Consider the following 115343-nt stretch of genomic DNA (forward strand, 5'->3'; position numbering starts at 1 on the left):
TTTGTTGGCTTAAGCTCATCGATGGTTAATTCAGGTGCTACTGTGTCAACCTCGAAGCTCTCTGGCTGAGATTCACCTGTGTTACCTGCTTTATCTGTCGCTTTTGCAACTACGTCATATTCGCCATCTGCCAATTCAACTGATGGTGTATATGTCCATGTATCACCTGTAACTGTCGCTGGACCTTCTGCAACAACTTGACCGTCTTTGTCTTTAACAACGACATTTACTGTTGTTCCTGGTTCAGTTGTACCTGTGATTTCTGGTGTTGTATCGTTTGTATCCGCAATTGGATCAATCGTTACATCGGTATCAGATGGTGCAGTTGTATCAACTTTAAATGAGCCATTAGATGTCGCTTCACCAACGTTACCAGCTTTATCTTTCGCTTCAGCTTTAACTGTATATTCACCTTCTGGTAGTGCTTCAGTCGGTGTATACGACCAGTTACCTTCAGGATCTACAGTCGCATCACCTGTTGCTACAGGGTTGCCATCTTTGTCTAAGATTTCAACTTTTACTGTTGCGCCTGGTTCAGTCTTACCATTAATTTCAGGAGTTGTATCACTAGTATCTTCTAGAGGATCGATTGTAATTTCCGGATCGATTGTATCAACTTCAACCGTAGTTTTAGCAGGTTGACTTACATTTCCTACCGCATCACGAGCTGAAGCCTCGACACTATATGTACCATCTGGTAACGCTTTAGATGGCTTATATGTCCAGCTACCATCGGCTGCAACATTCACAACTGCAGATTGAACAACCTTGCCAGCCGCATCCTTGATTTCAACACGTACTTGTGTTGCACCATCTTCAGTTTTACCTTTAAAGGTAGGCGCATCAATGTTCGTAAGTGGTAACTCTTCAATCGTTACTTTAGGTGGAGTAATATCCACAGTAAAGCTTGAAGTAGCGACTTTACTATTACCAGCCGCGTCATATGCTGTTGCTTCTAGTTTATAGTCACCTTCAGCTAATGTTACAGGTGATTTAAACTGCCATTTACCGTTGGTCACTGTAGCAGGACCTTCTGCGATAATCTTACCTGAACTATCGCGAATCACTACTTTTACGCTCTCACTATCTTTAGTGGTTCCCGTAAATGTAGGAGTTTGATTTTTAGTTGTAGTCACTGGATTATTCTCCGATTCCGAAAGAGTATTTGCGATTGCAGCGATTGCAAAAGTTGATTGATTCGTTGCTGTATCCCAACCCTCAGGTTCAGGATCAGTAGGGATTGGATCGATGTCTATGTCTGGAGGAGTTAAGTCAACATTGAATTCTTGTTTTTCTTCTTCACCTTTATTTCCTGATTTATCAATAGGCGTTACGATAACTTCGTATTTACCTTCATCAAGGTTTTTCTCAGGTGTATATTCCCATTTACCATCTTTATCAACAGGAACAGTTTCTTTATCAACCACGTTCCCATCTTTATCTTTAATTTCTATTTCAACATTAGATTCTGGCTCACCTTCACCTGATAATTTAGGTGTTTCTGAGTTTGTTTCACCCTTATTTCCAATTTCATCAATAGTGATGTCTGATGGTGGGACAGTATCAAGCGTGATTGTCTTAATCGGTGATTTATCACTTTCTTGACCACTTACAGTTTGTGTGACAGAAAGCTCATAGATACCATCTTTTAAATCTTGATCAGGTGTAAAACTCCAATCACCATTAGACAATGCAACCGTCTCACCAATTAGTTCATCGCCATTATAGATTTTGATGATTGCACCAGGTTGAGCTCCAGAACCTTTGATTTCTGGACGAGCATCATTTGTTACACCACCATCAGCAACTTCACCGATATGCTCTGGCACATCATCAATGACGATTGGTGCATTTAATAATGCACTTGGCTTTGGCTGAGGCGTAGGATTAGAGTCAGAACCATTATCTGCGACTGCTGCAATTGCACCAGCTGCACCAGCACCAATTAACCAAGGGAGAATACCACCGATAAAATCATCGGAATAAAGAAGAGGTTCGATTTCTTCGATTGGGTAATACAGAATTGTTTCTGCAATTGAGCCATCTTCATTGGTAAATTTAACCCAATAAAGTTGACCACTTTCATCTTGGAATACGAGGCTGTTATCAGCAAATGAAGGATTGAAATAGTTTTCAATCACAATCACTTCACCATTACGCAAATTGATTAGAGCATTATTATTATCACGAGTGATTGAAGCTACATCATCTTTAGATACTTGAACGACAACTACAGAGTTTTCGTTAAGCCCCACTTGACTAGAGTTGACATTCTCTAATACCTGATGACTCTCTTTAGATATTACGGAGATATTAGCCATGGTAAATTCTCACTTATAAATTTTATTTTTATCGATCTTTCTACATCTAAGATACAAAAAGATAGACACTATTATCTATAAGTGAGATTTATATCACATTTTTAAGATTTTATGCGAATAGATTTTTCGTCTTTTATCAGCTTTTTGTAACCGCTCATCTACACTCAAAATATGTCTTTTATTTACACTTACTTATGAAATAAGAATTAATATTTTTACTTACTTTTAGGATATTTCAGGTCACCAAATTTCAAAGGCTTACTTATCATAATTTCTGCTATATTTAGTTTAACTACATACGGTAACTTGTTCACCTAACATTTTAATGTTAGTAAACTAGTATACTTTTCATTTTATATTGAAAATTAATACTTACTTTTTAGTAAGTTAAGAAATAAATTTTACTTTAAATATGATGTAATTTTCACATTTTAATTTTATATTTCATTGATAAAATTCTGCGTAACTGAATAAAATATTTAAACAATATCACTGTTATCTTCTGCATTGATCATGCTTAATTCATAAAAAAAAAGAGCAAGCACTATCATGCTTGCTTCAATTAAATATAATTTTTTAGAAATTTTCTGGATTTTCTAATTTTTTCACCTCTTCAGCTTTAGCGGGATGATGGACGATTGCCACACCATCATCAGAAGTCCGATCTAATATCACTTCAGGATTATAAATCGTAATAATCTCATTACCTTTACTATCTTCACCAACAATATATTTAAATCCTTTACGATTAAGCTTATTACATAATCGCTGATATAGTCCCTTTAAGCCCTCTTTTTCCTCATTAGGGTTGTAATAGAAAGCATTCATGACTGCTGGCAAACCTAAACCACATACTACGCCCGATAATAAAACAACAATAAAAGTATAACCAATCAAGATACTACTGTATTGCCTTAACTCTGGGACATTAGCAACCGCAAGAATTAGAGCCAATGAAATCCCCCCTCTTACTCCCCCCCATGATAAAATTGCTAGGCTACCGTTATAGCTTTTCTTACGAAACGATGGGAAGAATGCAAAAGCCAGAAAGTTCGCAGCAAAACGTGAAATATGTAAAATTACAAATGCGATAATACCGCCAAGTATCATGCTGGCATTAAGATCAAGAATAAACAGCTCTAAACCAATTAAAGTAAATAAAAAAGAATTAATGATACCTTCAACTGTATGCCAAAAGTGATTTACTTCTTGGATTTCACGATTTTGTAAAATTTCTTTCCATTTATTACCAACAATAAGTCCACCAATCACACATGCGATTGGTGCTGATGCATGAGCAAATAAAGCGACCAAATATGAACCACAAGCCAGTAAAGCTGTCGTTAGGATTAATGATTCCATTTCATGCTTCCCGCGAAGCAATCGTAAAATCCCCCAACCAAATACCAAACCAATAATTACAGCTACCACAATTTCATAAAGGAGTGTTTGTAGTGTCAGCAACAGACTAAAATGCTCGCCTTCAAGCACATTCAACAATGTCATAAATACAGCGATACACATTGCATCATTGAACAGTGATTCACCCTCCAATTTCACCATTAGATGATGTGGTGCACGTACAGAACTGAGTACCCCTTTGATTCCGATTGGATCTGTAGCCCCTAAAGCAGAACCGAGTAATAAAAGTACGAGTATTGGTACAGGGTTACCAATCAAATATTGAAATCCAAATAATAATCCACCAAACAATGCTGCACACAAAACCAAAGCAATAGTGGCAAGAATACTAATTGGCTTCCAATACACTTTTAGATCAGACACTTTAAATTTCAATGCCGACGATGTAAGAATGAAGCAAATAACACCATTTACGAGAAAATCATAAAAATCAATATGACGAACTGCTTCTTCAATATTTGCCAAATTAATGGTGATAAAACGATTATCCCCTAATAAATTGGCAGCCCATTGCAGAATAAAGACAAAAATTGCTGAAACAATTGGCACCCCTATCGCTTGCGGAAAACCTAGAATTCGTTTATTGAATATGGTGGTGGCAATTGAGAGGGCAAAAACCACTGTAAATACTTGGAGAAAAAAAAAGTTGCCCATTTTGCACTCTATGATATGTTTTATTTAAATGAGATCATTTAAATTTTAAATGAAAAAACTATAGCCATTTATTTATTTTATATAAAGAATGTTTACTCGCAATCCCTTTTTTTTAAAGATGTGTAGCCTTCCTAATAAATTATTCCATTAGCAGGCTACATGTATTAACTTTGCAAAAAAATCAATCGATTCTGCTTGGTAGATTTAGATTGAGGTATTGAATGTATCACATTGGTTCACATCACCTGTTTTCATGCCACGATCGAACCAATACATTCTTTGTTGGCTTGTACCGTGGGTAAAGCTATCAGGAACCACATGTCCTCTCGCCTTTTTTTGCAGATAATCATCTCCGATCTTATGCGCCGCATCCATTGCCTCTTCAACATCTCCTTGCTCCAAGAATTGAGTTCGTTGATGTGTATCTTTTGCCCACACACCAGCTAGACAATCAGCTTGCAATTCCAATCGGACTGATAATTGGTTCCCTTGAGCTTCAGTAGCTCGTTGTCTAGCTTGTTGGACTTGAGTTGAAATACCTAAAAGATTTTGAATATGATGTCCGACTTCATGCGCAATCACATAAGCTTGTGCAAAGTCACCAGCAGCATTTTGTGTAGATAATTCCGATTGATTTCGTTCACCCGATATACCCATTTGCTGACGCATATCTTTAAAAAAATCAGTATCAATATAGATTTTTTGGTCTGCAGGACAATAAAATGGCCCCATCGCTGACTGGGCTGTACCACAGCCTGAATTGACTACACCACTAAACATCACAAGTTTCGGTGCTTGGTATTGCATTCCCTGTTTTTGAAAAATGGTGGTCCATGTATCTTCAGTATCAGCAAGTACTGTACCAACAAATGCCGCTGTTTCTTGTTGCTCGGGTGTTGGGTTTTCAATCCCTATCGCTTGTTGCTGATTATTAGAAGTCACTTGTTTAGTTGCCTGATAGGCTTGTTGTGGATCAACCCCAAAAAATTTCCAAGCAACAAATGCAACAACTAAACCGAGAATACTAATTCCACCAGCTTTAGCCCCACCACCTCCACGGCGATCTTCTAAATTACTACTTACTCTCCGGCCTTTCCAACGCATAATCTCAGCCCTTTTTTAATCATATAACTTCATATAATACGTTGTTTCATCAAACTCTAAACTTTTCTAGCGTTCCATAGTTTTTGTATTCCTGAAACAACGACCAAAACAATAAGTCCTGCAATAAAACCTATGACAAAGTTTAAGAGCGTCGGTGTTAAAGCACCGATGATACTGCCGACATTTGGAATATGTTCAATATAATCGACAGAATCTTCAGTAAAGTGATGAAATAATGGAATGGTATGATTAATAATACCGCCACCAACCAAGAACATCGCGATTGTTCCTACAATGGTTAGTGTCTTCATAAGTTTAGGCGCAAAAGCAAGTAAGCCCTGACCAATTCTTTGTTTCAATGCAGACGTTTGTTTGACGAGATAAAATCCCAAATCATCAATTTTAACAATCATAGCAACCAAACCATAAACACCAATCGTCATTAAAATTGCGATGACTGACAAGACTGCAACCTTAATTCCAAAAGTAGCTGCTGCAACTGTACCCAATGAAATCACGATAATTTCAGCAGATAAAATAAAATCTGTTCGTATCGCGCCTTTGATTTTATCTTTCTCAAAAGTTGCTAGATCTACATTTAAGTTTTCGAGTTCTTTTTCGGCCTGTTCAGATGTTTTAGCTTTTTTATGGTGTAATGAGTGAATTACTTTTTCTACACCTTCATAACATAAAAATAATCCACCTAACATCAATAATGGATTTATAAGCCAAGGTGCAATCACACTAATTAATAATGCTAATGGAACCAAAATTAATTTATTAACAAATGAGCCTTTTGCAACAGACCAAACGACAGGCAATTCACGGTCGGCTTTCACACCACTAACTTGTTGAGCATTGAGTGCTAAGTCATCACCCAATACACCGGCCGTTTTTTTTGCAGCCATTTTACTCATCAGCGCAACATCATCAAGAATGGTGGCTATATCATCTAATAGCACTAATAAACTATTTGCCATTATTGTTATCCTTCTTTGTTTTTTGGAATTTTATTCTTCTATTTCAATTTATTCTGTATCAACATTATTAATACTATCTCAAATAAGGTGTTTTTTATTCGATTCTTTCGATGCTTTATGCTGACATAAAAAAAAATAATGCCGTACAATATTGCGAAATTTTAAAAATTCAGCCCTAGTGTTGATGACTTTGGTATAGAAAATGAGTAATCAAGATAATCGCCCTGTTATTTTGACAGGTGACCGTCCAACTGGACAACTTCATTTAGGCCACTTTGTCGGTTCTTTACGTTCACGAGTAGGTTTGCAAGATTCCCATCACCAACATCTATTATTGGCTGATGCACAAGCTTTTACAGACAATGCTGATAACTTCGAAAAAGTTAGACGTAATATTATTGAAGTTGCAACTGACTATCTTGCTGTTGGGATCGACCCGACAAAAACAACAATTTGCGTTCAATCAAGCTTGCCAGCTTTGAATGAGCTGACCATGCTTTATTTAAACTTTGTCACAGTTTCAAGACTAGAACGAAATCCTACGATTAAGTCTGAAATACAAATGCGTGGGTTCGAGCGTGACATCCCAGCTGGATTCTTATGCTATCCAGTTGCTCAAGCAGCTGATATCACTGCTTTTAAAGCATCGATTGTGCCCGTGGGTGAAGACCAAATTCCAATGATTGAACAAACAAATGAAATTGTTCGTCGTTTAAATCGTCAGATTGGTCAAGAGCTTTTGCCTGAATGTAAGGCACTGCTATCGAATGTAGGTCGATTACCAGGATTTGATGGTAAAGCTAAAATGTCTAAATCATTGGGCAATACAATTGTCTTAGATGCTTCTGATAAAGACATTAAAAAAGCGGTAAATGCAATGTATACAGATCCTAATCATCTTCGTATTGAAGATCCAGGTCAGGTGGAAGGTAATGTTGTATTTACTTATTTAGATGCTTTCGATCCAAATCCAGAAGAAGTAGCAGAGCTTAAAGATCACTATCGTCGTGGTGGTTTAGGTGATGGTACAGTCAAAAAACGCCTTGAAGGTGTTCTAAAAGAGTTGATCACGCCTATTCGTGAACGTCGTATGGAGCTTGCTAAGGATCCTGATTATATTATGGATATCTTAAAAACTGGTACTGACAAATGTCGTGATATTACGCAAGCAACATTAGATGAAGTTAAAGCTGGATTAGGTGTTTTTAAATTTTAATCCCTAAAAAATAAGCACACTTAAAGCCGCATCACATTGCGGCTTTTTTTATGGCTATTTATTAGCCTATTTAAAATTAACCTTCAATCAAACTTATTAACGTAATCTTACACGTTTTAACCCGACTACCAATGAGTTGCTAAATGAAATTGAATATCATTTAATTACTGTTATGAATACCCCCAAAATTCATAACATTTCTCCTTAACCGAAACTGTGTAAGCAGATTCGTTGTTCTGCGCAGTGATCACCCCAATCACTGCGTATTTTTTTATGTTGAATCCATTCAAAATGAAATCAATATTATATAATTGATAATTACGTCACTTTATTTTATTATTTTGATTAAAATTTGATAAAAATTCTAATATCTATAAGAGACTACCCATGTGGGACATGTTTATACATCCGTCGAACCTATTCTTCAGTATTAGTATCTGCTTGATGTTTTTTATAGGCATTCTTGAAGTCTTTCTATTAATAACAGGTCTCAGTAGTCAAGGATTTTTAGAGCAATTTCTACCTAGTTCATTAGATTCTTCTCCTGAAATGATCGTTGACCATCAATCTAGTATTTGGATTCAATTTTTAGATTGGCTTTATCTTGGACGTATTCCTGTATTAATTTGGCTGATCATCTTTCTCACGACCTTTTCAATTGTTGGCTTCTTAGCCCAATCTATCATCCATCATGTATTTGGATCATTTTTAACAGTCTGGCTCATTACTTCACTGGTTCTTGTGGTCTGTATGCCATTCGTACGTCTATTCTCAAGATGGATAGCACAGATCATCCCTAAAGATGAAACCACAGCAATTCATAGCGACGATCTAATTGGACTTCGAGCAGAAATCATTTTAGGCACTGCTCGACTGCACTATCCTGCGCAAGCAAAACTCAAAGATCGCTTTGGTCAAACACATTACATTTTAGTCGAACCTGAAGCTGACGAAATATTCGTACAAGGTCAGCAAGTCTTACTTACACAACGTAGTCTCAAAGGCTTTCAAGCAATTTCACAATAAATCAACTTAGAGAAAAAAATGTTTAGTTCAAATTTTTATCAAATTATTATAATTGCAGGACTTATTCTCATTGCGCTGGTTGTAATCGGAACCATTATTGCAAGACTATATAAACGCTCTAGCAAGGAAGTTTCATTTGTCAGAACTGGTTTTGGTGGGGAAAAAGTTATATTAGGGGGCGGTGCAATTGTACTCCCTGTTTTACATGAAGTCATTCCTGTCAATATGAATACCCTTCGCTTAGAAGTTAAACGTGCAGCTGATCAAGCCTTGATTACGCGTGATCGAATGCGTGTAGATGTGATGGCTGAGTTCTATGTTCGTGTTAAGCCAACAGCTGAATCGATTGCTACCGCGGCACAAACTTTGGGTCAAAAAACCATGTCACCAAATGAATTAAAAGATTTGGTTGAAGGTAAATTTGTAGATTCCCTGCGTGCAGTAGCAGCAGAAATGGCTATGGAAGAGTTACATGAAAAACGTGTCGACTTCGTTCAGAAAGTTCAACAAGTTGTTTCAGAAGATCTGTTCAAAAATGGTTTAGAACTCGAAACTGTATCTTTAACAGGTCTTGATCAGACCAGCTTTAAATTTTTTAATCCACAAAATGCATTTGATGCAGAAGGTTTAACAAAATTAACAGAAACTATTGAAGATCGTCGAAAAAAACGTAACGATATTGAACAAGATGCTGACTTAGCCATTAAAGCGAAAAATTTAGAGGCTGAACAAGCACGCCTTCAAATCCTGCGTGAAGAAGAATACGCAAAGATGCAACAAGAGCGTGAAATTTCGATTCGAAAAGCTGAACAACTTGCTGAAATTGCAACACAAGAAGCTGCCAAAAAGCGTGAGGCAGAAGAAGCCCAAATCGCTGCAGAACGTGAAATTGAATTAAAACGTATTTCAGCTGCACGTGATGTCGAAAATCAAAATATTCAAAAAGCACAAATTATTGAACAAGCGCAAGTAGAACAAAAGAAAACCATTGAACTTGCGGAACAAGATCGCGCAATCGCGATTGCCGAGAAATCTCGTGCTGAATCTGAAGCCAAAGCACTTGCTGACCAAGCTCGTGCGCAAGCAGTGAAAGCTGAGGAAGAAGTTGTGACTGTTCGTGAAACACAGCGAGCTGAGCGTATTAAAGCGGTTGAACTTGTTGCTGCAAAACAGGCTGCAGAAACTGATGCTATTTCAATTACTGTGGCTGCCGAGGCATCAAAACAAGCTGCTGTAGATGAGGCTGAAGCTGTTCGTACTGCGGCTGAAGCAGAAGCTGAAAAAGTCCGCTTGAAAGCTAAAGGTGAAGCTGATGCTAAAATTCTTTTGGCTCAAGCTTTAGAAAAACAATACCAAGTCGATGCTGAAGGGACACGCGCAGTCAATGAAGCAAATAATATTTTGTCAAGTGAACAAGTTGAGATGCAAATTCGTTTGGCACTTTTGAAGTATTTGCCTGAAATCATCCGTGAAAGTGTTAAACCAATGGAAAATATTGATGATATCAAGATATTACAAGTGAATGGTCTTGGTGGCATTACTGGCGCCACAACTTCAGCTGATCAAGCAGATCAATCACAATCCGTTGCACTTTCAGATCAAGTGGTGAATAGCGCACTTAGATATCGTTCGCAAGCACCTCTTATTGACAGCTTAATGAGTGAACTTGGTATTCAGGGTGGGGACATCAACGGTCTAACACAAAACCTAAAACCTAACTCCAATTAATAATAAAAGCCCTGATTTTCAGGGCTTTTATTCGCTTTACTGCTAGCTATTGCTGTTCTTATTATTTTTAAGATAACAAATATTATTTTAGGATTGATCAGTTTTCCTTATCCGACGATCTCATGCATTTTTCTTTTACTCCTGCTTTAGCAATTGATGCAGTCACCTTATGACATTATGTATCTTTATTCTAGGCGCAATTTTTGCTGGATTTATTCAAGGACTCACAGGTTTTGCCTTCGCTCTTATTGCGATGTCTTTTTGGGTATGGATTCTACCGCCTCAGATCACCGCCCCCTTGGTCGTTTGTGCATCACTATGGTGTCATATCATTTCAATGTATAAAGAACCAACAACCTTTATAAAGCCTTCTATCGTTTGGGTCTATATTATCGCTGGCTTAATTGGAGTACCTTTGGGTACTTTTTTGCTTCATTATATCAATGCAGACACGTTCAAATTACTACTTGGGATATTTTTATTAATTTGGTGCCCACTCATGTTCTTTAATCCGCAACTACATTGTTTAAAAGATACCAGACTCAGGATGGACGGCTTGATTGGTTTTTTGGGTGGAATTTTAGGTGGGCTCGGTGGATTCTGTGGTGCAATTCCCTCGGCTTGGGTGATGCTTAAACAACTTCCTAAACATGAGCAACGCAACATTCTTCGACATTTTAATTTTGCCATCCAACTGTTTACTTTGATCATCTATTTATTTAACCAGACCATTAACGTGAATCACTTGTCTTATTTGTGGATTTTGATCTTTGCAGTTAGCCTACCTACGATCATTGGTGCAAAAATTTTTTATCAAATATCTGAGCAAAAATTTAAATCGATTGTCTTAACTTTATTGTTTTTTTCAGGCTTTATTTTAACCCTAAACGCAATTTTCTTGTATTAAAAAAGGCAGATTGTTCTGCCTTCTCCATATATTAACTGTTGTGTGAATATCGTTGGTCAACACTAAATTTTTCGGGGAATTTAGCTGAAATCTTTGAATAAAATTCCATAATTTCTGCCATATCCACTTCTATATCTCCAGTAGGATAAATAATTTTACCTACACCGCATTTTTTTTGACTGTAATCCATATATGCTAAAGCGATTGGGACATTCGCTGTAATTGCTACATGGTAAAAACCCGTTTTCCATTTTTCTTGTTTTGACCTTGTTCCCTCTGGCGTCACCAACATGACCAATTTTGGATGATCTTTAAAAAGATCTGCCATTAATTGCACCATGCTTGGTCTTTCCTCTCCCTCTTTCTTCGGTCGGCGATTAATTCCGATCCCTCCCATAGCCCGGACAAAAGGACCAAATGGAAACTTCATATAGCTGTCTTTAATTGTAATTCTGACATTTACACCTAAAGCTTTGAGCGCTAATCGCGCGTATAAAGCATCCCAGTTACTGGTGTGTGGTGCAGCAATCATGACACATTGGTCTAAATCTAAGGGCCAATGGTTATCAATTTCCCAACCTAATGCATTTAAACTCTGTTCAGCAAATTTTTCAAACATATAAATATACAAATGTAAATTTTCGGGATTGTAACAGCTTTGGCATTACTTTTATTCAAAATATGTATTAGGTTTTACTACCGCTGTTTTTCTATCTATACATCAATTAAATTGGCTCATGTATTTAGTTAAATAATTTCATTAACAATAAAAAAACCCTGCTTACGCAGGGTTTTTTTGAATTAGTTCAATGCTTATGCAGAGAATTGGTTCATTGTATTTTTCGCATCGTCACCCGCTTTAAGCGCGTTGTCGCCAGCGAAGATTTCTTTATGGTCATCACCGATGTCTGAACCAGCCATTGCTTGATGTTTAACACAAGCGATACCACCACGGATTTCTTTACGTTGTACACCAGCAACATAAGCCAACATACCTTCAGAACCGAAGTAACCTTCTGCAAGCTCATGTGTAGAAAGCGCAGCAGTGTGGTAAGTCGGAAGTGTAATCAAGTGATGGAATACACCTGCTTCACGAGAAGCATCAGCTTGGAACGTACGGATCTTCGCATCAGCATCAGCAGCTAATTCAGTATTGTCATACTCAGCGCTCATTAACTTAGCACGGTCGTAAGCAGATACGTCTTTACCTTCAGCAACCCAACGGTCGTAAGCTTGTTGACGGAAGTTTAACGTCCAGTTGAATGATGGTGAGTTGTTATAAACAAGTTTTGCATTTGGCACAATTTCACGTACACGGTTCACCATGTGAGCGATTTCTTCAACGTTTGGCGTTGCAGTTTCGATCCAAAGAAGGTCAGCCCCGTTCTGTAAACTTGTTACACAGTCAAGTACAACACGGTCAATTTGAGTACCTTCACGGAATTGATATAGACCAGAAGCTAAACGCTTAGGACGGTGTAATTTACCATCACGTTTGATTAGGATTTCGTCTTCTTGCGCTTCTGAAATATCAATTTCAGTAGTGTCTAAGTAGCTGATGTATTGAGAAGCGATATCGCCTGGCTCTTTAACCACTGGGATTTTTTGAGTCAAGTCAGCGCCTTCAGAGTCAGTACGTGCAACGATGATACCGTCGTCAAGACCCATTTCTAAGAATGCATAGCGAAGTGCATGGATTTTCGCAATGAAGTCTTCGTGTGGAACAGTTACTTTACCTGCTTGGTGACCACATTGTTTCGCGTCAGAAACTTGGTTTTCGATTTGAAGTGCACATGCACCCGCTTCGATCATTTTCTTCGCAAGTAAGTAAGTTGCTTCTTCGTTACCGAAACCAGCATCGATGTCGGCAATAATTGGCACAACGTGAGTTTGGAAGTTGTCGATTTGTGAAGTGATTTCAGCAGCTTTAGCAGTATCACCCGCTTCTTGCGCTTTTTTAAGTGCACGGAATAAGTCGTTTAATTCTTTTGCGTCTGCTTGACGTAAGAATGTGTAGATTTCTTCGATCAATGCAGGAACTGAAGTTTTTTCGTGCATAGATTGGTCAGGAAGTGGACCAAACTCAGAACGAAGTGCAGCAACCATCCAACCAGAAAGGTAGATGTAACGGCGTTCAGTAGTGCCGAAGTATTTTTTGTTCGCAATCATTTTTTGTTGTGCGATGAAACCATGCCAGCAACCCAAAGATTGAGTATATTTGCTAGAATCAGCATCATAAGCAGCCATATCACGACGCATAATCGCAGCTGTGTATTTCGCAATATCTAAACCAGTTTTGAAACGGTTTTGAAGTTGCATACGTGCAGCATCTTCAGGACTGATGTCTGCCCAAGTGTTGCCGAATTTTGCTTTTAATTCGCGGATTGCATCAATCGCTGTTTGGTATGTAGTCATGATATTTTACCCTGTATATAATTTTAGGATTTATCAATCGAAGGACTAAATCCACTCGGTATTAATTGTTCAGATTTAGAGCGCTTCGTTGCTATAGACTTAGCTTAGATTGACTCTAGAAATTAATCCAATATTTTCGTTTAATTCTCAGTATTTATTTAAAAAATATGTAGATTAAAGTCGTAATATAAATGAAATACCATTCAATAAACTATTGATTTTAATAAAATTTATAAAATAAATATTTGTACACTTTTAACACAATTTGAGTGATTCTTATTCATTAGACTTAAGTATCAAGCTCACAATTACGTTTAATTTTTCTTCAAACATCTTTATATTTTAACCTTCAATTGACTTTTCTGACAGAGCATCGTTATTAAACTGTTAGTTTTAAATGAATATTTTTTAAACTGTGAACCATATTGATGGAATTACCAATAAAGCATTTAAATTGAGATAAACCTAAAGACAATTTAGAACATAGCATGGTAATTTCAAAAACAACTAAAGCCCTATTTCTTAAATAAATGTATAGGGTCTGTCTTATGACAAAAAAAACGTAAATTTGATGAATATATGTTAAATTCTGCTGAAAAAATCAGCATAAAAACACACAAACCTAAGCGCTTATGGCATAATTCCCCACGATTTCAAAAATTTATTTTCGGTATTTTTTTTATGAATCTTGAGCGGGTTGATCTCAATCTCTTAATTTACTTAGATGTTCTTTTGCGAGAGAAGAATGTTACACGTGCAGCAGAACAATTGGGTGTTACTCAGCCTGCAATGAGTAATATTTTACGTCGTCTTCGTAACTTATTTAATGATCCGCTTTTAATTCGCTCTTCTGAAGGAATGACTCCTACAGAAAGGGCTTTAGAACTACAGCCTCGTATTCGTGATGCTCTTTCTGATCTATCTATGATCTTAGAACCACGAACAGAATTTAGACCTTATACGTCAAATCGTGTTTTCCGCATCATGACTTCAGATTATGCTGAAGCTACACTTGTGCCTCGCTTAGTTAAGGCTCTGCGTTCAGAAGCACCAAATGTTGTTTTAGATTTTCTAACACCGAGTGATGTATCTTATCGTGATATGGAACAAGGTAAAGTTGATCTTGCCATCAACCGTTTCAACGAAATACCACAAAGTTTTCATCAGGTTCTGGTGTGGCGTGACAGCTTTTCTTGCTTACTGAATAATAAGCATCCTGCCGTAAATAATTTGAATCTTAAAAGTTATCTAGATGCGCAACATATCTGGGTTTCTAAAACTGGGATGGGTGTAGGATTTGGTGTTAACCCAGAGAAACAAGCCGGTTTAGGTTGGATTGATCAAGCTTTAGAGCGTATTGGTCAAAAACGCAAAATTTCGGTATTTACACGTCATTATCAAATGCCAGGTTTATTAGCGTCTAATGTCGATCTCATTGCGACATTACCGACGAAAATCGCTCGCCTACAAGCTAAAAGTCAAAACTTGATGCTCAAAGACCCTCCATTTTACATTCCTGAATTTGAACTCAAAATGGCGTGGTGCCCTCTATTACATCATCATCCTGCTCATCGTTGGTTACGTCAGTTGATTTTATATGTTGCTCGTCAAATGACTGAGGAAGAAAATCGTGAATTTCTTTCAAATAACAATACCCACTTCTCACAATTTTGATTGAGTAGAGCTGATTTAAATCAATACTTTAAAATTTTTTACTCAATAACTATGATATTGAGGTAGTGTAAAAATTCACTACCTCTATGTTTTTTGTGATAAAACTTTCCTCATAAATAATTTAAAAACAAAGGTGTTCGTGTGAGCCTCTTTCAGAATTTCGTGATCATTATGATTTTGATTGCTGGAGCTGGATTCTTATCATTAAGTGAAATCGCACTTGCAGGATCACGTAAAGTGAAACTGAAAATTTTGGCTGAGTCTGGTGATGATCGTGCACAAAAAGTGCTTACGCTTCAAGAGAATTCAGCTGATTTCTTTGCTGCCTCTCAAATCGGCTTAAATGCTATTGCAATTTTGGGGGGGATTTTAGGTGAAGCTGCATTTAGACCTTATTTTGTGATTTTGGTCGATCGTTTCTATGATGGTCCTTGGTCACAATCAATTGGTTTTGCATTGTCATTTACTTTAGTGACATCACTGTTTATTTTATTTGCTGATCTTATGCCTAAACGATTGGCAATGATTGCACCTGAAAAAATCGCTGTCTCTTTAATTAATCCTATTCAGGTATTCATTACTGTTTGTCGTCCATTAGCTTGGTTTATCAATGCAATTGCCAACCTATTATTCCGTTTATTCAAAGTAAATACTACTCGTGATGATAATATCACCTTTGATGATATTTCTGCGGTAATGGATGCAGGGGCACAAGCAGGTGTCTTACAAAAACAAGAACATCACTTTATTGAAAATGTATTTGAGCTTGAAGAGCGAAATGTTCCTTCGAGTATGACTACACGTGAAAACGTGGTTTTCTTTACCATCAATGAATCAGAAGAAAGTATTCGTCAAAAACTGGCTGAATTTCCCTATTCAAAATATTTAGTCTGCAATGAAAATATTGATCAAGTGATTGGCTATGTTGATGCTAAAGATATCTTGATTCGTATTTTAAATAATCAAAAATTTAATCAGTTGAATGAATCCACTATCCGTAATGTATTAACGATTCCAGATACACTTACACTATCAGAATTACTTGATCGCTTCAGATCTAGTAAAGAAAAGTTTGCCGTAGTCATCAATGAATATGCCTTGGTGGTTGGTGTTATTACCCTATCTGATATTATGATTACCGTGATGGGTGACTGGGTTACGCCAACGGATGAAGATCTTCAAATTATCAAGCGGGATGATCATTCTTGGCTGATTGAAGGCAGTACACCTATTGAAGATGTCAAGCATGCATTAGAAATTGATGAAATGCCTGATGATGAAAACTATGAAACTTTAGCTGGGTTTATGATGTTTAAACTTCGTAAGATTCCACGTCCTGCTGATAGTGTAGTATTTAATGGTTATAAATTTGAGGTGGTCGATGTTGACCATTTTAAAATTGACCAACTACTCGTGACCAGATTACTTGATGAAAAAGCAGAATTAGAATCAACTGTTGAATAAGACACTATCCACCACTCAGGTGGATTTTTTATTCAGTTTATCTAATTAAACTTGAGATTTTTCGCCTTCAAAAATTATTAAAATTAGAATTTATACTCAATTTTTATTACAACTATCACACTTAAAAATCATTTTTAATGTCTCCAATCACAAAATATAAATCTTAAACTTATGAATTTTAACTACTATTTTTTATAAAAATTATGGTTATTTTAATATTTTCTAAACAATATTTAGTTTAATCATAAATTTCTCTAAGATGGTCGGCGTTTTCGAAGATAACAAATACTGTAATAGAAACAATATTGATTAAAACGCTAATCTAAGGATAGATCCATGTTGACCTTGCTTGGTTTGGGCATGATTTTGTGCTTTATGTACCTCATTATGTCTAGACGTATGACTCCCCTCGTCGCACTCACGCTTATTCCCGTTCTTTTTGCGCTAATTGCATATGGATTAGGTTTTTTTGTAGATAGTTTGAACCATATTCAACTTAATGAACTTGGTGAAATGATGTTAGATGGTGTTAAAAAGTTAGCACCTACCGGCGTCATGTTGCTATTTGCTATCTTGTATTTTGCCATCATGATTGATACGGGTTTATTCGATCCATCAGTGAAATTTATTCTCAGATTGGTAAAAGGTGATCCCCTCAAAGTAGTATTAGGTACGATTACCTTAACATTGATCGTGTCTTTAGATGGTGATGGCTCTACCACTTATATGATTTGTGTTGCTGCCATGTTACCGCTTTACAAGCGATTAGGCATGAGCCCTTTAATTATGGCCTGTCTCATGATGTTAGCCAGTGGAATCATGAATTTAACGCCATGGGGTGGACCTACTGCACGTGCGGCAAGTGCACTCCATGTAGATCCTAGCGATGTGTTTGTTCCTATGATTTTACCGATGCTGTTCGCCATTGCTTGGTTGTACTTTTTAGGAACCATGTATGGCCGAATGGAGCGAAAAAGATTAGGCATCATGGAATTGGATATTAGCCATGGCGACAATATTCAAATTTCATCAAACCCAGAGGCAAATCGAGCGCATTTGAGATGGTTTAATGGATTATTAACTCTTGCACTGATGGCCAGCCTAGTCATGGGTATTTTGCCTATGCCTATTTTATTTATGATTGCATTGTGTATTGCTTTAGTCGTGAACTATCGTGATATTGATATGCAAAAAAGCTTAGTCGCTCATCATGCTGGTAGTGCTTTAAATGTCGTTGGTATTATTTTTGCCGCTGGTATTTTTACAGGTTTACTCACTGGCACGGGTATGGTCGATGCCATGTCAAAAGAGTTAGTAGCGATTATTCCAGATAGTATGGGTCCATATTTGGCACCAATCACAGCCGTTTTAAGCATGCCTTTAACGTTCTTTATGTCAAATGATGCTTTTTACTATGGTGTTCTGCCCATCTTATCTGAAGCTGCAGCACATTATGGCATCTCTCCTGTGGAAATGGCTCGTGCATCGATTGTTGGTCAACCCGTTCATCTGCTCTCACCCTTAGTTCCATCTACCTTTTTACTCTGCGGGCTTGCTGGGATTGAGTTTGGTCAACACCAAAAATTTACCATTAAATGGGCGATTATTACGTGCTTAGTGATGCTTGCAAGTGGATTAATATTTGGGATGTTCCCATTCTATTCTGCTATTTAATCGTATCTCGAGTTTCGGAGTGATTTTTTGATCACTCCAATCTCTTATTTATAAAGACTTATTGAGCTTGAGTCTCATTCCAAATATTCAAGTTCCCCATGTTAGATAGAAGTTGATACCTCACCACTAAAAACTCTGTCAACAAGGTGGAATAATTCATTTTTGCTTCACTCAACACATTCTGAGCATTAAGCACTTCGAGTAAATTTCCTACACCCGCTTTATAACGTCCTTGGGCGACTTCATAGGCTTCTGAAGCACTTTGATTCAATATCGTTAGCGCCTTAATATTGTCATGGATTGCATTTAGCTCATTATAGCTTTTCCAGATTTCAGCATTAATTTCAAGCTTCAATCTTTCTTGCTCTAATTGCTTTAATTTTAAGTTTTCTTGAGCAACGACAATTTGATTTTTTCGATTATAACCATCAAACAATGGGAAATTGACTTGCACACCTGCTTGTAGAGATTGGCGATCACTTCCATAACTGTCACTCGTTTGTTTTTGATGATCATAAATGCCGTTAAAACTTACAGATGGATATCTAGACCGCTGTATTTCCTTAATTTTATTTTCAGCTGCGAGTGAATCATACTGTGCAGCTTTAAACTTTGGATGCATTTTTTCAGCATCCTGAATGAGGATTTCAATCGGTTTAAGATCTAGCTCTTTTGGAATTTTTAATTGATTATTAATTTTGAAATTTTGGTATGCAGGCACACCCATTAATGATGCTAAAAGTCCTTTTGCTATTTTTAAATCACCTAAAAATTTAGTTTGATCTGACTTTGCTTTCGCCAAATTTGCGGACATTTGTAATGCATCTGATTTGATGCCAACACCCGCACGATATCGAGCATTTGCAATTTCATAGTTTTTTTCTGCAAGTACAACCAACTCATTAATATTATTTAACTTTAACTCAGCCTGAATAATTTGATAATAAGTCGAAATCGTTTTGATGATCATATTTTGCAAAGCAACATCATGCTGTGCCAAAGACATCGCTAATAATTTTTCGGCTTCTTCTGCTTGATAAAATCGACTACCAAAATCATAAAGTAGCCAATTGGCTCTTATTCCAAGTCCGTAACGGCGTAGGTCAGTGTCATAACTCAAAACAGGACGATCTTTTACTTGATTATCATCACGTGACCAATCGTAATTCAAGGTGCTATTCACTTGAGGATAATAATTTGCTTTGGAGATTTTAAGCTGAGCAGCTTGAATACGCGTTTGTACCCAAGCACTTTTAGTCTCAGGATTACGACAAACTGCACGTTCAATGGCATCAATCAGTTCTATTTGCTGTTCATTCTTGAGATTATTTTGAGATAAACAATGTTGAGGTTGACTTAACATTTTCTGATTTTGAAGATCAAGTGACACACTTTGATTGAGTTGTTGTTCTATTTGCTTACGTTTTGTCTCATTCTCACGGGCTTTACGCTGAGCCGTGAGCTCATCAAACCATAAAGTCTCGCGCTGTTTTTTTAGATTTGGAGTCAGTTTTGACAACCAACTCTCTGCATAAGCCAACGAACTATGTCCGAATAGAGACCCTGCAACAACAATGAAAGCGATGTATGTAATTTTCATTTAGGTTGCAAATCCTTGGTCAACATATCACGGACAATCACGCCATCTTGTAAAGCGATAATCCGCTCAGCAGATGAAATCGTTTCTGGACGATGTGCAATAATCAATTTGGTAATATTCAAATGCTTGAGATTTGCATTGACCTCTTGTTCTTTTAATACGTCTAAACTACTGGTCGCCTCATCCATAAATAAAATCTTTGGTTTTTTATAGATAGCACGAGCCAATAAAATTCTTTGTTTTTGTCCTCCTGACAACATATTACCAATATCCCCCACTAAGGTTTGATATCCCATTGGCATACGGCTAATGTCATCATGAATTGCAGCATAGGCTGCACATTGTTGTACCCATTGCATATCTGGATTTGAATCAAAAAAGCAAATGTTTTCTGCGATTGAACCAGCAAATAGAATGTCATCTTGTAACACTGTCGCGACTTGATCTCGCACAGCGTTTAATCCTAATTGTTCAAAGTCACGCCCCATGATTTTGACTTCACCTTCATTCTGTTTAAATACGCCTAACAGAACATGTAGCAGTGTGGTCTTACCGCAACCTGTTGCCCCGACAATGGCGACAGATTGATTTTGGGGAATCTTAAAACTAATCCCCTTGAGTACATAAGGATCATTTTCTGAATATTTAAAGTGCAGATTTTCGACTTCAATTGCATTCTCAACCTGATCTACATTTGTGATTTCAGCATCACCGTATAATTTTTCTTGTTCTGTTAACACAATATCGGATAAACGCTCTACATCAATTTGAAGCATTTTAACTTCGATAAACTTATCGATTAGTCCTGCAACCCGACTATCAAATTGGCCTTTATACGCCATAAATGCCATCAGCACACCAACTGTAAAATTACCCTCCAATACCAATGTGGCACCTAACCAAATAATTAGAATGTTCTGAATCCCAAATAAGACTCCATTCGCCAATGAGAATCCTAAACCTAACTTTTGGGTCGTTAATCCAGCATTGACTTGATTGACCATAAGGTTTAACCAAGTCGAACGGCGAACATCTTGTCGCTGGAACAGTTTTATGGTTTTAGCTCCACGCACAGTTTCCATAAAATGGCTGCTTTGCTTCGCTGCATGAATAATTTGCGCTTCAGTCGCTCGCTTCAAAGGTGCATACCAAATCCATCGGATTAAGGCGTATAAGCCCATGGTAAAAATTGCAATCCAAGCTAACTTCGGACTGTATACAAACATTAAAATCAACGTAAATACTGTCATTAATCCATCAAGAATCGCAGCTAAGAACGTTGTGGTGAGCGTGGTTTGAATGTTACCAATTGATCCAAATCGCGAAACAATGTCACCGAGTGATCGTCTTTCAAAATAAGAGACAGGAACATTAATCATGTGATTAAAGACGTTGGCTTGCCACTGCACACTTAAATGTGTGCTCATATACATCATGATCCAAGAACGAAGTAGCCCGATAAACTGCTGAAGCAACATCAACATGCCAAACCCAATAGCCAGTATCGTTAAGAGATCCCGATCTGCAGATACGATCACATGGTCGATCACCCATTGCATAAAAAATGGGCTAATTAATGAAAAAACTTCTAAGGCTAAGGCCAAGATTAAAATTTGCCCGAGAGATTTCCATAAACCACGAACATGACCGATTAGACCTTTAAGCTGAATCTGATTTTTATCTTCTTTTTTTTCAAATTCAGTATCTGGCCAAAGCTCTAATGCAACACCCGTAAAATGTTCAGACACCTCATTGAGTGTCAGTACACGTTTACCAAATGCTGGATCTAAAATCGTGACTTTATTGGCACTGACTTCTTGCAATACCACAAAGTGGTTGAAATCCCAATGTAAAATACACGGGGTTTTAAGCTGATCCAAATCTTCTAAATCCAGCTTTAATGGGCGTGTAACCATTTTCAACTGATTACTAATTTTGATCAGCTGATTGAGATTTGAACCCTTTTGAGAAACTGAAAAACGACGTCTTAACGTTAATAAATCAGACTCATAGCCATAATAATGCGCAATCATCGCAATACAGGCTAATCCACATTCTGTCGCTTCCGTCTGTAAAATGGTTGGAATTTTCCGTCCAAATCCAAGAGAAATTTTGTCTAATATCTGCATGTTATTTCTTCTTATATCTTGCCAGTGATGCTATATAACGGTTCGAGTACCCATTCATATAGTTTTCTTTTTTCTTGCATGATATCTGCATCAAAGGCCATGCCCACTTTAAGAGGCTTACTTTCACCATAGGCTTTTACAAACTGTTGTTTTAATTTGACTTTGACTAAATACACAGGTTCACTTTGGTTAAGTGTTACACCCTGACTTAACTCGCCTAAATTGGTCAGTTCTTGTGGGTTCATCGTCGTCGCTGAGATTGAATGAATCACACCTTCACCTTGACCAAATTTTTGGTAAGGATAGGCTTGAAAACGAAGTTTTACGGTTTGACCAGTCCTTATAAATCCAATTGCTGAACTGGGTACAAAAAGATGTGCTTCTAAATAAGAAGGCGTCGGAACAATATTCATAACAGGAATATTAGGAGAAATAAACTGACCAACCTCTGCATTAATCGATGCTATTTTTCCTGTCGCATTGGCTTGTAATAGCAAACTATCCCGCGCTTTATTTTCTAAAAATTCTTGCTGATTCGAAGCTAATTGACGATCGACCGAAGTCAGCTCACTTTCCAACTTCGATGCTAGTCCTTGCTGAGCCAATAATTTATTTTCTAATTCAGCTTGTTTAGTATTTTTTTCTCGCTCATAGCTCTGTAAAGCAACTTTTAGGCTGATATAGTTATCTTGCTTCAGTTGATATTCTTCAATCGAAATATATTCTTTATCTTTTAAATCTCGATAACGATGTGCATTTTCTTGTGCAAGTGCTAGACGTTGGCGTTGCTCGGCAATTAAGCCATCTAATTTTATTAAATCTAAACGTATAGATTGAATTTCTGCATTTAATTGTTGAACACTATTTAAATGTAAGTCTTTTAGTTTATTTTTTTCAGTATCTAAACTTTGTTTTTTTAACTCAATTTGTTGTTGTACAGACTCATTATAGTTACCTGTACTATTATAACGCGTCATTTTTAATGCAATTAATGGTGTCCCTTTCTCCACTAACTGACCTTCTTTGACGAATTTTTCACTAACTGTGCCGCCTTCGGCACTATAAACTCGGATTAAACCCGTATTAGGAATCAATAATCCTTTAACACTCGTCCTCTTCGTATAGCTTCCAAAAAAAATAAAACTCACTAATAAAACAGTAAAAATGGCGACAACAATCGTGAGTACCGTAAATGAAAATGGTCGAATCAAAATGACTTCACCAATCCACTTTGACTTTTGTGCATCAATCGCTTTGTCTCTAAACAGCTTATTTGTCATATATATTTGTAATTAATTTTTCAAGTACGGGTTTTTATATTGAATTTTCATCAAGTTGACTGCATTTCAACAGCGTGCTTAAAAGAGACAAACATAAACCAAAAGTTTTCAATAAAATAGTCATGATCTGTGTTGTCTCCTGTTCTATCCCACACTTCGCTCAGCTAAATCTGCTTTGAATAAACTCAGTTGGATACTGATTTCAATAGATTAAAAACGAAGCGTTCATCTTGTTTTATTTCAAAACTCGATTGACTAAAGGTGCTGTGAACAAAGCATGAGGATCATATTGCTTTAAAATATGACTACTCGACTGAATAGTTAAATGATTAGATTGACCCTGAGCATGGACGCGTGGAATTTCGTAATCGATATAAGTTGAACTATCCCAAGCTTTTTGATTGGTATAGCCCCACCCTTTAGACCATTCTGGTCGCATCAAAGAATCACCTTGATAACGTTGTGACATCCACTCCTCAACTTCTGTGTAAAATTGCGCTGAGAATGGCGTACCTGGCAAGGTTAAAATATCAAACCAAACGGCACAGTCCCATTCGGGATGATCAGGACAAGGTTTAATGGCTGATAATGCTGCTGTTTGAGCGCCGTGAACAATTGAATCTTCTGGATGATCCAAGCCCGTAACTCGAATTTCAACAGGTCCATTCATTGGGAAACGACCCATTTTTTGATATTGCTTCATCTTAATGCCGTAATAATCACAAAAATCAGCAATAACCCGTTGAACGTTTGCACGACTGGTAATGACAGCATAGCCATTTGCAGTAACACGCAAAGTTGTTGGTTTGACATACAGTAAAACGTTTTTTGACGTTCCCCATAAATCATAAGTTTGAGTAGAAGCCAAACCACCAGTCAAAATCGTCGTGATTCCAGATAATGGCGTACCATTTAAACCTAGTTTAGAGATTTCATACTGAGTAAAACCGAAGGTTGGCGTGAGATAAGTACTTTTATTGACGATGATTTTATGAATTAAATCTGTAATAGGTTTGATTAAATTATCTGAGAACCAATAATTGAATGGTTTGACTGTCTGTCGAGCAGTCAAAGGACGATACGGAGTAACAGTCCAAACTTTTAACCAAGGATAATCGGTGAATGGAAACCAAATTGCTTCTGCACGACCAGATTTATCCAGGAAATGTGAGAAGGTACGTCCAGCATGCTTATCTTGAGCAAATAGCTCATTGATATGAATGTCGGTATAGCTTTCACAACGAATATATTGATTTTTTGACGTTTGTAATTGTGCAGATAAAATAAATGCACGACCTATATGGACTAAAAATGCACGAATTTCAGGATCATTTCGCAGGAAGGTTTTTGCAACGTATCGACCTTCTCGTTGGTCGAAAACAGCAGCAGTGATCGATACCACTAAATTACTGATCGAACCATAAGTTTGACCTTCTTGTTTTATTTCCCCTACGGCAGGTACACCTGTGCCATGACCGTCGATGGCCAACACACCACCCAAAGTTAAATCTCCAGGTGCTGGCACTGCCACAAATCCACGATTACGGTATTCCATTGCGGTTAACAATGCTTCCATTTGAATGCCTGCTTCGGCAGTCACAATACCGTTTGCATCAATACTGACTTTGTTGATATGCGTTGGCATATCAATCAATAAAATTTTAGTAATCTTGTCTTGATCATCCAACAATAAAGGTGACCAATTATGTGACATCCCTTTGGCTCTGACTTTATAACCATTTTGATAAGCCCAATTAATCGCTTTTAAAACTTGTTCTTGATTACTGGGTGATGCTGTCCATGCATTTTCATAACGAGATTCCCCAGACCAATTTTCATATTCCTGTTTAAAAATTGAGATTTCAGTTGGGAAATTTACCAATCTTTCTTGTAAAGGAAAAAACCAAGCTTCTGCCTTTTGTGTTGGGAACCATGCTGAAACAGCACCAACAGCAGCTAAGCTACCCATTGTTTTTAGAAAGTTTCTTTTATCGTGATCTATTTGTTCTGATGAGTTTTGCATTGTTATAGCCACCAAAAGTTTTAGCTTTATTATTTCTGTTACTGAAAGCAGACCAGTACTCATGACCAGTCTGCCTTTAACACTTTATTTAAAACTTATGAGAGCCAAGCACGAACGCCATTCAAAGTCGGAAGAAGTTTATATTGACCTTCTGCCTTTTCTTTTTCGTAATGGTTTGGAGTTTCATCTACATCGCCACCAAGTGCACGACCTAGACCAATTAATGTTTTTGATGCCACTAAACCAGTAGTATCAGCAGCTTGGTGTACTAGCCCTAAACCTACTGCACTAAATACAACACCAACTGATGAAATCAGTTTTGAATTAAGTGTTTGATTGAATAAGTTCACACCGTGGATGATTGAGTCACCAATCAATGTTCCAGCACCAGATACTTCATTGATTTCTTCTTGCTTTAATTCAACTAAGCTCATGATTAAAACCTCGTTATAAAGAATTTATGTTAAATACACCTAACTTTTGTTAAGCATTTTTTTAATATACAGGATGAAATATGTAGTATTAATGACAAACAACTAACGTTTTTTAATTATTTTGTGATTTATTTAACATTATTTATGATAATCTAGTCGACTATTTTTATCGAAAATAACTGTTCAATTTCAAATGATAGATACATCATTGGCCCGTTCATCACCATTGATAGAATATTTAGGAGCATTACAGACATGGCAATAAAAAACTAAATTTTAAGGTCTATTTTAGAAGGTCTTAATATTTACTAATCCAAAATACACCATGATCATCATGAGCAATAGCACTTGAAAAGTCAGCACCAAGACAAAGCAAAACTGAATACAAAGCAATAAGTATGGTTGTATAACTGTCATAGGGGGTCATAGTATCTGCAGCAATTCCGATAAAGAATCCTAATACAGCGGGCAGATTAAAAAAGTATCCCAGTGCAATGTCCGAGTAGAACAACACCATGGTTGATGGTAAAAGAAAAAACCGATTTAAGTCTGTTACTTAAATCGGTTTTCAGCCAGTTGATTCACTGAACTACGTTTTCAATTTTTTGTTTAACTTAAATAATAAAGTATTAACGACCATAGATTTCTAAAAGTATATCTAAAGTTGCTTGATAATGAATATTAATGTCTTCAGCTAAAATAGCATACGCATTATCTAACTGAACCATTGGCCAGCCTTCTTTCCAAAATGGAAAAATATTGTGTAGATCATGCGTTACGATTGCTTCTTCACGTGTAATCGCCTGTGCAACCTGCGATAAAACTTGTGCTGTTTCAGCACCATCAATCTCAAGATAATCAATACCACGCGCTTTAAGAATACGAATTCTGTCTTTTTTATATTTAATTTTTTTTGCTTGTGCTTCATTTAAGCCTAGCGCAAGTGTCACTGCTTCAACAAACTTTTCTTCAAAAGATTGATGTAATGCAACCAAGGCTTTTTTATGTGCTTCCTGACGCCCCTCTTTACCACCACTTCGAATCAGTTTATTCGCCTCAACATTAAGTTCGTCAGATTTCATTGACTGCAAAATATCTAAAATTTCGATATCACTTAAAGATTCAGCATTGTGGTGTGTCATGGGAGTACTTCAATTCAACTTAATCTTGCATTTTCTCATAATTCAACACAAATACATAATCTAATTCAAATTGAATCGATAAGCTTTCAAATGATTCTAAATATTTGGAATTATACTTCTGAGTTTTAGTGCAATATTAAAGTCAGAACGATGGGTAGTGTGATTGCAGCACCGATAATTTGCAGACTAATTACGCCAGCCATTAATTGACTGTCACCACCCAATACTTTTGTCAGAATATAAGCAGCTGAAGCCGTTGGTAATGCAAAATATAAAATAAAGATTTGCGTCTCTAAAGCATTGAAGCCCAGCATTTTACAGACCAACCAAGCCAAAATCGGCATTAAACATAAACGCGATAGCGTGTTGATCATTAGCGGAAATGATTCTTTTTTAAGAGCCACAAATTGCAATGCAGCACCGACACACATTAGTCCCATAGGTAAGCTACATATCGCAAGTTGGTAAATTAATGACTCTGCACCCTTCCATAATGGCAGCCCGGATACATTGTAGAGCACCCCAACCAGACAACCTAAAATTAAAGGATTTTTGAGTAACGATATAATCACTGCGCGAAAATTCATATTTTCATGATCGGTCAGTGCCAATACCGAGATGATATTCACAACAGGAATACTGATCGCCAACAGTAATGCAAAAATCGTCATGCCTTCTGCTGGAAAAAGCGAAGCAACAACTGCTAAACCAATATAGGTATTAAAACGTACATTACTTTGAACATAGACTCCAAATCTTCGTGTTGGGGTCTGAAAAATTCTTTTTAAAATATATAAAACTGCACAAGCAATTGGAAAGACCACGAGTAAAATGACTAAAATTTTACTCACCATCTCCATATGAATATCAGCTTGAGCCAAATTACCAAAAAGCATGGCAGGAAAAAACACAAAATAGTTAAGTTTCTCTGCACCCGCCCAAAACTCGTCTGTTAAATACGATTTCTGTTTAAGAAAATATCCAATTAATATGAGCCCTATCAGCGGCACTAAGGATAAAACAATGCTGTACATAAATGATGAGCCTAATCGAGTGCAGATCGCTCAGCCCTAATACGCTCAATCAACCACAGTGGTTTATTGCATGCATTTTGAACTGATCATTTTATATTACACTGCATCAAGCTGATCGTCTCAAAAATTCATCATTTACATCATGCATTGACTTGTTTTTTATACGCTAAAATTTCAGGCAAAGTCTGAATTGTTTTATTTAACGGCGGTTGATGTTCAGCTAAGGATTGGTGAAACCCCGCCAAATATAGTCCATCTAATCCAGCCTGAGTAGCACCCCAATAATCATTCACTGGATGATCACCAACATAAAGACAATGGTCAGGTGCAATTCCTAATTGTTGACAAGTCATATGAAATATTTCTGCTTGAGGCTTTGACACACCTGCCTTCTCAGAACTCATGATCACATCAAAATAATGCGCGATTCCTAGACCTTCGATAATTTTGTGTCGAGTAAAATGTCCTCCATTCGAAATGATTGCCAACTTAAATCCTTCGCTTCTAAGCTGATCAAGCGTCTGAATAGCATTTGGCATCATGACTGCGTTTAGTCCAAATTGATTAAACCAATAGTCACTTAATTCATCTAATTCTGGTGCTTTTTTCCATTTCAACTGCTTGAGTAATGCATGAGCGACTGAACCACCAATGGTAGGTGCAGTCATTCTTTCTCGGATGGGATAGCCACCATGATCAATATATCGAATCGTTTCGAGAATCTCAGCTTGCGCAGACGAGGCAGATTGATCAATTTGCTGTTTATAAGTATTAAATAATGCCCGACTAAAAGTTTGAACACTTAAATCTCGGTGTGTCAGTGTATTGTCCAAATCAAAAATAACAGCTTGAATTTTCATAGTGCTTAGAGGAGTGTATTCATTTGCCCATGCTATCAACTCTCCGTAATCTCGATTATTCATTTTTATTTCATCCTAAGCATGAAAATGAATAAAAGATAGATTACAGACTAATTCCATTGATGTTTGTTTTGAGCTGTATACCGACTCCATACTAAAATCGGTATGAACAAAAATAATCCTAATATACAGATCAAAATGAGATATGAGGTATAACCGAGCCAATCGCCTAATATGCCACTCACGGTATACAGTGCTCCCGCAATGGAAGCCATCAATGCGACTTGGAAAGTAAAATCTGTTCCTGCAAATTCTTTCCGACTGTATTGCATCACCATGGTTAGAATAATCACCAATAACATCGCAGCGAACATATCTTCTAAAGCATTGATGATATAGATCCACACGACGTTCAATTCAGAAGGTCGCGCCTCATAATGCGATAACCATGCAAATCCAATGAGACTCAATAATTTAAGCAGTGAAAAAGTAATTAAAGCACTTTGACGCGAATAAAACCTAAGTAGCCAACCTGCAATACCTGCTCCGATCAAAGCAGCAAATGCTCCAAGCATGGTCACATTGACACCAATTTGCGTCTTAGATAGTCCTAAATCGACCAACAATGGTTTAAGAATGGGTCCAGACAATCCATCCGTCACTTTAATGCTACACAATACAAAAAACCAAAGTCTGAGTTCTCGATTTTGAAAAAAATATTTTAAGTAATGACTTAAAGCTTTCACGAAACTTTGAGTTTTAGATGATGAATCATCATCTTGATGATTATTGATACTTTGTGAATCATGTTGAGGCTCACGATACAATAATACGGGTAGCGTATTAAATGCCACCAAAACAGCCAAGCATAAAAAAGTGGTTTGCCATGTCAATGCATCTAATACCCACAATATCGCACCGCCTCCCACAATAAAGCCCAATCTTGAACCAATCACTTGGAACATATTGCCTAGATGCTGTTGTTCGCCTTTTAGAATATTCACAGCTAAGCCATCAGTTGCTATATCTTGAGTCGCTCCGATACTGTTCATTATCAACAGTGCCACGAAAAATCCAAAGAGATATTGAGGTTGATTCAGTGATTGAATGGGGATAAATGAAAAGATAACCAGCGTAATCATTGTGAGTAACTGAGTGGGTATAATCCAACTGCGGTAACGCCCTTGATTGAACAAATGATGGCGATCAACCAATGGAGCCCATAAAACTTTGAGTGCCCACGGAGCCATCAGCAATCCAAATCCACCAATATGCGTTAAGGAAACACCTTCAGCACGCAGAATCACGGGCAAAGCATGTGTCATAAATCCTACTGGCAATCCTTGCGCCCAATAGAGTGAAAATAAAAGCACATACATTTTGGTATTTGGTGACATGAAAGAGGTGTCCTGCAACTGATGTTTTCTTAATCAATCCGTATTGAGATGTCCTTGTCACTTGATTCTTATTCTGCCAATGTATCTCATACACAAGGTCTTTATAATAAGTTTAATAAGCAATTATACAACGCACAATGAACAATAGATTTCCAAAATTACCATCACAAGTTCCTCAACGCGGTTCAACGTTGAGTCGAGCAGCGTTCAAACAGCTTTATCTTCGACAAGGCTGGTCTTTTGAAGGAGAATTTCCAAATTTTCCCAAAGCTGTCGCAATTGTGTCCCCGCATACATCAAATTATGATGGACTGTATGCCTTTCTCGCGATGCTTGGCATTGGTATTGAAGTCACAATCTTTGGAAAAGATAGTCTGTTCAAATCTCCACTCAAACACTTACTCAAATGGATCGGGGTGATTCCGGTAAAACGCGATACCCCCCAAGGCTTGACTCAACAAATTGTTCAAGCTATTCATGAACGAGATAAAATTTGGGTGGCAATGGCACCTGAAGGTACACGAAAAAGTGCTAAAAAGATTCGCAGCGGTTTTTATCACATTGCCTTAGGTGCAAATATACCAGTGGTAATGTTTGCATTTGACTATGATCATAAAGTCATACGATGTTTAGGAAGCCTTGAAATGACGGGAGACTATGAATCTGATCTGCACAAAATATTAGAATATTATCGTGGAAAAATTTCTCCTAAAAATATAAGTCGTTTAGCATTACCCTTTAAAGAACTTTTGTAAAAATGCTAGAAAAATAGACAGCAATCTGTTGAGATATGCCTAAAATTTTGACACTTTTTAGCAGATTAATGTCTATGTCATTGCTCCTCAATCTTCCCAAAATCAGCTTCATTGGCCTGAGTTTATTGGCGCTATCAGGCTGTAACTCTACTGTAAAAAATCCTACACAATCCACTCAAATTCAAGCACGCGAGCCAGTGATCGCCATTGCTCTAGGCGGTGGTGGTGCAAAAGGTTTTGCGCATATTGGTGTATTAAAGGTTTTAGAATCTCATGGTATAAAACCCAAAATTGTTACGGGTACAAGTGCTGGAAGTTTTGTCGGTAGTATTTATGCTTCAGGCAAATCTCCCTATCAACTACAGCAAATTGCACTTCAGCTGAAAGAGTCCGATATTCGTGATTTAACTTTAAATCGACAGGGTGTGGTCCTCGGTCAAAAGCTCCAAGATTATGTCAATCGACAGGTTGGGAACAAACCGATTGAACAATTCCCGATTCGATTTGCTGCAGTTGCCACACGTTTAGATAATGGTAAACGCGCTGATTTCGTCAAAGGTAATACAGGTCAAGCCGTAAGAGCGTCATGTAGTATCCCTAACGTCTTTGTTCCAACAACGATTGGCAAAACCAAATATGTTGATGGTGGACTCGTGAGTCCAATTCCAGTTCAAACTGCCAAAAATATGGGTGCAGATATTGTGATAGCAGTTGATATTTCTGCACGCCCTGCAGGCAATAAGCCGATGAGCATGTGGGGACTGTTGGATCAAACGATTAATATTATGGGTCAACAAAGTATCAATACTGAACTCAATGCAGCTACAGTCGTGATTCAGCCAAAAGTTGGCCATTTAGGAACTTTGGATTTGAAAGCCAGCAATGAGGCAATACTTGAAGGTGAGAAAGCAGCGCAACTGAAAATTAAATCAATAGATACCGCAATTGCCAATTTCAAAAAATCTCCTGCTGCTTTCAAACCTGCACCAACAGCTCGCTTTTAAGCATTTTTTATAGGCTTCTCTGCCCTAGTCTGTTATCTTGATATAGATGTTTTCGTCTATAACAAGATAACGATTAGAGTAGATGTATGGACTTATTGATTGAACCTTGGCATTGGTTTGTATTAGGTATTTTGCTCATCCTGTCTGAGCTCATTTTACCGGCCTTTGCTGCACTGTGGTTTGGTATAGCTGCAGTCATTATTAGCATACTGGTGTGGCTATTTCCTTCTATGGGGCTTCCAGCTCAAATTATTTTATGGGTTGTCCTATCGATTTCATGTACGGTGATTTGGTTTAAATTTATTAAACCACTTTCCGTTGATAAGACTAAAGCGGGGCTCTCACGTGAAGCGACAATCGGACAAGTTGGGATGGTGATTCAAATTGGTCATGAACCTGAATTAGTCAAAGTTCGGTTTCAGCTTCCAGTTCTCGGCTCTGACGAATGGAATTGCAGAACACTGAACCCTGTTCAGGTCGGTGATCGTGTCAGAGTTACAGATATTTTAGGTAATGAGCTGGTCGTTCAAGCGCACAGTAACCTCAACTCACCGTTATAAACAATAATTCTTAAAGGAGTAGAAATGTCTGGTTCAATTATTGCCATCGCATTTTTGGCATTCGTCGGGATCACTATTTTTAAAGGGGTTCGTATTGTTCCTCAAGGCTATAAATGGATCGTACAACGTCTGGGTAAATACCATACAACCTTAAGTCCAGGTCTAAACTTTGTGATTCCTTATGTTGATGAAGTCGCATATAAAGTCACGACAAAAGATATCGTTCTCGATATTCCATCTCAGGAAGTGATTACAAGAGATAACGCAGTTCTTTTAATGAACGCTGTTGCCTATATCAACATTACTACACCAGAAAAAGCAGTCTACGGTATCGAAAACTATACTTGGGCAATCCAAAACCTTGTCCAAACTTCTTTACGTTCAATCGTAGGTGAAATGGACTTGGATGATGCTTTATCTTCACGTGATCACATTAAAGCGAAGCTAAAAGCAGCAATTTCTGATGATATTTCAGATTGGGGAATTACGCTTAAAACGGTTGAAATCCAAGATATTCAACCATCAGGTACAATGCAATCCGCAATGGAAGCCCAAGCCGCAGCTGAACGTCAGCGTCGTGCGACAGTGACACGTGCTGATGGTGAAAAACAAGCTGCGATTCTTGAAGCTGAAGGTCGTCTTGAAGCATCACGTCGCGATGCTGAGGCTCAAGTTGTACTCGCTGAAGCTTCAGAAAAAGCCATTAATATGGTTACCAATGCTGTAGGCGACAAAGAGATCCCTGTCGCTTATCTACTTGGTGAACAATATGTAAAAGCAATGCAGGATATGGCTAAATCTAATAATGCTAAAACTGTGGTATTGCCTGCTGACATCATGAATACGATTCGTGGGGTAATGGGTCGTAATAATCCTTAAATCGCTCAAACACTCTTCAAAATTTAAAAAGGCAGCTTCGGCTGCCTTTGTTATTGATATGACTCAAGATTCAATTCTTCAGCATTTATTTTAAATTTATGGTTAAATTTCGCATCCTGAAAGATTGCATGAAAACAATCTATCGTCTAACTGCATCATGGAAATTGTATGAGCACCTTTGATCCCACCTTAATCACTTTCTTGTTCTATATTGTCGCCATGGTCGTGATTGGTTTAATCGCGTATCGAGCGACCACGAACTTTTCAGATTATATTTTGGGTGGACGACGCTTGGGAAGTTTTGTAACAGCCCTTTCAGCTGGTGCTTCTGACATGAGTGGCTGGTTACTTATGGGTTTGCCAGGTGCTATTTATCTTTCCGGTCTATCAGAAATGTGGATTGCAATTGGTTTAATTATTGGTGCATGGCTCAACTGGCTGTTAGTGGCAGGACGTCTCAGAGTTCATACTGAAGTTCAACACAATGCCCTTACACTCCCAGATTACTTTTCCAATCGTTTTAATGATCAGAAAAAAATTCTACGAATCGTTTCTGCATTTGTCATTTTAATCTTCTTTGCCATTTATTGTGCTTCAGGCATGGTGGCAGGCGCTCGATTATTTGAAAGTATGTTTGATCTTTCTTACAGCACTGCCCTTTGGATTAGTGCAATTGCAACGATCAGTTACGTTTTTATTGGTGGGTTCTTAGCTGTTTCTTGGACAGACACCATCCAAGCGGGATTAATGATTTTTGCCTTATTGCTTACCCCCATCGTGGCTTTACTGACTTTTTCCGATTTATCTCAAGTGAATCTAGCACTTGAAGCAGCGCGACCAGAAGCAAGCAGTTTAATGGGTAACTTAAGTACCGTCGCAATTATTTCATTACTGGCTTGGGGTTTAGGCTATTTCGGACAACCTCATATTCTCGTACGTTTTATGGCTGCTGATTCAGTTAAATCGATTCCTAATGCTCGTCGTATTGGTATGACTTGGATGATTCTGTGCCTTGGTGGTGCAGTGGCTGCTGGATATGTCGGTATTGCTTATTTTCAGCAAAATCCACAGTTCGCTAATATTGTGAATGCTAACCCTGAAACTGTATTTATGGAGTTAACGAAAGTTCTATTTAACCCATGGATCGCCGGCATTGTATTAGCTGCCATTTTGGCTGCGGTAATGAGTACATTGAGTTGTCAACTTCTTGTTTGTTCAAGCACTTTAACCGAAGATTTTTATAAATCTTTCATCCGTAAAACTGCTTCTCAAAAAGAACTGGTTTGGGTGGGTCGCTTGATGGTGCTACTGATTGCTTTACTTGCGATTGTTTTAGCGTCAAACCCTGAATCTAAAGTACTTGGTCTAGTTGCCTACGCTTGGGCAGGCTTTGGAGCAGCATTTGGCCCGCTCATTATTCTGTCTTTATTCTGGAAACGCATGACATTAAATGGCGCTTTGGCGGGGATGATCATTGGTGCAGTGACCGTTATTGTATGGAAAAATATTTGGGCTGATACTGGAATCTATGAAATCATTCCTGGCTTTATTTGCTCCCTCATCGCAATCATTGTTGTGAGTTTATTAGGTAAGCAACCGACCTCAGATGTTACTGACCGATTTGACGAAGCAGACCGATTATATAAAGCGACAAAATAACAAATGAAAAAGAGGACTTTCAGTCCTCTTTTTTTTTAACTTTTTCGAGCAAGTAAAAAAGCTGAAATCTGCTTAAGTTCAGATGCCGAATCACCAAAATAATCTAAAGCACTAATGGCTTGCTGATGAAGCTTATTTGCATATTCTTTTGCAGCATCTAAGCCCAATAAAGCTGGGTATGTTGATTTTTCTACAAGTTCATCTTTTCCAGCGGTCTTTCCAAGCGTTTCAGTATCCGAAACTATATCTAAAATATCATCTTGTACTTGAAATGCTAAACCTAATGCCTGACCAAATTCACGCAATTTCGGTATTCCTGCATCTACACCGTCCATCACTGTCACTGCTGACATCATGATTGCGGCCTGAATCAGTGCACCAGTTTTATTACGATGAATATTTTCCAATGCTTCCTGATCAATTTTCTTGCCTTCCGCTTGCAAATCTAGGACTTGACCACAAACCATCTTAGAAGATGATGTCGCCAATATCTGCATTTGCTTCAACACAATAGAAGGATCTACAGTGACTTGTGTATCAAAAAGGCGACTTCCTAAAACCTCAAATGCCATCGACTGCAAGATATCTCCTGCAAGTAGTGCTGTATCTTCACCATATGCAACATGGCAAGTTGGTTGACCACGACGCAACAAATCATTATCCATACATGGTAAGTCGTCATGAGCAAGTGAATAGCAATGAATTAACTCGACTGCAACTGCTGCACGTCGCACAGCAGCAAAATTTTTATGATCTTCACTTAATTCTGCTGTTGCATACGCTAAAGCTGGACGAACCCTTTTTCCACCTAACATGACTGCATGATTTACAGCACTTTTCAATGGCTCTGGAATGAAAAATGCATCTAGGGCAATTTTCAAATCCTGTTGGATTTGCTGTTGAGCACGTTGTAATACTTCACTATTCACAGAGATATGTACTGTCACTGCCGTCTTTGAACCTCAAGTTATACCGTTTCATGTCGGTATATATAAAATTGTCCTTATTCTACAACCAATTGTGATTGCTACAAAACACAATGCTGATTTGTTTTATTTAGTGATAGTTTAAATGAAGAGTGACTATTCATCTAACACATGAATCGAGTTTCGACCCAATACATGTGCAATGTCAACAGCACGATCTAAGGTTTCTAATATTTGCTTTTCTGAGTACATTTTCTGGCAATTAGGATGAAAAATCCCAATCGCACACGTGAGTACCTCATCCTCTTGAGGATCGAAATAAATTTTTTCACGGACCAATGTTTGTTTTAGCCGTTCAGCAATGGTGAGAATTTTCCAAGGAGTCGATTCTTGAATCACCAAGATAAAACTTGCAGAATTCAAACGATAGACTTCTGCTAAATCTTGATTCAACTCCTCTTTAATCAGAGATCCAATACGACTCAAAATTTCATCGCCAATGGTATAACTATTGAGCTGATTAAACTTTTTAAAATTTTCGACTTCAAACTTGATAAAAGAATAATTCTTCCGATCTTGAATAAGGAAGCGATCTTTTAAAAACTGTTCAAATGCCAGCTTATTGTTCATCCCAGTCACAGGGTCCAAATATAGCTCTTCAAACAACCTTTTATTATTTTGGATCAAGACACGTTCACGTCTTTTCAATTTTGTTATATCTGCACATACGATCAACACGCAATCCAAAGAGGATGATTTATCTCTTAAAGCACTAAAATAAATTTGAAAAAAATGCCCTTTTGAATAGAACTCATTTTCAATTTTGTATAAGCGTGAATCATGTCGAAACAATTGCAGCGCATCTTGAAATAATTGGTAAACAGTTGTTGATACGAAACCTAATTTCTTTCCGAGTAAATAGAGTGCATCACTCTCATAGATATCAGCAAATAATTGATTTGCACTAATAAAGACACCATCATGCTGAACTAGCGCCACAGGCACAGGGATTTTGGCAATCACGGATACCAAATCTAATTTATTTGTAGCATGAATTTGGTTTAGAAACTCTTGATCAATCTTGGGCGTATCCTGCTCAAAATTATTATCCTTCTTCATTGGTCTTTCTCATTTTAATTATTCGTGGAGCGAAGGCTATTCAGCAACTTAATTTTATGAATTCGGTGAATATAATCACGTTGACTTATTTCCTTAATATAACATGTCAAAATTGTCATAGTCTTATTTATTTATGAGTGAATCGTACTGTTAGTAATGCTTTCAGACTAATTTAGTATACTTATCACATATTTTAAGCGCGTAAAAAAACCACTCGAAAGTGGTTTTTTCATCTTAAAACGTATCGCCAGGAATTCGCACCCATCCTTCCATGAGTACTCGAGCACTGCGACTCATAATGGCCTTTTTTACCGTCCATTGGTCATTAATTTTCTCCGCTTCAGCGCCTACTCTGAGTGTTCCAGAAGGATGCCCAAATCTGACTGATTTTTTTTCACCACCACCTGAGGCTAAATTGACTAATGTTCCAGGAATTGCAGCGGCGGTTCCAATCGCTACAGCTGCGGTTCCCATCATGGCATGGTGTAGTTTACCCATAGATAAAGCACGAACCGTCAAGTCGATCTCATCAGCGTGTACTGCTTTTCCGCTAGATGAGATGTAATTTTTAGGCGCAGATACAAATGCAATTTTAGGTGTATGCTGACGTTGAACCGCTTCATCAATATGCTGAATAATACCCATCTTTACAGCACCATAAGCACGAATTTTTTCAAACTTGACCAAGGCCTCGACATCATTATTGATATGATCCTGAAGTTCAGTTCCTTCATACCCTAAGTCTGAAGCACACATAAAAATAGTTGGAATACCCGCATTAATCAGCGTCACCTGAAAGCGACCAATATCTGGGACTTCCAGCTCATCAACCACATTTCCTGTGGGAAACATTGCAGCCCCATCCTCTCCATCATCTGCGGGATCTAAAAATTCTATTTGCACCTCTGCAGCTGGAAATGTTACCCCATCAAGCTCGAAATCACCTGTTTCCTGAACATGACCATTTGTGATTGGGACATGCGCGATAATCGATTTCTGGATATTGACCTGCCAAATCTTTACCGTACAAATCCCATTCTCTGGAATCTTTTCTGCACTCACGAGACCATTTGAAATCGCAAATGAGCCTACTGCTGCCGTAAGATTGCCACAGTTGCCACTCCAATCGACAAATGGTCGATCAATCGCAACCTGTCCAAAAAGATAATCTACATCATGATCAGATTGAGCGCTTTTAGAGAGAATGACTGTCTTACTGGTACTAGATGAAGCACCACCCATTCCATCGATTTGTTTGCCATAAGGATCAGGGCTTCCTATCACACGTAATAAGATCTGATCTCTTGCTTTACCTGGAACTTGAGCTTCTTTAGGTAAATCATTTAAGTTAAAGAAAACACCTTTACTCGTTCCTCCACGCATATAAGTGGCTGGAATTTTAATTTGTGGTGTTGAACTCATAGCTCATTCCTTCTCTTTTAATATTTGTTATCAATCGTGATTTTTAGTTCAACACAGTATAAATGATTTTTTATGTGAACATGAGCACTTAACACTATGGTATGAATTTCCATCAATTACGATAGATTAAATTTAATTCACTCTCACAAAAATAAATTCTAATAAAATTAAATGATTGATTAAAAAATAATTAAATCAATTTTCTATAATAATTTTATTTTATTAAAATCATAAAAAACATTCATGAACGCTGACGTACTAGGCTAATGCAATTTGATCTATTACAATCTTGTAACTTATTTCAATCGTCGGGCTGAATACTTTGAATAACAAGTCTTCACAACTTCAGCGTGGCTTAAAGAATCGTCATATCCAATTAATCGCTATGGGTGGTGCAATTGGTACAGGCTTATTTTTAGGTTCCGCACACGTGATCCAATCTGCCGGCCCATCTATTATTTTGGGTTATGCAATTGGTGGTTTAATCGCTTTTTTAATTATGCGCCAATTAGGCGAAATGATTGTTCATGAACCTGTTGCTGGATCATTTAGTCATTTTGCAAATAAATATTGGGGTAAGTTTCCTGGATTCCTAGCAGGTTGGAACTATTGGATTCTTTATATTTTGGTCGCGATGACCGAATTAACAGCTGTTGCAAAATATATTAACTATTGGTGGCCTCACATTCCTGCTTGGTCATCAGTTCTTTTCTTCTTTATTATCATTACCTTAGTTAACCTCTGTAATGTTAAATTTTATGGAGAATCAGAGTTTTGGCTGTCTATTATTAAAGTAGCAGCTGTCGTGTCGATGATTGTCTTCGGTCTATTCTTGTTGTTTACAGCAGGATCTGACTCTACTGCATCATTCAGTAATCTTTGGACTCACGGTAGTTTCTTCCCTCATGGATTCGAAGGTTTATTCTTCATGTTGGCATTCCTGATGTTCGCCTTTGGTGGCATTGAACTGATTGGTATGGCGGCAGCTGAGGCTGAAAATCCAGAGAAAACGATTCCTAAAGCAATTAATCAAGTTGTTTTCCGTATTCTGATTTTCTATGTTGGGTCGCTTACAATTCTTCTTTCTTTAGTTCCATGGAATCAACTACAACTTGGTGGTCTAGATAAAAGCCCATTCGTAATGATCTTCAGTCAACTGGGTATTGATTGGGCTGCTCACCTGCTCAACTTTATTATTTTGACTGCTGCGCTATCGGTATATAACAGTGGAATGTACGCGAATAGCCGTATGCTTTTTGGTTTAGCAAAACAAGGTAATGCCCCTAAAATTTTTGAAAAAACCAATAAACAAGGTGTACCTGTTCCAGCAGTATTGTTGTCAGCGGTGTTAATTTTCGGATGTGTTTTATTAAACTATTTTGCACCTGAAGATGCTTTAAGTAATTTAATTTATATTGTTGTTGGTGCTCTAGTACTTAACTGGGCGATGATTGCGTTGACTCACTTGAAATTTAAACAAGCGATGAAACTGTCAAATACCACTTCAAAATTTCCTGCTCTATGGTCACCAGCCAGTAACTATTTGGTTCTTGGGTTTATTATTGTCGTGCTTTACATCATGTGGACTCAGGGCTTAAGCGGTGCTGTGATCATGATTCCGATCTGGATTATCCTGATGTTGGTATTATTTAAATTACTTTACCGAAAATAGTAAGACGCATTAAAAAAGTTATTGCTAAGCAATAACTTTTTTTCAAAAATTTTTTGATCAGATTAGTATGCGTCCTTAGCTTAACTGGATAGAGCAGTTGCCTCCTAAGTGACCGGCGTGGGTTCGAGTCCCGCAGGGCGCACCATTTTCTAAGATTAATACACTTATCAACAAATTGACCCAAAATAAAAAAAATAATGTCATTTCAGTCAAATTTTTGTTGCATCTCATTACCTTTATGATATGTTGTTTGTAGAGTAAAAAATAAACATTTTAGCATAAATCGTTTATTTATCAGCTCTTAAGGAAATAACTAAAAAAATTCTATTAAATTAAAAATTCACATTATCTAAGGATAGATAACATGAAATTAAAAACCATCAGTGCATCTGTATTATTTGCTTTATTACCGATTTCTGGGGCTTATGCAGCCGCTATGGATCGCTCAGGTCAATCGATAGGAGCATTTTTACAACCGAATAACTATTTTGAAGCTGGTATCTCCATTATTGACCCTGATGTATCTGGTAAAAACCAACTTGGAAATATCAGTGATATGGCTGAGGATTATTACTTCCCAAGTGCTGCATTAAAACTGCAATTAAATGAAAAATTCTCTTTCGGCTTACTCTATGATCAACCCTTTGGAGCATCAGCCTATTACACAGATGGATTACTTCCAGGATTACTGCCAGATAGTACACTTCCTCTCTCTTCAACAGAGGTTAAAGTAAATTCAAATAACATATCAGCTATTGTTGGGTTGCAACCTAATGAAAATTTGAATATTTATGGCGGTGGTGTATATCAGGATGTGAGAGGTAATTTAACTTTATCTAGTTTAGCGAATTATCAGGCTCATTTTAAAAGAGATGAAGGTTATGGTTGGTTAGCTGGTGTTGCATATCAAATCCCTGAAATAGCGTTAAAAGCATCCTTAACATATAGATCTGAAATTGACCATAGTTTGGAAACTACAGAAGATGCCAATGGTTTGATAAACGCTTATTCAAGTTATTTTGGTTATCCTAGTTTTATTGTTGAGAGCATAGTTGGACCTCAAGTAGCTCAAGTACTAACTAATCTTAAAAATTTAGATTCGAGTGGGGCATTAAATACACCTTCTCAGAATACTAAAATCAGCACTCCACAATCAGTTAATTTAGACTTTCAAACAGGCATCATGGCAAACACCGTTGCTTTTGCAAATGTTCGATGGGTTGAATGGGGAGGTCTAAAAATTGATATTGATAAATTTAGATTGTTAACACAAGCTGTTACTGGTCAAGGACAAAATATTATTGAATATGATAAAGATCAATGGTCTGCAACGGTTGGCGTTGGTCGTAAGATTAATGAAAAATGGGGCGGTGCATTATCCGCAGGTTGGGATTCTGGAGCTGGGAATCCAGTAACCGCACTTGGACCAACAGAAGGCTACTGGAATCTAGGTTTGAGTGCTCAGTTTAGCCCTACTCCTGCAACCTTTATCGGTGGCGGTGTAAAATATTTTTGGTTAGGAGATGCTGATGGCCGATCTGTTGGTCGTGAAGTGGGTAAGTTTGAAGATAACAATGCTTGGGCATATGGCCTAAAAATGGGTTATCGTTTCTAAACTCTATTCATTTTTTGAAGAGCACTTAAGTGCTCTTTTTTATTTAATCATGAATGCCGTTGACTGACTGTATAGTTCATTTATAAATTAACGATAAGATACTGTCATTCAAAATTAAATAATTCATAAATTCAATAATTTATATAAAAATAAAATTCCTATTATTTTTATCAGAATTAAAATTCAATTATAAATTTATTTCCTTAGAGTATTTACTCTGATTCTTAATGTGTTATTTTGTGAACATAAGATTTAGGATCAGTTTAAGATAACTAATCCTCAATTCAATTGGAAAATACAAAATAATTCATTGAAGAAGATCAGGGAAAATTCAAGTGAAATTAACAAAATTATCAGCTGCTGTATTATTCGGTTTAGCATCATCAGGCACTTTTGCTGCTGCATTAGATCGTTCTGGACAATCTATTTCATCATTCCTTCAACCAGGAAATTACTTTGAAGCAGGTATCTCAATTTTAGATCCATCTGTCTCTGGTAAAGATTTATCGGGTAATCATACTGGAGATATGGCTGGTGATTACTACTTCCCTACCGCAGCTTTAAAAATACAAGCGACTGATAATATTTCAGTGGGTCTTTTATATGATCAACCTTTTGGTGCAGATGCTGAATACACAGGAACAAATAATTTTGTCGCTAGCCCAGCCGATGGTGTATTACCTGGAACTGCTTTGACAAATGGATTACCAGTAGTGACTGCTAATCCAACAGGAAGCTTTAACGGTATACCTGTAATCACAGATCCGTCTACTGGATTACCAGTTGCAATCGGTTTAGGAACTCAAATAACTGGAAACACATCTGTCGAAGTTGATACTCAAAACTTATCACTGATTTTAGGCTACCAACCTACAGAAAATTTTAACTTTTATGGTGGTGCAGTCTATCAAACAGTTAAAGGTAACGTAAAACTTCGTGGTTCAGCATATAGCTTATTTAATGGTTATGATGCTGATATTCCTGAAGACAATGCCTTTGGATGGTTAGCTGGCGCAGCATATCAAATTCCTGAGATTGCGCTTAAAGCATCGATTACTTATCGTTCCGAAATTGATCATAAAGTCAATGTTAATGAAAGTATTCCTCTCATTGCGCCACTAGGTTCTTTACTAGTGGCTTCTGGAGCATTACCAGGTTCAGCTTTAGCAGGTCTTAATTCATCTGGTGAAACTAAAATCACTACACCACAATCTGTAAATTTAGATTTACAATCTGGCATTATGGCTAACACGGTTGCTTTCGCTAATATCCGTTGGGTAGACTGGTCAAGTTTCTCTATACGCCCTCATAAATTTGGTCAATTATCAGAGCTTGCTGGTGGATTATTACCATCTTTGGGCAAACCTAATGGATTTAATCTAGTTGATTATTCTAAAGATCAATGGTCTGTAACAACAGGTGTAGGTCGTAAATTTAACGAGCAATGGGCTGGTAATGTTTCAGTTGGATGGGATTCAGGTGCAGGCAATCCTGTAACGACACTTGGACCAACAGAAGGTTATTGGAATGTAGGTTTAGGTCTTCAATATAGCCCTACTCCAGCTACGTTTATTGCAGGTGGTGTTAAATACTTCTGGTTAGGTGATGCTGATGCTCAGACAGGTGCACATAGCGCAGCAGGAAAGTTTGAAGACAATGACGCTTTAGCTTATGGTCTTAAAATCGGCTATAAATTCTAATCATTCATCAATAAAAAAAGACCACAATCATGTGGTCTTTTTTTATTTTTATACAAGTATAAATTAATTGTCTGTTATATCATCATTTAAAATAAGAAAACGACTCAAACTACAATTCCTTTTTTGCTCAATAATACTTTTTAAAAACATGGACATAATTATTTAATCTCATAACTTGATGATGAAGCAATATAAATTTGATTATATTTCAATCATTTCCGAGTATTTACTCTTTTTTTATTTATGTTATTTTTCATGCAATTTTTTCGCCATATGGCATTCATGGATGAACATCATGAAATTTAAAGTACTTTCATACTCAGTCTTATTATCTACGCTCCCATTAACTTCAATTTACGCCGCAGGATTAGATCGTTCAGGTCAGTCGATTTCAGCATTTCTCCAATCAGGTAATTATGCTGAAGCTGGCATTTCTGTTTTAGATCCCACCGTTAAAGGTTCTTCCACAGTGATTAATAAAATCACTGGTCAGGATTTAACAGGCGAAAAAATTACCGATATGGGCAGTGATTATTATTTTGTAAACACTGCTCTTAAACTACAGATTACTGACCAAGTTTCTTTAGGATTAATTTACGATCAGCCTTTTGGTGCAGATGCATTATACGATGCTAAAAATCAATCATTTGGCAATAGTTTAAGTGGTACATCAGTTGAAGTTAAGACACAAAATTTAACTGCACTCATTGGTTATCAACCCACTGAAAATTGGAATTTTTATGCTGGTCCAGTATGGCAAACAGTTGAAGCTGATATCAATTTGAAAGGTAGTGCATACCAAGTCTTAAATGGCTATAACATCCATGTAGACCAAAAAGAAGCTTACGGCTGGATTGCAGGTACTGCATACCAAATTCCAAAAATTGCATTAAAAGCATCTATCACTTATCGCTCTGAGATTAAACACAAAGCTCAGTCGAATGAAACCTCGCTCCTTCCACTTTACGCCGATGCATTAAAAAAGCCTGAGTTTAATAGATTAGATAAGATCGCTGCAGTAACTGAAGCAGTTACTCCACAATCTGTAAATATTGATTTACAGTCTGGAATTGCAACAAACACTTTGGCGTTTGCTAACCTGCGTTGGGTTCATTGGGATCAATTTACGGTTACACCTAAATTACTTGGATTAGTTGGACAGGACCTCATTTCGTATTCTGATGATCAGTACTCTGCAACCTTAGGTGTTGCACATAAATTTAATGATCAATGGGCAGCAACCACAACTGTAGGCTATGACTCTGGAGCTGGAAACCCTGTAACCACTTTAGGTCCAACTGAAGGTTATTGGAGTGTAGGCTTAGGTGGTCAATTCAACCCATCACAGCAAAGCTTTATTCAAGCTGGTGTTAAATATTTCTGGTTAGGCGATGCAACTGCTCAAACGGGTGGCATAAATGTTGGAGAATTCAGCAACAATTATGCATTAGGTTATGGCATGAAAATCGGGTATCGATTCTAACAATTGTTATAAAAAAAGGACGCTAAAGCGTCCTTTTTTCAAAGTAATAATTTAGGCTGGAATATCACGTACAGAAGCGTTGCGGATCGCTTCTTTCAATGCAGCATAACCATTAATCGCAGGAAATTGTGGGAATTCTGCAATTACATTATCCGGCGCATCAAATAAGAAACCTTGATCTGCTTCACCGAGCATCGTAGTATCGTTATACGAGTCGCCTGCAGCAATTACACGGAAATTTAAACCGTGTAAAGCTTGCACTGCTTTACGTTTTTGATCAGGTTGACGTAGTTTATAATTTGTAATCATACCATTTTCGTCAGTTTCTAATTTGTGACAGAAAATCGTAGGCCAACCTAACTGCTTCATCAATGGATGAGCAAATTCATAGAACGTGTCTGATAAAATGATGAGTTGGAAATGAGTACGTACCCACTCGACAAACTCCTTAGCGCCTTCAAACGGTCCCATATCTGCAATAACAGCTTGAATGTCATTTAAACCTAAACGATGCTGTTTAAGAATATTTAAACGCTGAGTCATGAGCACATCGTAGTCTGGAATATCTCGAGTTGTTGCTTCAAGCTCTTTAATTCCTGTTTTTTTTGCAAAATTAATCCAAATTTCAGGAACCAAAACGCCTTCAAGATCTAGACAAACGATTTCCATGATACTGCCCTCAGCATTAATAAAATTTGCAATATCATAGCCGAAGATTGCCGAATATCGATGTAATTTTTTAAATCTATTTTATTCATAAGTATTTATTTTTATTTCATAAGATAAATCTCTGAATTCAACTAAAATATACATCAAATATTTTAATATAGGACTTGTTGTTTCCAAGCCTATATCGCCAGGATTCTCATGACTACCATTCCAAGCATAGATTTAATTGATGCACTTGCATCAGAGTATGAAGATAAATCCCCTTCGGAAATTATAGCCTTAGCTTTAAATCAAACAGGTGAAATTGCCATTTCATTTTCAGGTGCTGAAGATGTTGTATTGATTGATATGGCTGCAAATTTAGGTAAACCTTTTCGCGTGTTTAGTCTAGATACAGGTCGCTTGCATTCAGAAACTTATCAATTTATAGAGACTGTTCGTAAGCACTATAATATCAACATTGAAATATGTTTCCCGGAAGCTGAAGCTGTTCAGAATCTGGTCAACGAAAAAGGACTGTTTAGCTTTTATCAAGATGATCATAAAGAGTGTTGTGGTATCCGTAAGGTTCAACCTCTTCGTAAAAAGTTAGCAACACTTGATGGTTGGATCACGGGTCAACGTAAAGATCAAAGTCCGGGTACACGTACTGAAATTCCAGTGATTCAAGCTGATCTAGGTTTTTCAGGTGAAGGTAAACAACTCATTAAATACAACCCTTTGGCGAATTGGACGAGTGCTGACGTTTGGAATTATATTCGCATGATGGAAATTCCATATAATCCATTGCATGAAAAAGGTTTTATTTCAATTGGATGTGAACCATGCACGCGTCCAGTACTTCCAAATCAGCACGAGCGTGAAGGTCGTTGGTGGTGGGAAGAAGCAACGCATAAAGAATGTGGTTTACATTCAGGTAATTTAAAAAAGTAAAAACTGTCTCACAAAGTTTTAAGCCACTGATTTAAAGTGGCTTTTTTGTACTGACCATTCATTAAAAAAATTTATGCCCCCTCCAACAAATACGTCTATACTGATCTCTTGGATTGATAATTCTAAAAAACAATTTTAGAAATTTGCAGTGAGGCAAACCTAGACTATGCGCCCATTACACCCGCTTGATTTTATTTTCTTATCTTTGGAAAAAAGACAACAGCCCATGCATGTTGGCGGATTATTTTTATTTGAAATTCCAGAAGATGCGCCACCAACCTTTATTCAAGATTTAGTGGCAGATATTCGCAACTCAAAATCTATTCCAATTCCACCGTTTAATAATAAATTAAACGGACTGTTTTGGGACACAGACACTGAATTCGATCTTGATCATCACTTCAGACATATTGCTCTACCACATCCTGGTCGTATTCGTGAGCTACTCACCTACATTTCCCAAGAGCACAGTTCATTAATTGATCGAGCTAAGCCATTATGGATGTGTCATATCATTGAGGGCATTGAAGGCAATCGTTTCGCCATGTATTTCAAAATACATCATGGGATGGTCGATGGTATTGCAGGCATGCGTTTAATTGAAAAATCACTCTCTCATGATCCAAATGCAAGAAGTATCGTTCCGCCATGGTGTGTCGAAGGTCCGCGTGCTAAGCGACTTAAAACACCTAAAGTAAGCCGTGCAAAACAAATATTGTCTAATTTGAAAGGTCAAGTGCAGTCTACACCGGGTGTATTCAAAGTGCTGTCTGAAACTGTCTTTAAGGATATGGGACGTAATCCGGACTATGTATCTAGTTTCCAAGCCCCAAGTAGTATTCTGAATCAAAAAGTCAGCTCATCGCGTCGTTTCGCTGCTCAGTCATATGAGTTTAAGCGTCTCAACCATATTTCAAAATCACTGGGTGTGACCATTAACGATATTGTGCTTGCGATTTGTTCCGGTGCTTTACGTGAATATTTAATCAGTCAAAGTGCTTTACCAGAAAAACCATTAATCGCTATGGTTCCTGTCTCCGTTCGTACGGATGATTCAGATATGTCAAATCGTATTACGATGATTCTGGCGAACTTAGCGACACATAAAGCCGATCCATTAGAACGACTCGATCTTATTCGTCGTAGCGTAATGAATGCAAAACAAAAATTTAAACGCATGACTTCAGATCAGATTCTCAACTATAGTGCCTTCGTATATGGTCCTGCAGGTTTAAATATCATCTCTGGTTTAGCACCTAAGCGTCAGGCATTTAACCTCGTTATTTCTAACGTACCAGGACCTAAAGAGCCGCTATATTGGAACGGAGCACGTTTGGACGCACTTTACCCTGCTTCTATCGTACTTGATGGTCAAGCGTTGAATATCACAATGACCAGTTATATGGATAAATTAGAAGTCGGTTTAACCGCATGTCGAAATGCTTTGCCTAAGATGCAAAATTTATTGACCCATTTAGAAGATGAGATTCAACGATTTGAAAAAATTGTGGGTCTACCTGAAGATGACAAACCGCAGATTATGAAAAAGGCTACTAAGCGTAGTGCAGCAAAGAAACAAGTAGTAGCGGATATAGAAATTGCAAATGAAAAACCAGCTTAAGGTTGTATATTTCGATATTTACAAAAAAATTAAGGGGCTTTAAAAAGGCCCCTTAATTTTTAATATTACGACACTGCTTGATTAATTGCTGACAGAGAGAAACGACCATCGCTTGTGTAACTCGAACTTCTTGACCTTGATCGTTGAGCATCAAGCAAGCGCTTTTGTTTGAATCCACAATTTGACGATGGCTACCCGCTAATTGTTCCGTTAAATTCATACCCACTTTGACCTCACTTTGCTAAGACAACATCGCTGTCTTTGGCTATTCGATTTGATTTCTTAAGTATTGAGAAATCGAGATCGAATGTAAAATCTCAGTTGTAACAAGTGTTTAACGATATTCTGTTACAATTTCAGTTCAAAATGATATCGTATTGCTCTTGCGTGTATAAATTTTCGACTTGGAACTTAATGACACGTTTCACAAAATGCTCTAAATCAGAGACGGCCGCAGCTTCTACGGTTAATAATCGATCCACAACCGATGGATGCGCAACGACAGTAAAGTCAGTCTGAGACTCAAAATCTCGAGCATATCTTAAGATCTCTCGAAAGATTTCGTAACAAACAGTCTCGGCACTTTTCACATAACCACGTCCCTGACACGTCGGACAAGACTCACATAACAAATGCTCAAGTGATTCACGCGTCCGTTTACGCGTCATTTCTACCAAGCCAAGCTCAGACACTTGGGTGATTTTAGTTTTTGCATGGTCACGTTCTAAGACTTTTTCAAATTGCTTAAGCACTTCATCACGGTGTGAGGCCTCTTGCATATCAATAAAGTCAATAATGATAATTCCACCTAAGTTGCGCAGTCTGAGTTGACGCACAATGACTTGTGTCGCTTCCATGTTGGTCTTAAAGACGGTGTCCTCAAGAGAGCGTCCACCTACATATGAGCCTGTATTGACGTCAATAGTGGTCATGGCTTCTGTCTGATCAATCATGAGATAACCACCAGACTTTAATGCAACACGTGTTTGCAGTGCTTTTTGAATATCTGTTTCAACATTGTATAAGTCGAATATCGGACACTCACCAGGATAATGTTTCAGACGATCAACCATATTTGGTACAAACTCAGCCACGAACTCTTGTAGCTTGCCAAACACTTCTCTTGAATCGACTTGAATTTTTACCGTATCTTCATTTGCCAGATCACGGATGATACGTTGAGGAAGTGGTAGCTCTTCAAAGATAAGTGATGGCACCACGACACTTTTTTGTTTACGTTGAATAAATTCCCAAAGTTTTGCCAAATACGCCATATCTTGCGCAATAGCGGCTTCTTCGATCCCCTCTGCTGCAGTTCGTACAATGACAGAACCGGGTAACTTATGTTCAGCTTGAATACGCTCAATGATCGAACGTAAACGATCACGCTCTTCTTCTGATTCGATTCGCTGAGACACGCCAGTATGATGTCCATAAGGCATCATCACCAAATAGCGAGAAGGAATGGAAAGATCAGTACTTAAACGCGCACCTTTCGTGCCTAACATATCTTTCATGACCTGCACTGTCAGAATCTGACCTGGTTGCAGAAGATCAAAGACATTTGGCGTCGGTTGATTACGAGGCCAAATCATGTCATTGATATGTAAAAAAGCAGTACGAGATAAGCCAATGTCTACAAATGCCGCTTGCATACCAGGCAATACACGTACAACTTTGGCTTTATAAATATTCCCGACTAAACCACGTTTAGCGTTGCGTTCAACAAATAGTTCGTTGACCGTCCCATTTTCAACTAACGCCACCCGACACTCCATTGGGGTGACGTTAATCAACAACTCGTCAGACATAAAAAACACTCAAAACATTATAAAAATTTTTTAAAAGGTTAATTTAGTGCCTTAACCACTTTTCAATATTTGATTCAGTAACTGTGATGTTTCATGTAAAGGCAAACCCACCACATTGGTGTAGCTACCTTCAATACGAGGAACAAACTTTGCGGCGATTCCTTGTATTGCGTAAGCCCCTGCTTTTCCTACAGGTTCCCCAGTTGACCAATATTCTTCCATATCATGATGACTGAGTGATTGAAAATCAACCTTTGTGCTCACTACCGTACTTATTGTTTTATGTTGTGAAGCCACACAAAGGCCACTGAGAACTTCATGCTGACGTCCTGACAAGGATTGCCAAATTTCAAACGCATGTTGCTTCGAGTCAGGTTTGCCAATAATTTGCCCATCTAAACTGAGGCTTGTATCTGCAGCAATGACCACCGCATCTGGAAATTGTGCTAAAACAACCTGAGCTTTTTGTTCTGCCAAACGTCGAACATAATCATGTGCTTGCTCACCATCATGTACAGACTCATCGATTTCTGGACTAAAAATATCAAATTTAAGTCCAAGCTGTGCAAGCAGTTCTTTACGCCGAGGCGAGCTCGACGCCAGGATTAAATTCGCCATTTTCTAAGCAAATAATACAAGATGGGCCAAGTTAAAATACTGCTCATTAGTGGCTGCCAATGACGAGTTATCGAAAATTGCATATCGGAAATAATTTGTGCAAAAAGGACGTAAATCAAATGTGCCAATATAGCAACACTAGCGATTGCCCAAGTATTTCCAAACGTCATTAAACGGCGTTCACGCACAAACCAACGGATGCTAAATGTTAGTAAAACGAAGCTTAACGCATGTAATCCAAGGGGTGCATCAAGCAGTAAATCGGTAAATAATCCGACTGCAAAAGCAAACCAAACACCACACCATGTCGGTTGAAGCAAGATCCAATACATCGTAATCATCAGCATGATCAGCGGTCGCCATCCTGCCAATGAATAAGACAGCGGATACACCACCAAGACTGAACCAATAATGATTGAAAGCACGATGATCCATAGTGGATCACGTGTTTTAACTGATGATATTTTTTTAGCGCTGAGCATGAGGTTGCTCCATGGCTAATGAGTCTGAGAACAGTACCACTACATGGTGTCCACCGGCCAACTGAGCTGCAGGTTTCACGTCTATCTGCGCAAACTCACCGGTATTTTCACGCTTAACTTTGGACACTGTTCCGACCAAATAACCCGCAGGAAAATGTTGTCCTAAACCTGAACTATACACCTTGTCCCCGACTTTGACGTTAGCGCTGGTCGGTACATATTCCATTTTCAGACGACCTAAATCACCAGTGCCTGACACAATGGCACGCATGCCAGAGTTTTCAAGACGTACTGATAGGGAGTGTTCTTTATCAGACAATAACATGACACGGCTACTGTGCGGATAAACATTGATGATCTGCCCCATGATACCGTTATCATCCAACACCGTTTGCCCGACACGCAGTTGGCTCGCAGCACCGCGGTTAATGATAATGATATGACGTAATGGATCAGCATCTGTGCCGATCACCTCAGAGATTTCCATACGACCGTCAATGATCAAAGGCGTATCCAATAATCCACGTAAGCGCGTATTTTCAGCGGAGAGTTCTGAGAGTTTTTGAAGGCGAACCTGAGCCTGAAGCAGCTCTGCCTGCATCGCAGTATTCTCACGACGCAATTGCGCTTCAGACTTGGTTTGTTGACTGAGCCATTCTTTCGATAAAACGGGATAACTTGCAATGGCATAAATGGGATTGTATGCCGCGTACAAGACATCTCTTGCTGGTTGAATCAAGTGTGGAGCACGCCAATTAAACATTAACACGAACAAACACACGATGACTGCAATGATGAAAGAGCGAAAAGATGGCGGTTGTCTTGAAAACAGATTCGGTTGCACCGCCTCGTCCTTAAATTAAATTACAGAAAATTAACCAACAAACAGCATGTCATGGTTCGGGTTGTCAAAGAGTTCTAAGACTTTACCACCACCACGTGTTACGCAAGAAAGCGGATCTTCAGCAACTACTACTGGCAAACCTGTTTCTTGTGACAATAACTTGTCTAAGTTACGTAATAGCGCACCACCACCAGTCAATACAATACCGCGCTCCGCGATATCTGATGACAACTCAGGAGGTGTTTGTTCAAGCGCAGATTTCACTGCAGAGACAATGCTTTGCAATGGATCAGTGATTGCTTGAGTAATTTCATCAGAAGTCACCGTAATTGCGCGCGGAACACCTTCCGCCAAGTTACGACCTCGAACTTCGATTTCTAGCACTTTGCCATCTTCATCCGGAAGTGCCATACCCACTTCTTTTTTGATGGTTTCAGCTGTCGTTTCACCAATGACGCAACCGTGTGCTTTACGAACATAATGAATAATTTGTTCGTCAAAAACATCACCACCAATGCGTAATGAGTCTGCATAGACACAACCTTGCAATGAAATGATTGCAATTTCAGTTGTACCACCACCTACGTCTACGACCATCGAACCACATGCTTGCTCAACTGGCATGCCTGCACCAATCGCTGCTGCCATTGGCTCTTCGATTAAACGTACATCACGTGCGCCTGCATTGAATACAGCCTCACGAATCGCACGACGCTCAACCAAAGTTGATTTACATGGCACACACACCACAACACGCGGCGCTGGTGGGAAAAGACGCTTTTCATGCACTTTACCAATAAATTGGTTTAACATGGTCTCAGTGACTTCGAAATCCGCAATCACGCCATCTTTCATTGGACGAATTGCAGAAATATTCGCAGGGGTACGACCAAGCATTTGCTTAGCATCCAAGCCAACAGCGGCAACTATTTTTTGTGAACCACTGTGACGAATTGCCACAACAGTCGGTTCATTTAATATAATGCCCCGTCCTGGCGCATAAATTAGTGTATTAGCGGTGCCTAAATCTATGGCTAGATCTGGCGAAAACAAGCCAATTAGTCGTTTTAGAATCACGGGTCGTTCTCAGTTCAACGTTATATAGACGTAAGATGGCAACTTTAACTAAATGTGATGCTTTGGACAAGTCAATCGCTTATTATAACGCATGATATTTTGAATATTTTTATTACTGATTAGGTGAGACAGCATGTCAGCATCAGATGCTCAGCAATCTGCAGATTTAAATGCACAAACCGTTTCAAGCATTGCACACTTAGCACGCTTGTCTTTGGATGATACTCAATCTGCTGAATATGCTCAAAGTTTGAATAAAATTTTAGGTATGATGGAAACCTTGAAAGGCATTGATACCGAAGGTGTTGAGCCATTAAAGAGCCCATTTGACCATCCACAGCCATTACGTGAAGACGCTGTGTCTGAACAAAACCATCGTGATGACTATCAAGCCGTTGCACCAGCTGTGCAAGACGGTTTGTATCTTGTTCCACGTGTAATTGAATAATTGTTCAGTTTTGCCCTATTTAAATTTTAGTTAAGAATTTTTCTCATGACAGATTTACATCGCTTATCGGTTCGTGAACTTATCGATGGTTTAGCAACCGCTAAATTCTCTTCACGTGAATTGACGCAACATTATTTAAACCGTATTGAAAAAATTGATGCACAAGTCAAATCATATGTCACTGTGACTGCTGAACAAGCATTGGCTCAAGCTGATGCAGCTGATGCAGCGATCAAAGCAGGTACAGCGACCACTTTGACTGGTTTACCTATTGCACATAAAGATATTTTCTGTACGCAAGGCATTAAAACCACGGCTGGTTCTAAAATGCTAGACAACTTTATCTCTCCGTACGACGCAACCGTTGTAGCGAAAGGTAAAGCTGCGGGCCTAGTGACTTTAGGTAAAGTGAACATGGACGAATTTGCCATGGGTTCTACATCAGAATCATCTTACTTCGGTGCAACGGCGAACCCTTGGGCTTTAGATCGTGTCCCAGGCGGGTCATCAGGTGGTTCTGCTGCGGCTGTAGCAGCTGACCTTGCACCGTTTGCGACTGGTACAGATACAGGTGGTTCAATCCGTCAACCTGCATCGTTCTGTGGCCTTACAGGCTTAAAACCAACCTATGGTCGTGTATCACGTTTCGGTATGATTGCCTATGCATCATCACTTGACCAAGGCGGTCCAATGGCACGTTCGGCAGAAGACTGTGCGTACCTTATGAACGTGATGGCAGGTCATGACGCAAAAGATTCAACATCTGTACAAAAAGATGCTGATGACTACGTTGCAAACTTGAACGGCACGTCTGTAAAAGGATTACGCATTGGTATTCCTAAACAGTACTTTAATGTTGAAGGTTTGGCTGCTGACGTTAAAGCACGTGTTGAAGAATCTCTAAAAAAATTGGAAGAGATGGGCGCAACGCTTGTTGAAATTGACCTCAACATGACTGAAGCTTATGTTCCAACCTATTACCTGATTGCCCCTGCTGAAGCATCTTCTAACTTGTCACGTTTTGACGGCGTACGTTATGGCTACCGCTGTGAAGATCCAAAAGACATCATGGACTTGTACAAACGTTCTCGTTCTGAAGGTTTTGGTGCTGAAGTTCAACGCCGTATCTTGATTGGTACTTATGCGCTGTCTGCAGGTTATTACGATGCGTACTATGTCAAAGCACAAAAAGTACGTCGTTTAATCCAACAAGATTTCTTAAAAGCATTCGAGTCTGTTGATGTGATTGCTGCGCCTGCTGCGCCGACAACGGCGTATAAGATTGGTGCAAACCTTTCTCCAGTTGAAATGTACTTGGGCGATATCTATACCATCGCGGTCAACCTTGCAGGTCTCCCTGCGATTAACGCGCCTGTTGGTTTTGATCAAAATAATTTACCTGTTGGCTTACAGTTGATTGGTAACTACTGGTCAGAATCTCAATTGTTGTCTGTGGTGCACCAATACCAGCAAGCAACTGATTGGCACACCAAACGCGCTGCAATTGCTGAGGAGAATGCATAATGGCGAAGAACAATGCAAAACCTAAGTCAAATTTGATTGATGGTTGGGAAGTCGTTATTGGTATTGAGATTCACACTCAACTTGCGACTAAATCTAAAATCTTCTCAGGTTCTTCAACTGAATTTGGTCAAGACCCAAATACACAAGCGAGCCTTGTTGATTTGGCAATGCCGGGCGTACTGCCTGTATTGAACAAAGAAGTGGTTGATCTTGCCATTCGCTTTGGTTTGGGTATCGATGCTTACATCGACCAAGCGTCTGTATTTGCACGTAAAAACTATTTCTACCCTGACTCTCCTAAAGGCTACCAAATCAGCCAAATGGACAACCCGATTGTGGGCTTGGGTCATATCGACATCCAACTTGAAGATGGTACAGTTAAACGCATTGGCGTGACACGTGCGCACCTTGAGGAAGATGCAGGTAAATCGATTCATGACCAATTTGAAGGTATGTCAGGTATCGACTTAAACCGTGCAGGTACGCCACTTCTTGAAATCGTATCTGAACCTGATATGCGTTCGGTTGAAGAAGCGGTTGCCTATATTAAAGCGATTCACACGCTTGTACGTTGGTTAGGTATTTCTGACGGGAACATGGCAGAAGGCTCTTTCCGCGCCGACTGTAACGTGTCTTTACGCCGTCCAGGTCAACCATTCGGTACACGTTGTGAATTGAAAAACTTGAACTCATTCCGTTTCATTGAACAAGCGATCAATGTTGAAATTGAACGTCAAATGGAAATCTTGGAATGGGACGGTACCATCGACCAAGAAACTCGTTTGTTCGACCCGGTGAAGATGGAAACGCGTTCAATGCGTTCTAAAGAAGAAGCGAACGATTACCGCTACTTCCCTGACCCAGACTTGTTGCCTGTGATCATTGCAGACGAACAAATTGAAGCGATTAAAGCGACTATGCCTGAGCTTCCTGCTGCACGTCGTGCGCGCTTTGTAGCTGACTTTGGTGTGACTGAATACGATGCGCACGTTTTAACATTGACTCGTGAAATGAGCGAGTTTTATGAGGCTGTGGTCAACGCTGCTGGCGGTGCTGCACAAGGTAAGATTGCGGCGAACTGGGTAATGGGCGAATTCTCAGGTGCTTTGAATAAAGCTGGCTTAGAACTTCAAGACTCTCCTGTATCTGCTGAGAAACTTGGCGGTATGATCGCGCGTATTGTAGACAACACCATTAACGGTAAGATTGCGAAACAAGTGTTTGGCTTTATGTGGGAAGAAGGCAAAACTGCGGACGAGATTATCGCTGAAAAAGGCTTGAAACAGGAAACTGATATAGGCGCAATTGAAGCAATTATTAAAGACGTACTTGCTGCTAACGAGAAGATGGTTGAAGAGTATAAATCTGGTAAAGAGAAAGCCTTTAACGGTCTTGTTGGTCAAGTGATGAAAGCTGCCAAAGGTAAAGCCAACCCTGCTCAAGTGAATGAATTGATGAAAAAATTGATTGGTTGATCTGATCTAAAAAAAACCCGCTTTAAAGCGGGTTTTTTATAGTTCTCTCAAAATAGGTACATACATAAATGCTTCATTATTAGCATTAATATCAAGTATTTGATTTATACTCTCTTTATTTATAGGTTCACTTAATTTTTCATTGTTAATACTATAACGAATTTCTAATAACTCGAATTTATCATCTTCTAGCTTTGATAATACCCGTGTACTTAAGTATTCACCTTGAATATTAGTACTTCGCCAATATTGCATTTTTTTTGGTATATCTCGGACATAATATTCATCAGAAAAAATAATGTATTTGGGTTTTAAAACTTTCACCACAGTACCAATATTTCTCCAAAATATATATTTGGCTAACTGATTGGGTAGCATATGTGGAATATATTTTATACATTTAAAGTTTTCATCAAAAAATGATACAAACTGAAGGATTGAACCATCACAACGAAAATTTAGTAAATTTAAATCCGCATGAATATCAAGTAACTCTTGTTTATTAGAAATAGCATCGAATTTAGAAAAATTTTTTTCAAATTCATCTTTTAGCTCATTACTTAATTTTCCGCCTTTAAATGGTCTTTCCTCTAGAAATTTCTCATGATTTAACTTAATTTCTTTTTTATATGTTTTAGTTTTGAAAGAGAGTGTTTTAAAGCTGGTAAGCTCGATATATTCATACGTGTGAGTAATATTAAAATCATATAAAATTTCATCAGGATTCTTAATAGTAATACTATTCTCTGTTCTTACTTTATCATTTAGGTTAGTACAACACTCTTAGAGTCGTGCATAAACATATTGCATCGCACTCACTAAATCCATATTTTCTAATTTTGGTTCATTCCAAGTGCGTCCAATCCATATAGCCGAGTCTTTATAATTATGTTGATCTAAATTTTTTCTAGCCCAACTTTGAAGACCTTTTACACCTAAAAAAACCAAATCATCATGAGGGATTTGCAGATGAATATCTTCTTCGGAGCGATACCCTAAAGCTAGCTTCACCTCAAGTTTTGAATAAATTGGAATATCTGACTGTTTTTCAATAATATTTCTAGTATCGACTGACCATCTCATTATTAAGTCAGACTTCCACTGGCTTTGGTAACGTTGATACCACCCATCAAAATCAAATTGCTTCTGTAATTCGTTTTTTTCTTTTTGAATTAAGAAAGTTACGGTTCGAGCTGTTTGCATAAAATTATTAAAATTTATGCGAAATAAATTGGGCTCTAGATAATTGTTAATAGCGTTATCTAAATGAATAGAACAATCCCTCAACCGCTTCGTCCAATTACCCATACAACCCCTAAAAACATAAATTTAATTAAAATTCAATATACTATAATTTCAAAAAAATCTTAAAAAATTACATCCATCTCAACCTGACCATCAGAAAAAGTATCCTCCATTGCCAAACTCAAAGACTTAGGACGTATTCAACTTTCAAAGTCTTTCTTTATGCGGGACTTCTAAGACCCTCACCCCCCGCCTTCTCCCAATAGGAGAAGGAGCTCCCAATAGGAGAAAGAGCTTTCATTGCATATCAAATACCATCATAAATTTTGTAATGGATGCTCCCTCTCTTGAGCAAGATTTAAAGCATTGCTTTTAAATCGAAGCGCAAGTGATGAGAATCCTCAAAATATATTTTGAGTTCGCAAGGGAGAGGTAAAACAAAAAAATAAAGAAAACACTGTTCTATTTTTCGATCTTCATTTGCCTACTTTGACTCTTCTATACTGATTTCATCATCAAGAAGAATGAAACAAATCATGAAATCAACAATACTGAACGCCCAAAGCTACGGACAACCCGAAGTCCTTGAATTTACAGACTACACCCTCCCACCATTAAACCCTGACATGGCACGTATCCAAGTCAAAGCCGCAGGGATTAACCCCATTGATGCACGTCGCATGACAGGTGAATTCAAACATGCACAACTCCCACAAACTTTCGGAACTGAGTTTGCAGGTGTAATCATAGAAGTAACTGAAAACAGTGCATGGAAAGTCGGTGACGAAGTGCTGGGTTCTGGTGGAGCATTTACCCATGCCACAGTGATTGATGTGCCTATCGCAAATTTAGTTAAAAAACCTAAAAATTTAGACTGGTCGATTGCAGGCTCGATTGCAGGAGCAGCTCAAACTGCCATGACCATTTTAGATGAAATTGGTCCAATGCAGAGCTTATTGGTACACGGTGGGTCAGGCGGTGTGGGTTCAATCACCATTCAATTGGCAGTGAGTCGCGGCATTACAGTTGTGGCAACAGCATCAGCAAAAAACCAAGACTATATCCGCAGTTTAGGTGCGATTCCTGTCATGTACGGCGAAGGTTTAATTGAGCGTCTGAAACAAGTCCATCCAGGTCAATTTGATGCTTCGATTGATATGGCAGGTAACGAGGATGCCACTCAAGCCTCATTGGCAACAGTGAAAAATGGCGGATTTATGGGCACGATTGCAGGACGCAAACTGTCATCTGCGAAAATCCAAGCGGTCTGGGTTAAACGTAATGTTTCCAATTTAAAACACGTGGTCGAAGGCGTTGCAGATAATACCTTCAATTGGACAGTCAGTCGTGAATATCCTTTTACAGAAGCACAGCAAGCCTATCGAGACATTTTAGAGGGTCATACGCAAGGTAAAAGCGTACTGTTATTTAAATAGTTTCTATGCGTACAATGTGAAAAGGCAGGATATCATCCTGCCTTTTCTCTAGTTTGAATTATGATGTTGAGTAACGCCACCCTACATTCATCAATCGATAACTTATTTATTTAATTACCATTTATTAAAATAAGAGATTAGCGAGTGATCCCAAGCTTGTTCCAAATATCTGGGGTGAGGAATGTTGTCACCAATTTATTTAAATCAATATAACGCACCACCCCTTTCAGCTGATTATTCACTTCAGGGTTTTTAATGATTTCTTCGCCTGCACTACGACCCAATGCTTGGAAACTGTCACCAACAGCTTGAATACCCTCAGCTTGAATCACCGCTTTAGTCTGTGTTGAACATTGCTCTACGATCACACGTTGCAAGACTTGCGCTAACTTTTGATCCAATGCCGTACGTTGCTCAGCACTGACATTACTAAAGCCTTTTAAATCAGGATGAGTAGATAATGCTGAATATGTCCACTGTAGTACTGTCGTTTTATCAGCAGCGGTCGTCGACTTGACCAAACAATCACTCAATTGATCTACAGCGGGTCCCGCTTTCGAAAATGTCGATACGCCCATGATCAAAGCCGATGCACACAGTGTACGTAAAGCAGTTTTATTCATTTTTAATGTCATCACTTAAACTCAATTTTCATCGTTGTCATTATGTTTTTGTTGTATCACATCCTGAACGCATTTCCCTACAGATTCACTGTAAAACAAGTAAGCACATGAAAATTTAGGTAGTAAATTTGCTAAATCACGCACATCAATGATCATCAATAAAGCTTCAAAACTAGTGGGAATAGACGTGAATTTCAAACTATCAATTTTTTAAATAGTTTTCACCAAAATATATAAATTGGATAAGTAGTCAAAAATCAGTAATGATCTTATTCAGGGCAAAAAACTCGGAATTGAATCATGGAAAGAAGAATTAAGATTGCGCTCATTGGTGGTGGTATTGCTGGATTAGCTTTAATGACCAACCTAGTAAAAAATAAAAAATTTGATGTGCATTTATATGAGTCAGCAGCACAGTTTTCAGAAATTGGCGCAGGCATTTCATTTGGTGCCAATGCTGTTAAAGCAATTGAGCTTCTAGGCTTGGGTGAAGAATATCACGCCATTGCGGATACAGTTGCTGCGCCTTATCAAGATATCTGGTTCCAATGGCGTAATGGCTATACCGATGAATACCTATCGGCTTCGATCGCACCTCAAGTCGGTCAATCTTCTGTGCATCGTGCTGATTTTTTAGATGCACTTATTCCATTCGTTCCTTCACAAAATGCACATTTCAATAAACGTGTACAATCTGTTGAAGCTTCAAGCGCTGGTGTTCGTTTAACTTTCCAAGATGGTGAAGTGGTTGAAGCTGATTACGTGATTGGTTGTGATGGTATCCATTCTGTTGTGCGTGATCATGTATTGGCATCGAATCAACTTCCAAAAGTCGATCCTCAGTTTTCAGGAACATGGGCTTATCGCGGCATTATCAAGTATTTAGATTTTAAACAGGTCATTGCAGAACTTGGACACGATCCTGAACTTGCAGATGTCCCACAAATGTTATTGGGGAAAGACAAACACATCTTAACTTTCCCTATTCGTAAAGGTGAAGAAATCAATATTGTTGCCTTTAAGTCAGATCGCAAGAATACAACTCTGCCAGAAGGTACCCCTTGGACACGACCAACAACCAAAACTGAAATGCTAGCTGATTTTGCGGATTGGAGTGAGAGCTGTCGCGCATTACTGAACTTAATTGAAAAACCTACCATCTGGGCCCTTCATGAGATTGAGCCACTTAAGACCTATCAAAACAGCGAACACAATGTCATTTTGATTGGTGATGCAGCACATGCGATGTTGCCACACCAAGGAGCTGGTGCTGGTCAAGGTCTTGAAGATGCTTTAATTCTTTCTGCATTATTCAAACATCTGGAACATCACTCAGCGCAAATCTGCACTGAAGACCTTGCACAACTCTCTCATGTCTATGAGCAACTGCGCAAAGAGCGTGCCATCCGTGTACAAAACACATCACGAGAATCTGGTGAGATTTACGAATTATATTCACCCCTGTATCCAGACTTTGACAGTGTAGGTCAACATTTGGCACACCGTTTTGATTGGTTATGGCAACACGATTTAGAAAAAGACGTTGTACTCGCACAACATCGCTTAGGCCAAGCAATAGAGAAACATCTCGTGGCTGAAGCCATATAAATAAGCAAAAACATTAACAGGACTGTTATCAACCGATTCATTGACCAGGGAGGTCTCCATGAATACGTTAAATGCAAATGAAATTATTGATCATGCCAAACTCAAAGCCATTCACTGGCGAGTCATCTTACTCAGCGCATTGATTATTATTTTTGATGGCTATGACTTAGTCATCTACGGTGTGGCATTGCCTAAACTCATGCAAGAATGGGCAATCGATCCAATGACGGCGGGCTTCTTAGGAAGTCTTGCCCTCTTTGGCATGATGTTTGGAGCCATCATTTTTGGCAGTATGAGTGACAAACTTGAAAAATATGGCTTTAGCCGTAAAAAACTGATTGCAGTTTGTATTGTCATTTTTAGTGGTTTTACCGTGATGTGTGGCCTAGCGAGCAATCCTCAAGAGTTCGGGATCTATCGCTTTATTGCTGGCTTAGGTCTAGGTGGCGTGATGCCGAACGTTATTACACTAATGACAGAGTATGCGCCTAAGCGTTTACGCTCCACCTTAGTGTCATTGATGTTTAGTGGTTACGCTGTAGGCGGAATGTGTTCTGCCATTTTAGGTATGTGGCTAGTACCGCAATTTGGCTGGAAAATCATGTTTATGATTGCAGGTATTCCACTCATTCTATTGCCAATCATTTGGAAGTTATTGCCTGAATCCATCGATTATTTGGTTCGTCAAAATAAGCATAAAGAAGCTGCTCATATCTTAGAACAAATTGACACAAATCTAAGAATTCCTGCTGATATGCGCATTAGTCTGCATCAAGAAAACCAAGAATCGTCTAAATCACCAGTGAAAGACTTATTTACTGAAAGTCGTGGAGTAACCACTGTTCTATTCTGGGCAAGTGTCTTTATGGCATTGGTATTGGTATACGCGCTTGGTAACTGGTTACCTAAACTGATGATGGAAGCTGGCTACAACCTCTCAACCAGTTTAGTGTTCCTATTTGCGCTCAATATTGGTGGTATGCTGGGTGCAATTTTTGGTGGTTTTTTTGCTGATAAATTCAGTTTACCTAAAGTTCTTTGCACCTTGTTTGTGAGCGGCGCAATTTCCCTATTCTTGTTAAGCTATAACTTACCAACCATGGTGCTTTACTTCTGTGTAGCAGTCGCAGGTGCAGCATCGATTGGCGGACAAATTTTATTGTTGGCTTATATGTCACAATATTATTCATCTAACATACGTGCGACAGGTCTAGGTATGGCACTTGGCGTAGGTCGTTTAGGCGCAATTTTGGGTCCAATCTTATGTGGATGGTTACTTAGCCTTAATTTGCCAGTGCAATATAATTTCATTGCCTTATCTATCCCTTGTATGATTGCAGTGATCAGTGTGACTGCGATCCATCTGCGCAATAAAAAAATTGCAGGCGCAGCAAACGGCGTTAAAAACGTGGCTTATGAGTAGATGATTCATCAACAACATGTAAGTCATTAAAAATAAAAGAGAGAGTTAACTCTCTCTTTTTTTGTTACAGTGGTTATTCGATATAGCGACTGTCTCTAAATATTTACAAGGAATGTAAAGTTGATCGATTTAAGTCTGATTAAAGTTTTTATTATTATTTATCAAACTCAAAATATCAGTCACGCCGCAGAGCGCTTGAATCTCAGCCAACCTTCTGTCACCTATAATTTAAATCGACTGCGGAAAATGCTGAATGATCAGCTTTTTGTACGTGACAAGTTTGGTGTTAAACCCACAAAGCTTGCACAAAGTCTTTATCCAAGTTTCTACGAAGCGATTGTTAAAATTGATATGGCGATTGATTCTGCCAAGCATTTCGACCCGCTAACCTCTTCAAAAGTATTTCGTTTAGGCATTTCTGATTTAGGAGAAATTTGTTTACTTCCCTCGCTGATTGAATATTTAGAACAACATGCTCCCAATATCAAACTTGAAATTGAGGAAATTCACTCTGAAAAAGTAGAGGAATGGCTGGTTGAAGGCTTTTTGGATGTGGCCGTTTTTAATAGCAGTCACACCATTATGCCCAAAATTGAATCTCGAAATTTGTTTGAGGAACGTTATGTCTGTATCGCTAAAAAAGAGCATCCGCGCATACAGCAGAAGCTCAGCATGGAAGCGTATTTATCGGAAAAACATGTTGCGATCAAATCGAGTACTGGTCATATTGAAATTGATCAGCGTTTAAAAGAACTCGGTCATTCTCGTCAGATCATGCTTGAAGTCCCACATTTCAGTGTTTTGCAGAACGTGGTGAAACACTCAGAACTTCTGGTTACTTTGCCTTCGAGAGCCGCGAAGGTTTATCAGCAGCATACGGATATCCAAATTTTTGAACTCCCTTTTGAGGTTCGTCCATTCAATGTCAGTGTTAACTGGTATAACCATAAGGATGACTTAGACGCACGTAAGTGGTTTTGTAAGATTCTAAAAAATATTTTCAGCACGCTCTAAGTTCCCACTCAGACATAAAAAAGGCTCGTCTATACGAGCCTTTTTTTAATAATTTAAATCCATGATGGACACTACTTATCCAAAATAGATTCAAATGCTTTTAGACGTTTACGGATAGAAAGTAGTTCAATAATCGTTTTCCACGAACTCACCAAGTATTGGAATGACTCACGAACACGATTGAATACACCCATAATTTGTTGGATCAATCCCAGTGTCAACAGGCCTGCTGCAATCGCGGGGAACAACACAAATAACATATAGAGATTGTCCAGTTGTCCATACCAACGTGCAAACAAGTTGAAATAGGCATAATGGAAATACAATTTAAAATAGTTAGCACGAATATTCTTAAAAAGTTGTTTTAAGGTTGCAGGTTGCGCACGATTTTCATGGTCTTCGCCGTATACCAACTCTTTACGATATGCCGCTTCCACTTTTTGATTATTAAATTCTAATCCTGGCAGTTTCATACCCACCACCATCAATAAGACAGTACCAAATACCGCCCATCCAATCGCAGCCCATACTAAAGAATATTGCAACTCACCAATAAACGGTAAAACAGGCACTTTCGCAGACAAAGCAAATAATAAAGGAAGAAAGGCAATTAACATCAGTACTGCACGGACTAACTCAACCCCTAAATCCTCAACGATCGTTGCAAAACGCATGGTGTCTTCCTGTACACGTTGCGAAGCACCTTCGATATGACGCAATTTCTCCCAATGCTGAACATAGTATTCGTTCATTGCTGTACGCCATCTAAAAATATAGTGACTGGTAAAGAAAGCGCTGATGACGCCTGATGTCACTGAAATACTGGCCAAGCTGATAAAGGTCCATGATTCCGCATAGAGTTTATCCACCTCACCACCACCAGAATTTAAAATCTGTTGAATAGAATCCCAAAATGGTACATACCATGCATTCACAGCAACGCTGACTTGTACTGTTAACCAAATATTAAAAAGGATAAATGCAGATCCCCATACTGACCAACGCTGCCACGGATTGTCTGATTTTATTTTCCAAAACAGTGCAAATAAGGCGGTCGCCACCAAGAACCATAGATAGAACCACAAAAATTGCGGTGACCAAAAACGACTGATATTAATCGCAAGTTCAGCCTCTGCATAACCTTGAGGAAAACCTAAATATTCGCCCCATTGTTTTCCATCCGCAAAAAACCATAAAGCGAGATTAATAAAAAACCATAAGATGACAGAGAGAAAAAACCACTTTGGGTTCGGAAAAAATGACTTAAACATTCAGCGCTTATATCCCTAATTTTGTTTGAATGAATTTTCTGAATAGTAATCCTAATTCTGCTGAGTCGGTGCGTTTTTTAGAAATTTTTTGTTATATCTATTGCACGCTCAGGATTGTTGTAACATAAAAAAGCCCCGCAATGCAGGGCTTTTCATCGACTTTAATTAATCACGAGTTTTTACATCGTACAATTCAATTTCAAAGATTAGATTAGAATTGGCTGGGATAATATTCCCCATTTTACGCTCACCATAAGCCAAATGTGCAGGCACAATTAGTTTACGCTTACCCCCAACTTTCATTCCAATAATACCTTGATCCCAACCTTTAATGACACGACCTGTACCAATCACAGTCTCAAAGTAATTACCACGGTCTAATGATGAATCAAACTTCGTACCATCTTCCAACCAACCAGTATAATGAGTGGTAATTAAAGCACCTTTTACAGCCTCTTTACCTTCACCTACCACCAAGTCAATAATTTCTAATTCAGCCGTCATGTGCTTACTCCAAATTTAATCTTTAAAATCTTAGTGGCTTACTGTAATTGAGTCCACTCAATCTCAGCTTGACCTTGATCTGAAATCAATGTCCACTCGCCATCCATCACATTCAATTGCAGTTGCATTGTACGTTCGCACAATGCTTGGATTTGTGCCGTTGTTTTTTCACTGAGTTGCCAGATTTGCACATTTTTCAATGTTTTCAATTTACTGTTGCGCTTATACCATTCATCCACTGATGATCCATAAGTGACCACCGCAACTTCCTTACAACGCGCACTCGCTTTTTTTACTTTATCTTCGTCTGGACTACCCACTTCAATCCATTTTTCTAACTGACCTGTTAAATCTTTCTGCCAAAGTGCTGGCTCATCAGTTTCAAATAAATCTTTAGTAAATTCTAAATGCTCATCTGCAAAACGAGCATATGCCAATACTCGAACCATCAAACGTTCAATCGTTTCCGACGGATGTAGAGCCATCGTTAACTGATAGTCGCCATATTGATGAACATCCATATTGGCTATGTTTAAATCTGCTTTATAAATCGTCGCTTTTAACGCCATAAGGGGTATCCTCAAATTTGGTGCTAAGCATACCCGATTCAGCGTGCATTGAGAAAATGCTTTTCAATCCGTCTGTATTCTGAGTTGAATGATCTAACGATTTTATTGATCATCGATTCGCGCCTTAAGAATTGATTGCTCTAAATGCTCCCAATCTTGATTCTGCTGGGTTATCACTTCAATCCGATTATCAATATTCTCTTCGCCTGATTTGTAATTGAATTGATCAGGATTAAAATTGAATGTCATCCAACCTTGGTTGGTATTGAAGATGCCTTTAATACGTACCCAGTGTTTTAGCTCACAAAGGATGTCTAATAATTCATAAAAATCAAACTGCCAACGTTTTGGAAGCTTCCATCCTGCCACAATATACCCTTGAGCCTGTTCGACGTAATGATATGGAAGTTGCTTTACAGCAGGCATTTCCACATCAGCTTTGAACTGTCGCTGAACCTTGAATAAGGGTTGCATTGAACGCTGAATTCCCACATAAGGATAATCAATTTGTTCTAAGCGAATATTGCCTTGATCAGCTTCAAGCCAATGTGGAATATAAGCTAAATATTGTTGTTTTAAATCAGCCAATTCTTTTCGATCCATGTCATTCATGTCCGAAGCATGAGACACAACCACAACTTGAGCCGCTTTTAACTGATCTTGATATAAACTCTGCCTCATCCAATCAGAGTCATGTAAACGAGATCCATCAATCACGGTCACTACAGAACGCATCGCAACTAGATGTTGCCAATGTGGTTCAGTCAGTTGTTCAACCAACTGTGCAGGATGACCCAACCCTGTCGGCTCTATAAATAGCCGATCTGGGTGAGATTCTTGTAATAACCGAGACAATGCAATTTGCATTGGCAATTGACTTGTACAACACAGACATCCACCCAATAGCTCTTTGATTTCATAGCCATCATTATTTGGCAATAACTGTTGATCAACGCCAATTTGACCAAACTCATTCATCAATACAGCCCATCGCTCATTTTTAGGTTTAAATTTGAGAAGTTGTTGTAAAAGCGTGGTTTTCCCTGCACCTAAAAAACCTGTAATGATATGTGTAGGCACTGACTGAGTTGCAAGTACTTTCAAAATGGATCTCTGAATTTGAAGAGGTGTACGGATTCTTGTCGGAATTTATCTAAAAAACAAGTCTAGGATAATTTTCCTCATAATTTATATGAATGCATGAATTCAAAAGACTAAATGATTGGAATTAAATAGGATAAGTGAACTGTTGAATCAAAATTGAAAATATGTAAATCTATTTCACAGATCATTACTCTGAATTTAATTCAAAACTTCAATTTTGATTTTCTAATCGAACCTTTTCAAATGTAAAACTAAGTAAAAAAATTGCTGTTTTTTTCTTCACCATGACATATTTTTTGACAACTTTATGCGGCATATTGACTCTCATTGAGACAAAAAAACTACATTACACCTTGGTTTGTTAGTCGTGCGTTAACTATCGTGTTTCACTTTGTTGCATTGATTGCCCAATTGAGCTTCTGGACTTAGGATGAATTTCGTTGACTCGCTAACCGTATTAGATGCGATTCAGCTTTTAACATTTTACGCGATGATCTAGATTTAATTTCATATTCGCTTCTCTCCTCGGAAAGCTTATGAGATTAAATTCTAATTTATTTTATTGAATAAGGATGCCACTCATGAATTTAGTTAAAACTTTATTAGCAACTACACTTGCCTTCACAGCTTTCTCAACATTTGCTGCAACAGAAGCAAAAGATGAAAAAAAACAGGAAGTGTTGATTTCTTCTCAAGAACAACCAGTGAATGCTGAAACTACTGCTGCTGGTCAACCAACAGCTGCTCAACCGGGTACAGAGGTTGCAGCTGAAGAAGGTACTGAAGCTCCTGTAGCTCAACCTGCTCAGTAATTAATCAAAAATAAGTTGACTGAATTTTAGACCAAGTCTTCCCCCGATGGCTTGATCTGATTAAAAGTAGAGCTTTGCTACAGCTCTACTTTTTTATGCCTGTTTTTTTTGAATAATTCTCTATAAATTACGATAAACACATATACATAATTATTATAAAACGATATAAATGAAAAATAAATCACATATTTTAACCAAAAAGCCAATTTAATTCTAAGCACGTGACATGAAAATGAAGAAATTTCTTGGGATAGCTATACTCAGCCTATGGCTGGTTGCATGTTCCAAACCTTTACCAGAGGATAAACTGGATTATGTAGGACATTGGATTAGCGCGGACAGTCGTGTTCAATTGAATATTACTGCTAATGGTCGTATAGAATATAGTAACAATCAGCTCAGTAAAAAAACCGCCGTTTCAGCTCCAATTAAACAGTTTTCAGATACTGGATTTGAAACAGGTTTAGGTCCTATCAACACGAAATTTATTGTCACTCGTCACCCCTACAAGGATGCACAAGGGAATTGGTACATGATTGTCGATGGACATACCCTCGCCAAGCTACAAAATCCATAAAAAAAGACTTCACATGGTGAAGTCTTTTTTCTTAAACCGATTTCTTATATATGCTGCAAGAAGGATGATGATTTTCATTCAAACGAGCAATTTTACGATGCTCAGCAGCTTCAAAACGACAGCGTTTCCAGTCATTATCTAGGTTTAGCGGTGGAATTTGTTTTGGTTTCCCATTCTCATCCACAGCGACCATTGTGAAATAACAACTATTGGTATGTCGTACCGTACGTTTTTGAATATTTTGTGCTTCAACGCGGATCCCAATTTCCATTGAGGTACGCCCCACATGATTCACACTGGCTAAAAAAGTCACCAACTCACCCACGTGGATTGGTTCTTTAAAGTTCACTTTATCAACAGATAAAGTTACCACATAAGAACCTGAATATCGACTTGCACACGCATAAGCAACTTGGTCAAGCAGCTTTAAAATTGTTCCACCATGTACATTACCTGAGAAATTCGCCATATCCGGCGTCATTAATACAGACATCGTTAATTCAGACTGATCATCTGCAAGCGGTAACGCTTGGTTAAATTCGGACATAAATATTAGAACTCAATCATGACAGGAGATTTAATACACTATTATAACTTTTTTCTTGATTATAAAATGTTTAAATCAGAAACAAACTCCAATAATTTCAAGGCTTGATAGCTTAAAAGTATCAGAGGAAATCATTCACTCTCAGAAGCTATGATAAATTTGCTTAAAATTTATTCATCTTTGACTAAACGAAGCATCTCAGCAGAAATATTATCGTATTTTAACTTTAACGATGCTTGATTCTTGACTTGGATTTCATAGGTTTCATCATAGTTAATTCGTATTATTTCGAATGTAATATCTGAATTTGACGCTAAATAAACAATTTGACCAACTTGAAAAACTGACACACTACACCTTAATTTATATTTCATCTTTTTAAGGGTTAGATAAAGTACTAACCCTCATTTTTATGACCCCAATATAACAATCATTCAATTTATAACAATGATTTTACTTATTTTTTATATATATTTTATGAGACAATTAAGATCTGATTCAATTTAGCAATTTAAACAAACAGCTCTTTTACTATCATCATGGGCAGGATACTGATGAGCATCATATTGTCCTATCGTCCGATGACGTATCTGATCTAATAAACTAACTTTGTTCAATGCTGCAGTCATACCTGCTTGAATCGTATTTTCACGACCCTTAACATCAAAGATATGTGCTTTTTCTCTTAGATCTGGCTGTATCACAATATCTGCATTTTTTAGCTCGTTATACGCGATCTTATTTTGCATAATATTTATATTTTGATTAAACATCCCCCACACATTCGAGGTTTCCGTGTGCTCTGGCTGGGCCAAAATATCAACAGCAATGACAATATCTGCCCCTAATTCTCTCGCCACATTGACTGGTACAGGGCTCACTAAACCGCCATCAACATAATCCTTATCAGCAATTTTAGCTGGAATAAACATGCTTGGAATAGAGATAGAAGCTCTCACTGCTTGCCCAGTATTACCATAGTTAAATACTGTTAAATTTCCATTTTTTAACTCTGTTGCCACCACATACATTGGAATAGGAAGCTGTTCTAAGGGCATAAAGTCCACTTGTTTATTGACATAGTTCTCAACCTTAGCGCCATCAAAAAAGCCTTGAATACCAATGTTAAAATCACGTACATCATTGACTTGCATATTTAATGCAACTTCACGTAGCGATTTTGCTGATTTTCCACTGGCATATATTGACCCGACTATACTTCCTGCGCTGGTACCAACAATAAAATCAGGCTTGATTCCACGTTGTTCTAAAACTTCAATGACGCCAATATGCGCATAGCCTCGCGCTCCCCCACTCCCAAGCACCAATGCAATACTTGGGGCATCAGTTTTCTTATGCTTATTTTTAATGATATGAGATGAAGCATCCACCAAAGGTGTAGACACAGATTTTGAAAGCTGAGCTTTGGCTACAACCTGTTGACAGGCTTGTAAGCCAATCAAAGGTAAGAGGGAAATCAGGAGTACAAACTTCTTCATTGCATCAGAAATTAAAAAATCAAAAATGAATGAAAGCATATCATTGACAGGTCGTCTGTATGAATTTTTTATGACAAAAAGCCCCATATGCGGGGCTTTTTGTACATGACATTTTATTAAGAAGATTTTATGTTAAGCAAAGAATTTTAAAATCATCTGAATTACAGTTGCATTAATTAAGTCAACAAAAAATGCGCCACATAAAGGTACAATGAGGAATGCTTTATGTGAAGGACCATACATATTTGTAATCGCCTGCATGTTTGCAACAGCTGTTGGTGTTGCTCCCATACCGAAACCACAGTGACCTGCTGCAAGAACTGCTGCATCGTAGTTTTTACCCATCACACGGAAAGTGACAAATGCTGCGTACAATGCCATAGTTAAGGTTTGAGCTGTTAAGATCACAACCAATGGGCCTGCAAGATCAGCCAATTGCCACAACTTAAGTGAAAGAAGTGCCATTGCTAGGTATAACGATAAAGAGGCATTACCAAATACATCAATTGCACGATCGAAGATTTCAACTTTCATCAGACCTTCGAGGATGTTACGCAGAATAACACCACCACCTAATGCCCAAACGAAAGTTGGAAGCTCAAACCAAGTGCCTTTACTATAACCTGTCATAAATTCAGCAAATGCCAAACACGCAGCAAATAAACCTAATGTGGTAATCGCATTATCCGCAGTGATTAAACGAACTTGATTACGGTTTTCAAAAGGCACAAACTCGCCTTGATCATTCGGATTTGCAATTGCATTCGCATCACGTGTGTCTTTTTCAACCGAATTCGTCACTGGTGATGAAAGCTGGTGCTTATTAATCAATAATTTCGCTAATGGACCACCAATCAAACCACCAATAATCAAACCAAATGTCGCACTTGCCATACCCAGTGCTAAAGCACCTTGAATACCATGCTCGACTTCTAAAATCTCACCCCATGCACCAGCAGTACCATGACCACCCGTTAAGGTAATAGAACCTGCAATTAAACCAATAAGTGGATCAATACCAAGTAACGTTGCAAGGCTCATACCGACAAAGTTTTGTACGATAATAAATGATGCGACACAGATCAGGAAGATCACCAGTCCCATACCACCTTCTTTGAGTTTGGCGAAGTTTGCACTCAAACCAATCGATGCAAAAAACACCAACATGAAACTGGTTTGCAATTCACTACTCGTGGTAATGCTGTAACCCCACAAATTGTGAACAATTAACGAAACTATGGCAGCCACCAAACCACCAGCTACAGGCTCTGGGATATTATATTTTTTTAAGAAGTCGATTTTGTTGACAAGAAAACGGCCAAGCAATAAAACTATTACTGCAGCAATTAACGTGTAAAAAGCGTTAAAAGTAAATTCCATCATTAATTCTCAGCAAATACAGATGACTGTTAATTCATATTATGCTTGTTTTTTAATCAATAAGATTTATTTCGAATCTCACATCCAAAAATAAACATATCCTTATTCAATATTGATTATCTAAAAGAATAGATAAAATTTTTAATTGAGTAACAATATATTAATTCCTCGATTTCATTGGATTCAATCTTGTTAATAAAAAACATACACTTTTCAAAATAAATCAGTAGCACAAAACGCACTCTATTCTTAGACATGCGTTTTGCTAGATACAATTGATTTATGGCTCAAACAAACACTTAAATATGTTTTAGTGAACTTAAAATGATTAAGAAATTCCTGATGATCAGGACTGCTCACTGTTTAAGCCGAACATTATGCACTTTTTTTTATATTTCGCATTACTTTTGTTTATTCAATCAGCAAAATTCAGACATTCTTTAGTCTGAACTGATGAATGACAAGTGAATAAAAAAACCGAGACTATGCTCGGTTTTTTTATAGATCATGCTTAGAAGCTGTATTTCGCCATTAGGCCTACACGGTCATCATTATAGCTTTGACCTGCGAAAGTCTCACGCTTACCATTGATATATTCAACACCTAAATCAACAGGTTTCACAGGTGTATAGATAAAGTTAATCCATGCTTGTTGAACAGTTTCATTTGCACTTGGGTTCGCTTTAGCATATCCCGTGCTGTCATCAGCATAGTGTGCGCCATAAGCCAGTGTTGAGCGTAACTGAGGTGAAAACTTATATGTAGCACCAAGTTGCGTTGCAATAAACTCATTTTGTTCAATATTGTTATTTGCATCGACAACATAAGCACTATTTGAGCCATATAAATAGTTACTGTTCCCTTTTACATAAGACACGTCAGCAGATACTTTGAGTGGTTCGCTAATTTGGTAATTTGTACCGATCGCTACACCAAAACCAGTCTTATCATCACCAGCGGTATCAGATTTATAATTTTCGATTAAGGCACGAGCTGAAGCATTACCTTTACCCTCTGCATAAGCTTGCGTAACTTTTGCAGTTAAAGTTGGAAGACGATATTTAATACCATCTCCATTAGAATTACCCTCTTCAGCTGAAATAAATAATTGAGTTGTAGGCGCTAATTTATGTGCCCAACGCACTTGCGGTAAACGGTTTGTTCCGCCACCAATGTTGGTACCAAAATCGATCATTTCTGGGGCATGATTTGACAAGAAGTTTGAAGTAGTTTGACCGAATAACCAATTATTCAGTGTTAAGTATGCATGACGAATACGTAGTGCTTCATTTGAGCCTGCAAAGTCCACTTCTACTTTACCACCAACATCAGCCCCTTCTACTTTAGATTTAAAATCTAAACCAAGACGTGTTGTTTTAGCCGTTGCACGTAATTTATCTTCAACTAACGGATTATTACTCGTTCCAACGCTGTTTACAGCATTAAAGTCATTATCAGCACCTTCAATGATATAGTTTGCATCCCCACGTACAAAACCATATAGATTAACTTCAGCACCTGCTTTAGTTTTCAAGTTTGTAGGCGCTGCTGCTACTGGTTGAGCTTTAACTTCAGCCAATTGTACTTGCTGCTGTTGTTGTACTTGATGTTGCTGTTGAATTAAAGCTTTTAACGCTTCAACCTCTTGGCGTAATTTTTGAATTTCATCTTTTTCAGTCGCTGCTTGTGCAGTAGAAACTGCAAAAGTTGCAACTGCGATTGCTAAACTTTTCTTTAAAAATGTTTGATGTTTTGATTGACTCATTAAAAATCTCCAATTATTTCATCTTGCATCCGTGCATATATGCTTGGTCAACCTGCTGAATCCCAATCACAACGTTTGATTAATTTAAAATAATCAACGATGCACTAAACTGCTTTTTTTTAAATTTGATGAATTGATTAAAATAAATACGTAACATAATGTGTATTCGTTGTAACTTAATCTAGCAACTTATGTTTCATAATTAAATGTTTTTTATTGTCAAAACCAATTTTCTCAATCACAATTTCTGATGATGAATTGAAAAAAGTTTATATCTGTATAATTTATAAAATCTTTATTTAAAAGCATATTCAAAATTATACCTTAGTCGTAGAGACATCATGGATCATCCAAAATTATTCAAATAGGAGTTGCAATGTCCACAGAACATACTCAAGCCGTTGATGAAGTGATCACTGGCCGCCAATCTATACGTGCCTTTTTAGATCACCCCGTAGACACAAAACTTATCCAAGAAATCTTAGAAGTCGCATCAAGAGCACCTTCTGGCACAAATACTCAACCCTGGAAAGTCTATGTGGTGACAGGCGCACGTCGTCAACGTTTAATTGATCAAGTTTGTCATGCACAAATGCAACTTTATCAAAACCCTGAACTTGCTCAACAATACAACGAGACTTTTGCTTATTATCCAGAAACATGGATTTCCCCGTATATCGATCGTCGTCGTGAAAATGGTTGGGGACTTTATGGGTTGCTGGGCATTCAAAAAGGTGAAAAGGATAAGATGGCTGCACAACATCTTAGAAACTATCAATTATTTGATGCACCTGTTGGCATTTTCTTTACCGTGGATAAAGCCATGGGCATTGGCTCTAAAATGGATATTTCCATGATGATTCAAAATGTTATGCTAGCAGCAAAAGCACGTGGTTTAGATACATGCCCTCAAGCGGCATGGAATCATTTTCATCAAATCGTCACTGATGTTCTGGATGCTCCTGCCAACGAAGAACTCGTTTGTGGGATGGCTTTAGGCTATGCCGACCCTGATGCGCTTGTGAATACTTTCAGAACACCTCGAGTTCCAGTTGAAGAGTTTGCTGTTTTCTTGGAAGACTGATTTTTTAAGGATCAAAACGCTCATTCAGTTAGGGTGGTTTTATAAAGACAAACAGTTAATTTCAAGCATATAATCCCTATTTAAATTAGATGAATATTCAACCTATATTCATCTCCCCCTATCCTCTATTCATAAAGGATTCTGGTTTGAACAAATGGCTGATTCAGCTTAAAAAAGCGACCTATAATACTTCATTTATGTATAACCTGCGGATGATCGTCGCTTTCGCAGGTACCGCGTTTATTCCCTATCTGTTAGATCAGCAATTGATGACAATTCCATTAACATTAGGGGTTGTTGCTGCTGGGCTGAGCGACATCGATGATCGCTTCTCAGTACGTATCATGAATCTGATTTATACCTATATTGGTTTCTTTATTGCGGCAGCTTCTGTTCAACTGTTATTCCCATATCCTGTGCTTTTTGCTTCAGGCCTGATCATCTCTTGTATTGGTCTCATTTTACTAGGCTCATTAGGCAGACGTTATGCCACCATCTCATATGGTTGCTTAGTGATTTCTGTCTATGCCATGCTAGGTGTTGATATTTTTGACGAATGGTACATGCAACCCAGTCTTTTGGTGATTGGTGCCATTTGGTATGGGATCTTGTCTACGCTTAGTTTCTTGCTTTTTCCAGCTCGACAAGTTCAAGATCAACTCTCGAAAAGCTATTCTTCACTCGGTGATTTCCTTTTTGCTAAATCCAATCTCTTTGATGTGGATATGACAGGCTATAGCTACCAAAAAAGTATGATCAGTTTGTCGCTGGAAAATGGGAAATTAGTAGGTATCTTCAATGATATGAAAACCACACTCCTTACCCGACTAAAAGGAGACCGTGGTCAAAGTGATACCCGTCGCAGCTTACAATATTATTTTATTGCACAGGATATTCACGAGCGCGCTGACTCTGCGCATATTGATTATCAACAATTAACCAAAGCCTTTGAACATAGTGATATTTTATTTCGCTTCCAACGCATTTTGACACTGCAAGCAAAAGCATGTAAAGATTTAAGTGAAAGCATCTTAAATCGCACAACTTACCAGCATAATCCTCGTTTTGAACATGCATTTAGTAATCTCAGAAAGTCATTAGAAAAAATCCGTGATGAACAAAAACATGATCTTATCTGGGTTAATGCTCTTTTTGCCTTACTCCAGAACTTAAAAGCCATCGATGCTCAATTACGAAATCTTGAAACTGAACGGCATATTAAATTTGACCGCACTAAACATTTAGAAAACCAACTTAAAGATGACGATCTGAAAGGTTGGGAAGATATCGTTTCTCGTATCAAACAAAATTTAACCCCTGAATCCGTTCTCTTTCGACATGCAATTCGTGTTTCCATCGTACTTTTCATCGGATATGTATTTGTTCAAGTCACCAATATCGAATACGGTTATTGGGTACTGTTAACAGCCCTATTTGTTAGTCAACCAAACTTCAACGCCACAAAACGTCGACTCAGACTCAGGATCATGGGAACACTCGGTGGCATTACTCTTGGTTTTGCAATTCTGTATTTCGTTCCTTCTGTTGAAGGTCAACTCTTATTATTAATTGTGAGTGGTGTCCTATTTTTTGAATTACGCAGTAAGCAATATGCGCAAGCCACTGCCTTTATTACGATCTTAGCCTTAATTAATTTCAATTTGGACGGTTTAGGTTTCCAAGCAGCATTTCCTAGAATGTTAGATACTTTAATTGGCTGTGCATTGGCATGGTTTGGGGTAAGCTTTATTTTTCCAGATTGGAAATTCAGACGACTCCCCCATTCAATCAGACGTTCACTCGAAGCTCAATGCCAGTATCTTACTGAAGTCGTACAACAGTACCATCATGGACGTAATAATAGTTTGAACTACCGCGTAGTCCGCCGCACTGCACATAATCGTGATGCGGATGTCGCATCACTCATATCGACATTAGCAACAGAACCTGATTTTGATCCAACGCAAAAATCTCTAGCATTTGAGTTCCTCTGTCTCAATCATACATTTATCAGCTATATTGCTGCGCTAGGTGCACACCGTGAAAAAATTCAAGATCAGTCAACATTAGAACTACTTCAACAAGCGTTAAATGATATCCAAGGTGCTTTTTTACGAGATGAATTCCCTGAGCTAAATCTGACAAATTTGGAGTCCGCGATTCGTGAACGTTTGAATAAAGATGATCAGGATTCACATAAATCATTGATTGTTTTACAGCAACTTTCTTTAATGCTTGGTGTATTAAGACGATTGAGCACCTTAAAACAAAGTTTAAGTCATGAACATGATACTCAATCCAGCGCATTGGCATCACTGTAAATGTTGAATTTTCAAGGCAGTAAATTAGTACAATATACTCCCTGATTGTATTAATTTAATGCTAAACTCTGCTCAGATATACACATTTTGTTAACGAAACTATGACTGCAAAAAACTTATACGCCTACACTTTACAACCCGTTCCTTACGAGGTTACTGAAGCTGAACAACGCCATGCGCAACTCGCAATCTGGCGCAGCACAAATAAAATTGGAACTAAAGCTTGGGCTATTATGGGTGCAATTACTGCGCTTGCAATTTTGGGTCTAATTTTTATTAAAAATTACTCTACTGTATTTTGCTGGGTGGCTTTAGTCTGTGTGCTGACATACTTTTTAGTGCGAAAGTTTGGACTAGAATGGTACGCTAAACGTAAAATGAATGAGTTTCCAGTACAAGAAATTACTGGAATTAAATTAGGTGTTCAGCCTCATGGTATCGTGATGCGTCAAAAAATGGGACTACAAGAAGGTGTAGGTTCAATTGGTTGGAAAGATATCTATGAGTGGTATAACACGCCAGATTTCATTCTGGTGAACTTTAAAGTTAAAGGTCAGCAAGGCGCTTATATCTTGCCAAAACGAATGAACAGCAAAAACTTCTCTTTCGAGACCATCCGTAAACATCTTAAAGAAAGCGTAGGTGAGCCAAAATCACTGTAAATACGGCTTTATATTAAAACCTCCGGCTTTGGAGGTTTTTTTATCACAATTTTTTATATGAGAATGAGAATAAATATTATCTTCAAATACATTCCACTTTTTTTGAGTTAGGTTATAATCGCACCATTCAAAAATTCCAATTCACTCAGACCCTTATGTTCAAGAAAATATTTTTCCAGTTACACTGGTTTTTCGGAATAACAGCAGGCCTTATTTTGGCACTTATGGGTGTCACTGGGGCAATATATTCTTATGAGCAGCAAATTATCAAGCTGATCAATCAGGAAAGTTATACAGTTGTTGCTGAACAACGCCCAAAATTAACACCAGCTGAAATTTATCAACATTTCCAGCAGGAGCATCCTGACCTTAAAATCAATAGCATTACGATTGCTGCTCAACCTACTGACTCATCAAGTATCAATGTTGCGAAGGAAGGCGAACGTCGTGGTTTGACCATGATGATCAATCCCTACAGTGCTGAATTACTACCTGAAATTAAAGGTCGAAAATTCTTCGCATTCGTACAACAACTACATCGTAACTTGACAGTCGGACCAGTTGGAAAACAAATTACCGGTGCATGTACACTGATTCTTATTTTCTTTGTCCTCAGTGGCTTATATCTACGTTGGCCGAAAAAACACAGTTTCAAACAATGGTTTTCAGTTAAACCCAAATTAAAAGGTCGAAACTTTATTTGGGATTTACACGCAGTCGTTGGAACATGGGTGGCTATTTTCTATCTCATGTTGGCTTGTACAGGTTTATATTGGTCATATGACTGGTGGCGCAACGGCATGTTTAAAGTGCTTGGTGTTGAGCGCCCGCAACCCCAAATGCAAGCGGGTGGCCCTGGGTCAAACACTGGACCAAACGCCCAACGTGAAGGACGTGAAGGACGTGAAGGACGTGAAGGACGTGAAGGACGTGAAGAGCGTAAATCACTCCAAACAGAACAGATTCAATTTGCGCTCAACCAATCTTGGTCTACATTTGATCAACAGTTTAAAAATCAATTTTCTTCCGTAACCTTCACCATTCCTAAACGTGCAAACGGTGAATTAGAACTGAGTTTCGTTGATCCTGTTCCGCAACATGAACGTGCTCGTAACAAAGCGACTGTCGACTTAAATACGAATCAATTGAAAGATGTTGAATTGTACGAAGACAAAAAACTCAATGAAAAAATCATGAGCAGCATGTTACCTGTACACCGTGGCAGCTTCTTTGGTCCTATTTACCAGTTCTTCGCGATGTTAGCTGCACTCGCTATGCCGTTATTCTTTGTGACTGGTTGGATGCTCTACCTCAAACGCCGCAAGCAAAAACAATTGACCCGTGAAGCGAAGCAAAATTTAGCAATGGTTGATGTTGATCCAAATGCCAAACCTTGGCTCATCGCTTATGCAAGTCAAACTGGTGTATCCGAGCAATTGGCTTGGCGTACAGCTTCAATTCTGCAAGCAGCACGCCAACCCGTCACTGTTAAATCAGTGCAAAGCCTGACCACTGATGAGCTACAAACAGCATCTCAAATTCTAGTGGTCGCGAGTACTTACGGTACAGGTGAAGCTCCAGACTTAGCTGCAAGCTTTGAAAAGAAATTGATGTCTCATCCACTGAATCTAAGTCATGCTCAATTCGCAGTTATGGCACTTGGTTCACGTGAATATCCTGACACTTATTGTAGTTTTGGTCATCGTATTTATGACTGGTTCAGTGCATCTGGTGCAACTCCGCTCTTTAATGTGATTGAAGTGGACAATGCCAATAACCAAGATATTCAAAATTGGACAGATGCACTCGCACAAGCTGCTCAATTGGAATTAGCAACACTATCTATTGATAAAGTCTTTGATCAATGGAAACTTCAAAAACGTACACTGCTCAATCCAAACAGTTTGGGTCAACCTGCTTATAATTTAGAGCTTGAGTCTGATCACGACGCGATCTGGCAAGCTGGAGATATTGCAGAAATTCAACCAGGCAATAGCATTGAACATATTCAAGCATTTTTACAACAACACAACTTAGATGAGGCTTTAGTTCTCGCAACTACAGGTCAAACCTTAGTTGAAAGCCTGTGGAATAAAAATTTAAATAGCGAGATTCAGCCATTTAATACAGCTGAAGAACTCGTTGAGCAGCTTGAAAACTTACCTACTCGTGAATATTCGATTGCTAGTATTCCAACTCAAGGCATGATGCGATTGGTGGTACGTCAACAACGTGATGAACAACAGCAACTCGGCTTAGGCTCAGGCTGGTTAACACATCATGTTGCGGTTGGTGCTCAGGTACAACTTCGTATTCGAACCAATGAATCATTCCATTTAATTGATGATAATCGACCGATTATCTGTATCGGTAACGGGACAGGAATCGCAGGGCTAATGAGCTTAATTTCAGCTCGCGTACGCTTAGACTACACTGACAACTGGCTCATCTTCGGTGAACGCCAACGCGAACATGATTTCTTTTATAAAGAAACAATCGAAGCTTGGCAAAATACAGCGATGTTAAAGCGTATTGATCTTGCGTTCTCTCGAGACCAACCAGAAAAAGTCTATGTACACCATATTCTGCGTCAAAATGCGGATGAAGTCGTTAAATGGATTCATCAAGGTGCTGTAATCTATGTGTGCGGCAGTATCAATGGTATGGCAAGCGATGTTGATCTAGCCTTAATTGAAATCTTAGGTGAAACTACTGTAGATGAATTAAGACAAGCTGGTCGCTACCGTAGAGACGTTTATTAACACGGTTATTATGATCAAACCCGAGCACGATTTTTATTTAATCTGCTCGGTTTTTTTATGCGCTATACTTTTTCGCATTTCCCACTAGTGATGATATCGAATGTATATAAGGATTTTAAAATTTTTCGCTTGGTTAATAGCATTGATACTATTAATCGATGGAATCATTTTAATCAGTCAAAATAAAATTCATTTAGGTACTGTACTTCCAGCATTTATTGGCATAATGATTATTGTATGTCTGTTTTTTAATAAGAAAATCCAACACTACCGTTTGAATCATTCTAACTTTAACTTGTTTTGGAAAATGGGATGGACAATTTTTTCCATCTGGTTAATCAGCTTGGCTATTTTTTTTAATTTTTTAGCTAAATCAAATCATTCCCCCATCATGAATACACCACCTGATGCGATTATTATTTTGGGTAGTGGTTTAATCAATAACCAACCCTCCCCAACGCTTCAGGCTCGATTAGACCAAGGTGCAACGATCGCCGCTCAATATTCCAGTAGTTCTATTATTGTAACTGGCGGTTTAGGTTTTGATCAGAAAATTACTGAAGCTGCAGTGATGAAAGCATATTTGATCGACAAGTATCGTATTCACCCACAGCGTATATTTGAAGAAAGTCAAAGCACCAGCACCGAACTCAATCTAAAAAACAGTGTTCCGCTGCTAAACAGAATAGGCTTAAACCAAGATAGTCATATTGTGGTTGTCACCAGTGATTTTCATACCCCACGTGCTGCAGCCATTGCCCGATTTCAAGGTTATACCCAAATCACATCAGTCAGTGCTGAAACTCCTTTAACCACACGATATAACGCATGGCTTAGAGAATATTTTGCTTATATTAGTGGCTGGATCTTAAAAGAATACTAAATTTTTTATTTATCATGTATTCGGATTTTTCGAGGAGAAGGAACCCCTTCTCTATTTAATTTTTCAGGTTGATCGATCGATAACTGGTATAGATAAGCTTTTAGGTCAATTAGAAATTGTCGCCCCGATACCAAAACATTTTGACCTTCTGGCATCAAGTTCAGTGACAAGTGAGTATTATGTTGTCGAATATAAGGAACAACTTGTTCAATAAATGGTATCAGTTGGATTTCCTCCACATGATATTTTTCCCACTTATCACGAACCAATAATTGTGCCATTCCTTTACTTTGCCAAACAGCAAGCGTGCGCTGACCAGATGGAGTGGAGCACAATGCCCAACCATCATTATATAAACTATAAACTTTAGCCTGAGCTACAATTGTTTCCATAAATTGTTGGTATTGTTCTTTTGGAGAGACAACTGTAGAGGCAATAGAGGTACTTGAAGGCTTACGCTGGTATGGATTTCTCATAATTCTATTATAAACATGAATTCATCATATTTTATATAAATTATAGAAACTTAAAAGACTTTTTATAGAAAGAATATGGTGGGCGCTGACGGGATCGAACCGCCGACATTCTGCTTGTAAGGCAGACGCTCTACCAACTGAGCTAAGCGCCCTTGAGGAATAAAAATAGCACCGCTATTTTTAAGATGCAAGAAAGAAATCTTGCTGATTTAAACCATTATATCTAGACAAGGGATCTAGAAAATGGCGCAGCGGACGGGACTCGAACCCGCGACCCTCGGCGTGACAGGCCGATATTCTAACCAACTGAACTACCGCTGCAACGGCAACTGCTTACGCAATTAGGGTCATATAAGCTTTTCAGCTTGAATATGGTGGGCGCTGACGGGATCGAACCGCCGACATTCTGCTTGTAAGGCAGACGCTCTACCAACTGAGCTAAGCGCCCTTATTAGGCTTTGATTTTTAGTATGGCGCAGCGGACGGGACTCGAACCCGCGACCCTCGGCGTGACAGGCCGATATTCTAACCAACTGAACTACCGCTGCATCACAAAAAATCTGGTGGGCGCTGACGGGATCGAACCGCCGACATTCTGCTTGTAAGGCAGACGCTCTACCAACTGAGCTAAGCGCCCTTAATAAGGTCATTACATAAAATGGCGCAGCGGACGGGACTCGAACCCGCGACCCTCGGCGTGACAGGCCGATATTCTAACCAACTGAACTACCGCTGCACTTATGTAATATCTCTATTAAAGTACAAACAATCTATTAAGTTTAAAGTGGCGCAGCGGACGGGACTCGAACCCGCGACCCTCGGCGTGACAGGCCGATATTCTAACCAACTGAACTACCGCTGCACTAAAACTTAACGTAAAGGCTTGGTGGGCGCTGACGGGATCGAACCGCCGACATTCTGCTTGTAAGGCAGACGCTCTACCAACTGAGCTAAGCGCCCTTTACGACTTCATCGTTTGTGTGGTGCATTATAGAGAATCCTCAGATACTGTCAAACGCTTTTCTACAGGTTTCTCAGTTTTTCAGTTTGAATGATTAAAAAATAGATCATTTCTCTTGAAAAATCGCTTTTTTGTCTATTATTTGCCTGATTAGAGATATGTTTTTATTTTTATTCAAAGTTTTTATCACAACACATTTTACGATTCTGATTTAAATTTGATCCAATTCGATCTCTTGTTCTGAAATATAGACTAAAGCGCCTTCGTCCAATATATCAAATAGCTCAATGACGTCTGCACTGTGCATTCGAATACATCCATGTGATTTAGGAATACCTAAAGGTTCTGACTCTGGCGTACCATGAATATAGATATATCGATTATAGGTATCACAACCCTCCCCTTGATTAAAACCAGGTTCTAAACCTGCTAACCAAAGAATTCGAGTTAGAATCCAGTCACGTTCTGGAAATTGCTCACCAAGTTCCACATCATAGATCTCCCCAGTCCAAATACGTGCTTTAAAAACAGCATTGATTGGGTGGTCATCGCCAATTTTTTGTTCAATGCGATGCCATCCTCTTGGTGTTTTACCTGAATTTTCCTGTTCACCTATACCGTTCAATCCAGTAGACACCAAATAGCTTTTTTTCATACGTGGTACATATAGAACTTGTTTCGCCATATCAATCAGGATATCCGCCTGACTTAGGGTATAACTTTCAAGATTTGGGTTCATACAAAACTCAGGGTTAAATTATTTTTAATCATTTATTTAAACAATATTTTTTGATTCAGGTCTTAACCACAACCAAATCGCGACAATTAGCATGGTGAGATTCGTAAAAATTTTTACTAAATCAGGAGCATTGGTATAAAGCATAAGAATACCGCTGATCAACATCATCATCGAGGCGAGCCATTTTGCTTTGCGTGGAACCGTGCCATGCTCACGCCAATTTCGCAGTGTTGGTCCATATTTAGGATGATTGAGTAGCCAATCATCAACCTGTGGCCAACCTTTTGAAGCAGCCCATGCGGCAAGAATTAAAAAGACTGTGGTTGGCAATCCTGGCAATAGCGCACCAATAAAACCTAGAGTCACAAAAATAATGACCAAGCTCCGCCAAAACACGATTTTCATACCGCAACTCATTCAGTTGAATCTCACTAGTATATATGCTTTTGTGGTAGTGTCTGATTGTAAATTTATTTTCAATTTTGAATTCTAGTTGGAGTAATGGTGCAATCTGATTTTTATGAGCCATGGCAGAACTTTCATCATACAATTGTACGTCAACTGGCTTTTGTCATCGCAAGTCCTAATATTATTCGTTTTGCGCCTAAAGAATTAACGATCGTTCATCCTTTTGAATTGCACCATGAACAATTTTGGCAAACTCAGTACGAAAAATATATCTCCAGACTGCATGATCTAGATCAAAACCCACAAGAGCTGATTGATTTTATTCAGCAACTTAAAAGTACGCGTCTAGGTTTGCGCTTTGAATATTTAATGTGGTTCTGGCTGCAAGATGATCAACGCGATCAAGCTGATTTTTCGCTGTTAGATCACAGTGTTCAAATCATTGACGGCCGCCATACTTTGGGTGAAATTGACTTTGTGATATTAAATCATCACACCCAAGAAATTGAACAATGGGAAGTTGCATTGAAATTTTATTTAGCAGAACAAGACTTTCAACTTCAACATTGGTACGGATTAAATCGAAGCGACACTCTATTTAGAAAGCTCAATCATTTTACGCAAAAGCAATTTCAATTTACTCAAGCCAATACTTATAAAATTGATCGAAAAATTGCGGTGATGAAAGGTCAACTCTACTTTCCGTATCATACCGAACTTCAAACCATACCCAACTGGGTCAGCCCACATCGTCGTATAGGCACATGGGGACATCAATTACGATCATCTTTTTATCGACTGGAAAGACAGGAATGGATTTGTCCGAATGCGAGTCAGACTTCAAATGAAGCACATTGGTGGAGCAATGGGCTTTATCACAATGTACAGACAAATCAGTTTTATATGTACCGTCAACCAGCATTAAAGCTTCCTTACGTGTAGTTCGTGTAATAAAAAAATGTATCGAATACAATTAATAACATTCTGATAATAAAACTCTCATATTCTTCTAAATGATTAATTTTTATTCTGATTAAGCATCAAAATAATTTACAATCATTGGAGATAATGATGAAAAAAGTATTAGCCGCTTCATTCGTAGTTGCATTTGTATTAACTGGTTGTAATACATTCAAAGGTTTTGGACAAGACGTTTCAAAAGCTGGGGAAACTGTAACAAATACTGCTGAAAAAACTTCAAACGAAATTCGTAACAACTAATTCGAAGTTGAAGCTAAAAGCCCTATTTTTTAATAGGGCTTTTTTTATTTAAATTTGATTCCCTTGAATGATTAATATTTTGCATCAAATTCAACATACTTTATGATAGTTCGACTTTGACCAATTCGATTTCTTTCCATGACCCAATCTGCAACACTCGATTTAAGCTTACAATTACTTCGCCAACCTTCAGTGACTCCAGTCGATCATAACTGTCAAAATATTATGGCTGATCGATTATCAAAGATTGGTTTTAACATTGAAAATATGCGTTTTGAAGATGTTGATAACTTATGGGCTCGTCGCGGGACTGAATCACCTGTGTTTTGTTTTGCGGGTCATACTGATGTTGTTCCTACAGGCAATCTAGAAGCGTGGAACTCCGATCCATTCGCCCCAGAAATTAGAGATGGAAAGTTATACGGGCGTGGCAGTGCAGATATGAAAACGGCGTTGGCAGCCATGGTAATTGCCTCTGAACGTTTCGTTGCTAAGCATCCAGACCACAAAGGTTCGATTGCTTTTCTGATCACTTCAGATGAAGAAGGTCCATCTATCAATGGAACAGTGAAAGTTGTAGAAACTTTAGAAGCACGCCAAGAAAAAATGACATGGTGTTTGGTCGGTGAACCGTCAAGTACGAATACTTTAGGTGACATTGTTAAAAATGGCCGTCGTGGGTCTCTCAATGCCAATTTAACCGTGAAAGGTAAGCAAGGGCATGTGGCCTATCCACATTTGGCAATTAACCCAATTCATACAGCCTCAAAAGCAATTGCTGAATTATGTGAGACAGAATGGGATCAAGGCAATGAGTATTTCCCTGCAACGTCTTTCCAAATCTCGAATATTTCTGCTGGAACGGGTGCAACCAATGTTGTGCCTGGCACGATGAACTTATTATTTAACTTCCGTTATTCTACAGAAGTTACTGCTGATGAATTAAAAGCACGTACACATGAAATTTTAGATCGCCACGGCGTTGAGTATGATATCGAGTGGACACTATCAGGTTTACCATTCCTTACCCCTGTTGGAGAGCTCGTCAATGCTGCCAAAAAAGCGATTTTGGATGTGACTGGCACGACAACAGAATTATCAACCAGTGGTGGTACATCAGATGGTCGCTTTATCGCACCAACTGGAGCTCAGGTACTCGAACTTGGAGTACTTAATGCCACGATCCACCAGATTAATGAGCATGTTGAAATCGCACATTTGGAACCTTTGGCTGAAATTTATGAAAAAATCTTAATTGAGCTATTGGCATAACATTAAAATTTAAGAGCAATGAAATATAAAAAAGGATGCGAATGCATCCTTTTTTAATTCGCTTAAAATACTTTAATCCTGTTTTAAAAGCTGATTGATCTGCTCAATCAACACTGCTTCTTGGAAAGGTTTACCCATATAAGCCGATACACCAAGTTCAAGAGCATGTTGTTTATGCTTATCCCCCACTCGTGAAGTGATCATAACCACAGGTAAGTTCTGCAAATGTGGTTGATTTCTCAGCCATTGCATTACTTCAAAACCATCCATTCTTGGCATTTCAACATCAATTAACATTAAGGCAGGTGTTGAATGCTGTAAATATTCAAGTGCTTCAATGCCATCTGTAGCTGTGACAATCTGGTAACCATAACGCTCAAGTAGTTTAGATGTCACTTTTCGAACTGTGACCGAATCATCAACCACTAAAATCGTAGGTGCCTCATTGTCATGTTTTAAATTTGAGAGCTTCGACTCTGGATGTACAGACCAATCCTGCTGAGTGAGATATTGAACCACACGATTTACATTTAAAATTGGGCAAATTTCTCCACTGCCCATAATGGTTACACCGCTGAGATAATCAATTTGATGGATAAGCCTCCCAGTCTGTTTCACAATAATTTGTGAATTAGTTCCTAAGACTTCATCAACGAATAAAGCCACAGGTTGAGACTGGTGCATATTCACCAAAATCACTGGAACTTTTTGGGTTTCTGAATATGGTGAGTTTCTTTTTATATTTTGATTTAACAACACGAAGTCAGCCAAATCGTTTAATTGATAACTTGTTTCATGTACCCTCAACAACTGACTCTGTTGTTTCGCATGATTTAAATCATGTCTATCGATCATTTCAACACGTTGTATTTGATGTAACGGTAAGGCAAAGAATTGATCTGCAACTTTTACCATCAACGCTTCAGTAATAATTGAAGATTTAGGAATTCTGATTTCAAAACAAGTTCCTTGTCCTCTTTCCGAAGTAACATGAACATGCCCACCCAGTGCCTGTATTTCACTTTTTACGACATCTAAACCGACACCACGTCCTGAAACCGTTGTTAATTTTGCAGCAGTGGTAAAGCCTGGTCTAAAAATCAATTGTAATAGTTCAGTTTCAGAATATTCCCGTTCAGTATTGAGCCAACCAAATTCAACAGCTTTTTGCTTAATCTCTTGTGAATCAATTCCTCGACCATCATCCTTGATCAAAATACTCAGCTCATTGTGATGATTCACCAGTGTCAGTTGCATGACTGCTTGTTCAGGTTTATTTAATTTCAACCGCTGTTCTGCTGACTCAATTCCGTGATCAATCGCATTACGCAGAATATGCTCAAGTGAGGTGATCAACTTTTCAAGAATACTACGATCTAATTCGATGTCTGCATGTTCAATCTGTAACTGAACAGATTTATTCAGATTCATCGAAAGTTGCTTGCATAAGCGTTCAAGACGCATTTGTATCGTCTTGAATGGCACGACACGAGTACGCATCAACGAGTGTTGGATGTTGTTTTGTATTCTTGCCTGCTGAATCAATATACTTTCTGCAGACTGAAGCTTTTCGTGCAGAGTGTTTCTGATATCTAACAAGTCTGATGTTGACTCTGATATTGATTTTGAGAGTTGATTAAGTGATGAATATTGATCCATTTCTAAGGGATCAAATCCATGCTCGGCGGAATTATGTGATCTACGTTGTAATAAAATTTGGGATTCTAATTCCCCTTCCATCCGTCTCAATTGTGAAGTAAGGCGCTGAATGGTTTGATCCATTTCTACCAAATTTGACCGATATGATTTTAATTCTACTTCGACTTGCGAACGTTGAATCAAATCCTCCCCAATCAAATTAAGGGTTGCTTCAATTACAGCAGTAGAGACTGAAAGTGTCTCGTTCGCTACGGCAGATTGCACAAACTTTTGCAAATTACCACTCATTGGAGGCGGTAAAACACTCTCCTTAGCGTTAGATGGTTCAGTCTGATGTGAGTTTTGCTGAATGGAAGAAGAGTCAAACTTTGATGAATTATTATGCGTAGTGACTAAATCACTTAAATTGGTTTCAAGGTCCGCTGATAAAGTTGAATGAATACTAAAATCTGAAGACATGTGGTGAGTGATATCATTTTGCATCGAATGTACTAAGTTCAGCTTCGAGTCACCACCCTTAAGATTTAAATGTCCAAGCTCAATTAAACCCTGAATAAGCCTTAATGCCTGTTCTATCGGATAATCAACAGACTCAGTTTTAATGATTTTGACACGCCGTACCAAATCCTGCTGTAAGGCTTTAATCAAAATAATGAAACTTTTTATATCAATGTGTTGCTCTGAAATGAGTTGAAGATATACAGATTCAAGCTCATGGATTAGATTTGCAAAGTAATCTGCTTGCAACATGTATGCACCACCTTTCAACGTGTGCAGTTGCCGCATAATTTTTTGGATACACGTAGCATCTTCTTGATACTCTAACCATGTATTGAACAAGTCTTCGATTTGAGACAAAATTTCTTCCGCTTCCTCGACAAAAAAACCACTTACTTCGCGATCTAAGCCCTGTTTTGCTTTCGCTGAATCTTTGAGTGCGTAATCTATATTGAGTAATGTCAGAATTGTTTCATCTAAGGATCGAGCAGATACTTCGCTCTCCTGCTCTATAGTACCACTACAATTCGATTGATTGGAAAAACTGAAGTATTCATGATTAAGTTGTTTTAAATCATCTAATAGTTGCTGAGAAGCCTCATTATTTTGAGCCAATTGACCTATAGCAAGTTCATCAAATATTTCTAAGAGTTTTTCATGCCCTTGTTGTAAAACTCGGTGGACATTTGAGTAGGCAATTGAATTCGGTTCTCTTGCAATGTTGGAGTGAATTGAACTCAAAATTTCTGAAATTTTTCGAAGGAGATCAAAATCAACTTTAATGGCAAATTTAGCAATTGAACTGAGTTGTTGACTCACTAAGCTCGAACGTTCAGTAGCACGTGTAGAGCTAACGAGGTTAGAAATACCATCTTGTACAAAGGTATCGATAAGAAAAACATCTTCTACACCCAAATCTACAATTTTCTTGAGTAACTCTTGCGGATCCAGATTTGGATCGTTCTGTGTAATCTGTTCTGAGAAGTCTCTCAATGCGATTAAAAAAGTATGCTCTAATGCCTGAAACTGTTGTTGTCTCGTTACGTTGTCACCTGTTGTTTGCAAGCTTTCTAAGTAATACTGGATTAAATCAATATACTGCGTTGTGAGCGCTTGCAATTCTTTATTGTTGGTATCAAGAAATGGATTACGTTGTATTATTTTTTCGAATGACTGACTCAATACTTCAATTTTCTCAAGTCCAACAATTGCAGAACTCCCCCTGAGAGAATGGACAACACGTGCAAGCGTATCCACCTGAAATTGTTGATTGGATTTATCCAACATATCTTGCAGGGATTTCAATTGTTCTGAAGCCTCAGCATAAAAACTTTGCAGAACCTCGTTATCCCATATTTGAGTATTCTCAATTGTGGCTGCTGCTGAGAGTGAATTTGAGTCACTCAAACAATGACATTCAATCCTGAAATCTAGATCTAGCTGTGTGAGATGAGCGTTGATCGCCAACAAAGGATGCAATGATTGATCTATGGTATTTGAATGTTCTAATTGCCGACCTAAAAGCAATAGAGGTTTAACATCTAATTGAATCGCTTGTTTAACTGTTAAACTAGGCACAATAATGAAGCGATATATACGAGAGATCAGCTCAACATATTCAAGGACCATTTGACTCCATGAACGTTGCTGATCAAGCCTAGTATTTAGTATTGTCTCAACAGTCCATGCAAGCTCAGAAACTGAGTTGAGTCCAAGCATTCGACCCGAACCCTTTAAGGTATGAAAATTACGGCGCAAAGCTTGCCAAATATTTACCTGTTCTAAATCATTCGATAAGACTTGAAAATTTTCTGATATTTCTAGAAGTAATTCCTTAAGCTCTTCAGCAAAGGTGGTAATAAGCTCCTCATCTTCAAAATTTGATTCATCCTGAGGAAGCTGCATATCGACATATGCACGATAGAGTGCTTCTGAAAGATATAATTGTATTTTATTAGGATTATTATTTTTCATGGCTCAATCACTCAGGTAATTTGAAGTTTGCAACTGATTTCCTTAAAGAATCAGCCATTTGAGTGAGTTCTGCTATCGATTGTGCAGTATCTAAGGTTGAAGCATGATTTTCTCGTGTGACATCTTGCACAAGCGACATTGTTTTCGCAATTTGACCCGCAGCAGCTGACTGAACTTTTGAGGATGCTGAAATATTCGCAATCAGTTGAGCCAACTGTTTTGAAATCAACTGAATATCTGCAAGTGCTGCTCCTGCATCTTGAGCAAGTCCAGTCCCCTTAACCACCTCAGAAGTTGTTTGCTCCATAGAGCGAACGGCCTCATGCGTATCTAATTGAATATTTTTTACCAATATCTCAATATGTTTGGTCGCAGCAGTTGAACGTTCAGCTAAACGCTGCACCTCATCAGCAACACTAGCGAAACCTCGTCCAGCATCGCCTGCCATTGCGGCTTGAATGGCTGCATTTAAAGCCAACAGATGCGTTTGCCCTGCAATGTCTTCAATGGTTGCAACAAAGTTTCCAATCTCTTGAGTAGATTCACCCAGCCTTTTAATTTTTTTTGATGTTTCTTGAATCTGCCCTCGTATTTGATCCATTCCATCTATTGATCGTTCAACCACTTCCCCACCCTTCGCTGCGATAAGTACAGCGCGCTGAGCAACTTTTGCAGATTGCGCTGCATTTTCATAAACGTGATCAATTGAGTCCGCCATGTCATGAATGGCGAGCGATGTATTTTGGATTTCACGAGCTTGCAGCTCTGAAGATTGCGCCAATTGTGAACTCATGTGCTGAGTTTGATGAATATATTGGGTAACTTGTTGAGAAGCCTGATTAATTCTCATCACCAAATCACGCAAATGATCTATCGCTACATTAATTGAATCCGCGATTGTCCCCGTAAAATCTGCAGAAACCGCAGCATATTTGGTCAAATCGCCTTCAGCTAAATCACCAATTTCATCTAAAAGTCGATAAATCGCGGTTTGATTTTTCTTATCTTTATCCACTAGTTCCATTAAACGCAAACGATCTTCTTGGCTTCTTAAAATAAAAAGTTTAATCACTGCAAAGGTGAAGCTCGATAAACTAATCAACAATAAAAGTGACAGTAAAATCAGTAACCACGTCGAACCTGTGCGAATTTCATTGAGAGCAACTTGAATTTTTTGTAACTGAGATTCCGTGATATTGCTTTGAGACTCTAACCACAGTCGATCTACTTCATTTAAAGCTGGACTATAAAAATAAACTGATTTTACATTTTCAAGTTGTGAACTAAAAATAAGCTGAGAGTTTTTGAGAATCTGTAATGTGTAATCTGTAGGATTATCCTCAAACTGTTGAGTCTGAATAATCATCATTTGATTGAGATATTTCAGTTCCCCCACCCCACGACTTTGCTCCACCGTGCGTGGGAGATTAAACATAAGAAACAATAAAATCAGAAAAGCACAAACGAGGCTAATAATAGCCATGATTAAATAAGACTTCGTTTGGGCAGATTGCCCAAACAGCTCTGAAAACTGTTCAAGTTTTAACTTAAGTGAAGCTTTCCATCCCTGTGTGTTGGAATCTGAATCATTCACATTCCGACTGGTCTTTTTTAACCGTAAACTCACTCAGCTCCCCCAAAAAACTATTGCTGACTACACATTAAATTGAATTTGATGTGAACATGTGCTTTAGACGATCATGCTCATATAGCAGACTCATCATCAGCACAGCTACAGGTGTTGAATGATCGAGAAAATAACCTTGGCAAAACGATCTATATGGTTCTGCGATCAAATCCGAACTGGTGCTATAGGTATTATTCTTATAATGTTTTACACCAAGGACTTCATCCACAAGCAATCCAACACAGTCTTGCCCCACGTTAAAACATAAAATTTTAACATTAGCGTGTAATTGTGTTGATTTACTCAAAGCAAATTGCTTTAGATCTAATACGGACAGTACTCGACCTCGCAAATTCGCTAAACCTAAATACCACGGCGGCGTAAGTGGTAATGAGGTAATGCTCAGTAAAGGGCTAACCTCCGCAATATCACCAAGTGGGGTAATAAATTGCTGCTGCTCAACTTTAAAACATACACCAGACCAGAGGTCCTGATTTTGCACATCACGGTACTCATTTGCTTGAGCCGAATTAGCATTACTGGCTTGCGTTAACCAGTGTTGTTGATCACTTTCATCTTGAATGATCATGCTGTGCCTGTATTTAAATATTGCTGAATGACATCAAGTAATCTTGATTCATCTACAGGTTTGATCAGGTAGTCGACAGCGCCTTGTCTTTTGCCCCAAATTCGATCCGTATCCTGATCTTTGGTACTGACAATGACAACTGGAATATGCTTCGTTACATCAGCTCTTGCAATTTGCCGCGTCGCTTGAAATCCATTCACACCAGGCATCACCACATCCATAAGTACAAGATCTGGTTGCTCTGCTTGCGCTAAGGTAACACCATCTGCACCATTGGTTGCTTCTAGCACTTCATAGCCATTTTTGGACAGAATTTCTTTAAATCTAAACATTTCTGTTGGAGAGTCATCTACCACTAAGATACGTGTCATATTTTGTTTTCCCAGTACTTAACGTGAAGCGACAAGTTTACGAATCGCATTCAATAGCTCATCTTTACTGAATGGTTTCGTGAGGTATTCATCAGATCCAACAACTCGTCCTTTTGCCTGATCAAACATCCCATCTTTACTGGATAACATGACCACTGGAATATGTTGGAAATTTTGTGAGTTTTTTAACAATGCGCACGTTTGATACCCATCTAAACGCGGCATCATAATATCTACAAAAATAATATCAGGTCGAGTTTCAGCAATTTTAGATAATGCTTCAAATCCATCTACTGCAGTTACAACGTCATATCCTTCACGCTGTAATAAAGTTTCTGCGGTCCGACGAATCGTTTTTGAATCATCAATGACCATCACTTTAATATTTTGCAGATTATCATCCATTGAATGATCCTTCCTGAGATGAGATTTAAAGAAAAATGAAACGCTTAATTTAGAGAATAACCATTATTTTCTAACATAACATTACATTGATTTTCAATGCAGTTGAGTACTCGCGGAGAGATTGTGTCACAAAGCTTCATAGAATTTAAGGGTGAATCAGATTAAGCGTAAATTATTTAATGGTTTATATTTATAAATTTACCAAAACCACATAAAATGCTTGTTATTAAAAGCAAAAATTAAAAAATTGAATTGATATCACGGGGGCCAATTCCAATGTTTAATCTTTCGCACAAATCAAGAATTGGGTTAAAGCATCTTCATCATAAAACATTCTTAGTGATCATGATGACATTTGGTTTATGTATCAGTGAAGCAATTGCTAATACCACAGTGACCAAACCGTCTTGGTATCGTTATTATGATAAAAATGGCGTAGCTAATATTAGTAGTTCGGTAACACCAGAGCATATTCGTCACGGTTATGAAGCACTTGACCGTAATATGCAAGTGATTAAAAAAAATCGACCTTATGATGCCGATAAAGAACAGCAACAAAGTGGTGTACGTACGCAACAAGCCAAACAACATGAACAAGATCTACGCTTAAAACGTGCTTATGGTTCTAGTAAAGTGGCTGCGAACAAACGTGATGATATGTTGAAAAACATCAACAAACAAATCACCTTTCAAAAACAACAGTACCAACAACTGGAGCAAGATCGAATATTGTTTAAAAAGCAGGAACAGACCTATATCAAAAAAGGGAATCCTGTCCCTAAAAACTTACAAGATCGAATCACTTATAATGCGCAGAATATGAGTAATATCCAAAAAAATATTGAATCTTTACAAACAAACTATCGAAATACTCAATCACAATACGACAATATTATCAAGCGCTTAAAAACTCTTGAATAAAGAAGAGTTTGTCTGAATGGAAAGGAATTATCACATGCCGAATGCGACTCGACACAGCAGTCAGTTTAAGAAATATCTCGTATTAGGAACGCTGTGTACGAGTTGTCTTTTAGCCGCTTGTCAAAAAAATGACGAAAGTGTACAGCCAACCTCATCTACCCCTCAAAAAATTGAATTAATACAACAGGACTTAGTCAAAGTTGAAAATGGGGTCTCAAATCTGAAATTTGCTTTCACGGGCACCATACGCGCTGTGAATCAAAGTACAATTCAAGCTCAAGTGACTGCCACTGCTAGTCAAGTCTCTGTACAAGTCGGTGAAAAGGTGAGTAAAGGGCAAGTCTTGGTACGTTTAAATAATCAAGATAATGCAGCCCGACTCGCACAAGCTCGTGCTAATCTTGCTTCTGCACAAGCGCAGGCACAACAAGCTGCAAATATGGTCACTCGAAAAAAACGACTTTATGATCAAGGATTTGTTTCTAAGGTTGAATATGAACAAAGTCAAGTGGAGCATAAAGCTCAACTCGAAACTGTACGAGCTCAGCAAGCAAATGTGGATATCGCACTGAAAGCCGATGCTGATGGATTAATTCGTAGCCCCATTTCTGGCGTGATTACCAAACGTCAAGTTGAACCTGGTCAAACCGTTTCAATGGGTCAAACACTATTTGAAATCGTAGATCCACAAAAATTAGAGATTCAAGCAAAACTCCCTGTCGAATCTCAACATGCGCTCAACATTGGAAACAATATTGAATATAAAATTCAAGGGACTACCCAAAATTATACTGCCAAGTTAACACGCATTTCCCCAATGGCCGATCAAATCAGTCGTCAGGTTGAGTTTTTTGCTCAACCGAATGAATCAATCAATTCACTGAGTATTGGTGCTTTTGTCGAAGGTTTCATTTTAGATAACAAACAAATTCAGGGGCAAAAAGTTCCGCTTGATACTATTCAAGATGCAGATGGCAAACCTTATCTGTGGATCATCCGTGATCAGAAAATTCAGAAAGCCAATATTCGAATTCTGGATCGACAACCCAACGAGAATATTGCAATGATCAGTGGTCTTCAGCCAACGGATTACATCAGTAGAATTAAGTTTAATAATGATGACTTAAATAAAACAGTCTCAATTGCTTCAAAGTAAGACAGGATCTGAACTATGTGGTTAACTCGAATCAGTGTGAAATATCCTGTCTTTACGATCATGATGATGCTATGCCTGATGGTATTGGGCTTATCATCATGGCAACGAATGGGAGTTGAAGAATTCCCTGATGTCGATTTCCCATTTGTGGTCGTGTATACCACTTACCCAGGTGCTTCTCCTGAAACTGTTGAATCTGAAATTACCAAAAAGATGGAAGATCAGATCAATACGATCTCAGGTGTTAAACAAGTGATATCGCAGTCGAGTGAAGGACTCTCTACAATTATCACTGAGTTTAATTTGGATGTTCCTTCAACCGTTGCAGCTCAAGATATTCGAGACAAAATTGCGCCAGTGACAGCTGAATTTCGTGATGAAATTACTGATCCTATTGTTGAGCGCTATGACCCTTCCGCAGGTGCCATCATGTCGGTGGTATTTGAGTCTGAGAATATGTCACTCCGAGAGCTCAGCTCTTATTTAGATCAAAAAATTGTTCCTCAATTGAGAACTGTTCGTGGGGTAGGTACAGTTAATCTGCTAGGTGACTCGCAGCGTCAAATTCGTATTGAAGTTAATCCACAAAAATTACAAAGTCTTGGTGTTGGCGTTGATCAAGTCATTAACACACTAAAAGGCGAAAACATTGAAGTCCCTGGGGGCACACTCAAACAGTCAAATTCAGAGCTGGTTGTTGAAATTAAATCAAGAGTAATTCATCCCCAATCCTTTGGGGATCTCATCGTCGCGAGTAAAAATGGCACGCCAATCTACTTAAAACAAGTAGCTGAAATTTACGACAGCCAAGCTGAACTCGAGTCGAGTGCATTCATTAACGGTCAAAATGCTGTCGCGTTGGATATTCTCAGAAGCTCTGATTCAAATGTAATTGACGTTGTAGATGCGGCTTATAAAACACTAAACCGTATAGAACAACAACTCCCGCAAGGGACAACATTGAAAGTAGTTGTCGATACATCTCGAGGCATACGAGCAAGTATTGGTGATGTTGCCCGTACAATTATTGAAGGTGGTGTACTTGCGGTTGTCATCGTTCTACTGTTTTTAGGTTCATTTAGATCGACGATTATTACAGGTCTTACCCTGCCAATCGCCTTACTTGGTACATTAACGTTCATTTGGGCTTTTGGTTTTACCATCAATATGATGACTCTTCTTGCCCTGTCTTTAAGTATTGGTCTTCTTATTGATGATGCAATTGTGGTACGTGAAAATATTGTCCGCCATGCTGATATGGGGAAAGATCATGTGACTGCTGCTTTAGATGGAACCAAAGAAATTGGGCTGGCAGTTCTCGCAACCACTTTGACTATTGTTGCGGTGTTCTTACCAGTTGCATTCATGGGCGGTATTATCGGTCGTTTCTTCTACCAATTTGGCGTGACAGTGAGTACCGCCGTACTGATCTCAATGTTTGTCAGTTTTACGCTCGATCCAATGCTCTCAGCTCACTGGGCTGAACGTCATCATCCAAATAAAAAACCGAACGCATTGAAACGCTTCTTCAATGGGATCTCAAATAAACTTGATTCATTAAATGAAGTGTACGAGAAGCTGCTAAAACTGGCACTAAGATTCCGCTTTCTAACAATTGTCGTTGCTGTTGCTTCACTGTTTGGCGCGCTCGCGCTATCGAAAATGGTGGGAACAGAGTTTGTACCTGTTCCAGATAAAGGTGAAATTCGGATCAAATTTGAAACGCCCGTAGATGCTTCACTCGAATACTCTCAGGCAAAGTTAAAACAAGTTGAATCTATTATTCGACAGCATCCAGAGGTTAAAGGAACGTACGGCGTTATTAATGGGGTGACTGATCGCGGGAAAAACCACGTAAGCATCCGAGTCAGTCTGAGTCCTCGCCAAGAGCGCTCTCAGACACTGACTGATTTAACCAATGAGTTTCGTGATCGACTACAAACAGTGGCGGGTATTACCCTCACCTCTATTGCTTCAGCGGATGAAACTGTGTCTGGTGGTCAAAAGCCTGTCATGATTTCCATCAAAGGACCTGAGCTAGATGAATTACAAAAAATTTCTGATCGCTTCATGGTGGAAATGGCAAAAATTGATGGTGTCGTCGATTTAGAAAGCTCGCTCAAAGAGCCTAAACCTACCCTTGAAGTGCATGTAAATCGTGTACTGGCAAACGATTTAGGATTATCAGTCAGCCAAATTGCCAATGTGATCCGCCCTCTCCTTGCTGGTGATGATGTAACGACGTGGAAAGACGAAAAAGGTGAAACCTATGATGTCAATTTGCGCCTCTCTGAAGATCAACGTACGCTTCCAAGTGACATCAATAATTTATATTTAAAATCGCAAAAAGTGGATGCGAATAATCAACCGATCTTGGTTCCGCTCTCAAGCGTAACAAGCACACAAGAAAGTTATGGTGCATCTCAAATCAACCGTCGTGATTTAGCACGTGAAGTCATGGTTGAAGCCAATACTTCAGGTCGACCTGCAGGTGATATTGGTCGAGATATTAAAGCATTACAAGATAACTTCGAGATGCCTGCCGGCTATGGTTTTGAAACACAAGGTGCAAACGCAGATATGGAAGAATCGATTGGGTACGCTGTTACAGCTGTTACACTTTCTATTGTATTTATCTATATTGTTTTAGGCTCTCAATTCAATAGTTTTATTCATCCTGCGGCGATCATGGCCTCATTACCATTGTCATTGGTCGGGGTATTCCTTGCATTATTCTTATTTAACTCAACAATGAATTTATTTTCCATTATTGGCATCATCATGTTAATGGGATTAGTAACCAAGAATGCGATTCTCCTCATTGACTTTATTAAGAAAGCTATTGATCGAGGTGAGACACGTTTTGATGCCATTATTGCTGCAGGTAAAACTCGACTGAGACCCATTTTGATGACCACGAGTGCGATGGTCATGGGTATGGTGCCATTGGCATTAGGCTTGGGTGAAGGAGGTGAACAAAGTGCTCCGATGGCGCATGCTGTCATTGGGGGCGTCATTACCTCTACCCTGCTGACCTTAGTTGTCGTTCCCGTTATCTTTACTTACTTAGATGACTTTAAGAATTTTATGGTACGTCAAACACGAAAATTCATGTCATAATGTAGAGAATTGTCATGAGGTGTCATTCAAAATGCTCACCTCATTTTTTATCGTATAATCTTATGCTTTAACGCTCATTATTAGGACAAATTCCATGCGCGCGAGTCGCTTTTTATTTGCAACGTTAAGAGAAACCCCAAGTGATGCTGAAGTAATCTCTCATCAGCTGATGCTTCGTGCGGGTATGATTCGTAAATTGGCTTCAGGATTATATTCTTGGTTGCCAATGGGCGTACGTGTGTTAAATAAAGTCGAAGCGATTGTTCGCGAAGAAATGGACCGTGCTGGTTCACTACAAGTATTGATGCCTGTGACCCAACCGGCAAGTTTATGGGAAGAATCTGGTCGCTATGTGCAATATGGTCCAGAACTTTTACGCTTTAATGACCGTCACAACAACCCGTTTGTTCTCGGCCCTACACATGAAGAAGTCATTACTGATTTAGCGCGTAACGAACTCAAAAGTTATAAACAATTACCCGCTAATTTCTACCAAGTACAAACTAAATTCCGTGATGAAGTTCGTCCTCGTTTTGGCGTTATGCGCTCTCGTGAATTCGTGATGAAAGATGCTTACTCATTCCATGCAGATCAAGCTTCATTACAAGAAACTTACGACACGATGTACGATGCCTATTGCCGTATTTTTACTCGTTTAGGTTTAGACTTCCGTCCAGTTCAGGCGGATACAGGTTCAATTGGCGGTTCAGGTTCGCATGAATTCCATGTATTGGCATCAAGCGGTGAAGACGATATTGCATTCTCAACTGAATCAGATTATGCAGCCAATATTGAAATGGCTGAAGCGATTCTTGTAGGTGAACGTGCTGCACCAACTCAAGAATTAAAAATTGTTGAAACTCCAAATCAAAAGACTATAGCTGATGTATCTGCTTTCTTAGGTACTGATGCAAAACAGTCTGTCAAAGCTTTGTTGGTACAAGGAGTCGCTGAAGAAGGTAAAACTGCCCCTGTCGTGGCACTGTTCCTTCGTGGTGACCATGAGCTAAACGAAATCAAAGCTGAGAAACATCCGCTGATTACATCACCACTTGCATTTGCAACTGAAGAACAACTGAGTGCTTTAGGCTTAACCGCTGGTTTTGTTGGTCCTCAAGGTTTAGTCGAAAAAGGGATTAATGTCATCGTTGACCGAGCAGCATCAGTTTTGTCTGATTTTGTTGCAGGTGCAAACGAAGCAAACAAACATGCGACGGGTGTGAACTGGGAGCGTGATGCTCAATTCACTGAAGTTTATGATCTTCGCAATGTTGTTGAGGGTGATCCATCTCCAGATGGTAAAGGTGTACTTCAAATTAAACGGGGTATTGAAGTTGGTCATATTTTCCAATTAGGTCAAAAATACTCTGAAGCTCTGGGCTGCAAAGTATTAGGTAAGGATGGTAAACCATTCACTGTAACAATGGGTTGTTATGGAATTGGGGTGACTCGCGTAGTCGCGGCTGCCATTGAACAAAATTACGATGAAAAAGGAATTATTTGGCCTGCTGCTATTGCACCTTTCCATGTCGCAATCGTTCCGATGAATGCTCATAAATCACCTCGTACTGTAGAGGCTGCTGAAGCACTTTATACAGAACTTCAAGCTGCTGGTTATGACGTGCTTTTAGATGACCGTGATGAACGACCAGGCGTTAAATTCTCCGATATCGAAATTACAGGTATTCCGCACCGTATTGTTATCGGTGAAAAAGGTTTAGATGCTGGTACTTTTGAGTACAAAGGTCGTTCTGATACTGAATCAAGCAACCTGAGTAAAGAAGAAATACTCGCTAAAATCGCCCAATAATTTGAGCATAAAAAATCCCGCTATTCGCGGGATTTTTTATAGACCGTTGATATTCACTTTCAAATCTTTCACAGATGTACCAATAGCCCCAAAGCTCCCCATTGAGCCATTCGCTAAACCATTAAAGACCGTCGGACTACTCGCCCCCTCACGTCCCAAGATCACATTGTTGAGACCAACATTCATTTTACTAGATTGTCCTGTATTTCCGATGTAAATGCCTAAAGGTGCAACACCTGCATGGAAACCAGATAATGAAAAGCCATTGTTTTGATCAGTAGCTTTAGCCTGAAAATCGAATTTTGCAGAAGAATTACCAGATACGAATGCAATAGGACAGCCTGAGCCTGTGCCACAGATTGATTGAATTGCGCCTCCAAACTGGACCATGTAGCCTTGTGGCACATTGCCTAATTGAACATTGATCTGAGGACGTTGGGATTGATTTAATGTAATTTCAAAGTTTCTATCAGCACTGCCTATTTCTAAAATTTTAGCGACACCAGGCACCAATTGCTTCAGATCATTATAAATCGATTTAGTTTGTGTAGCACTAGACACCTGATTACTGCTGGCGATATAAAGTGCGAATGGACTCAATTTAAACCCTGTAATTTGCTCCGCAAAAGTGATACCTATATTGGCAAATGGCGTGCCATTGCCTCCGTCTGTATCAATTTTTGCATTGATTGTAGACGAACCAGGGGTATGACCTAAAAATTGAACCTGAATTGGATTACCAGTTGGACCTGCGACCACTAAGCCAGCAGCTTGTGAATAATTTTTTCCTAATATTGGATCTTTAATTCCGTCTTGATCAATGATCGCAGCCTGTGTGAACTCGATCTTATCCATTCCAATACCAATGCTGATCCCATCTTGACCAGTAGTAGATGAAAGAGACTGATCATTTAATGGTTGCATAGCAAAACACGGGAATCCCACCGCAGTGGTCAAAATAAGTAAACTGAATCGTTTTGTTTTTATCATATTCATGAGTCTGTCCCTCAACTTTCCATATTTACTTATTAATTTCGAGGTGTAATGCGCAATTCACTATTCAAGCGACCGCCAGTAATAGCCAATTCGCCTAAACGAGCGCCAGCACCTACAGTTGGAGGATAGAAGTTGATGTCTCTTGCTCTAAAAACACCCGAAGTTGTCTTTTGAGGATTAAACATCAAGGCAGCATTCACACCAAATTGTCCCGCACCATTTTGATCTTTACTAACAACCAATGCATTATTAAATGCAATTTTACCTGTCAAACGGTCTAAACCAAGTGTTGAACCATTATGAGGATCGGTAATTTGGAAGGTGTTATTGTCACCTTTCAGCTCTAATTCACCTACAAAAGTTAAGCTCTGACCATCTTCAGCAGCATTATTCGGAATTAAAGAAAAATCAACATCACCACCAAGACGTGATTTCACCACAAACATCACATCATCAGCTAAAGCAAAATTGTTGTCTGGTGATGAACTTCGCGTAGCACATCCTGCTGCTCCACTATTTAATTTACAGGTTTTATAAATGGTACCTGGCAGATATCCCGCAGCAACTTCTGTTGATAGAACAATCAACATATCGCGCAAGCTGACATTTACACTACCATTTTCTACGCCCATATTTCCTGTACCCTTCGCGTACAGATCAATATTACGTAAACCCATATAGTAATCTGTTGATGTTGCCGTATCTCCACTGCCTACCTTACCTCCATCAACCACTAAAATTGACGTGGTTTTATTACCTAGCGCTTGACCATTAGCTCGGTCTACCCCAGAGGTACTCATTGCAAAAGACAAACCAATTCTTGAGGTATTACCCGTTGTAGCAATCATGTTTTTAACAACATCGGAGCCTGCTAAAGTGTAATAAAAAGCTTGATCTGCACGAACTGATGTTCCATATAGAGCAAGATTGGCATTCAGATTATAAAAAGGCAGTGCCAAACCCCACTCATTTTTAACATTTGTATTCGCAAACAAGTTAGCTGCTGGTGTTCCTGCACTATTGGTAAAACGTCCACGGCGGGAAATAGACTGAAATTCAGCACCACGAATCGCAGCAATCAAGCTGTATGGATTATCACCTGTTACTGCATTATGAATTTGGTGCTGATAATCAGTTGCTAAGGTTAAATAACTTCCATTACCAAAACGACTTTTTTGGAACACTTCGTTTTCAGGTAAGCGCAGTGTTTTTGTATCGGCTAAATTGAGATACACATTACCACTGTCAAAAGATGCTCGAGTATTTGGTCTTAACCCTGTTAAGTTACTAAACTCAAAACCGTATGCATTTAGACCTGCCCCACCAATTTCTAAAGTCGTTGCTTGTCCATCACTTCCGAGCATTGAATCATTGTCTTTGGTAAAGTCAGCTTTCATACGGAATCCGATTCCAGAATCACCAATTACACTATTACTAGATGAAGCCGTTGGACTATTGGCATTTCCTAGAACACTTTCATTGCCTTTTGTACCACGAAATTGCAACGATGAATTGACCATTCGCCCGCTGGCACCTACACGTATGAGACCTTTAGCTCCTTGAGGATTATTCGTATTGCTATTTAAAGCATATGGGTCATTTGAACTCACGTTCTTATTCAACATTACTTCGATATTTAGACCTGAGTTTGTTGTTTCACCCTCAGCACCTGACTTACCATTACCATAGGTTCCTGTATTAATAAATCCTGCTTTTTTTGAAGCCGAATTTGCAACACGGTTTAAATCCACATAACCCAAATTATCATTAGGCGTACTACTCATACCGGCAACATTATCTGTCGACCCTGTACGTGTATTCGACTGCATTCTCAATCCCTCAACTTCATCCACAAACATGGCACCACGTGCTTTGAAGTTGAAATTGAAGTTGTTTAAAACAAGTTGGTTGAGTTGGTTTCGTGCGTCAGTCTGCCCTAAATAGATATTGGCATTTTTAATCCCTAGTGCGATTTCGCTAAGATTCTCTTTGCTGAATAATCCGTGAATCGTTCTAAGTGATAAATCAGTATTCGAAGTAGTTTGTAAAGCCAATTGACCCATTGAAAAACTACAACGGCTTGAACTCTCGTTATCACAAATTCTGAGATTATTCATGGTCACTAAAGCAGGTGTCACACTGGCATTGAAGTCTAAACCTGCTTGGTTCGCATTGCTTCCAGCATTAATTTTAATATCTGCCCCTAATGTTTGATTAGAGACATTACTTTTTCGAATAGAGACATTATCTGCTGTTGCCTGCAATGTATTATTGGTTGCTCCACTACTGCTACGACCAGCTTGATCTTGCCAATAGACCTGATCCATGTTGGCTTCAGTCAATGTTGTCGAGATATGCACACCATCTTGACCATTTACATTTCGCAAAGCTTCATCATGCATCACTTCTAAAGCCATGGCATGACCACTTGCAAGCAAGATACTCAGGCTTAATGCATTCATAACCAACAATGAGCTGTGATTATATTTTTTATTGTTCATCACATTTCCTTATGCATGTTTAATTTCAACAACGCTGGTGACTGCCGTCACAACCAAACATCATGACTTTACCCTGAACAGCTAAATTACCATTCATTTTTAAACCCATAAAACCAGTTTCTCGCCCATGGTCATATGCAGAACGAGGAGCATTAGATGAATCATAACGTGTCACTTGCAGGTAACCATAGTCAGCAGGACTTGTTCCTACACCCTCAGTGGTGGCATTACTGGTAAATTTATCCTGACCAAAAGCCAAAGCATCAAAACCAAAATTACGAATTTGAATTGGCTTAGATGCATCAAAGCTCAGTTGCATCGCTGCTTTAAGCTGATCAGTACCAGAATCATTTTTATAGCTGAGATCTACACCATCCAAGCCAATCTTTTGAATATTTAGAGTGCCCTGAATCCCTTTAAAAACAAGCCATAATTTAAAACCATCCGTACTACTTGCTTGACCATCTTTGATATAGCGATTATTGACAGCAAGTGCGAGACGACAATATTCCACATCCTTACACAGTTCATCATCAAACACATAACGTTGAACATTATTCTCAGTCACTAACTTTTGGTTTAAAGAAAGTTTTAATGAGAGATCAGCTCCAGCTTGTCCTTCAACATTTTTTAAAGCTTCATCTGACATGGGCTCAAGAGCATAAGTCATTGATGCTATAACAATGAATAGGACAGCGACTAATGAATTTTTCATGAATGCTCTCCTATAATCCTTTTGTGGTGATTTTCATATGCTGAATAAGAACACCATCAATAACCGCAGAACCCATATTTTTAAAATTTGACGGTGGCAATGCGGCATTAGGCGTTTGGGGAATTGGATTGACTGCACCAAAACTTATACCTACTGCATCTGATCCTTTATAAGCACTTAAAGTATTATTCGCAGCGTTATAAGAAGTACTTCCAATAGTGATACTGCTATGTGTTGCATTCGTCCCTTGATAGCCATTCAAACCATTGTTACCACATTTATAAAAGTTACAGGTTGAGCCCGCATATTCTGTCGAGTTTGGATTGCTATAATCTGTGTATATTTTTTTATAAATTTCAGGTTTATTTGGAATACGCGTGAGTTCCAAACTAAAGTTTTTACCATCAGATCCTAGAATCAAAGGCTGATAGAGTGAACCCAATACGATATTGGCATTCAAATTATGAATAAAGATACCCTCATTGGCATCAAATACTGGTGCCAGAGTATTGTTGATGGCAGGGGTTTGTAAATTAGGAGTGTCTGATGTTTCACGCGTACTCAATCTGAGAATATTGGCTGTTTTATTCCCCGTCGTCAGATTTTGACCATCCCCTGAGTTCAAACGCACAAGTCCAGCAACACCCAAGGTGTTGTTATAAAATGCACTCATGCCTGCTTGGTTACTTGCACCATTTAAAGTTTGAAAGATTTTTATATTACTTCCATTAATGGAAAAATTATTCCAAATGGCTTGTAAACGTAGTCGATTAGCACGATCCGCATTACTTGTTCCTGCTTTTTCACCCAATTGGTAAAGTAGTGGATCCCCTTCTTTACGAGATGGATCAAGAACAAAAGCATCCGCCCACATGGCCATCTTCAATTTGTAAGCATCAAGACCATTGGCTGCATCCGTAGGACGAACTGTGTCCATTAATGGGGCTTCAAGCGTCAAGAATGGAACCTGACAGCTAGGATCATTACTTATACATGTTTTATTTAAATCAAAATTTGGAACCTGATTTTCAGTACCGACTCGAAGTAGCCATGGATTGGTTGCTGTTCCCCATGATCCTATACGTGCATCTTTATCTGTCGCAGCTAAGCGCGTATTGTGATTATTATCAGATTTAGATAATGCGAGACCATACACGAACAAATCAGCCTTACCCACGGAATGATCTTCTGACCCTACTGTTCCATTCTTATTGGTATCCAATGCCGCATCTGTTAAAGGACCCACTGGAATGAGATGAATATATCCAGTATCTTTTTGGCGATTCATTAAATCTGCCGCAGTTGAATTTTCCCCTTGAAAAACAAAATAAGCATCTTGAGGAATCATGGCGACACCCTCACCAGTCGTCGCACTTAAATTTTCATCCGAAAGAGGCTGCAATGCATAGACCGAAACCGTAGTAAGCGTCATTAAACTTGCAAGTAAAGTCTGATTAAATATGTTCGTATAATTAAGTGCCATCTCGACCTTCCCGTATACGATGCCTTGCACCATATTTATATTTTTAATTGTTCAGAGAAGAATTCCATGCTTCTCTTTTAATATTAAGATTACATCACAGTTTATAGTATATAAATGAAGTAGAATTTGCAAAAAATTGCGATTGGGTTGGCATTTTTTCCGATAAATGAATAAATTCAATTTTTCAAATACTTATAAAAAAAGCAAACTCATTGAGTTTGCTTTTTGCATGAAGTCTTACAATTCAATACTTAGGTTTTAGGTAAAGTTACACCTGTTTGACCTTGATATTTTCCACCACGATCTTTATAAGATGTTTCGCACACTTCATCTGACTCAAAGAACAACATTTGAGCAACACCTTCACCAGCATAAATACGTGCAGGTAAATTGGTTGTATTTGAAAATTCCAAGGTCACATGACCTTCCCACTCAGGCTCAAGTGGCGTCACGTTTACAATAATACCGCAACGCGCATAGGTTGATTTACCTAAACACACCGTCAAGACATTACGTGGGATACGGAAGTATTCTACTGTACGAGCAAGCGCAAATGAGTTAGGTGGAATAATACACACGTCAGCTTCGATATCGATAAAACTTTTGTCATCGAAATTTTTTGGGTCAACAATAGCAGAGTGAACGTTTGTGAACACTTTGAACTCACGCGCACAACGAACATCATAACCATAGCTTGAAACGCCATATGAAATGAGTTTTTGACCATTTTCATCTAAACGAACTTGGTTTTCTGCATACGGTTCAATCATGCCGTGTTTTTCGCTCATTTCGCGAATCCAACGATCAGACTTAATAGCCATTTATTTATTCCCAGAATACATATTCAATTACTGCGCTGTACTTTAACTGAAAACCCCGTCAATGGAAATAACCCACGATTTGTATTCCTGTTCAGTCTGCTGCGGTGAATCATCTTAAAGACTTAACAATGCCGAATAACTCATTGGAATTGAGAAACTCATCAGGACTAAGGATGCTGTTTTTTGCATATTGGACTGGTTTACCCATTTAATTTTATTATTGGCTAACAGCGACCCAATGAGTGTCCAAATAAAAGCGATGGGTAGGATCAATAAAATAAACATCAACATGTGCGCAATATAATAATCTACACTCACCCAAACAATTGCAGGGAAAATAGCCGAGGCAAAAAGCAAAGCTTTAGGATTTAGTAAAGTTGCACAGAATAATTCAGAAGCTTTGATGGTGGGCTGATTCAACTGATGTTCTACGTTGGCAGTGCGCCATAATTTGATGGCCAGATAGATAATATAGAATGAACTAAATAATTTTAATATCACTGGCAAAATTGGCAAATGAGTGGTGACACGACCAATTAAAAATCCCCATGCAGTGATGGCAATAAGATAGCCTAATGCTTCCGCGGGTATTAAGCGAAATGACTTTTTAATACCTACCTGTATGCCTGAAGATGCAAGTAAAGTATTGGTTGGTCCGGGTGTGAATAAAATCGTGGTAACCAACGCAATAAAGAGCCATGAAATCATAGGATGACCTCGCTGATAATGCGCTCAGATTAATCAGGATTATTTCAATTGGCAAAATATTATTTGTGTGAAAATTTCTCAAGAATGAAACACAATTTTTTTTGTAATATTTTTCATCAGGTTAGTTTATCATTTAAATTATAACTCTGAAGTCACACGATGTAATCGAAACGAAAAACATGATGCACTCTTGCAAAAATGCTTATAGCACGTTCTTCATCGATGAAATTCAGCATCACAGTCCATTCACGCTGTGATGCTAAGTTCAATCATTAATTTGACTGTTGTTCAGCTTCTTGAACCTGAATATTTAAAGATTTCTTTTGGAATTCTTCAGGATAATCCACATAAGGAATAATGGCAGCAGAAGCTGTCGTTGACAGAATGAGAGAAATCATAACCATCTTCATTGCAGTGATTGAACGCATTTCTATACCCATATAACGTGAAATTTCACAAAATATTTTAGGTAGAAAAATTAGAGTAAATAATCCTAAAACGACGAACGGTCAACAAAAAAACCTGCCTAAGTCAGACTTAGACAGGTTTAACATTGAGTCTTTTCAAATACTTAGAAAATCCGACTTTGATCTCTTTCAGCTTTAGGCAATGCAGCTGCAATCTTCTGTGCAATTTCAATATAACTATCTGCTGCATCATCACCAATCAATACAGATGGTTTACCTTCATCGGCATGCTCTCGGATTTTCGCATTCAATGGTAAACGTCCAAGTAATGGAATATCGTATTGTTCCGATAACTTATCGCCACCACCAGTACCAAAGATTTGCTCTTCATGGCCACAGTTTGAACAAATATGTGTCGACATATTTTCCACCACGCCCATCACAGGAATTTGAACACGGTTAAACAATTCAATACCTTTGGTCGCATCCATCAGTGCCACATTTTGCGGTGTCGTCACGATCACTGCACCAGTCACTGGAATACGTTGTGCCAGAGTTAATTGAATATCTCCTGTTCCTGGTGGCATGTCGATCATCAATACATCAAGATCAGGCCAAAGGGTTTGGTTGAACAGTTGCATCAACGCGCCTGTTGCTTTCGGGCCACGCCAAGCCACAGGAGTATTGTGATCTCCTGTCAGATGACCAATCGACAACACCGCCATACCAAAAGCATCCAACGGTACAAAATGTTCTGCCTCGATCATTGGGGTTTTACCGGCATTACCAAGCATCGTTGGGATACTTGGACCATAGATATCTGCATCCAATACTCCTACTTTCAGCCCGAGCTTTTGTAGTGCCAAAGCTAAATTGACCGTAGTGGTTGATTTGCCTACACCACCTTTACCTGACGAAACTAAAATCACGTTCTGGATACGTGGATGCTTAGGTACATCACGTTGCTGTGGTGCAGCTTTTTGAATCGGTGCTTCTTCTTGTTGAGGTTGGTAATTCGCATTCGCTTGTTTTACCGCATCCTGGCTTGCAGATGCATCTACAACAGGAGGCAGATTAGATTTTGGGGCCTCAGCTTTTTTACTTGAACAGCTTTCACCTGCTGCATGGTTGTGCCCACAGCCACCTTGTTGTTGAGCATGACTGCCTGTTTTTTGCTGAATGACATGCATATTCAGCTCTTTAATCCCACACTTTTCCAAAGCATCAGCAAGTTCATCGTGAATTTGCTGTAACTGATCTTTTTCACTTGGCACGGTATTAATGGTAATTTGCAGTACATCACCTTCAACATTGACCTGTGTGATTCGATCTTTCAAAAAATTGTCAGAATTCGGCAAAACGTAGTGTTGTAATACGTGTTGTACAGCCTCTTCATTCACCTCCTTTGAGGGTGAAAAAACAGATTTGAGTGAAGAAAGCCACGACATACCGTACTCCAAGTCTGGACAGAAACTGATAAAGGAATAGTTTAGCGAGAAATATCAACAAGGTTAAGCAACAATATATTGATCCTCGTTTGATTAGAAATATGTTAGTCGAATTCCAACTAAATTAGTCAGCTTTTTTTATTATTTTTATTGGCGTATTGCGAATGCTGTCATTGATACAGGCTATAAACTTGATTTCACTGTTAAACGCCTTGATTCATGTTGCAAGTGATTCATGCTTTCAACAAATAGCAACACAATAGAGAATTTTTCAAATTAAAATTGAAAAGAATATAAAACCAAGATAACACTTCGATATGTCTTTAAAACAAAGAAATCTGAAACTTAAATTAAAAACATGCTCAATAACTGCCTTAATGAGCACAATGCTCCTTCTACCAATTTTAGGCTATGCCGCCAATGAATCCCGAAGTTTTCGTACTCCTTCAGGACAAATCATCAGCTTAGGTGACTCTTATGCAAAATTAAGCTCACACATGAAGCAGACGCCGACTTCAACACAACATTATGAATGGAAAGAAGGAAAAAATCGTTTTACGGCTTATAGCTCTACCTACGAATTTCATGATCTGATTTACACCTTTACTGTGGTGAATAATGAAATTAGAAAAATCGAATGGATTAGAAAAAATTAAAAAAAAGCTCATCTGATGATGAGCTTTTTTGTGATCAATTTACTTTTTCAGTTGATCAATTTTCTCTGATGCTTTTGCTTTAAGACCCGCAAATTTTTCACTCGCTTGATCTTTCAGGTCATGCAATTTATCTGCTGCTTGCTCTTTTAAATCTACCGCTTTATGTTTTAAATCATCTAAAGTTGAATGCGCTTCAGAAGAATTTTGCTGCGTATCATGTTTAAGATCATTCAGTTTTTTTTCACCTTCAAGCTTGGCTTCTGCTGCACCATGCTTCACTTGATCCAATGCTTTCTCGCCTTTCAGCTCAGCTTCCTTCGCCTTCAATTTCAGATCATCACCGAGTTCTGAAGCTTTGTTTTTTAAGTCATCAATTTTATTATTCGACATCTTCAATCCTCTTTATCGCTTTGATAGTGAATCTTAGTTATATCGAAGTTTTGCAGTGCTCATCGTAAATGTTTCGAATCACTACAATTTCTCACATGATGATGTAGAACAACACTACGCTGTAACTTTTTGAGTTGAAAATGATGAATTTAGGAGCGAATACTCGACATAAAGTTCAATGCAGAAAACAACCAAATAAATAAAATAAAGCTTCGTGCTTGTGTGAAATGCTCGACATCCGTGCCATGCAAAATGTTATGACGTGTCGCGGTTACATTCGAGCTTGAATCCATTTTATAAGCCGCGAGTTCTGCAAAGTATGGATTAAGCTCAATGGCAATCTTAGATTTATGCCAAAGGCTCTTAATTTCATTGCCTTTCAAACCCGGTACAATTTTATAAACATCGACTAACTTGGTGACATTTTGCTTTAAGAAACCTTGTTGAATCAGCACATCTGTCAGTAAACCTTCAAGTTGGGCATAAAGTAATGGTACACAACCTGCATAACAGCCGAGTTTATACATTTTAAAAGCTTCGATAATCACAGAACGACGCAAGGCTTTATTCTGCTCATCGATCTGCATAGCATCGAAAGCGGTCAACACATCTTTTTGAAAAGCTTCAGTGTTAATAACATCAAGTAAGTTAAAACTTTGCACATCTTCATAAGCATGAATTTGTTGCCAAAAGTGCATCAGATTTAACGCATCATTGGCAACTTTCGAACCGACAGGTTGATCCAACTGATCGGCAAGCACATTAAAATATTCATCTTGCTGGGCAAGTTCACGTAAATGATTGACTAAAAGTGTATGTTCGCCTTGCGAGATTTGATCAAGATAATCCTGTGCCTGATTAAGAATTTGCTTACCCAGAGTTGGTAAGCCCTGCACATTCGATTTGATGCGTTTTACAGGTTGCTCATCTTCATAATCATCAAAATCGTCATACATGGTCAAACACTCAGGTGAATAGCAGGATATCCATTATCCCTGATAAGTCTGTAACAAAGTAGCCTTTCCACGTGCTCTAACTTTGTTAATAAATAAGAATTCATCAAAAGGCTCATGCAAGTCTCGCCTATCTCATGTAAAATTATCGCCCATTGCATAAAATACGAATGAGAGAGTCAGATCCGTGCGTAATATCTTAGTCACTAACGCCCTTCCATACGCCAATGGCCCGATCCATATGGGTCACTTACTCGGTTATATCCAAGCAGATATTTGGGTACGTGCGATGCGTGCAATGGGTCATAACGTGACTTATGTCTGCGCGGACGATGCTCACGGCACAGCAATTATGCTACGTGCTGAAGCCAACGGTATTACTCCAGAACAGCAAATTGCCAATGTACAAAAAGAACATGAGCGTGACTTTGCCGGCTTCAAGGTTGATTTCGATCATTACGATTCAACCAACAGCGCTGAAAACCAAGCACGTGCTTCTGAGATTTATATTAAGAACCGTGAAGCAGGAAATATTGCAGTTCGTCCTGTAACCCAGTTATTCGACCCTGAAAAAGGCATGTTCTTGTCTGACCGTTTTATTAAAGGCACATGCCCGAAATGTAAAGCGGAAGATCAATACGGCGATTCATGCGAAGTATGTGGTACAACGTATAATGCAACTGAATTGTTAAATCCTAAATCAACTTTGAGCGGTGCGACTCCTGTTGAGAAATCTTCAGATCACTACTTCTTTAAACTACCGAACTTTGGTGAATACCTACAAAAATGGACACGTGACGAAGGTCGTTTACCTGTGTCGATTGCCAACAAGTTAGATGAATGGTTTGAAGCAGGTTTGTCGGATTGGGATATTTCTCGTGATGCGCCTTACTTCGGTTTTGAAATCCCTGATGCTCCAAACAAATACTTCTATGTTTGGGTGGATGCGCCAATCGGCTATATGTCGAGCTTTGAAAATTACATCAAAACTAAACGTCCTGACTTAAGCTTTGATGACTATTGGAAAAAAGATTCTAAAAATGAGGTGTATCACTTCATTGGTAAAGACATCGTGTATTTCCACGCATTGTTCTGGCCTGCAATGCTTGAAGGTGCAAACTATCGCACACCGACAAGCTTGTTCGTGAATGGTTTCTTGACTGTAAATGGTCAGAAGATGTCTAAATCTCGTGGTACGTTCATTAAAGCGGAAACGTATTTACAGCATTTAAACCCTGAATATTTACGTTATTACTTTGCATCTAAACTTTCTGACAAAGTTGAAGATTCGGATTTGAACCTTGATGACTTCGTTCAGAAAGTAAACTCTGACCTTGTTGGTAAAGTGGTGAACATTGCAAGTCGTTGTGCGAAATTCATTAACACGAAATTTGATAACAAACTTTCTGCGACTTGTGCAGAGCCTGAATTGGTGCAAAGCTTTATTGATGCAGGTGATTCAATCGCTCAGGCTTATGAAGCTCGTGAATTCTCAACTGCGATTCGTGAAATCATGGCGCTTGCTGATAAAGCCAACCAATACATCGATGAGAAAAAGCCTTGGGCTTTAGCAAAAATTGAAGGCGAAGAACAACAAGTTCATGACGTGTGTTCTGTCGGTATCAATCTATTCCGTCAATTGGCTGTTTACCTTGCACCTGTACTTCCAACATTGGCAGAGCAAGTTCAAGCGTTCTTACAGTTAAATAGCTTTAACTTTGAATCTCGTAAGCAAATCTTGGTTGCACACGAAATTGCTCAATTCCAACCATTGATGCAACGTGTCGATCCTAAAGCTGTGGCTGCGATGGTGGATGCGTCTAAAGACTCTTTGGCTGCGCCTGCTGAAGCACCAAAAGCGGAAAAGAAAAAAGAGAAGAAAGATGAAAAGAAACCTGAACCTAAAGTTGGCGAAGCTGAAATTATCGGTATCGAAGACTTTATGAAAGTTGACCTACGTGTAGCGGAAGTTCTTGAAGCCGCTCACGTTGAAGGTTCGGATAAACTTTTACAACTCACTTTAAATGTTGGTGAAGCTGAACCACGTAACGTGTTTAGCGGTATTCGTGAGTTCTATAAGCCTGAAGACTTAAAAGGCAAATTGGTGGTGATGGTGGCAAACCTTGCACCACGTAAGATGCGTTTTGGTATTTCTAACGGTATGGTTCTAGCTGCGGGTAATGGCGAAGGCGTTTGGGTGATTTCACCTGAAACTGGTGCGAAGCCGGGTGATAAAGTGTCTTAATTTTTAAATTAAGATGAGAGAAAGCCTCTACTGATGTAGGGGCTTTTTTATGCCTTAAAGTTTACTCTCCTTTTAGAAGAGGATTACCAGAGGTTAGATTGCATCGCTGACCAACTTTACAATTCAAATTCAATTTTCATTGCGTAGGCATTACCTTACTTTTGAAAGATCAAAAGTAAGGCGAGAACATATAACGCTATTTCCTAACTTTTAATAGAAGGAAAACAAAAAAGCCTCTATCTAGTAGAGGCTTTTCTAATACAGCTAGAAAATGAATTACTCGACTGCAATCATCACTTTCATAGCATTTTCATCTGCTGCATGCTTAAACACATCGTACGCTTTTTTAAACTCAGCAAACTTAAACTAGTGCTTCCTCAACTTTTCTAACGGTAATTTGCTCGAACAACAAGTTTTCAGCGACATGCCTATATCCCTCACCCCGACTCTCTCCCATAGGGAGAGGGGGAACGCATTCCTATAATAATTTCGTGCAGTTCCCTCTCCTTTTAGGAGAGGGTTAGGGAGAGGTCATTTTATAAAACAACTATAAATATGATAAAAAAGAAGTAATCCTTTAAAATCTAAAAGAAGCCTATGAAAACTTTAAAACCCTTATTCCTCACACTAGCCCTAAGCACCACAGCCCTCACCACTTACGCGACTGAACCGACTATTGCCCAACAAAAACAAGTTTCGGGCTACTATCATCACAAAATCGGCAACACCCAAATCACCGCCCTACTCGATGGTACAAACTATCTCAATCCATCTATGTTTAAAGGCTTAACCGACAGTGAAAAAACCGAGATTTTAAAAAAATACGCTGCGGTCAACGACAAAGGCATCCAAACCTCAGTAAATGCCTTTCTCATCAATACAGGCAACCAACTGCTGATGGTCGACAGCGGTGCTGCAAGCTGCTTTGGCGCACACTTAGGTTC

Annotated in this window: 96 protein-coding genes, 9 tRNA genes and 2 pseudogenes (1 of these 107 running past the window's edge); 43 read left to right on the forward strand and 64 right to left on the reverse strand. The window is 38.5% G+C overall.

All coding sequences use genetic code 11. From position 1 onward, the window contains the following. The 4 genes from AC1M9A_RS09280 to AC1M9A_RS09295 form a co-directional block, all read right to left on the reverse strand. A partial coding sequence (locus tag AC1M9A_RS09280) for an Ig-like domain-containing protein (protein WP_481610085.1) occupies positions 1-2321 on the reverse strand: 2321 nt, incomplete at its 3' end. A 576-nt stretch (positions 2322-2897) separates the two neighbouring features. Continuing rightward, positions 2898-4397: a cation:proton antiporter gene (locus AC1M9A_RS09285; RefSeq protein ID WP_481588075.1), complete on the reverse strand. Its 1500-nt coding sequence runs from the start codon at positions 4395-4397 to the stop codon at positions 2898-2900. A gap of 204 nt (positions 4398-4601) precedes the next feature. After that, a complete protein-coding gene (gene ypfJ, locus AC1M9A_RS09290; protein WP_481610086.1) occupies positions 4602-5501 on the reverse strand; it encodes a KPN_02809 family neutral zinc metallopeptidase in 900 nt (299 codons plus the stop codon). 56 nt (positions 5502-5557) lie between these two features. After that, on the reverse strand, positions 5558-6481 hold the full coding sequence (locus AC1M9A_RS09295; RefSeq protein ID WP_481595076.1) for a DUF808 domain-containing protein: 924 nt from the start codon (positions 6479-6481) through the stop codon (positions 5558-5560). Positions 6482-6683: 202 nt separating this feature from the next. Here AC1M9A_RS09295 and trpS point away from each other — a divergent pair, with 202 nt between their 5' ends. The 4 genes from trpS to AC1M9A_RS09315 all read left to right on the forward strand — a co-directional run bounded on the left by trpS (position 6684) and on the right by AC1M9A_RS09315 (position 11358). Next, a complete protein-coding gene (gene trpS / locus AC1M9A_RS09300; RefSeq protein WP_092767023.1) occupies positions 6684-7697 on the forward strand; it encodes a tryptophan--tRNA ligase in 1014 nt (337 codons plus the stop codon). A gap of 387 nt (positions 7698-8084) precedes the next feature. Next, complete coding sequence (locus tag AC1M9A_RS09305) at positions 8085-8723, forward strand: YqiJ family protein (RefSeq protein ID WP_481588073.1); 639 nt, start codon at positions 8085-8087, stop codon at positions 8721-8723. 18 nt (positions 8724-8741) lie between these two features. Further along, positions 8742-10451: a flotillin family protein gene (locus AC1M9A_RS09310; protein WP_481588072.1), complete on the forward strand. Its 1710-nt coding sequence runs from the start codon at positions 8742-8744 to the stop codon at positions 10449-10451. Positions 10452-10620: 169 nt separating this feature from the next. After that, complete coding sequence (locus AC1M9A_RS09315) at positions 10621-11358, forward strand: sulfite exporter TauE/SafE family protein (protein WP_481610087.1); 738 nt, start codon at positions 10621-10623, stop codon at positions 11356-11358. Between the two features lie 31 nt (positions 11359-11389). Here AC1M9A_RS09315 and AC1M9A_RS09320 read toward each other — a convergent pair whose 3' ends face one another. After that, positions 11390-11977 (reverse strand): 1-acyl-sn-glycerol-3-phosphate acyltransferase, encoded by a 588-nt coding sequence (locus tag AC1M9A_RS09320; protein WP_180028109.1) that lies wholly within the window; start codon positions 11975-11977, stop codon positions 11390-11392. Positions 11978-12171: 194 nt separating this feature from the next. Continuing rightward, on the reverse strand, positions 12172-13773 hold the full coding sequence (locus AC1M9A_RS09325; protein WP_481610088.1) for an isocitrate lyase: 1602 nt from the start codon (positions 13771-13773) through the stop codon (positions 12172-12174). Between the two features lie 681 nt (positions 13774-14454). Here AC1M9A_RS09325 and AC1M9A_RS09330 point away from each other — a divergent pair. The 3 genes from AC1M9A_RS09330 to AC1M9A_RS09340 all read left to right on the forward strand — a co-directional run bounded on the left by AC1M9A_RS09330 (position 14455) and on the right by AC1M9A_RS09340 (position 18585). Next, on the forward strand, positions 14455-15447 hold the full coding sequence (locus AC1M9A_RS09330) for a LysR family transcriptional regulator (protein ID WP_035268043.1): 993 nt from the start codon (positions 14455-14457) through the stop codon (positions 15445-15447). 141 nt (positions 15448-15588) lie between these two features. After that, complete coding sequence (gene paeA, locus AC1M9A_RS09335; protein WP_035267989.1) at positions 15589-16911, forward strand: polyamine export protein PaeA; 1323 nt, start codon at positions 15589-15591, stop codon at positions 16909-16911. Positions 16912-17247: 336 nt separating this feature from the next. Then, positions 17248-18585: a CitMHS family transporter gene (locus AC1M9A_RS09340; RefSeq protein WP_035267991.1), complete on the forward strand. Its 1338-nt coding sequence runs from the start codon at positions 17248-17250 to the stop codon at positions 18583-18585. Positions 18586-18643: 58 nt separating this feature from the next. On the opposite strand, the gene AC1M9A_RS09345 is transcribed toward AC1M9A_RS09340, so the two are convergent. The 10 genes from AC1M9A_RS09345 to AC1M9A_RS09390 all read right to left on the reverse strand — a co-directional run bounded on the left by AC1M9A_RS09345 (position 18644) and on the right by AC1M9A_RS09390 (position 30484). Next, the gene (locus AC1M9A_RS09345; protein WP_481609032.1) at positions 18644-20185 is read right to left on the reverse strand and encodes a TolC family protein; all 1542 of its coding nucleotides are present in this window, start codon (positions 20183-20185) and stop codon (positions 18644-18646) included. After that, the gene (locus AC1M9A_RS09350) at positions 20182-22314 is read right to left on the reverse strand and encodes a peptidase domain-containing ABC transporter (protein WP_481607706.1); all 2133 of its coding nucleotides are present in this window, start codon (positions 22312-22314) and stop codon (positions 20182-20184) included. Before AC1M9A_RS09350 ends, AC1M9A_RS09345 begins: the two co-directional genes overlap by 4 nt. 11 nt (positions 22315-22325) lie before the next feature. Next, positions 22326-23594, reverse strand: a complete 1269-nt coding sequence (locus AC1M9A_RS09355) for an HlyD family secretion protein (protein ID WP_481609030.1) — start codon at positions 23592-23594, stop codon at positions 22326-22328. A gap of 235 nt (positions 23595-23829) precedes the next feature. Continuing rightward, positions 23830-25617, reverse strand: coding sequence for a cholesterol oxidase substrate-binding domain-containing protein (locus tag AC1M9A_RS09360; protein WP_481609029.1), 1788 nt, complete (start codon positions 25615-25617; stop codon positions 23830-23832). 95 nt (positions 25618-25712) lie between these two features. After that, positions 25713-26051, reverse strand: a complete 339-nt coding sequence (locus AC1M9A_RS09365; protein WP_481591651.1) for a hypothetical protein — start codon at positions 26049-26051, stop codon at positions 25713-25715. Positions 26052-26349: 298 nt separating this feature from the next. After that, entirely contained in the window at positions 26350-26568 is a 219-nt protein-coding gene (locus AC1M9A_RS09370) for a hypothetical protein (protein ID WP_481596292.1), read from the reverse strand. A 112-nt stretch (positions 26569-26680) separates the two neighbouring features. Further along, the gene (locus AC1M9A_RS09375; protein WP_481610089.1) at positions 26681-27193 is read right to left on the reverse strand and encodes a hypothetical protein; all 513 of its coding nucleotides are present in this window, start codon (positions 27191-27193) and stop codon (positions 26681-26683) included. A gap of 125 nt (positions 27194-27318) precedes the next feature. Beyond that, entirely contained in the window at positions 27319-28227 is a 909-nt protein-coding gene (locus AC1M9A_RS09380; protein WP_180028101.1) for an AEC family transporter, read from the reverse strand. Positions 28228-28367: 140 nt separating this feature from the next. Then, complete coding sequence (locus AC1M9A_RS09385) at positions 28368-29087, reverse strand: HAD family hydrolase (RefSeq protein ID WP_481610126.1); 720 nt, start codon at positions 29085-29087, stop codon at positions 28368-28370. A gap of 110 nt (positions 29088-29197) precedes the next feature. Further along, on the reverse strand, positions 29198-30484 hold the full coding sequence (locus AC1M9A_RS09390) for an MFS transporter (RefSeq protein ID WP_481610090.1): 1287 nt from the start codon (positions 30482-30484) through the stop codon (positions 29198-29200). A 137-nt stretch (positions 30485-30621) separates the two neighbouring features. On the opposite strand from AC1M9A_RS09390, the gene AC1M9A_RS09395 reads away from it, so the two are divergent. The 5 genes from AC1M9A_RS09395 to putP all read left to right on the forward strand — a co-directional run bounded on the left by AC1M9A_RS09395 (position 30622) and on the right by putP (position 35341). Further along, positions 30622-31239, forward strand: a complete 618-nt coding sequence (locus AC1M9A_RS09395) for a lysophospholipid acyltransferase family protein (RefSeq protein ID WP_481591646.1) — start codon at positions 30622-30624, stop codon at positions 31237-31239. Positions 31240-31313: 74 nt separating this feature from the next. Continuing rightward, positions 31314-32243: a patatin-like phospholipase family protein gene (locus AC1M9A_RS09400; protein WP_051586590.1), complete on the forward strand. Its 930-nt coding sequence runs from the start codon at positions 31314-31316 to the stop codon at positions 32241-32243. Positions 32244-32329: 86 nt separating this feature from the next. After that, on the forward strand, positions 32330-32803 hold the full coding sequence (locus tag AC1M9A_RS09405; protein ID WP_481610091.1) for an NfeD family protein: 474 nt from the start codon (positions 32330-32332) through the stop codon (positions 32801-32803). 24 nt (positions 32804-32827) lie between these two features. Then, positions 32828-33682 carry an SPFH domain-containing protein gene (locus AC1M9A_RS09410; protein ID WP_035268029.1) on the forward strand — a complete coding sequence of 285 codons (855 nt, stop codon included), beginning with the start codon at positions 32828-32830 and terminating at the stop codon, positions 33680-33682. A gap of 168 nt (positions 33683-33850) precedes the next feature. Beyond that, a complete protein-coding gene (gene putP / locus AC1M9A_RS09415; protein WP_481596299.1) occupies positions 33851-35341 on the forward strand; it encodes a sodium/proline symporter PutP in 1491 nt (496 codons plus the stop codon). 35 nt (positions 35342-35376) lie between these two features. Here the strand turns inward: putP and AC1M9A_RS09420 are convergent, their stop codons facing one another. The 3 genes from AC1M9A_RS09420 to prpF form a co-directional block, all read right to left on the reverse strand. Next, positions 35377-36288: a polyprenyl synthetase family protein gene (locus tag AC1M9A_RS09420; RefSeq protein ID WP_092767007.1), complete on the reverse strand. Its 912-nt coding sequence runs from the start codon at positions 36286-36288 to the stop codon at positions 35377-35379. A gap of 135 nt (positions 36289-36423) precedes the next feature. After that, the gene (locus AC1M9A_RS09425) at positions 36424-37386 is read right to left on the reverse strand and encodes a GGDEF domain-containing protein (RefSeq protein ID WP_481607713.1); all 963 of its coding nucleotides are present in this window, start codon (positions 37384-37386) and stop codon (positions 36424-36426) included. A gap of 234 nt (positions 37387-37620) precedes the next feature. Continuing rightward, positions 37621-38808: a 2-methylaconitate cis-trans isomerase PrpF gene (gene prpF, locus AC1M9A_RS09430; protein WP_481610092.1), complete on the reverse strand. Its 1188-nt coding sequence runs from the start codon at positions 38806-38808 to the stop codon at positions 37621-37623. A gap of 322 nt (positions 38809-39130) precedes the next feature. Between prpF and AC1M9A_RS09435 the strand changes: the two genes are divergently transcribed. From AC1M9A_RS09435 to AC1M9A_RS09455, 5 genes are all read left to right on the forward strand, one after another. Further along, positions 39131-40480 carry an amino acid permease gene (locus AC1M9A_RS09435; RefSeq protein ID WP_481610093.1) on the forward strand — a complete coding sequence of 450 codons (1350 nt, stop codon included), beginning with the start codon at positions 39131-39133 and terminating at the stop codon, positions 40478-40480. A 69-nt stretch (positions 40481-40549) separates the two neighbouring features. After that, positions 40550-40625, forward strand: a tRNA-Arg gene (locus AC1M9A_RS09440). A gap of 219 nt (positions 40626-40844) precedes the next feature. Further along, a complete protein-coding gene (locus tag AC1M9A_RS09445) occupies positions 40845-42095 on the forward strand; it encodes an OmpP1/FadL family transporter (RefSeq protein ID WP_481610094.1) in 1251 nt (416 codons plus the stop codon). 335 nt (positions 42096-42430) lie between these two features. Continuing rightward, on the forward strand, positions 42431-43795 hold the full coding sequence (locus AC1M9A_RS09450) for an OmpP1/FadL family transporter (protein ID WP_092767002.1): 1365 nt from the start codon (positions 42431-42433) through the stop codon (positions 43793-43795). A 295-nt stretch (positions 43796-44090) separates the two neighbouring features. After that, entirely contained in the window at positions 44091-45278 is a 1188-nt protein-coding gene (locus tag AC1M9A_RS09455; protein WP_092767001.1) for an OmpP1/FadL family transporter, read from the forward strand. A gap of 51 nt (positions 45279-45329) precedes the next feature. Here AC1M9A_RS09455 and thrH read toward each other — a convergent pair whose 3' ends face one another. Then, entirely contained in the window at positions 45330-45947 is a 618-nt protein-coding gene (gene thrH, locus AC1M9A_RS09460; RefSeq protein ID WP_481610095.1) for a bifunctional phosphoserine phosphatase/homoserine phosphotransferase ThrH, read from the reverse strand. A gap of 198 nt (positions 45948-46145) precedes the next feature. Here thrH and AC1M9A_RS09465 point away from each other — a divergent pair, with 198 nt between their 5' ends. Further along, positions 46146-46880 carry a phosphoadenylyl-sulfate reductase gene (locus AC1M9A_RS09465; RefSeq protein ID WP_035269807.1) on the forward strand — a complete coding sequence of 245 codons (735 nt, stop codon included), beginning with the start codon at positions 46146-46148 and terminating at the stop codon, positions 46878-46880. A gap of 166 nt (positions 46881-47046) precedes the next feature. Next, on the forward strand, positions 47047-48501 hold the full coding sequence (locus AC1M9A_RS09470; RefSeq protein WP_481587254.1) for a WS/DGAT/MGAT family O-acyltransferase: 1455 nt from the start codon (positions 47047-47049) through the stop codon (positions 48499-48501). A 52-nt stretch (positions 48502-48553) separates the two neighbouring features. Here AC1M9A_RS09470 and AC1M9A_RS09475 read toward each other — a convergent pair whose 3' ends face one another. The 6 genes from AC1M9A_RS09475 to AC1M9A_RS09500 all read right to left on the reverse strand — a co-directional run bounded on the left by AC1M9A_RS09475 (position 48554) and on the right by AC1M9A_RS09500 (position 53333). Then, positions 48554-48721, reverse strand: a complete 168-nt coding sequence (locus tag AC1M9A_RS09475) for a PA1571 family protein (RefSeq protein ID WP_171076802.1) — start codon at positions 48719-48721, stop codon at positions 48554-48556. A gap of 136 nt (positions 48722-48857) precedes the next feature. Further along, positions 48858-50312 (reverse strand): ribonuclease G, encoded by a 1455-nt coding sequence (rng, locus tag AC1M9A_RS09480; protein WP_035269804.1) that lies wholly within the window; start codon positions 50310-50312, stop codon positions 48858-48860. A gap of 51 nt (positions 50313-50363) precedes the next feature. Continuing rightward, positions 50364-50930, reverse strand: a complete 567-nt coding sequence (locus tag AC1M9A_RS09485) for a Maf family nucleotide pyrophosphatase (protein WP_035269801.1) — start codon at positions 50928-50930, stop codon at positions 50364-50366. Beyond that, the gene (gene mreD, locus AC1M9A_RS09490; RefSeq protein WP_481591637.1) at positions 50918-51412 is read right to left on the reverse strand and encodes a rod shape-determining protein MreD; all 495 of its coding nucleotides are present in this window, start codon (positions 51410-51412) and stop codon (positions 50918-50920) included. Before mreD ends, AC1M9A_RS09485 begins: the two co-directional genes overlap by 13 nt. Further along, the gene (gene mreC, locus AC1M9A_RS09495; protein WP_035269796.1) at positions 51399-52256 is read right to left on the reverse strand and encodes a rod shape-determining protein MreC; all 858 of its coding nucleotides are present in this window, start codon (positions 52254-52256) and stop codon (positions 51399-51401) included. The genes mreD and mreC overlap by 14 nt, the downstream gene beginning before the upstream one ends. Positions 52257-52286: 30 nt before the next feature. Further along, entirely contained in the window at positions 52287-53333 is a 1047-nt protein-coding gene (locus tag AC1M9A_RS09500) for a rod shape-determining protein (protein WP_035269793.1), read from the reverse strand. Between the two features lie 133 nt (positions 53334-53466). Between AC1M9A_RS09500 and gatC the strand changes: the two genes are divergently transcribed. The 3 genes from gatC to gatB are packed head-to-tail and all read left to right on the forward strand — an operon-like array spanning position 53467 to position 56780. Beyond that, positions 53467-53781: an Asp-tRNA(Asn)/Glu-tRNA(Gln) amidotransferase subunit GatC gene (gatC, locus tag AC1M9A_RS09505; RefSeq protein ID WP_035269791.1), complete on the forward strand. Its 315-nt coding sequence runs from the start codon at positions 53467-53469 to the stop codon at positions 53779-53781. 45 nt (positions 53782-53826) lie between these two features. After that, positions 53827-55305 carry an Asp-tRNA(Asn)/Glu-tRNA(Gln) amidotransferase subunit GatA gene (gene gatA, locus AC1M9A_RS09510; protein ID WP_481609018.1) on the forward strand — a complete coding sequence of 493 codons (1479 nt, stop codon included), beginning with the start codon at positions 53827-53829 and terminating at the stop codon, positions 55303-55305. Further along, entirely contained in the window at positions 55305-56780 is a 1476-nt protein-coding gene (gene gatB, locus AC1M9A_RS09515) for an Asp-tRNA(Asn)/Glu-tRNA(Gln) amidotransferase subunit GatB (protein ID WP_481610096.1), read from the forward strand. Before gatA ends, gatB begins: the two co-directional genes overlap by 1 nt. A gap of 36 nt (positions 56781-56816) precedes the next feature. Here gatB and AC1M9A_RS09520 read toward each other — a convergent pair whose 3' ends face one another. After that, positions 56817-57104, reverse strand: a complete 288-nt coding sequence (locus AC1M9A_RS09520) for a hypothetical protein (protein WP_481610097.1) — start codon at positions 57102-57104, stop codon at positions 56817-56819. 459 nt (positions 57105-57563) lie between these two features. Then, a complete protein-coding gene (locus AC1M9A_RS09525) occupies positions 57564-58088 on the reverse strand; it encodes a hypothetical protein (protein ID WP_481610098.1) in 525 nt (174 codons plus the stop codon). 473 nt (positions 58089-58561) lie between these two features. Between AC1M9A_RS09525 and AC1M9A_RS09530 the strand changes: the two genes are divergently transcribed. Then, positions 58562-59461: an NADP-dependent oxidoreductase gene (locus tag AC1M9A_RS09530; RefSeq protein ID WP_481610099.1), complete on the forward strand. Its 900-nt coding sequence runs from the start codon at positions 58562-58564 to the stop codon at positions 59459-59461. A 137-nt stretch (positions 59462-59598) separates the two neighbouring features. On the opposite strand, the gene AC1M9A_RS09535 is transcribed toward AC1M9A_RS09530, so the two are convergent. After that, entirely contained in the window at positions 59599-60084 is a 486-nt protein-coding gene (locus AC1M9A_RS09535; protein ID WP_481609013.1) for a hypothetical protein, read from the reverse strand. A gap of 300 nt (positions 60085-60384) precedes the next feature. Between AC1M9A_RS09535 and salA the strand changes: the two genes are divergently transcribed. The 3 genes from salA to AC1M9A_RS09550 all read left to right on the forward strand — a co-directional run bounded on the left by salA (position 60385) and on the right by AC1M9A_RS09550 (position 64129). Next, entirely contained in the window at positions 60385-61692 is a 1308-nt protein-coding gene (salA, locus tag AC1M9A_RS09540; protein WP_481610100.1) for a salicylate 1-monooxygenase, read from the forward strand. 58 nt (positions 61693-61750) lie between these two features. Then, positions 61751-63115 (forward strand): MFS transporter, encoded by a 1365-nt coding sequence (locus AC1M9A_RS09545; RefSeq protein ID WP_051586596.1) that lies wholly within the window; start codon positions 61751-61753, stop codon positions 63113-63115. 123 nt (positions 63116-63238) lie between these two features. Beyond that, the gene (locus tag AC1M9A_RS09550; protein WP_228143106.1) at positions 63239-64129 is read left to right on the forward strand and encodes a LysR family transcriptional regulator; all 891 of its coding nucleotides are present in this window, start codon (positions 63239-63241) and stop codon (positions 64127-64129) included. Positions 64130-64200: 71 nt separating this feature from the next. Here AC1M9A_RS09550 and sbmA read toward each other — a convergent pair whose 3' ends face one another. From sbmA to AC1M9A_RS09570, 4 genes are all read right to left on the reverse strand, one after another. Continuing rightward, a complete protein-coding gene (gene sbmA, locus AC1M9A_RS09555; RefSeq protein ID WP_481596310.1) occupies positions 64201-65400 on the reverse strand; it encodes a peptide antibiotic transporter SbmA in 1200 nt (399 codons plus the stop codon). Between the two features lie 165 nt (positions 65401-65565). Next, positions 65566-65904: an FKBP-type peptidyl-prolyl cis-trans isomerase gene (locus AC1M9A_RS09560; RefSeq protein ID WP_035268363.1), complete on the reverse strand. Its 339-nt coding sequence runs from the start codon at positions 65902-65904 to the stop codon at positions 65566-65568. A gap of 38 nt (positions 65905-65942) precedes the next feature. Then, positions 65943-66473: a YaeQ family protein gene (locus AC1M9A_RS09565; protein WP_035268360.1), complete on the reverse strand. Its 531-nt coding sequence runs from the start codon at positions 66471-66473 to the stop codon at positions 65943-65945. 102 nt (positions 66474-66575) lie between these two features. Beyond that, positions 66576-67577, reverse strand: a complete 1002-nt coding sequence (locus AC1M9A_RS09570; protein WP_481596311.1) for a CobW family GTP-binding protein — start codon at positions 67575-67577, stop codon at positions 66576-66578. A gap of 581 nt (positions 67578-68158) precedes the next feature. Here AC1M9A_RS09570 and AC1M9A_RS09575 point away from each other — a divergent pair. Beyond that, complete coding sequence (locus AC1M9A_RS09575; RefSeq protein WP_035268355.1) at positions 68159-68389, forward strand: hypothetical protein; 231 nt, start codon at positions 68159-68161, stop codon at positions 68387-68389. A 226-nt stretch (positions 68390-68615) separates the two neighbouring features. After that, positions 68616-68966 (forward strand): hypothetical protein, encoded by a 351-nt coding sequence (locus AC1M9A_RS09580; protein ID WP_228143104.1) that lies wholly within the window; start codon positions 68616-68618, stop codon positions 68964-68966. A gap of 31 nt (positions 68967-68997) precedes the next feature. On the opposite strand, the gene AC1M9A_RS09585 is transcribed toward AC1M9A_RS09580, so the two are convergent. From AC1M9A_RS09585 to AC1M9A_RS09605, 5 genes are all read right to left on the reverse strand, one after another. Next, positions 68998-69513: an acyl-CoA thioesterase gene (locus AC1M9A_RS09585; RefSeq protein WP_179998589.1), complete on the reverse strand. Its 516-nt coding sequence runs from the start codon at positions 69511-69513 to the stop codon at positions 68998-69000. A 170-nt stretch (positions 69514-69683) separates the two neighbouring features. Further along, positions 69684-69863 (reverse strand): hypothetical protein, encoded by a 180-nt coding sequence (locus tag AC1M9A_RS09590; RefSeq protein ID WP_035268348.1) that lies wholly within the window; start codon positions 69861-69863, stop codon positions 69684-69686. Between the two features lie 153 nt (positions 69864-70016). Beyond that, positions 70017-71012, reverse strand: a complete 996-nt coding sequence (locus tag AC1M9A_RS09595) for a patatin-like phospholipase family protein (RefSeq protein WP_481610101.1) — start codon at positions 71010-71012, stop codon at positions 70017-70019. A gap of 132 nt (positions 71013-71144) precedes the next feature. Further along, positions 71145-72392, reverse strand: coding sequence for a sodium/glutamate symporter (gltS, locus tag AC1M9A_RS09600; protein WP_180028146.1), 1248 nt, complete (start codon positions 72390-72392; stop codon positions 71145-71147). A gap of 511 nt (positions 72393-72903) precedes the next feature. After that, a complete protein-coding gene (locus AC1M9A_RS09605) occupies positions 72904-74157 on the reverse strand; it encodes a DcaP family trimeric outer membrane transporter (protein ID WP_481610102.1) in 1254 nt (417 codons plus the stop codon). 376 nt (positions 74158-74533) lie between these two features. Here AC1M9A_RS09605 and AC1M9A_RS09610 point away from each other — a divergent pair, with 376 nt between their 5' ends. The 5 genes from AC1M9A_RS09610 (at position 74534) to AC1M9A_RS09630 (ending at position 81869) form a co-directional block, all read left to right on the forward strand. Then, complete coding sequence (locus AC1M9A_RS09610) at positions 74534-75241, forward strand: nitroreductase (protein WP_481596314.1); 708 nt, start codon at positions 74534-74536, stop codon at positions 75239-75241. A 146-nt stretch (positions 75242-75387) separates the two neighbouring features. Then, positions 75388-77562 carry a YccS family putative transporter gene (yccS, locus tag AC1M9A_RS09615; protein WP_481596315.1) on the forward strand — a complete coding sequence of 725 codons (2175 nt, stop codon included), beginning with the start codon at positions 75388-75390 and terminating at the stop codon, positions 77560-77562. Between the two features lie 101 nt (positions 77563-77663). After that, a complete protein-coding gene (locus AC1M9A_RS09620; protein ID WP_035268336.1) occupies positions 77664-78224 on the forward strand; it encodes a YcxB family protein in 561 nt (186 codons plus the stop codon). A 155-nt stretch (positions 78225-78379) separates the two neighbouring features. Continuing rightward, a complete protein-coding gene (locus AC1M9A_RS09625; protein WP_481610103.1) occupies positions 78380-80986 on the forward strand; it encodes a PepSY domain-containing protein in 2607 nt (868 codons plus the stop codon). A gap of 142 nt (positions 80987-81128) precedes the next feature. Then, on the forward strand, positions 81129-81869 hold the full coding sequence (locus AC1M9A_RS09630; protein ID WP_481610104.1) for a YdcF family protein: 741 nt from the start codon (positions 81129-81131) through the stop codon (positions 81867-81869). 5 nt (positions 81870-81874) lie between these two features. On the opposite strand, the gene AC1M9A_RS09635 is transcribed toward AC1M9A_RS09630, so the two are convergent. From AC1M9A_RS09635 to AC1M9A_RS09685, 11 genes are all read right to left on the reverse strand, one after another. Then, entirely contained in the window at positions 81875-82345 is a 471-nt protein-coding gene (locus tag AC1M9A_RS09635; protein WP_035268330.1) for a DUF2750 domain-containing protein, read from the reverse strand. Between the two features lie 76 nt (positions 82346-82421). Continuing rightward, positions 82422-82497 (reverse strand) — tRNA-Val (locus AC1M9A_RS09640). Positions 82498-82589: 92 nt separating this feature from the next. Further along, positions 82590-82666 (reverse strand) — tRNA-Asp (locus AC1M9A_RS09645). 51 nt (positions 82667-82717) lie between these two features. Continuing rightward, a tRNA-Val gene (locus tag AC1M9A_RS09650) sits at positions 82718-82793 on the reverse strand. 23 nt (positions 82794-82816) lie between these two features. Further along, positions 82817-82893 (reverse strand) — tRNA-Asp (locus AC1M9A_RS09655). 13 nt (positions 82894-82906) lie between these two features. Next, positions 82907-82982, reverse strand: a tRNA-Val gene (locus AC1M9A_RS09660). 22 nt (positions 82983-83004) lie between these two features. Further along, positions 83005-83081 (reverse strand) — tRNA-Asp (locus AC1M9A_RS09665). Between the two features lie 49 nt (positions 83082-83130). Further along, positions 83131-83207 (reverse strand) — tRNA-Asp (locus AC1M9A_RS09670). Positions 83208-83229: 22 nt separating this feature from the next. Beyond that, positions 83230-83305 (reverse strand) — tRNA-Val (locus AC1M9A_RS09675). A 212-nt stretch (positions 83306-83517) separates the two neighbouring features. After that, positions 83518-84045, reverse strand: a complete 528-nt coding sequence (gene elsL / locus AC1M9A_RS09680) for a cell wall-recycling L,D-carboxypeptidase ElsL (protein WP_035269058.1) — start codon at positions 84043-84045, stop codon at positions 83518-83520. 36 nt (positions 84046-84081) lie between these two features. After that, a complete protein-coding gene (locus AC1M9A_RS09685; protein ID WP_035269059.1) occupies positions 84082-84450 on the reverse strand; it encodes a YbaN family protein in 369 nt (122 codons plus the stop codon). A 96-nt stretch (positions 84451-84546) separates the two neighbouring features. Between AC1M9A_RS09685 and AC1M9A_RS09690 the strand changes: the two genes are divergently transcribed. The 3 genes from AC1M9A_RS09690 (at position 84547) to dapE (ending at position 86946) form a co-directional block, all read left to right on the forward strand. Continuing rightward, the gene (locus AC1M9A_RS09690) at positions 84547-85395 is read left to right on the forward strand and encodes a DUF1853 family protein (protein ID WP_481610105.1); all 849 of its coding nucleotides are present in this window, start codon (positions 84547-84549) and stop codon (positions 85393-85395) included. Between the two features lie 126 nt (positions 85396-85521). Continuing rightward, positions 85522-85674, forward strand: a complete 153-nt coding sequence (locus AC1M9A_RS09695) for an entericidin A/B family lipoprotein (RefSeq protein WP_092766976.1) — start codon at positions 85522-85524, stop codon at positions 85672-85674. Between the two features lie 138 nt (positions 85675-85812). Beyond that, on the forward strand, positions 85813-86946 hold the full coding sequence (gene dapE, locus AC1M9A_RS09700) for a succinyl-diaminopimelate desuccinylase (protein WP_035269063.1): 1134 nt from the start codon (positions 85813-85815) through the stop codon (positions 86944-86946). Between the two features lie 72 nt (positions 86947-87018). Here the strand turns inward: dapE and AC1M9A_RS09705 are convergent, their stop codons facing one another. The 5 genes and pseudogenes from AC1M9A_RS09705 to pilG all read right to left on the reverse strand — a co-directional run bounded on the left by AC1M9A_RS09705 (position 87019) and on the right by pilG (position 94069). Further along, positions 87019-91077: a hybrid sensor histidine kinase/response regulator gene (locus AC1M9A_RS09705; protein ID WP_481610106.1), complete on the reverse strand. Its 4059-nt coding sequence runs from the start codon at positions 91075-91077 to the stop codon at positions 87019-87021. A 7-nt stretch (positions 91078-91084) separates the two neighbouring features. Continuing rightward, positions 91085-92209: pseudogene (locus AC1M9A_RS09710) on the reverse strand (methyl-accepting chemotaxis protein); the annotation flags it as partial. A gap of 529 nt (positions 92210-92738) precedes the next feature. Further along, entirely contained in the window at positions 92739-93293 is a 555-nt protein-coding gene (locus tag AC1M9A_RS09715; protein WP_092766974.1) for a chemotaxis protein CheW, read from the reverse strand. Then, a complete protein-coding gene (locus AC1M9A_RS09720) occupies positions 93290-93664 on the reverse strand; it encodes a response regulator (RefSeq protein ID WP_035269071.1) in 375 nt (124 codons plus the stop codon). Before AC1M9A_RS09720 ends, AC1M9A_RS09715 begins: the two co-directional genes overlap by 4 nt. Before the next feature lie 18 nt (positions 93665-93682). Further along, the gene (gene pilG / locus AC1M9A_RS09725; protein WP_035269072.1) at positions 93683-94069 is read right to left on the reverse strand and encodes a twitching motility response regulator PilG; all 387 of its coding nucleotides are present in this window, start codon (positions 94067-94069) and stop codon (positions 93683-93685) included. A gap of 276 nt (positions 94070-94345) precedes the next feature. On the opposite strand from pilG, the gene AC1M9A_RS09730 reads away from it, so the two are divergent. The 4 genes from AC1M9A_RS09730 to AC1M9A_RS09745 all read left to right on the forward strand — a co-directional run bounded on the left by AC1M9A_RS09730 (position 94346) and on the right by AC1M9A_RS09745 (position 101076). Further along, complete coding sequence (locus AC1M9A_RS09730; protein WP_228143102.1) at positions 94346-94990, forward strand: hypothetical protein; 645 nt, start codon at positions 94346-94348, stop codon at positions 94988-94990. A gap of 34 nt (positions 94991-95024) precedes the next feature. Continuing rightward, positions 95025-96146, forward strand: a complete 1122-nt coding sequence (locus tag AC1M9A_RS09735; RefSeq protein WP_035269075.1) for an efflux RND transporter periplasmic adaptor subunit — start codon at positions 95025-95027, stop codon at positions 96144-96146. 15 nt (positions 96147-96161) lie between these two features. After that, positions 96162-99266 carry an efflux RND transporter permease subunit gene (locus AC1M9A_RS09740; protein WP_481590484.1) on the forward strand — a complete coding sequence of 1035 codons (3105 nt, stop codon included), beginning with the start codon at positions 96162-96164 and terminating at the stop codon, positions 99264-99266. A 94-nt stretch (positions 99267-99360) separates the two neighbouring features. Further along, positions 99361-101076, forward strand: coding sequence for a proline--tRNA ligase (locus AC1M9A_RS09745; RefSeq protein WP_481610107.1), 1716 nt, complete (start codon positions 99361-99363; stop codon positions 101074-101076). A gap of 36 nt (positions 101077-101112) precedes the next feature. On the opposite strand, the gene AC1M9A_RS09750 is transcribed toward AC1M9A_RS09745, so the two are convergent. The 8 genes and pseudogenes from AC1M9A_RS09750 to apbC all read right to left on the reverse strand — a co-directional run bounded on the left by AC1M9A_RS09750 (position 101113) and on the right by apbC (position 110155). Then, complete coding sequence (locus AC1M9A_RS09750) at positions 101113-102072, reverse strand: DUF6160 family protein (protein ID WP_481610108.1); 960 nt, start codon at positions 102070-102072, stop codon at positions 101113-101115. Positions 102073-102104: 32 nt separating this feature from the next. After that, on the reverse strand, positions 102105-104573 hold the full coding sequence (locus tag AC1M9A_RS09755) for a DUF6160 family protein (RefSeq protein ID WP_481610109.1): 2469 nt from the start codon (positions 104571-104573) through the stop codon (positions 102105-102107). Between the two features lie 25 nt (positions 104574-104598). Beyond that, positions 104599-105288: a hypothetical protein gene (locus AC1M9A_RS09760; RefSeq protein ID WP_481610110.1), complete on the reverse strand. Its 690-nt coding sequence runs from the start codon at positions 105286-105288 to the stop codon at positions 104599-104601. Between the two features lie 106 nt (positions 105289-105394). Continuing rightward, a pseudogene (locus AC1M9A_RS09765) lies at positions 105395-106804 on the reverse strand (hypothetical protein); the annotation flags it as partial. Between the two features lie 218 nt (positions 106805-107022). After that, positions 107023-107592, reverse strand: coding sequence for a dCTP deaminase (dcd, locus tag AC1M9A_RS09770; RefSeq protein WP_004694514.1), 570 nt, complete (start codon positions 107590-107592; stop codon positions 107023-107025). A 114-nt stretch (positions 107593-107706) separates the two neighbouring features. Continuing rightward, positions 107707-108300: a LysE family translocator gene (locus AC1M9A_RS09775; RefSeq protein ID WP_180028060.1), complete on the reverse strand. Its 594-nt coding sequence runs from the start codon at positions 108298-108300 to the stop codon at positions 107707-107709. 272 nt (positions 108301-108572) lie between these two features. Then, positions 108573-108728, reverse strand: coding sequence for a hypothetical protein (locus tag AC1M9A_RS09780; protein WP_179999384.1), 156 nt, complete (start codon positions 108726-108728; stop codon positions 108573-108575). Between the two features lie 143 nt (positions 108729-108871). Beyond that, positions 108872-110155 carry an iron-sulfur cluster carrier protein ApbC gene (gene apbC / locus AC1M9A_RS09785; protein WP_481587283.1) on the reverse strand — a complete coding sequence of 428 codons (1284 nt, stop codon included), beginning with the start codon at positions 110153-110155 and terminating at the stop codon, positions 108872-108874. A gap of 377 nt (positions 110156-110532) precedes the next feature. Here apbC and AC1M9A_RS09790 point away from each other — a divergent pair, with 377 nt between their 5' ends. After that, positions 110533-110811, forward strand: a complete 279-nt coding sequence (locus tag AC1M9A_RS09790; protein WP_481610111.1) for a hypothetical protein — start codon at positions 110533-110535, stop codon at positions 110809-110811. 39 nt (positions 110812-110850) lie between these two features. On the opposite strand, the gene AC1M9A_RS09795 is transcribed toward AC1M9A_RS09790, so the two are convergent. Together AC1M9A_RS09795 and AC1M9A_RS09800 are read right to left on the reverse strand one after the other, a co-directional pair. Beyond that, complete coding sequence (locus AC1M9A_RS09795) at positions 110851-111201, reverse strand: hypothetical protein (RefSeq protein ID WP_481610112.1); 351 nt, start codon at positions 111199-111201, stop codon at positions 110851-110853. Between the two features lie 149 nt (positions 111202-111350). Then, a complete protein-coding gene (locus tag AC1M9A_RS09800) occupies positions 111351-112157 on the reverse strand; it encodes a hypothetical protein (protein ID WP_481593623.1) in 807 nt (268 codons plus the stop codon). A gap of 184 nt (positions 112158-112341) precedes the next feature. Between AC1M9A_RS09800 and metG the strand changes: the two genes are divergently transcribed. Both metG and AC1M9A_RS09810 read left to right on the forward strand, forming a co-directional pair. After that, positions 112342-114399, forward strand: coding sequence for a methionine--tRNA ligase (metG, locus tag AC1M9A_RS09805; protein ID WP_481610113.1), 2058 nt, complete (start codon positions 112342-112344; stop codon positions 114397-114399). A gap of 597 nt (positions 114400-114996) precedes the next feature. Next, positions 114997-115343 carry the start of an MBL fold metallo-hydrolase gene (locus tag AC1M9A_RS09810; protein ID WP_481610114.1) on the forward strand. The gene runs 622 nt beyond the window's last position, so 347 of the gene's 969 nt are visible here — the first part of the coding sequence; its start codon is at positions 114997-114999; the stop codon falls past the right edge of the window.

The sequence above is a fragment of the Acinetobacter sp. ANC_7634 genome, assembly GCF_056779875.1.

What these genes read in the sequence shown, in the direction of transcription:
- AC1M9A_RS09285 (WP_481588075.1), bottom strand. Translation starts at nt 4,397, where the DNA reads ATGGGCAACTTTTTTTTTCTCCAAGTATTTACAGTGGTTTTTGCCCTC.
- ypfJ (WP_481610086.1), bottom strand. Translation starts at nt 5,501, where the DNA reads ATGCGTTGGAAAGGCCGGAGAGTAAGTAGTAATTTAGAAGATCGCCGT.
- AC1M9A_RS09295 (WP_481595076.1), bottom strand. Translation starts at nt 6,481, where the DNA reads ATGGCAAATAGTTTATTAGTGCTATTAGATGATATAGCCACCATTCTT.
- trpS (WP_092767023.1), top strand. Translation starts at nt 6,684, where the DNA reads ATGAGTAATCAAGATAATCGCCCTGTTATTTTGACAGGTGACCGTCCA.
- AC1M9A_RS09305 (WP_481588073.1), top strand. Translation starts at nt 8,085, where the DNA reads ATGTGGGACATGTTTATACATCCGTCGAACCTATTCTTCAGTATTAGT.
- AC1M9A_RS09310 (WP_481588072.1), top strand. Translation starts at nt 8,742, where the DNA reads ATGTTTAGTTCAAATTTTTATCAAATTATTATAATTGCAGGACTTATT.
- AC1M9A_RS09315 (WP_481610087.1), top strand. Translation starts at nt 10,621, where the DNA reads ATGACATTATGTATCTTTATTCTAGGCGCAATTTTTGCTGGATTTATT.
- AC1M9A_RS09320 (WP_180028109.1), bottom strand. Translation starts at nt 11,977, where the DNA reads ATGTTTGAAAAATTTGCTGAACAGAGTTTAAATGCATTAGGTTGGGAA.
- AC1M9A_RS09325 (WP_481610088.1), bottom strand. Translation starts at nt 13,773, where the DNA reads ATGACTACATACCAAACAGCGATTGATGCAATCCGCGAATTAAAAGCA.
- AC1M9A_RS09330 (WP_035268043.1), top strand. Translation starts at nt 14,455, where the DNA reads ATGAATCTTGAGCGGGTTGATCTCAATCTCTTAATTTACTTAGATGTT.
- AC1M9A_RS09340 (WP_035267991.1), top strand. Translation starts at nt 17,248, where the DNA reads ATGTTGACCTTGCTTGGTTTGGGCATGATTTTGTGCTTTATGTACCTC.
- AC1M9A_RS09345 (WP_481609032.1), bottom strand. Translation starts at nt 20,185, where the DNA reads ATGAAAATTACATACATCGCTTTCATTGTTGTTGCAGGGTCTCTATTC.
- AC1M9A_RS09350 (WP_481607706.1), bottom strand. Translation starts at nt 22,314, where the DNA reads ATGCAGATATTAGACAAAATTTCTCTTGGATTTGGACGGAAAATTCCA.
- AC1M9A_RS09355 (WP_481609030.1), bottom strand. Translation starts at nt 23,594, where the DNA reads ATGACAAATAAGCTGTTTAGAGACAAAGCGATTGATGCACAAAAGTCA.
- AC1M9A_RS09360 (WP_481609029.1), bottom strand. Translation starts at nt 25,617, where the DNA reads ATGCAAAACTCATCAGAACAAATAGATCACGATAAAAGAAACTTTCTA.
- AC1M9A_RS09365 (WP_481591651.1), bottom strand. Translation starts at nt 26,051, where the DNA reads ATGAGCTTAGTTGAATTAAAGCAAGAAGAAATCAATGAAGTATCTGGT.
- AC1M9A_RS09370 (WP_481596292.1), bottom strand. Translation starts at nt 26,568, where the DNA reads ATGGTGTTGTTCTACTCGGACATTGCACTGGGATACTTTTTTAATCTG.
- AC1M9A_RS09375 (WP_481610089.1), bottom strand. Translation starts at nt 27,193, where the DNA reads ATGACACACCACAATGCTGAATCTTTAAGTGATATCGAAATTTTAGAT.
- AC1M9A_RS09380 (WP_180028101.1), bottom strand. Translation starts at nt 28,227, where the DNA reads ATGTACAGCATTGTTTTATCCTTAGTGCCGCTGATAGGGCTCATATTA.
- AC1M9A_RS09385 (WP_481610126.1), bottom strand. Translation starts at nt 29,087, where the DNA reads ATGAAAATTCAAGCTGTTATTTTTGATTTGGACAATACACTGACACAC.
- AC1M9A_RS09390 (WP_481610090.1), bottom strand. Translation starts at nt 30,484, where the DNA reads ATGTCACCAAATACCAAAATGTATGTGCTTTTATTTTCACTCTATTGG.
- AC1M9A_RS09395 (WP_481591646.1), top strand. Translation starts at nt 30,622, where the DNA reads ATGAACAATAGATTTCCAAAATTACCATCACAAGTTCCTCAACGCGGT.
- AC1M9A_RS09400 (WP_051586590.1), top strand. Translation starts at nt 31,314, where the DNA reads ATGTCATTGCTCCTCAATCTTCCCAAAATCAGCTTCATTGGCCTGAGT.
- AC1M9A_RS09405 (WP_481610091.1), top strand. Translation starts at nt 32,330, where the DNA reads ATGGACTTATTGATTGAACCTTGGCATTGGTTTGTATTAGGTATTTTG.
- AC1M9A_RS09410 (WP_035268029.1), top strand. Translation starts at nt 32,828, where the DNA reads ATGTCTGGTTCAATTATTGCCATCGCATTTTTGGCATTCGTCGGGATC.
- putP (WP_481596299.1), top strand. Translation starts at nt 33,851, where the DNA reads ATGAGCACCTTTGATCCCACCTTAATCACTTTCTTGTTCTATATTGTC.
- AC1M9A_RS09425 (WP_481607713.1), bottom strand. Translation starts at nt 37,386, where the DNA reads ATGAAGAAGGATAATAATTTTGAGCAGGATACGCCCAAGATTGATCAA.
- prpF (WP_481610092.1), bottom strand. Translation starts at nt 38,808, where the DNA reads ATGAGTTCAACACCACAAATTAAAATTCCAGCCACTTATATGCGTGGA.
- AC1M9A_RS09445 (WP_481610094.1), top strand. Translation starts at nt 40,845, where the DNA reads ATGAAATTAAAAACCATCAGTGCATCTGTATTATTTGCTTTATTACCG.
- AC1M9A_RS09455 (WP_092767001.1), top strand. Translation starts at nt 44,091, where the DNA reads ATGAAATTTAAAGTACTTTCATACTCAGTCTTATTATCTACGCTCCCA.
- thrH (WP_481610095.1), bottom strand. Translation starts at nt 45,947, where the DNA reads ATGGAAATCGTTTGTCTAGATCTTGAAGGCGTTTTGGTTCCTGAAATT.
- AC1M9A_RS09465 (WP_035269807.1), top strand. Translation starts at nt 46,146, where the DNA reads ATGACTACCATTCCAAGCATAGATTTAATTGATGCACTTGCATCAGAG.
- AC1M9A_RS09470 (WP_481587254.1), top strand. Translation starts at nt 47,047, where the DNA reads ATGCGCCCATTACACCCGCTTGATTTTATTTTCTTATCTTTGGAAAAA.
- AC1M9A_RS09475 (WP_171076802.1), bottom strand. Translation starts at nt 48,721, where the DNA reads ATGAATTTAACGGAACAATTAGCGGGTAGCCATCGTCAAATTGTGGAT.
- rng (WP_035269804.1), bottom strand. Translation starts at nt 50,312, where the DNA reads ATGTCTGACGAGTTGTTGATTAACGTCACCCCAATGGAGTGTCGGGTG.
- AC1M9A_RS09485 (WP_035269801.1), bottom strand. Translation starts at nt 50,930, where the DNA reads ATGGCGAATTTAATCCTGGCGTCGAGCTCGCCTCGGCGTAAAGAACTG.
- mreD (WP_481591637.1), bottom strand. Translation starts at nt 51,412, where the DNA reads ATGCTCAGCGCTAAAAAAATATCATCAGTTAAAACACGTGATCCACTA.
- gatC (WP_035269791.1), top strand. Translation starts at nt 53,467, where the DNA reads ATGTCAGCATCAGATGCTCAGCAATCTGCAGATTTAAATGCACAAACC.
- gatA (WP_481609018.1), top strand. Translation starts at nt 53,827, where the DNA reads ATGACAGATTTACATCGCTTATCGGTTCGTGAACTTATCGATGGTTTA.
- gatB (WP_481610096.1), top strand. Translation starts at nt 55,305, where the DNA reads ATGGCGAAGAACAATGCAAAACCTAAGTCAAATTTGATTGATGGTTGG.
- AC1M9A_RS09525 (WP_481610098.1), bottom strand. Translation starts at nt 58,088, where the DNA reads ATGGGTAATTGGACGAAGCGGTTGAGGGATTGTTCTATTCATTTAGAT.
- AC1M9A_RS09530 (WP_481610099.1), top strand. Translation starts at nt 58,562, where the DNA reads ATGAAATCAACAATACTGAACGCCCAAAGCTACGGACAACCCGAAGTC.
- AC1M9A_RS09535 (WP_481609013.1), bottom strand. Translation starts at nt 60,084, where the DNA reads ATGAATAAAACTGCTTTACGTACACTGTGTGCATCGGCTTTGATCATG.
- salA (WP_481610100.1), top strand. Translation starts at nt 60,385, where the DNA reads ATGGAAAGAAGAATTAAGATTGCGCTCATTGGTGGTGGTATTGCTGGA.
- AC1M9A_RS09545 (WP_051586596.1), top strand. Translation starts at nt 61,751, where the DNA reads ATGAATACGTTAAATGCAAATGAAATTATTGATCATGCCAAACTCAAA.
- sbmA (WP_481596310.1), bottom strand. Translation starts at nt 65,400, where the DNA reads ATGTTTAAGTCATTTTTTCCGAACCCAAAGTGGTTTTTTCTCTCTGTC.
- AC1M9A_RS09560 (WP_035268363.1), bottom strand. Translation starts at nt 65,904, where the DNA reads ATGACGGCTGAATTAGAAATTATTGACTTGGTGGTAGGTGAAGGTAAA.
- AC1M9A_RS09565 (WP_035268360.1), bottom strand. Translation starts at nt 66,473, where the DNA reads ATGGCGTTAAAAGCGACGATTTATAAAGCAGATTTAAACATAGCCAAT.
- AC1M9A_RS09575 (WP_035268355.1), top strand. Translation starts at nt 68,159, where the DNA reads ATGAATTTAGTTAAAACTTTATTAGCAACTACACTTGCCTTCACAGCT.
- AC1M9A_RS09580 (WP_228143104.1), top strand. Translation starts at nt 68,616, where the DNA reads ATGAAAATGAAGAAATTTCTTGGGATAGCTATACTCAGCCTATGGCTG.
- AC1M9A_RS09585 (WP_179998589.1), bottom strand. Translation starts at nt 69,513, where the DNA reads ATGTCCGAATTTAACCAAGCGTTACCGCTTGCAGATGATCAGTCTGAA.
- AC1M9A_RS09595 (WP_481610101.1), bottom strand. Translation starts at nt 71,012, where the DNA reads ATGAAGAAGTTTGTACTCCTGATTTCCCTCTTACCTTTGATTGGCTTA.
- gltS (WP_180028146.1), bottom strand. Translation starts at nt 72,392, where the DNA reads ATGGAATTTACTTTTAACGCTTTTTACACGTTAATTGCTGCAGTAATA.
- AC1M9A_RS09605 (WP_481610102.1), bottom strand. Translation starts at nt 74,157, where the DNA reads ATGAGTCAATCAAAACATCAAACATTTTTAAAGAAAAGTTTAGCAATC.
- AC1M9A_RS09610 (WP_481596314.1), top strand. Translation starts at nt 74,534, where the DNA reads ATGTCCACAGAACATACTCAAGCCGTTGATGAAGTGATCACTGGCCGC.
- AC1M9A_RS09620 (WP_035268336.1), top strand. Translation starts at nt 77,664, where the DNA reads ATGACTGCAAAAAACTTATACGCCTACACTTTACAACCCGTTCCTTAC.
- AC1M9A_RS09625 (WP_481610103.1), top strand. Translation starts at nt 78,380, where the DNA reads ATGTTCAAGAAAATATTTTTCCAGTTACACTGGTTTTTCGGAATAACA.
- AC1M9A_RS09635 (WP_035268330.1), bottom strand. Translation starts at nt 82,345, where the DNA reads ATGAGAAATCCATACCAGCGTAAGCCTTCAAGTACCTCTATTGCCTCT.
- elsL (WP_035269058.1), bottom strand. Translation starts at nt 84,045, where the DNA reads ATGAACCCAAATCTTGAAAGTTATACCCTAAGTCAGGCGGATATCCTG.
- AC1M9A_RS09685 (WP_035269059.1), bottom strand. Translation starts at nt 84,450, where the DNA reads ATGAAAATCGTGTTTTGGCGGAGCTTGGTCATTATTTTTGTGACTCTA.
- AC1M9A_RS09690 (WP_481610105.1), top strand. Translation starts at nt 84,547, where the DNA reads ATGGTGCAATCTGATTTTTATGAGCCATGGCAGAACTTTCATCATACA.
- AC1M9A_RS09695 (WP_092766976.1), top strand. Translation starts at nt 85,522, where the DNA reads ATGATGAAAAAAGTATTAGCCGCTTCATTCGTAGTTGCATTTGTATTA.
- dapE (WP_035269063.1), top strand. Translation starts at nt 85,813, where the DNA reads ATGACCCAATCTGCAACACTCGATTTAAGCTTACAATTACTTCGCCAA.
- AC1M9A_RS09705 (WP_481610106.1), bottom strand. Translation starts at nt 91,077, where the DNA reads ATGAAAAATAATAATCCTAATAAAATACAATTATATCTTTCAGAAGCA.
- AC1M9A_RS09715 (WP_092766974.1), bottom strand. Translation starts at nt 93,293, where the DNA reads ATGATCATTCAAGATGAAAGTGATCAACAACACTGGTTAACGCAAGCC.
- AC1M9A_RS09720 (WP_035269071.1), bottom strand. Translation starts at nt 93,664, where the DNA reads ATGACACGTATCTTAGTGGTAGATGACTCTCCAACAGAAATGTTTAGA.
- pilG (WP_035269072.1), bottom strand. Translation starts at nt 94,069, where the DNA reads ATGGATGATAATCTGCAAAATATTAAAGTGATGGTCATTGATGATTCA.
- AC1M9A_RS09730 (WP_228143102.1), top strand. Translation starts at nt 94,346, where the DNA reads ATGTTTAATCTTTCGCACAAATCAAGAATTGGGTTAAAGCATCTTCAT.
- AC1M9A_RS09735 (WP_035269075.1), top strand. Translation starts at nt 95,025, where the DNA reads ATGCCGAATGCGACTCGACACAGCAGTCAGTTTAAGAAATATCTCGTA.
- AC1M9A_RS09740 (WP_481590484.1), top strand. Translation starts at nt 96,162, where the DNA reads ATGTGGTTAACTCGAATCAGTGTGAAATATCCTGTCTTTACGATCATG.
- AC1M9A_RS09745 (WP_481610107.1), top strand. Translation starts at nt 99,361, where the DNA reads ATGCGCGCGAGTCGCTTTTTATTTGCAACGTTAAGAGAAACCCCAAGT.
- AC1M9A_RS09750 (WP_481610108.1), bottom strand. Translation starts at nt 102,072, where the DNA reads ATGAATATGATAAAAACAAAACGATTCAGTTTACTTATTTTGACCACT.
- AC1M9A_RS09755 (WP_481610109.1), bottom strand. Translation starts at nt 104,573, where the DNA reads ATGAACAATAAAAAATATAATCACAGCTCATTGTTGGTTATGAATGCA.
- AC1M9A_RS09760 (WP_481610110.1), bottom strand. Translation starts at nt 105,288, where the DNA reads ATGAAAAATTCATTAGTCGCTGTCCTATTCATTGTTATAGCATCAATG.
- dcd (WP_004694514.1), bottom strand. Translation starts at nt 107,592, where the DNA reads ATGGCTATTAAGTCTGATCGTTGGATTCGCGAAATGAGCGAAAAACAC.
- AC1M9A_RS09775 (WP_180028060.1), bottom strand. Translation starts at nt 108,300, where the DNA reads ATGATTTCATGGCTCTTTATTGCGTTGGTTACCACGATTTTATTCACA.
- AC1M9A_RS09780 (WP_179999384.1), bottom strand. Translation starts at nt 108,728, where the DNA reads ATGCGTTCAATCACTGCAATGAAGATGGTTATGATTTCTCTCATTCTG.
- apbC (WP_481587283.1), bottom strand. Translation starts at nt 110,155, where the DNA reads ATGTCGTGGCTTTCTTCACTCAAATCTGTTTTTTCACCCTCAAAGGAG.
- AC1M9A_RS09790 (WP_481610111.1), top strand. Translation starts at nt 110,533, where the DNA reads ATGAGCACAATGCTCCTTCTACCAATTTTAGGCTATGCCGCCAATGAA.
- AC1M9A_RS09795 (WP_481610112.1), bottom strand. Translation starts at nt 111,201, where the DNA reads ATGTCGAATAATAAAATTGATGACTTAAAAAACAAAGCTTCAGAACTC.
- AC1M9A_RS09800 (WP_481593623.1), bottom strand. Translation starts at nt 112,157, where the DNA reads ATGTATGACGATTTTGATGATTATGAAGATGAGCAACCTGTAAAACGC.